Raw genomic sequence first — 105100 nt, 5'->3', positions numbered from 1 at the left:
CCCACACCCAACAACAACCCCCCACCCCCCACAACTTTCCCCAACACCACGATCTCCCCTTGTGGGGCCCCGTTCGGCCGCCGGGGGCCGCCCCGGGGGGGAGCCGGCCGGCGGCGGTCCGGGGGGTACGCCGACGGGCCGCCCGAATGGGGGGTGTCGGCCGGCCCGTAACGGGTACGCCCGCGCCATGACCGTCCTGGCCCGGCGGCGGCCCGCCGCCCGACCCCGGCCCGCGCGGCCCGGCCCCCTGCGGCCGGGTGGCCCGGTGCCGCGACCCGCCGCCCGCCCCGGTGCGGCGTGAGCGGCCCCGAGACGCGGTTCCCGTTCCGCTTCGACCCGGTCTTCCGGCCGCTGTTGGCGGTGCTGGGCGTCCGCCCGTCGACCGCCTGGGTCGTCGTCACCGACCGGGAGCTGCTCATCAGGTACGGCCCCTGGCGGCTGCGCACCGACCGGGCCAACGTGACGGGGGTCGAGGTGAGCGGGCCCTACCGCTGGTGGCGGGCGATCGGACCGCACGTGTCGATGGTCGACAGGGGTGTGAGCTTCGGCAGCAGCACGGCCGGTGGGGCGTGCCTACGCTTCGGCGTGCCGGTGCCGGCGCTGGTGCCCGCCGGGTGGCTCCGCCATCCGGCGGCCACGCTGACGATCACCGATCCGCCCGCCCTGGCCCGGCTGCTCGCCGGCCCGGACCCGTCCTGAGCTGGTCGTCCGCCTGCCCGGTTCGGCCGGTCGGGCCCGGGGCCACCGCCTACCGTCGGATCAGAACCTGCGAGGGTGGGACGGGCGATGTCTGACGAACACCGGGCGAGACCACGACGCTGGAACGGACGCCGCCACGCGCCGACGGGACCGGACCCGGCGCTGCGGGCGGCCCGCGACCCGGCCCGCCCGCACCGGGGTGGTCGACCGGGCGTCGTGGTGCCCGAACGGGTGGCCAGCCCGGCCCGTTCCGGGCCGCCGGCCAGCCCGCTGCGCCGTTGGCTCTTCCAGCACCGGGTGCAGCCGCCCGGCCCGGAGGCGGAGGAGGGGCAGAACCGCAGGCACGCCTGGTGGCAGGTCATGTGCCTGACCGGCGTGGACTACTTCTCCACCCTGTCGTACCTGCCGGGGATCGCGGCTGTCGCGGCCGGGGCGCTGTCCCCGCTGGCGACCCTGTTGATCGTCGCGCTCACCCTGTTCGGCATGCTGCCGATGTACCGGCGAGTGGCCCAGGAGAGCCCGCACGGGCAGGGATCGGTGGCGATGCTGGAGCGGCTGCTGCCGTTCTGGCGGGGCAAGGTCTTCGTGCTCGTCCTGCTCGGGTTCGTCGCCACCTCCTGGATCATCACGATCACCCTCTCCTCGGCCGACGCCACGGTGCACCTGCTGGAGAACCCGTACCTGCCCGACGCCCTGCACGGTCCCGCCGTCCCGGTCGTGGTCACCGTGGCGCTGCTGCTCGTCCTGGGCGGGGTGTTCCTGCTCGGCTTCCGCGAGGCCGTGGTGGTGGCCATCCCGCTTGTCGCCGTCTTCCTGCTGCTCAACGCGGTGATCGTGGTGGACGCGCTGGCCCGGATCGTGGCCGACCCGCGGATCGTGTCGGACTGGACCGCCGCGCTGACCACCGGCGGCGCGGGGCCGGGCCACGTGCTGCTCACCGCCGTGCTGGCGTTCCCGCTGCTGGTGCTGGGGCTGTCCGGGTTCGAGACAGGTGTCAGCATGATGCCGCTGGTGTCGGCCGACGGGCCGGACAGGGCGGCCCGGCTGGCGGCCCGGATCCGCAACACCCGCCGGCTGCTCACCACCGCCGCGCTGATCATGTCGGTGTACCTGATCTCGACCACGTTCGTGACGACGGCGCTCATCCCGGCCGAGGAGTTCCAGCCGGGCGGTGCGGCGAACGGCCGGGCGTTGGCCTTCCTGGCGCACACCTACCTGGGCGAGGCGTTCGGCACGGTGTACGACCTGAGCAGTGTGCTCATCCTCTGGTTCGCCGGCGCCTCGGCGATGGCCGGCCTGATCAACATCGTGCCGCGCTACCTGCCGTCGTACGGGATGGCGCCGGAGTGGGCCCGTGCCGTGCGCCCGGTGGTGATCGTCTACACCCTGGTCAGCGTCGCCATCACGATCGCCTTCCGCGCCGACGTCAACGCCCAGGCCGGGGCGTACGCGACAGGGATCCTGGCGATGATGGTCTCCGGCGCGGTGGCGGTGACCATCTCCGCGGCCCGCCACGGCCAGCGCGTCTCCGCGATCGGTTTCACGGTGCTGACCCTCGTGCTGCTGTACGCGCTGCTGGAGAACGTCATCGAGCAACCGGACGGCATCACGATCTCGGTGCTGTTCATCCTCGGCATCATCGCGGTCTCGCTGGTGTCCCGGGTCACCCGGACCACCGAGCTGCGCGCCGAGCGCATCGAGTTCGACGAGCGGGCCCGCCGGTTCATCACCGAGTCGCTGGCACACGACGGGCAGCTGCACCTGATCGCGAACAAGCGGCAGGGCGGCTCGGTGAAGGAGTACACCGTCAAGGAGCGGGCGCAGCGGGGGATGAACCCGGTGCCCGGCGCGGCCGACGTGCTGTTCCTGGAGATCGACGTGGTCGACCCGTCGGAGTTCAGCCAGGTGCTGCGGGTGCACGGGGTCGAGGTGGGCGGTTTCCGGGTGCTGCGGGCGAGCAGCCCGGCGGCGCCCAACGCGATAGCGGCGATCCTGCTGGCCCTGCGCGACGCCACAGGGGTCCGGCCGCACGCGCACTTCGAGTGGTCCGAGGGGAGCCCCATCGCGCACCTGCTGCGCTACCTCATCCTCGGTCGGGGGGACACCCCGCCCGTGGTGCGGGAGATCCTGCGTCGTACCGAACCGGACCCGCTGCGCCGGCCCGGCATCCACGTCGGCGGGTGAACGGCGGACGTCCCGTCTGGGCGGTTAAAGATGAATCACAGCACTATTCACGTTCACACCTTCCTGTCCGGATTGCGGACCTATCGTGACCTTTGGTGGTCGACGGCACGTCGAGCCCCCCGCGCCCGGATCGGCGCGCGGTCACGTCACGCAGGCAGGAAGGCAGGCACCTTTGATGTCCACGTACCGAAGAGGGGACCGCGCGGCCCGACCCAGACGGCGGCCCCGATGGGTCCTAGCCGGCGGTCTCCTGGCCGGGAGCCTGGTCGTGGGGGCGGCCGGCGTGGCCGGCGTCGCCGCCGCCGCGGCCGACCGTGACCTGTCCCTTCCGGGGCTGGGCCGGCTCGGCGCCGCGGCCCGGGACGACGACCGGCGAGGAGGGCCGCAGCGCGACGGCGACGACGCCGAGCGTGGCCGGCCGAACACCCCGGGGACCGGCAAGCGGGGCGTGGTGTCGGTGCCCTGCGACTCGGCGAAGCTGATCGCGGCGCTTGTCGCGGCGAACGCCGAGGGCGGCGCCGAGCTGCGTCTCGCCCCCAAGTGCCGGTACGTGCTTACCGAGGCGTTCCACGAGACCGACCAGTACGACGGTGGGATCCGGGACGCGCGGGAGGCGGCCGACGCCGCGGAGACCCCCGGTGACGCCGACGCGCCGCCGCACAACCCGGCCGACGACACCGCCGGACTGCCGGTGATCTACCAGCCCATCGTCATCGACGGCGCGGGGGCCACCATCGCCCGCGACGCCCAGGCCGCCGCGTTCCGCTTCTTCACCGTCCGCGACGGAGGTGAGCTGACCCTGCGCGACATGGAACTGCACAACGGCCGCTCGGCCATCGAGGGCGGCAGCGTGCACGTGGTGCACGGCGCGACAGCGGTGGTGGAGCGGGTCACCGTCACCCAGAGCACGTCGCTGTCCCCGGAGGGCGGCGGTGGCGGGATCTTCAACGACGGCAACATGGTGGTCACCGACTCCACGTTCGTCGGTAACAGCGCCTCCGGCGCCGCGGGCAAGGGCGGGGGCCTGCTCAACGGTGGCGTGCTGACGCTGAAGCGTTCCGAGTTCCACCACAACAGCGCCAACGCGTACGGCGGTGGGCTCGGCAACTACCGGGGCGCGGCCGACGTGGAGAGCACCAGCTTCCGGCAGAACAGCGCCGCCCAGGGTGGCGGGCTGGCCAGCTTCTCGGCGCGTACCAGGGTCTCCGACACCGAACTGCTGAACAACACCGCCCAGGTCGGCGGCGGCGCCGCGAACTCCGACGCCGTGCTGGTCATGCGCACCATGACCATCCGCGGCAACACCTCCACCGTCAACGGCGGCGGCATCTCGACGGTGAAGGGCCTGACGCCACTCGACGACAGCGTGGTCGAGGGCAACACGACCCACGGCATCGGCGGCGGCATCTACGCCGAGAAGGCGAACCTGCTGGTCCGTGGCAGCGACGTGACGGGCAACGAGGCCGTGGGCGCGACGTCCCGGGGCGGCGGCATCTACGCCGCGGCGGGCTCGGTGGCCCTGTACACCAGCAAGGTCGCCCGGAACGCGGCCACGGTGAAGCCCGGTGGCATCTTCGCCGAGCACGCCCAGGTCAAGGTCGACGACGAGAGTGTGGTCGTCGAGAACGAGCCGACCAACTGCGAGGGCAGCGCGGTACCGATCGTGCACTGCTTCCGCTGACCGTCGACCCGCGCTCTCCCTCCCGAGGGCATCCATCCTGAGCGCGCCCGCCCGTCCGGACGACCCGTCCGGGCGGGCGGGTGTCGTGCGGGCCGCCGGTCAGCCCCGATCGGGGCGGTCAGCCGTTCGCGCGCAGCCGTCCGGACAGGTCGTTCGCGAAAAAGTCCAGGAAGCCGTCCGGGTCGGGTCCGGCGTTCTGCAGCACGATGTGGTCGAAGCCGGCCTCGACGTACGACCGGACCTTGGCCAGGTGCGGCTCCGGCTCGGGGCCGACGGCGAACAGCTCGCGGATGTGCTTCTCCTCCACGTGCGCGCTGGCCGCCTCGAAGTTGACCGGGTTGGGCAGCTCGCTCATCACCTTCCAGCCGGTGACCATCCACCGGCTGGTACCCAGGACGGCCTGCACCGCCTGCTGCTCGTCGGTGGCCCAGGCCAGCGGCACTTCGGCGTAACGCGGGCCCGATCCGCCGGCCCGGTGGTAGTGGTCGACGATTGACGACTCCGGCTCGGTGGCGAAGATCCCGTCACCCAGCTGGGCGGCGAGCCGGGCCGACTCCTCGCCGCTGGCCGCCACGGCGATCACCGGCGGAGTGTCCGGCAGGTCGAAGACGCGGGCGTCCTCCAGGTGCAGGTGCCGGCCCTCGTACGACTGGTAGCCGCCCTGCCAGAGCAGTCGGATGATCTCCAGGGCCTCGCGCAGCCTCTCGTGGCGGCCCCGCACGCTGGGGAAGCCCTGGCCGACCACGTGCTCGTTGAGTCGCTCGCCGGCGCCCACCCCGAGGGTGAACCGCCCGTCGGAGATCAGCGCCATGGTCGCCGCGGCCTGCGCGATGATCGCCGGGTGGTAGCGCACGGTCGGGCAGGTGACGCCGGTGGCGAGGCGCAGGTTGCTGGTCCGGGCCGCGATCGCGCCGAGCACGCTCCAGGTGAACGAGGAGTGGTCCTGCGCGTCCAGCCAGGGGTGGTAGTGGTCGCTCATCTCGACGAAGTCGAAACCGGCCTGCTCGGCCAGGACGGCCTGTCGGATGATCTCCTGCGGGCCGAAGCCCTCCGAGGCGAGCTTGTAGCCGATCTGCATGCCGTGCCCCCGATTCCGTCCGCCGGCTGACCCGGGTCGGTTCCCGGCCGCGCCCGGGACAAACACCGACGCCAACGGAAACCCAGCCTCCTAGGATGCCGTACGGGTGGTGCGGTCCGCCGCAGAGGCACGCGCACCCGGTGGGGGAGCGGCGGACAGCAGACGACCCGCGCCCCGGACGGGACGCGGGTCGGACGAGGCGTGTCCTACTTGGACGGCTCCGGCAGCTTGCAGTCGACCTTGGGGTTGGCGCCGATGTAGTTCAACGGCCCGGCCACGATGGTGACCAGGATGGTGCCGGCCTCGGCGCAGTTCGTGTCGTCGCCGCTGTAGTAGCCGCGCTGGCCGCCGGCGATGGCGCCGATCACCAGCCAGATAACGACGATGACTCCGAGTATCGAGGTGCCGCGCATCGCTGCCTCCTGAGGAATGTGGTGGAGAACTGAGGTGCAGGCGTTGTACCCAATCCGTACGAGCGGCCAAACGGTCGCCCGACCGGCGCGTGCATCGGCCATCCGGCCGGCACCGGCAGCCGTCGGTACCGCCCGCGTATCAGCCACCCGCACCGGGTAGCGCGGGCCGGCTATCGGATCGACGACCCATCCGGCCGCCGCGCGGGTCGCCGGACGTAGAACTGCCTCACGGCCCCGCCGAGGAGGACTCATGGACGCCCCGACACCGCACCTGTACATCGACCGCCCCGAGGACGTCGCGGTCGCGGCCCGCGCGCTCGCCGGCGGCGCGGTCGTCGCGGCGGCGTTCGCCAACTTCTACGCCATCGTCACCCGCCCGGACGCGGCCACCGTGGCCCGGGTCAACCTCGCCAAGGGGCGGCCGATCCACCAGGTCGGCAGCATCACCACGACGATCGGCCGGATCCCGGGGATGTTCGACTGGTCGCGCATCTCGCCCCGGCTGCCGGCCGGTCGGGTGCGGGCGCTGATGGACGCGCTGTACGGCACCGGACCGTTCGGCTTCCGGGGACCGGCCGCGGACCGGCTGCCGGAGCATCTCACCCAGGTCGACAGGGGCCTGCGCACCACCCAGGTGATCGCCCCCGGCCTGACCTGCCCGTCCAATGTGTTCTTCGAGCGGGCGCTCGCCGAGACGGGCACCGACCACCTCTACATCACCTCCGCCAACCGGTCCCGACGCATCACCGGCGCGTCCGAGGAGCCCGCGCACTGGAAGGCGTGCGCCCTCGCCGCCGACTTCGCGCACCTCGACGACCTGGTGGTGCTCGCCCACCGGGACGAGGCCGCCGCCCGCGCCGCCTACCCGGGCTACCTCACCACCTCGGTCACGCTGCTCTCCTTCCACGCGCCCGACGGGGAGCTGGAGGAGCCTCCCGTGCTCACCGTGGACCGGCACGGCTCGCTGCACCTGGACGACGTCCGCCGCGCCGCCGCGCCACTCGGCCTCCAGGTGCGCCTGGGCGGCGCCGCCGACAAGCGGTTGCGGGTCCGGGGATACGCGGGAGCACTCGTGTAGCACCAGACGGTCGGGCGCACGGCCACCGGTGTCAGTGCGGCGGGGCGGGCATCTCCGGCGGCTTGCCTCTGCTGCGGCGGAAATCCGCGTAGGCGACACCGGCGAGCACCAGCATCGCGCCGAGCGCCGCGTACAACGGCGCCAGGAACAGCACGGCGGGCGCGACGCACAGCAGGGCCAGCACGCCGCCGGGCCGGGACAGGGACACCCGGCTGAACACCTCGTACTCGAAGGAGGCCCGCCCGGTCAGGAACAGGGCGGGGCCGCCGAGGATGACCGCCAGCCAGGCAGGCGGCGTCCGACCGGTCGGCTCGTGCAGCACCAGGTGGAACCCGGAGGCCGTGACCACCACGCCGGCGATCATCAACAGATGGGTGTACGGGGCACTGACCAGGAACTTGCTGGGTGACCGTGCCGCCTGGATGGCCTGCGGCAGCAGTTGGCCGGACTTGTGCACGTAGATCCGCCAGAGCAGCAGCGTGGTCAGGAACGCCACCGCGAACGCCCCGATGTTCTCCGCCTCGTTGTGCTCCATGCTGAACATCGTGCCGATGGTCAGGATGGCGTCGCCGAGGGCGATGATGAAGAACTGCTGGTAGCGCTCGGACAGGTGCTCGGCGGTGACGTTACGCTGCTGCTCCGGCACCACCCCGAGCCCCGGCACCGGGTACGCGAGGCGGAAACCGAGGTAGTCGACGGCGAGCGCGATGCTCCAGCAGACGATCCGGGCGTCCCCGCTGACGTACGCGCCGACGATCCAGGGGACCGCCGACACGGCGAACCAGACGAAGATCCGGGCGGCCCGACGCTGGGTCTGCCGTTCGTGACGCACGATGGGCATCAGGAACAGCCCACGACCGAGATGGATCGCCACGTAGGTGGCGGCGAAGACGATCCCCCGGGCACCGAACGCCTCCGGGATCGCCGTGGTCATCAGCAGCGCGCCGAACATCACCGCGGTGATGAGCAGCTTGATCTCGTTGCGTTCCGGGTTGTACATGTCGGTGACCAGGGTGGTGATCGCCCAGGTCCACCAGACGGCGGACAGCAGGATCAGCGCCTGCGCGGCCCGGTGCCAGTCGAGCTGGTCGACCATGCCCCGGGAGATGAGCGCGAGGGCGACCACGTACACCAGGTCGAAGAAGAGTTCGAGAAGCGTGACCCGCCGCGGGTTCTCCGGATCGCGCACCGGGGGTCGGGACCGCGGGGCCCCGGGCTCCGGCGCGGCGAGGTGCACGTGTCGCTCCTGGGTACCGGTCGACGCGGGCGGGCCGACCGGCCCACCCTCGACCGACCGTAGCGAGCGGCCCTCGGCGTCGCCGCCGGTTCGTGCGCATTCACCCCGACCGGGGTGAGCGTCGAACGGTCCGCCGGGAACGGGCGAGCCCCCGGCCGACGGTCGTGTGTGACCGTCGACCAGGGGCTCGGCGGAGGGTCAGCCCTGGCTGCCGTCCGGCAGCACGGCGACGATCTCGTCCCCGGCGCCGGCCAGGACGCGGGCCTGCTGCGGCCAGCTGGCCAGCCCGGGCGCGGCGCGCAGGCCGGCCGCCCGGATCAGGTCGCGCAGCGCCTGCTCGTCCAGCTCACCGAGCTGACGGTACGTGCGCACGCCGGCGGCCTGGAGCGCCGCCGCCATCTTCGGTCCGATGCCCTGGATCCGGCGGAAGTCGTCGGCCGGGCCGGACAGGTCGGTCTCCGCGGCGCTGGGCACGGTCTCGGAGAGCGGGCGTACCGGTGGCGTGGCCGTGGCGGCCGGCCGCACCGGCGGCGTGGCCCGCACCGGCTCCGGGTCGGCGTCCGTCGTCTCGCCTGCCACCGGGGTGGGCGTCGGGTCGACGGCCGTGACCCCGGCACGGTCGGTCTCCTCCGCGTCCGCGTCGCGCGGCGTGGCGTCCGGCTCGGTAGCCGGAACCTCGGCCGGAACCTCGACCGGCGCGTCGGCCTGCGGGACCTCGGCCACGGGCGCGTCGGCCTGCGGGACCTCGGCCACGGGCGCGTCGGCCTGCGGGACCTCGGCCACCGGCGCATCGGTCTGCGGAGCGTCGGCCGGAGTCGCGTCGGCCGGAGTCGCGTCGGCCGGAGTCGCGTCGGCGGACGCGGTGTCGGTGGACGCGATGTCGTCCGCCGGCTGGCGCGGGGCGACGACTGTCGCCGGGGCGGGCTGCTCCTGGGCCGCCACCGGCTCGGGGGCGGGCTCCGCGATCGGCTCACCCGCGTCGGACCGGTCGGCGGCGGGCACGGGCGGCGGGGCCTCGGTCAGCGCCATGTCGGCCGGGTCGACCGCGCCGGGGGAGCCCGCCGGTGTGTGCACCGGCCCGGGGTCCTCGGACGCGGTCACCGCGGCCGGGGCGCTGATCGTGTCGACAGGGGTGGGCTCGTCGGCGACCGCCGTCGGCGCCGGGTCGACGGTCGCCGCCGGGCGGGCGACGTCGGTGGTGGCCGGAGGCGTCGGCGTGGCGATGTCCGCCAACCCCGCCACCGGATCACCGTCCACGATCGACGGACCCGGCCCGCCGTCCCGCCGGCCGCGCAGCAGCCACCCACCCGCCACGCCGAGCAATACAGCCAATACCACTATCAGAGAGTGTCCGATAGACCACGCCACGGCGAACCTCCCTCTCACGTCGTCGGAAAAGTCACGAGAAAAACTCGCCGCAGCTTCGCACACGCGTCAGAACGACGACAGAGAGGACCGGCCGGTGCCGGCGCGGGTGGGACGGTCGGTGCCTGGGGTGCCCGACAGGTGACGTAGCGTCGCGCCGGAGACGCGGAAACCCGGGCCCACAGGGATGCGGGCCCGGGTCGGTGACGACTGTCAGTCCTGGTCGCCCTCGTAGGTGTGGAAGTCGTCGACGAACCTCTGGCGTAGCCGCGGCACCCGACTTGTCACTCCGAAGTAGCCGCGTGCGCCGAGCAGTGCGAGTCGACCCACCACCGGCCGGTACATCCGATCCTCGCCACTGGTGCCGCTGCGGTTCAGTGACTCGGTGACCCGCGCGAAGCCGTACGGCACCATCGCCGCCTCGTAGTCGGCGACCGCCTGCACCAGGGTCTTGTCGCCGGCGGTGGCTTGGACGAGTTCCCGACAGAGCAGCCGCGCGTCGCGCAGCGCGGTGTTCGCGCCCACCCCGCGTCCCGGCGTCATGGTGTGGATGGCGTCGCCGAGCAGGGTGACGGTGCTGCTCTTCCAGGGCGGCACCGGCTCGGAGGTGCTCACCTTGATGGGCAGGGCGCTGTCCGGGTCGCTGAGCGTCAACAGCTCCCGCAGGTGCGGATGCCAGTTCCCGGTGAGGTCCAGGGCGACGCGCTTGAGATCCTCGCCGCGCCGGCGCATGACGTCGGCAGGGAACCGGCGGGCGGCACTCCAGATGATCAGGTTGATGTTGTCAGTGGTGGTGTCATGGGCCAGGCCGGGCCAGTTCCGCAGCAGCGCGGCGTCGCCGTCGCTGACCCCCGGCTTGATCGCCCGGTCGGCGTCCCACCTGAACTCCATCACGTGCAGCACACCCATCGTCCCGCCGGCTCCGAAGATCAGCGAGATGCCCTGGCGGACCCGCTCCGGTACGAGGTCGCGGGTGTGCGCGGTCAGCGGGACCCGGGTGGCGATGTTGATGGTGCCCGCGTCGCGGGTCACGGCGTGCGGCAGGTACTGGTGGCGTACGGCGGAGTGGGTGCCGTCCGCCGCCACCAGCAGGTCGCCGGTGGCGCTGGTGCCGTCGGCGAAGTGGGCGGTGACCGTCCCGTCGTCGCGCTGCTCGTACCTGATGAATGTCTTGTCGAAGTGCACCACGTCGGTCAGGCCGGTCAGCAGGACCTGGCGCAGCACCATCCGGGCCACCGAGTGTTCGGTGTGCTCCGGGGCGGCGTCCGGTCGCAGCTCGAACGAGGCGGTCTGGCGCAATCCCTGCGTGACCACGTTGAAGTAGCGCGGCGGCCGGGCGCAGGTGGCCAGGAAGGTGGCGAACAACTCCGGCGGGAGGCATTCGCGCAGCGCCCGGCTGCCGGTCGGGCCGATGCCCACCCGGTAGCCGAGCAGCCCCTCCGCGCGGTGGCGGTGTCGTTCGTAGACGGCGACGCTGATCCCGGCACGCCGCAGCCCGTGCGCCAGGCACAGGCCGCCGGTGCCGGCGCCGATGATCAGGACGTGCGGCGCGCCGGACATGTCAGCCCGCCGGGTGCGCCGCGGGCGCGTCGGCGGCGTCCCACCTGTAGAAGCAGCCGGCGATCGCGTCGCGGGGGGAGCGCCAGGTCGGCAGGTACGGCGAGGTGTGCGCCGAGAGCCGTTCGTTCACCTGCTGAAAGAGCGGGTGGTTGCGGGCGGATGCGAGCGCGTCCGGGTCGACGTCGGAGGTCTCCATCAGGTGCACGTACAGGTCGTGCAGGCAGTACAGGGACCGGTGCGTGACGCCGGTCAGGCTGGGGAGCTCGGTGGCGTCGGATTCGGCGAAGATCTGCGCGACCCGCCCCTCCGCGCCCGGGATGATCCGGCTGACGATCAGTAGACGACTCATGGGACCCCTTCCGCCGGTGGCTCACCCGATCCACGGGACCGGCGACCACGTGCTCTGTGCGCCCACCGTGCCGCAGCGCCTGTCACATCGCCGTCACGTGCGCCGGCCGGCCGGTGACGGACGGTCGGCGGGCTCGGCGGCGGGCTCCCGGGTGGCCCGGCGGATCGGGGCGAGGGTGTCGTCGAGCAGGGCGCTCATCGCCGGGCTGGGCTCCAGGCGCAGCTCCCGGCGCAGCAGGTCGCGGTAGACGTAGAAGGCGTGCACGGCCTCGAAGGCGTTGCCCTCGGCGAGGTGGATGCGTACGACCAGCCGGTGCGGGGTCTCGCGCAGCGGCTCGGCGGCCATCGCCTCCAGCGCGGCCTCGAGGGCCTCGCCGTGCCGTCCCTCGGCGAGGTGCTGCCCGGCGACCTGCTCCAGCATGTGCAGGCGTAGCTGGCGCAGTCGCTCCCGGTCCAGCAGCACCCAGTCGTCGTACCAGCCGGGCAGCAGATCGTGCCGGCCCGCGGCGAGGGCCCGTGCGGTGCACGGATCGTCGCCGTCGCGGACCCGGGCCGCCGTTCCGACCAGCTCGTCCACGTCGAGCCGGACGGCCGGACCGAGGCGTACGGTATCGCCGGCCACGGACATCGGGCAGCACGGGTCCTGCCGCAGCCGCCACAGGGCGGTGCGCAGCGACGACAGGGCGCGCTCCTCGGAGACGTCGGGCCACAGCAGGCCGGCGAGTTGGCTGCGGGTGGCGCCGGGGCGCAACCCGATAAGCGCGATCACCCGTTGCAGCCCGCGTGGCACCACGACGGGCACGGTGCCGCGCAGCAGCCGGAAACCGCCGAGCAGGTGCAGCGAGACGCCACCCTCGGGCGGATCTCCGGCGGTCGGCACGGACGGATCAGCGGCCACGGCGGCACCCCCTGCGGAACACTCGTCCCGACTGTCTGCTGTGTCCCGGATCGGCTGCCCGTGAGACCACTGTCGACCGCACCGACGGGGTGCGACCACTGCTGCGCGGGCGCGGCCCCGCCCGCCGGGGCCGCCGGGCTGACCACTGTGAAGATTATCAATAGCGGTCACGGTGAGTCAACGGGTTGTGGACCTTCTACCGACCTTCGCAACCATGAGATCGGTTCTGAACTGGTCAAACACTTTTCGATCTTTTCGGCGCGGGCATAGCTGATACACAGATTGCGTCAACGCAGCGTCACCGAGGGGCGTCCCCAACCGGCCCGGCGCGGTGACGCCGTGGTGACGAGGACTCCCGCATCGTGTCGGCAGTCGTCCAGCGCGTCCGGGGCCGCCCGCCGCCGGCCCGGACGCCGTGGGGGGAGGCCCAACCATGGACCGATCGCTGATCGTCGCGAAGGTCGTCCCGACCGCCGAGGAGCGGGTCGCCGAGATCTTCGCCGAGTCGGACGCGACGGAGCTGCCGCGCCTGGTCGGCGTCCGGCACCGCTCGCTGTACCGGCTGCACGACCTCTACGTGCACCTGCTCGAAACCGACCAGCCGGCGCAGGGGGCCGTGGAGGCCGCCCGTGACCACCCCGAGTTCATCCGGGTCAGTGACCGGCTGCGCCCTTACGTCTCGCCGTACCTGCCGACGTGGCGCTCGCCGCGCGACGCGATGGCGCGGTGCTTCTACCGGTTCGACGCCGCCGACGCCGGGCGACGGTCGTGACCGCCACCGCACCGCGCGAGGACCAGCTCTGGTCGCGCTGCGCCGGCTGCGCCAGCCTGCTCTACCGCAAGCGGTTACGGCGCAACCTCGACGTCTGCCCCGAGTGTGGCGCGCACGCCCGGCTCGGCGCGCCGGAACGCCTGCGCCAGCTCGTTGACCCGGGATCGCTGCGCCCGCTGCCCGACCGGCTGCCCGAGGCCGACCCGATCGACTTCGTCGACGTGCTTCCGTACCCGCACCGGCTCACCGCCGCGCGCACCAGCACCGGGCTGTCCGAGGCGGTGGTCTGCGGCACCGCCACCATCGGCGGGCACCCGGCCGTGCTCGCGGTGATGGACTTCCGCTTCCTCGGCGGCAGCCTCGGCTGCGCCGTCGGGGAGCTGATCACCCAGGCCGCCGAACGGGCCCTGGACGACGGCGTCCCGCTCATCCTGGTCACCGCCTCCGGCGGGGCGCGGATGCAGGAGGGCGTCCTGTCGTTGATGCAGATGGCCACCGTCAGCCAGGCCATCGCCGCCCTGCGCGAGGCGGGCCTGCTCACGGTCAGCGTGCTCACCGACCCGACCTACGGCGGGGTGGCGGCGTCGTTCGCCACCAACACCGACCTGGTGCTCGCCGAGAGCGGCGCCCGGATGGGTTTCGCCGGCCCCCGGGTGATCCGGCAGGTCACCGGCCGGGCGCTGCCGGAGGGCTTCCAGACCGCCGACTTCCTGCTGCGCCACGGCCAGGTCGACATGGTGGTGCAGCGCCGCTCCCTGCGGGGACGACTCATGGCGCTGCTCGCCGCGACCGGCTCCGCCCGTCCGCTCCGCTCGGCCGTACCCCGGCAGGAGTCGGCGCCGCGCCGCGAGCGTCTCGCCGACGCGCCGGTCGCCGAGCCGGCGCCGGCCGACCGCGACGCGTGGGACACCGTGCGGGTCGCCCGCCACCCCGGCCGACCGACCACACTGGACTATCTCGACTCCGTCTTCGACGGGTTCGTCGAACTGCACGGCGACCGGCTCGGCGCGGACTGCCCGGCCGTCGTCGGAGGAGTGGCCCGGCTGGACGGGCGGCACGTGATGGTGATCGGCCACCAGAAGGGGCACACCACCGCCGAACTCGTCGCGCGCAACTTCGGCATGGCCAGCCCGGCCGGGCACCGCAAGGCGCTGCGGCTGATGCGCCTCGCCGCCCGGCTCGGCCTGCCGGTGATCACCCTCGTCGACACCCCCGGCGCCGACCCGGGGGTGGGCGCCGAGGAACAGGGCCAGGCGGCGGCCATCGCGGAGAACATCCTCACCCTCACCGTGCTGCCCACCCCGGTGCTCGCGGTCATCACCGGTGAGGGTGGCAGTGGCGGCGCGTTGGCCCTCGCGGTCGCCGACCGGGTACTGATGCTGCAACACGCCGTCTACTCGGTGATCAGCCCCGAGGGCTGCGCCGCCATCCTCTGGCCGGACCGCTCCGCGGCGCCGCAGGCCGCCCGCGCGCTGCGACTGACCGCCCCCGACCTGTGCCGGCTCGGCGTGATCGACGAGGTCGTGCCCGAGCCCACCCCGGCCGCGCACGACGACCCGGCGGAGACCGCGCGCCGGCTGCGCGCTGCCCTGCTGGCGAACCTGCTGCCCCTGCTGGACGTGCCGACCGCGACGCTTGTCCGCCGCCGCCGGCAACGGTTCCGCCGGTTCGGCGCGGCGCGCGCCACCTTCCGGGCTGGTGCCCGGTGACCGCAACGAACGACCGGGCCGTGTCGAGCAACGGGCACGGCGGGCCGCCGCCCGACGCGCCGGACGGACACCGGCCCGACGAGACGGCCGGCGGCGAGGAGGTGCTGGCCGGACTGCGTCGGCAGGCACGGCATCTCGTCGCCGAGCTGACCGGGCCGGTGCGCCGGATCCGGTTGCGCAGCGGGTCGACGGTGCTGGAGGTGGAGTGGCACCCGGGCGAGGCGGTGCGTGCCGACGTACACCCGGAGCCGCCGCCGGTCCCGGTGCTGCCTGTCCCGCCGGCGCCCGGCCCGCCGCCGGCGCTGATCCGGCCGTCGGTGCCCGGACGCGCGGCCGTGCGGGCACCGATCGTCGGCACCTTCTACCGGTCCCCGGAGCCCGGCGCGGCGCCGTTCGTCGCGGTCGGCGACCTGGTCCGGCCGGGTCAACCGATCGCCATCGTCGAGGCCATGAAGCTGATGAACGAGGTGACCGCCGACCGCGCCGGCCGGGTGACAGCGATTCTCGTCGAGGACGGCCAGCCGGTCGAGTACGACCAGCCGCTGGTCGAACTGGAACCGGCCTGACGGCGCGGGTGGGTGAGCATGTTCGAGACCGTGCTGATCGCGAACCGGGGCGAGATCGCGCTGCGGGTGCTGCGGGCCTGCAAGGAGCTGGGCGTCCGCACGGCGGTCGTCTACTCCGCCGCCGACGCCGACTCGCCTGCCGTCCGGCTCGCCGACCAGGCCGTCCGGATCGGACCGGCGACGAGCCGACGCAGCTACCTCAACGCCGCCGCCATCGTCGAGGCGGCCCGGCAGGTGGGCGCGCAGGCCGTACACCCCGGCTACGGGTTCCTCTCCGAGGACGCCGACTTCGCCGAGATCTGCGCCGACAACGGGCTGATCTTCATCGGCCCGCCACCGGCGGTGATGGCGGCGCTCGCCGACAAGTCGTCGGCCCGGGCCCTGATGAGCCGCGCCGGCCTGCCCCTGCCGGCGGGAAGCGTCGCGCCGGTGCCGACAGTAGCGGCGGCGGCCGAGGTGGCCGACAGCGTCGGCTACCCGGTGATCGTGAAGGCCGCCGCCGGTGGCGGCGGCCGGGGAATGGCGGTGGTGCGCACCCCCGCCGACCTACCCCGGGTGTACGCCCGCACCCGCGCCGCCGCGCAGGCCGCGTTCGGCGACGACCGGGTGTACGTCGAGCGGTACCTCACCGAGGCGCGGCACGTCGAGGTGCAGGTGCTGTGTGACTCGCACGGCAACGGCGTGCACCTGGGCACCAGGGACTGCTCGGTGCAGCGCCGGCACCAGAAGCTCATCGAGGAGGCGCCCGCCCCGGCGCTGCCCGCCGGCGTCCTGGACGCCATCGCGGAGACCGCGCTGCGCGGCGCGCTCGAGGTCGGCTTCGTCGGCGCGGGCACGCTTGAGTTCCTTGTCGACGCCGAGGAGCGGTTCCACTTCCTGGAGATCAACTGCCGGATCCAGGTGGAGCATCCGGTCACCGAGATGGTCACCGGCATCGACCTGGTGCACGAGCAGCTGCACATCGCCGCCGGGGTGCCGCTGCGCTGGCGGCAGGAGGAGATCCGCCTGCACGGCGTCGCCGTGGAGTGCCGCGTCAACACCGAGGACCCGGCGCGCGGCTTCGCGCCCACCCCGGGCCGGTTGGAACGGTTCACCCCGCCCGGCGGCCCCTTCACCCGGGTCGACACCCACGCCAGCGCGGGCTACGTGATCGGCCCCTGGTACGACTCGCTGCTCGCCAAGGTCGTCGTGTGGGCGCCCGACCGGGAGTTGGCGCTCAACCGGCTCGAACGCGCCCTGGAGGAGTTCGACATCGCCGGGTCGGGCGTACGCACCACCATCCCGTTCGTCCGGCGGGTGCTCGACGACGCCGCGTTCCGCAAGGGCCGCTACACCACAGGCCTGGTCGACCGCCTGCTCGCCGCGCCCGCACCGGCGCCCGCGCAGCGGCCGACGGGCACCCCCGCACCCCGCCCCGCGCCCGCCGCGGAGCCCGACGTATCCCACAGGAGGAACCGATGACCGTCACCCATGGTCGCCCGATGACAGCCGAGATCACCGACATCCTGGTGGCGCACTGCGGCCTGGACGCCGACGCCGCGGCCCGGGCGCCAGCCGCCTCGCTGGAGGAGCTGGGCATGGACTCCCTCGCCCTGCTGGAGCTGTCCGCTGTCGTCGCCGACCGGTGGCAGGTGACCATCGGGGAGCAGGCCGGCCAGCTGAGCATCCCGGCGGTCGCCGACCTGGTCGCCCGCCGCGTCGACCCGCCCGGGCACACCGAGAACGACGTGCTCATCGACGCGCCGCTGCCGGTGGTCTGGGAGGTCACCAACGACGTGGCGAACTGGACCGAGCTGTTCACCGAGTACGCGGTGGTGGAGATCCTGCACCGCGAGGGGCACACCGTGCGGTTCCGGCTCACCATGTACCCCGACGAGAACGGGGTGTCGTGGAGCTGGGTCAGCGAACGCACCGCCGACCCGGTGAGCCACCAGGTCCGCGCGCACCGGGTCGAGACCGGGCCGTTCGAGTACATGCGGATCCACTGGCGGTACTCCGAGGAGGCCGGCGGCACCCGGATGACCTGGACGCAGGACTTCGCCATGAAGCCGACCGCGCCCGTCGACAACGCCGGCATGACCGAGCGGATCAACACCAACAGCGTCATCCAGCTCGCGGTGATCAAGGACCGGGTGGAGCGGATCGCCCGCCAGCGCGCCGAGCAGGACCGCCCGGCTGCCGGCGACGAGTCGACGGAGGCCGGCGATGAGTGACCTCGGCACGCGGCCGATCGCCGCGGCGGACGTACCCCCCGACCGTCGGCGCGGCGGTGAGCTGCGGGTGCTGCTCGGCCCCCGCACCGTCGGCAGCACCTCCGGCTTCCTCGGCGTGGCCACGCTCGCGCCGGGGGAGCGGATCGCCGAGCACTACCACCCGTACAGCGAGGAGTTCCTGTACGTGGCCCGTGGCGCGATCACCGTCGACCTGGACGACCAGCCGACGCTGCTGGCCGCCGGCGAGGCGCTGTTCGTGCCGGTGAACGTGCGGCACCGACTGCGCAACACAGGCGTCGAACCGGCCGAGGTGGTCTTCCACCTGGGCCCCTTGGCGCCCCGCCCCGAGCTGGGGCACGTCGACACCGAGTTGGTCGAGGCGTCGTGACCGGGCGCCGCACGGTGGTGACCGGCGTCGGGGTGGTCGCCCCCGGCGGCGCCAGCCGGGACCGCTTCTGGAAGACCATCACCGAGGGGCGTACGGCCACCCGGCGGATCAGTTTCTTCGACCCGTCGCCGTTCCGCTCCCAGATCGCCGCCGAGTGCGACTTCGACCCGGTCGCCGCCGGGCTTACCGACGCCGAGCGGCGCCGCGCCGACAGGTACGTGCAGTTCGCCCTGGCCTGCTCGGCCGAGGCGGTCGCCGACGCCGGCCTGGTGCTCACCGACGCCGAGCGGGACCGGGCCGGGGTGGTGCTCGGCACGGCCGTGGGCGGCACGATGGCCCTGGAACAGGAGTACGTCACCGTCAGCGACCACGGTCGACGGTGGCTTGTCGACGCGGCACGCGGAGGCCCGTACCTGTACCAGGCGTTGGTGCCCAGCAGCCTCGCCGCGGACGTGGCCTGCCGGCACGGGCTGCACGGCCCGGCGCAGGTCGTCTCCACCGGCTGCACCTCGGGCATCGACGCCATCGGCTACGCCCACCAGCTGATCGTGGACGGTGAGGCCGACGTGGTGTTGGCCGGCGCCGCCGACTCGCCGATCTCACCGGTGACCGTCGCCTCGTTCGACGCGATCAAGGCGACCAGCCCGGACAACGACGACCCGGCTCACGCCTCGCGCCCCTTCGACGCCGATCGGCACGGCTTCGTGCTTGCCGAGGGCGCGGCAGTGCTGGTGCTGGAGGAGGCCGGGCGCGCCCGGCGGCGCGGGGCGCACGTCTACTGCGAGGTCGCCGGCTACGCCAGCCGCAGCAACGGCTACCACATGACCGGGCTGCGCCCGGACGGGCTGGAGATGGGCCTCGCCGTCACCGACGCGCTGCGGCAGGGCGGCATCGCACCGGAGCAGGTCTCCTACATCAGCGCGCACGGCTCGGGCACCCGGCAGAACGACAGGCACGAGACCGCCGCGTTCAAACGGGCCCTGGGCCAGGCCGCGTACCGGGTGCCGATCAGTTCGATCAAGTCCATGGTGGGGCACTCGCTCGGCGCGATCGGGTCGATCGAGATGGCCGCCTGCGCCCTCGCCATCGAGTTCGGGGTGGTGCCGCCGACCGCGAACTGGAGCACCCGGGACCCGGAGTGCGACCTGGACTACGTACCGAACGAGGCGCGGGAGGTCCCGGTGGACGTGGCGCTGTCGGTGGGCAGCGGATTCGGCGGGTTCCAGTCGGCGATGGTGTTCCGCCGCCGGCCCCCGGCGGTGGCGGCGTGAGCGGCGGCCCGGCGGTGGCCGGGTGACGGCCCGGGCGGTGGTGACGGGCATCGGCGTGGTCGCTCCCAGCGGCGTCGGCGCGGACGCGCACTGGCGCACCGTGCTGGCCGGCACCCGTCGTACCGGCCCGATCACCCTGTTCGACCCGGCCGGCTACCCGACCCGGCACGGCGGGCAGGTGCCCGACTTCACGGCCGGCTCCTACGCCGACAGCCGCCAGCTGGTGCAGACCGACAGGTGGACGCACCTGGGCTTCGCCGCCACCCGACTCGCGCTCGCCGACGCCGGCCTGCCCGAACGGGCGCCCGACCCGTACGGCTACGCGGTGACCCTGGCCAGCTCCTCGGGGGGCAACCTGTTCGGTCAGCGGGAGCTGCAACGGCTCTGGGGTGGCCCGTCGCGCACGGTCGGGGCGTACCAGTCGATCGCCTGGTTCTACGCGGCAAGCGTCGGGCAGCTCTCCATCCACCACCAGTTCAAGGGCCCGAGCGGGGTGCTCGTCGCGGAGACCGCCGGCGGGTTGGACAGCCTGGCGCACGCCGCCCGCGCGGTACGCCGGGGCACGCCGGTGGTGATCGCCGGGGCCACGGAGTGTCCGCTGAGCCCGTACGCGCTGGCCTGCCAGCTGCGCTCCGGGCTGCTCAGCGACGTCGACGACCCGCAGCGGGCGTACCGGCCGTTCGACGCCTCGGCCAGCGGCTACCTGCCGGCGGAGGGCGGCGCGGTGTTCGTGGTGGAGGAGCTGGGGCACGCGTTGGCGCGGGGCGCGCGGATCTACGGCGAGGTGAGCGGCTGGGGCTCCACCCACGACGCCGCGCACACCACCGCGGACAGCGCCGGTGACGTGGGGCAGTACGCGCGGGCGATGCGGCTGGCGCTGGACCGGGCCGACGTCGCGGCGGCGGGGATCGACGTGGTGCTGCCCGACGCCCTGGGTGTGCCCCGCTACGACCGCAGCGAGGCCGAGGCGCTTCGTGCAGTGTTCGCCGACCGACCGCCCCCGGTGACGACCCAGAAGCCGTTGACCGGGCGGGCGCACCAGGGCGGGTCGGCGCTGGACGTGGCCACGGCGCTGCTCGCCTTCGCGCACGACACGCTTCCCGCGTCCGCCGGCCCGGACGTGGTGGCCGACGGATGTGAGCTGGACTTCCTGCGCGAGCACCGGCGGCCCCGCAGTCGGCTCGCGCTGGTCTGCGCGCGGGGATTCGACGGGTTTAACAGCGCGCTTGTCCTGCGCGGGGCAGCGCCGACGAGGAGAGAGACACAATGACCGAACAGCGGGCCCGGGTGGTCTTCCTGGTACGGGTGCCGGTGCCGCGCACCGAGCAGTTCCTCGCCGCGTACGAGGAGGTGCGGCATCTGGTCGCGGACGGTGTGCCGGGGCACCTGGTCGACCAGGTGTGCCGCTCGTCGACCGATCCGGAACAGTGGCTGATCACCAGCGAGTGGGAGAGCCTCGCGGACTTCGAGAGCTGGGAACGCAGCCCCGAGCACCGGGACCTGGTGCGCCCGATGCGGGAGTGCTTCACCGACGCCCGCTCGCTGCGCTTTCACATCCACGCCCAGACACCGGCGCTCGCGCCCGGCTGACCAGGCTCAACCGGCGAGGCTCACCTCGGCCAGGTACACGCGGGTCCGTCCCTCATGGGACGAGTAGTAACTGACCCACAGCAGGCCGTCGTGCCAGACCCGGACCGAGGCCGGCGGGGGCGTGCGGCCGGTGTCGCCGACCCGCACCTGCGGGGGCCGCCCCCGCCGGTGGCCCCGGAACAACCCGTCCGGTACGGACTCAGCGCGCCACCGCGTGCTCGGCGAGCAGTTCACCGAGCACGTGCCGGGCCCCGGCGGCCCAGTCCGGCCGCGGGTCGCCCAGGGTGATCAGGGCCTTCCACAGTGCCCATCCACGCCCGCGTGCCCAGGTGGACTCGTCGAGTCCGAGCGCGTCGCGGAAGGCGGCCCGGCTGTCGCCGCGCAGCAGGGTCCAGGCGATCACCGTGTCGCAGGCCGGGTCCCCGACGCCGCAGCAGCCGAAGTCGATGACGGCGGCCAGCCGGCCGTCGCGCACCAGCACATTGCCGGGCGCGACGTCGCCGTGGAACCAGACCGGCGGTCCCGTCCAGGTGGCGTCGAGGGCGGCCCGCCACATCCCGGTGACCACGTCGACCGGCAGCCGGTCGCGGTGCTCCTCGATCGCGGCCCGGGTCTCGGCGTCGTACGTGGACAGCGGGCCTCCCCGCCAAGCGCTGTGCGCGCCGGCGACCGGCCCGTCGGTGGCGTCCACCGCACGCAGGGCGCGCAGGAAGGCGGCGAGGTCCGTGGCGAACCGGGTCAGGTCGCCGATCCGCTCGCCCTGGGCGGTCTGCCCGTCGATCCACCGGTACACCGACCAGGCGTACGGGTAGCCCGCCCCGGCCCGGCCGTACCCCAGCGGGACGGGCACCGGCACCGGCAGCCGTGGCCCGAGCACCGGCAACCAGCGCTGCTCCTTGGCGACCTGCGCGGCGTACCCCGCGCCGCTGGGCAGCCGCACCGTCATCTCGTCGCCCAGGTGGAAGGTGCGGTTGTCCCACCCGCCGAACTCCACCGGACGGACCGGCAGGTGTGCCCAGTGCGGGAACTGCTCGGCCACCAGGCGGCGGACCAGCGGCACGTCGATGCGGTCGGCGTCGGCGTCCGGTCCCTCGGCAGATGCGTTCACCTGGTCGAGCCTGCGCGGCGCCCCGGTCGCTCGCAACCGGTTTGCCACCGGGCCGGTCGTCTCCAACCACGGCGGCCGGCGACCTCGCGGGTTGACACACCGCGTTCACCGGATGGCAATGCGCGACTGCCCGCGTTCCGCCGTCCTGGGTGGACGGTCATAATGGGCCGCATGGTTGCCTGGGAGTACGCCTTGCTCGTCCGTCGCTATCAGGGACAGGGCCGCAATTTCCACGTCTCGTTCGTCTGGTACGGCCCAGACGGCTCGCGCAAGGACATCACCGCCTACGGCGACACCGCCATCGCGCACCTCAACCGCGCGGGTCGGGAGGGCTGGGAGCTGGTCTCCGCCGCCGAGGACGTGAACAACGTCCAGGGCAGCACCGAGGTCCACCGCTACCACCTCAAGCGCCCGCTGAACTGACCCGTCCGGTCGCCCGCCCGACACGTCGGGCGGGCGACCGGGTTGGGCCGCGACCGCGCGGTCAGGACAGGTCGATGCCGGGGTAGAGCGGGTGGGGGGCCAGCAGGTCGGTGGCCTGGCGGGAGATCTTGTCGGCCAGGGCCGGGTCCAGCGCGTACTTGGCCTTGGACGGGGTGCCGTCGCTGTTGGCGGCGGCGGTCGTCTGGGTGAGCACGGTGTGGATCAGTTCCGCGGTCTGGTCCATCTCGGCGGTGCCCAGGCCCCGAGTGGTCAGCGCCGGGGTGCCGATCCGGATGCCTGAGGTGTACCAGGCGCCGTTCGGGTCCTGCGGGACCGAGTTGCGGTTGGTGACGATGCCGGAGTCGAGCAGCGCCTGCTCGGCCTGCCGACCGGTGAGCCCGTAGCCGGACACGTCGATCAGCACCAGGTGGTTGTCGGTGCCGCCAGTGACGAGCGTCGCGCCGCGGCGCAGCAGCCCGTCGGCGAGGGCCTGCGCGTTGTCCACGATCCGCTGGGCGTAGTCGGCGAAGTCGGGGCGGCGGGCCTCGGCCAGGGCGACGGCCTTGGCGGCCATCACGTGCGGCAGCGGACCACCGAGCACCATCGGGCAGCCCCGGTCCACCTGGTCGGCCAGCTCCGGCTGGCAGAGCACCATGCCGCCGCGCGGGCCGCGCAGCGACTTGTGGGTGGTGGTGGTGACGATGTGCGCGTGCGGCACCGGGTCGAAGTCGCCGGTGAACACCTTGCCGGCCACCAGGCCGGCGAAGTGCGCCATGTCGACCATGAAGGTGGCGCCGACCGAGTCGGCGATCTCCCGCAGGATCCGGAAGTTCACCTTCCGGGGGTACGCGGAATACCCGCCCACGAGGATCAGCGGCTTGAACTCGCGGGCCGCCTCGGCGACCCGGTCGTAGTCGATCAGCCCGGTCGCCGGGTCGGTGCCGTAGCTGCGCTGGTCGAACATCTTGCCGGAGATGTTCGGGCGGAAGCCGTGGGTGAGGTGACCGCCGGCGTCCAGCGACATGCCGAGCATCCGCTGGTTGCCCAGCTCGCGGCGCAGCGCGAACCAGTCCGCCTCGCTGAGGTCGTTGACCTGGCGCACCTGCGCCTTCCTCAGCGCGGGGGACTCCACCCGGTCGGCGAGCACCGCCCAGAAGGCCACCAGGTTGGCGTCGATGCCCGAGTGCGGCTGCACGTACGCGTGCGCGGCGCCGAACAGCTCGCGGGCGTGCTCGGCGGCGAGCGCCTCGACGGTGTCGACGTTCTGGCAGCCGGCGTAGAAGCGACGCCCGACGGTGCCCTCGGCGTACTTGTCACTGAACCAGTTGCCCATCGCCAGCAGCGTCGCCGGGGAGGCGTAGTTCTCGCTGGCGATGAGCTTGAGCGACTCCCGCTGGTCGGTCAGCTCGGCGCCGATGGCGTCGGCCACCCGCGGCTCGACAGCCCGGATCACCTCGAGGGCGCTGCGGAATGCGGTGGACTCGGCGTTGTGCGACATGCGACCTCCAACAGACGTGCGGGAAGGCCCAGGCGCTCGGCAAACGTCCTCGTGACGGGGCCGCTCCCCGATGGTTGTCCATCCCCACGCGCCAGTAACGGCCCGAACCGATCCTACCGGGCCGGTCGCGGCGTGCCCGGTCCGACCTCCGGACGCGACCCGCCGACGTGGTTGGACGGCCCGCCCCGGGGCACTCGGTGGGTGACTGCCGCACCGGGCGGTGCGGTCACCGTCCGCACGAGAGGGAGTCGACACCATGACCACACCCACCTCCGACCGGCCGCTCGCCGTCGTGACCGGGGCATCGAGCGGGATCGGGTACGAGTTGGCGGCGCAGTTAGCCGAGCACGGCTTCGACCTGGTCATCGCCGCGCCGGACGACGGGATCGACGCGGCGGCACAGAAGCTGCGCCGCGACGGCGGCCCGCAGATCCGCCCGATCCGCGTCGACCTGGCCCGTGAGCAGGGCGTGGAGGACCTGGTTGCCGCCGTCGCGGCGACCGGGCGTCCGCTGGACGCGCTGGCGCTCAACGCCGGCCGGGGCGCCGGTGGCGCCTTCGTCGGGGGCACCGAGCTGCGCGACGAGCTGGAGATCGTCGACCTGAACGTGCGCTCGACGGTGCACCTGGCCAAGCTGCTGCTGCCCGCGATGGTCGAGCGGGGTACGGGCCGGGTGCTCTTCACCTCGTCGATCGCCGCCACCATGCCGGGGCCGTTCCAGGCGGTCTACAACGCGTCGAAGTCGTTCGTGCAGTCCTTCGCCGAGGCCCTGCGCAACGAGCTGAAGGACACCGGCGTCACGGTGACCGCGCTGATGCCCGGGCCGACCGACACCGCGTTCTTCGAGCGGGCCGACATGCAGGACACCCGGGTGGGCTCCGGCAAGAAGGACGACCCGGCCGAGGTCGCCGCCCAGGGCTTCGCCGCGATGATGAAGGGCGACCAGACGGTCACTGCGGGTTCGCTGTTGAACAAGGTGCAGACCGCCGCCGGCAAGATCATCCCGGACAAGCTCAAGTCCGAGCAGCACCGCCGGATGGCCGAGCCCGGCTCGGGCGACTGATCACCGTCACGCCGCGAGCGCGGTGGCACACGACGAGGGCCCGGCAGCACGCCGGGCCCTTCGTCGTACGCGTGTGGTTCAGGCGGTAACCGCGTCGATCGCCTTCTTGATCGCCTTGGGTGCGGTGGGGGTACGCGGCGCGTCCGCGCGCAGCGCGATCATCTTCTCGCCGATCTCCTGGAGCTGCTTGCGGCCCAGCGCCTCGCGCACCTTGGGGAACCACTCCTCCTCTTCCTCCTCGACGTGGTGCGTCACGTTCTCGATCAGCACCGTCGTCTTGGCGTTGAAGCGCTCGTCGTCGGCGCTCATGCTGGCCAGTTCGGCGCAGAGCACGTCGGCGACGTGGTGTTCCTCGTACGACTCGAGGATGTCGTCCTCCAGGTCGGGCAGCAGCCGGCGGACCTCCGGGTACATCACCTCGTTCTCCAGGTAGGTGTGCACCGTCAGGGCCTCCAGGATCTGGTCCACCAGCTTCTGCCGCTGGCTCGCCGGCCCCTCCTCGGCGTCCTGGAAGGCCTTGAACAGGCGGCGCATCTCCTTGTGGTCGTCCTTGAGCAGGACGATGGCATCGTTCGACACCGGCGTGACCTCCCTGAAATCTCGTCTGGTGTGCTTCCGGTACCCCCACGGCGAACTGGGCAAACAGGAGGTAGTGCGCGATCAGACCATGGCCAGGGTGCGCGGGATCTCGTCGAGCAGTTCCCGGGCCAGGAAGCCGATCCGGCCGTACCGGGGGATCAGCCGCTGGCCGCTCACCGCGTGCGCGAACGACCCCCAGCAGGCCGCCTGCGCCGGGTCCGCGCCCCGCGACAGCAGCCCCGCCAGCAACCCGGCGAGCACGTCACCGCTGCCGGAGGTGCCCAGCCCGGCGTCGCCGCTCTCCTCCCGCCACCTCCGCCCGTCCGGCGTGGCCACGTGCCCGTAGAGCGACACCACCGCGTCGTACCGGGCCGCCAGCTCGGCAGCCTCGGCGTCCAGGTCGTCGCCCGGGTCGCGACCGAGCAGGTGCCCCGCCTCGGTGACGTTGGGGGTGAGCACCACCGGCCGGCCCGAGCCGACAAGCAGTCCCGGGTCGTGACTGAGGGCGCCGAGGGCGTACGCGTCGAGCACCAGCGAGGTTTGCGGCCGGGCGGCGTCCAGGACCAGGCTCAGCAGACGGTTCGTCTCGTCGATCGCCTTCAGGCCGGGGCCGAGGGCCACCACGTCGGCCTGTGCGACAAGCTCGCCGAGCTGGCCGTCCCGGTCGGCGTCGACCGCGCCGTCGGGCGTCTCCGGCAGCCCGACCACGAGCGCCTCGGGCACCTCGATGCTGAGCGTGGCGGCGGTGGACTCGGCGGCGGCGAGCTGGAGCACCCCCGCGCCGGCGCGCAACGCCGCCACCCCGGCGAGCAGGACAGCGCCCGGGGTGAACCGGGAACCGCCGACCACCAGCACCGTGCCCCGGCTCTCCTTGCCGCCGGCCGGCACCGGCAGCGCCCAGTCCCGCAGCAGCCCTGGCGTGATCACCTTGACGTCAGACCGGCTCGGCATGGATCTCGTCCTCCCTGGTCGCCTCGGCGCCCTGCTGACGCAGGTGCTCGACATCGTTGAACGTGCTGAGGACCAGTCGGTCGTCGGCGTTCGCCGACCATTCCGTGATCGAGCAGTTGGCGATCACCTGCTGCCGCGTGAGCGCCATCAGCTCCTCCTCGGTCAGCCCCTCCACCAGATAACGAAGCAGGAAGACCAGCGCGTCGTGGCCGAAGAGCAGCACCCGGCAACCCTCGTGGTCACGACGCAGGTCCCCCAGCAGCGTCCGCAGTCGTAACGCCACGTCCGTCCACGACTCTCCGCCCGGCGGCCGGTAGTAGAACTTGCCGAGCCGGGTCCGACGCTCGGCCTCGTCCGGGTAGCGGCGCCGCACCCCGTGCCCGGTCAGCCCGTCGAGGATGCCCAGCTCCCGGTCGCGCAGCCGCTCGTCGCGGTGCACGGGGATGTCGGTGCCGGCAAGCGCCAGCCGCGAGGTCTGCACCGCCCGCAGGTACGGCGACACCACGGCCACATCCGGGCGCTTCGCGTCCGGCAGCTCGGCCAGCCAGCGGCCGGTCGCCCTGGCCTGGTCCTCGCCGGTCGGGGAGAGTGGCACGTCGGCGTCACGGTGGGTGAGGTCGATCAGCTCCGCGCCCGACGCCTCGGCGTGTGTCGCCGCGACGTTCGCGGTGCTCTCGCCGTGCCGGACGATCCAGAGGGTTGCCAGTTCCGCCATGCCGACCCCCCTACCCGGGCGCCGTCGGCGGTAACCGCGTGGCCCGACGCCGTGCCGGGCGGGCGGCGCCGTCGGCCTCGGGGCAGCGGCGGGACGGGTAGACGGGCGACAATGTCCCCCTACGGGGGTGGTGGACGATGACTGTCCTGCGGGGTCTGCGGGAAGCGTTCGTGTTGTTCGTGATCGCCGTGCTTGTGGTCGCGGTCGCGGCGGCGCTCTGGGTGGCGGTCGCCGGCGGTGACTTCACGAATCGGTTGGGCATCGCGTTGATCGTGGTCGGGGCACTGTCCGGCGTGACAGGTGACCTGACGCTGAGCCGGATCGGCATGCTGGACGCCCGCTCGGCCTTCGGCGTTGCACCGGAGCGCGAGGAGGCCGGCGGCGCGCGCGTGCTCACCGGGGTCGGCATCTTTCTGTTCGTCGGGCTGCCGCTGATCCTGGTCGGTGTGCTGCTGACCACCTGACCGGCGTCGTACCCTCAGGGGCGTGGCCACGGCGGCGGAGGAGATCCAGGTGGGGGAGCGGCTGGTCCGCGTCTCCAGCCCCGACAAGCCGTACTTCCCGGAGCGCGGGCTGACCAAGCTGGACGTGGTGCGGTATTTCATCGCGGTGGGCGACGGCATCCTGCGCGCCCTGCGGGACCGGCCCACCATGCTGGAACGCTGGCCGCGCGGTGTCTTCGAGGGCGCGACGATCGCCACCAGGCAGACCAACCGGGGTGACGCCTTCTACCAGAAGCGGCTGCCGGCGGGCGCGCCCGAGTGGGTGCGTACGGCGCACATCACCTTCCCCAGTGGCCGAACCGCGGACGAGGTAGCACCCAGTGAGCTGGCCGTGGTGATCTGGGCGGCCAACCTGGGCACCCTGCGCTTTCACCCGTGGCCGGTGAGCGCCGCCGACGTGGAACGACCGGACCAGCTGCGCATCGACCTGGACCCGATGCCCGGTGTCGGCTTCGAGCAGGTGGTGCCGGTGGCCCGGGAGGTGCGCGCGTTCCTCGCCGAGCTGGGCCTGACCGGCTACCCGAAGACCACAGGCGGGCGGGGCCTGCACGTGTACCTGTCGATCGAGCCGCGGTGGAGCTTCGGCGAGTGCCGTCGGGCGGTGCTCGCGTTGGGCCGCGAGATGCAGCGCCGACTGCCGGACCTGGTCACCACCACCTGGTGGCGGGAGCAGCGGGACCGGCCGGTCTTCGTCGATTACAACCAGATGTCGCGGGACCACACGATGGCCTCGGCGTACTCCATCCGGCCCACGCCCCGGGCGCTGGTGTCGGCGCCGCTGGACTGGGCGGAGCTGGACGACGCCCGGCCGGAGGACTTCGACGTGCTGTCCGTGCCGGCCCGCTTCGCCGAGCGTGGCGACCCGCACGCGGGTCTGGACGGCGACAGGTTCTCGTTGGAGCCGCTGCTGGAGTTGGCCGACCGGGAGGGCCTTGAGGCCCCGCCCGAGCGGTGAGCCCGCCCCGGGCCGTCACCGCCCGGCGATCACGGGTTTGAGTGCGTCGGCCACCCTCGGTGCGAGTGTCGCGGAGTAGGTGGCGGTCAGGTGGTGCGCGTCGCGCCAGACGAGGACACCTCCGATGACCGGCGCGCAGCGGGCCGCCGGGCAGATCCAGTCGTTCAGGTCGATGAGGCGTACGCCGGCGACACCGTCGGCTGCCGCCTCCTGGGCGGGACCACCGCCGAGGCGCAGGACGTCGGCCCGGGACGTGGCGCACGCCGTCAGGCGGGTTGGATGCTCGGACACGCATTCGGCCATGTCCTTCGGGTGCAGGGGAGTGTCCCGCAGCACCACCACCCGCAGTTTCTCCACGGTCATCGCGCTCCACGTCCGGCGCAGCTCGCGGGCCATCGCGGAACGCCACCGTGACGGCGGCTCGCCCCGGACCGGGTACTCGGCGTTGGTGACGACAAGGATGTCGGGGCGGTCCGCGCCGAGCAGCTCCGCCCGTACCCGGCTGTTCCATTCGGTGCAGGACGAGTAGGGCCGGTCGTTCAGGAGGATCTCGGCGGTGAGGAACGGGCAGCCGGACTTGGTGTAGGTGGCGAGCCGCCAGCCGTTCGTCTCCGCCGCACCCCGCAGGGCGGGGACCCAGTGGTCCGCGTGGGAGTCGCCGACGAGCGCGACCCGGGTCGTCGCGTCGTTCCGCCCGTAGACGCACGCCGTAGGCGTCGACGACTCCAGGCTCACGTGGCAGCTCTTGGACCTCTGCGACTCGGGCGTGTCCCGGGCCGCCGCCACCGGGTCGGGGACGATCGACGCGACCCGGTCCACTGGCGCTCCGGCGCGGCTGGAGCGGGGCGAGGCGCCGAGGACGGCGGCGCCCGGCGCTGTCGACGCCGGCTGCGCGCTCGCTCCGGGCACCTGGCCCAGCCCGACCGTCGATGCGGGAGCCGGGCCGGCCGTCGACGGGACGACCAGGTGGAACGCCAGGCCGGCCAGTGCCGCGACACCTGTGCACGCCGCCCCGACTTGCAGTGCGGCGGAGGGTCGGGCCGCGAGGGTCCGCGACCGGCGGACCGGGTTCTCCACGAGGTGGTAGGTCAGCGCGGCGGGAATGGTCGAGGCGGCGACGACGGCGAGCGCGGCGCCGACGCCGAGATCACCGACGTGGGCCTGCGCGGCGATCAGCAGGGGCCAGTGCCACAGGTACAGCGAGTACGAGATCCCGCCGAGGTAGCGCAGCGGCTGCCGGCCGAGCAGGAGACCGGGACCGGCGTGGCCGGCCGCCGGGCCGAACGCGATGACCGCCGCCGTACCGACGGTCGGGCCGAGCGCGGCGTACCCCGGGAAGCCGGCTTCCGTGTGGATCAGCGCGGCGGAGGCGCCGACCGCGATGAGCCCGGCCCATGCCAGGGGTATGGCCAGCACGCGGGGCGACCGGTTCAGCCGGATCGCCGTGACGGCGACGGCGCCGCCGAGGGCCAACTCCCACATCCGGGTCGTGGTGACGTAGTACGCCGACGGATCGGTGGGCGCGACGGACAGGGCCCAGGCGAACGACGGGACCGCGATCAGGGCCAGGCCGAGCAGGTGCAGGCCGCGTCGGCCGCGCCCGCGCCGCCTGGCGAACCACCCGAGGACGAGCAGCAGCAGTGGCCAGATGAGATAGAACTGCTCCTCGACGGCGAGGGACCAGAAGTGCTGGGCGATGCTCGGCGCGTCGGTGGCGGCGACGTAGTCGAGGGACTGGTCCGCCATGCGCCAGTTCATCGCGTAACACGCGCTGGCGATGACATCCCAGGCGGTGGCGGACCAGCGGCCACGGGGGAGGAAGAGGTAGGTCAGCACCAGGCTCGCGACGAGCACCGTCGCGGCGGCGGGCAGGAGGCGCTTGGCCCGTCGGGCGTAGAACCCGGCGAGCGACAGGCGCCCCCGCCTGTCGAGTTCCTCCAGCAGCAGGCCGGTGATGAGGAAACCCGAGATCACGAAGAACACGTCCACGCCGACGAACCCGCCGGGCAGGTACGGCACCCCGGCGTGACGGAGGAGCACCAGCAGCACGGCGACCGCCCGCAGACCTTCGATGTCCCCCCGGAAGGACCGTGGGTTGTCCGGCGCGGGCGGTCGCGGGGCGGAGGCCCTGGCCGCCGTCCACAACTGGTCCGAGATAGCCATTCGGCGGATCGTACGGGCGATTTGTTACCGACTGACTGGTATCGGCTTTTCTGTCATCTGGTTCGTGTTACAGGTCCCTACTGCCAGGGGCTCTGCGTCCCGTCGAACTCCTCGAACACCAGCCAGGACCGCGTCGACAGCACGCCGGCGATGCGCTGCACCCGGTCCAGCACCACGTACCGCAGGGTGGCGTTGTCCGGGGCGCGGACCAGGGCCAGCACGTCGTGCTCGCCACTGAGCAGCGCCACGTGCTCGACGTAGCGGACCTGGGCCAGTTCGGCGGACACCTCGCGCCAGGTGTTCTGCTCGATCGTCAACGCCATGTACGCCGACGTGCCCAGCCCGGCGGCCTCCGGCGCCACCTGGGCGCGGAAGCCGGTGATCACACCGTCGCGCAGCAACCGCTCCACCCGGGCGTACGCGTTGGTGCGGGAGATGTGGATCCGTTCGGCCAGGGTGCGCACCGAGGTCCGGCCGTCGCGGACCAGCTCGTCGAGGATCCGCCGGTCGACCTCGTCCAGGGGCTGGGCCGATCGTCCCGATCCGCTCGCCCGGCTCACCCCGTCTGTGGGCTCCTGGCTCACCGAAGCTGCCTCGCCATGCCAATCGTCCCACCTTCCTGGTGGATCTTGAGTCAATCATCCGTCAGCGGAAGCATAGGCTCACCACACGTCCCAGGAGGTTCCGCCGTGACGACCACTCCCCAGGCGGTCCGCAGGGCATCCCCGCGTACCCGTCGGGCGGCCACCCCGCCCGACCCGGCGCGCCCACTGCTCCCGGACGCCGAACCGGTCCGCCTGCTCGACCCGACAGGCACGCCGCTGCCCGCCCGCACCGACTATCCGGAGCCACCCGTCGAGGTGCTGCGCGAGCTGTACCGGCGGATGGTGCTCGGCCGCCGCTTCGACACCCAGGCGACCGCGCTGACCAAGCAGGGCCGCCTCGCCGTCTACCCGTCCTCGCGGGGCCAGGAGGCGTGCCAGGTCGGCGCGGTGCTCGCGGTCCGCGACACCGACTGGGTGTTCCCCACCTACCGCGAGTCGATGGCTCTGGTTGCCCGGGGCATCGACCCGGTCGAGGTGCTCACGCTGCTGCGCGGCGACTGGCACTGCGGCTACAACCCCACCGAGGTACGCACCGCGCCGCAGTGCACGCCCCTGGCCACCCAGTGCGTGCACGCCGCCGGCCTCGCGCACGGCGAGGCGTACCAGGGTCGCGACACAGTGGCGCTCGCCTTCATCGGCGACGGCGCGACAAGCGAGGGCGACTTCCACGAGGGGATCAACTTCGCCGCCGTGTTCAAGGCGCCTGTCGTCTACTTCGTGCAGAACAACAGGTACGCCATCAGCGTCCCGCTGTCCCGGCAGACCGCCGCGCCGTCGCTGGCGTACAAGGGCGTCGGCTACGGCGTGCCCAGCGAGCAGGTCGACGGCAACGACCCCGTCGCCGTGCTCGCCGTGCTCACCCGCGCGGTCGCGCACGCCCGCGCCGGAAACGGGCCGTTCCTCGTCGAGGCGCACACCTACCGGATGGAACCGCACACCAACGCCGACGACGCCAGCCGCTACCGCGACGGCGCCGAGGTCGACGCCTGGCGCGACCGCGACCCGCTCGCCCGCCTGGAGACCTACCTGCGGGCCCGGGGCGTGCTCGACGACGCGGCGGTCGCCGAGATCGCCGAGCGGGCCGAGGCGTACGCGGCGGACCTGCGCGCCCGCATGAACGAGCAGCCCAGCGTCGACCCGCTGAGCCTCTTCGACCACGTCTACGCCGAACCCACCCCGCAGCTCGTCGAGCAGCGTGAACAGGTCCGCGCCGAACTGGCCGCCGCGAGTGACGAGGACGGGAACGCCTGATGGCCACCACCATGGCGAAGGCGCTCAACACCGCGCTCGCCGACGCCCTCGCCGCAGACGACCGGGTCGTCGTCTTCGGTGAGGACGTCGGCCAGCTCGGCGGCGTCTTCCGGATCACCGACGGCCTCCAGGCGCGCTTCGGCGAGAAGCGCTGCTTCGACACGCCCCTCGCCGAGGCGGGCATCGTCGGTTTCGCCGTCGGCCTGGCGATGTCCGGGCTGCGGCCGGTCGTCGAGATGCAGTTCGACGCGTTCGCGTACCCGGCGTTCGAGCAGATCGCCTCGCACGTCGCGAAGCTGCGCAACCGCACCCGGGGAGCGCTCAGCGTGCCCATCGTCATCCGGGTGCCGTACGCGGGCGGCATCGGCGGAGTGGAGCACCACTGCGACTCGTCCGAGGCGTACTACGCGCACACCCCGGGCCTGAAGGTGGTCACCCCGGCGACAGTCGAGGACGCGTACTCGCTGCTGCGCGAGGCGATCGACGACCCCGACCCGGTGGTCTTCATGGAGCCCAAGAAGCTCTACTTCGGCAGCGCCGAAGCCGAGCTGCCGACCCGTACCGAGCCGTTCGGCCGGGCCGTGGTGCGTCGGCCCGGCCGCGACGCCACCCTTGTCGCGTACGGGCCGGCGGTGCCTGTCGCGCTGGAGGCCGCCGAGGCCGCCCGCGAGGAGGGCTGGGACCTGGAGGTGGTGGACGTGCGCACCATCGTGCCGTTCGACGACGCCACAATCACCGCCTCGGTCCGGCGTACCGGCCGGTGCGTGGTGATCCAGGAGGCGCCCGGCTTCGCGGGTGTCGGCGCGGAGATCGCCGCCCGGGTGCAGGAGCGCTGCTTCCACGCCCTGCACGCCCCGGTGCTGCGCGTCGCCGGGCTGGACATCCCGTACCCGGCGCCGATGCTGGAGCACACCCACCTGCCCGGCGTGGACCGGGTCCTGGACGCGGTGGCCCGCCTGCAGTGGGACGACCAGCCGGACGCGCGTTGGGCGGCGGCATGACCACAGTCGAGCGGACCCAGGTCTTCCTCCTGCCCGACCTGGGCGAGGGGTTGAGCGAGGCCGAGATCGTCGAGTGGCGGGTCGCCGTGGGCGACATCGTCACTGTCGACCAGAGCGTGGTCGAGGTGGAGACCGCCAAGGCGGTCGTCGACGTGCCCTGCCCGTACGCCGGCCGGGTCGTCACCCTGCACGGTGCGGCAGGTGAGGTACGCCCCGTCGGCCAACCCCTGATCACCATCGCCCCCCTGGACGGTGGCGGCGACGAGCCCGCCGGGCACGCCACCTACCGCGAGGAGGAGCGGGCCGGGTCCGGCAACGTGCTGATCGGGTACGGCACCGGCCATGGCGGCGCCACCCGGCGTCGGCGGCGCCCCCGGCTGGCCCTCGCTCCCGAGCCTGTCGACGCCGGCCCGACGGACGTCGCCCGGCCCGACATCCGCCGCGCCGACTCCACAGGCGCCGACGCCGGGCCGACGGGGCACACCGTCGTGGGGGCCGCCCCCACCGATCCGGCGCGGACAGCGGCCCCCCTGGTCATCTCACCGATCGTGCGGCGGTTGGCCCGTGAGCGCGGCGTCGACCTCACCGCGCTGCACGGCAGCGGGCCCGGCGGGGTGATCCGCCGCGCCGACGTGGAGGCGGCACTGGCCGCGCCGGCCGCCCGGCTCGCCGCCGTGCCAGACCCGCACGTCGCCCTCGCGGCGACCGGGGACGACGACGTGATCATTCCGCTCACCGGTGTGCGCAAGGTGATCGCCGACAAGCTGTCCCGCAGCCGTCGGGAGATCCCCGAGGTGACCATCTGGGTGGACGTGGACGCCACCGGGCTGCTGGAGACCCGGGCGGCGATCAACGCGGCGACGCCCGACGCCCCGGTGAGCATCCTGGCCCTGCTGGCCCGGATCTGCCTCAGCGGTCTGCGCCGGTTCCCCCAGCTCAACTCCCGGGTCGACACCGAGGCGCAGCGGATCGTCCAGTCCGCCGGTGTGCACCTGGGCATCGCCGCGCAGACCGACCGGGGCCTGCTGGTGCCGGTGCTGCGCGACGCCCAACGGCTCACCACCGCCGAGCTGGCCGCCGAACTGGCGGCGACCACCGCCGCGGCGCGGGCGGGCAGCCTGCCGCCGGCCCGGCTCACCGGCGGCACGTTCACGCTCAACAACTACGGCGTGTTCGGCGTCGACGGCTCCACGCCGATCATCAACCACCCGGAGGCCGCGCTGCTCGGCGTCGGGCGGATCGTGGACAAGCCGTGGGTGGTCGACGGGCAACTCGCCGTCCGCAAGGTGACCCAGCTCAGCCTCACCTTCGACCACCGGGTCTGCGACGGTGGGGTGGCCGGTGGCTTCCTGCGGCACGTGGCCGACTGCGTGGAGCGCCCGGCGCTGCTCATCGCCGCCGTCTGAGGCGCGTACCCCGGCCCCGGCGCTGCCCACGCGGCGCCGGGGCCGGGCCGCGTCCGGGGGTTTCCCCCACCCGTCACCGGGAAGTCGGCGCGCACCATCCGCGTCGAAGGGAGCCGGCCCGTGGCGTACGAGGCGATACTCAACTCGGTCCGGGTACGGCGGCCCGCCGCCGCCGGCGCGCCGCTCTACTGCGACGCCCTGGAGTACGGGCTGACCGGTGACGGCGCGACGAACGACCAGCCGGCGCTGGCCGCCCTCGTGGACCGGCTCGGCGCCGGGTACGCCTCCGACGGGCGGGCCCGGGTGATCTACTGCCCGCCGGGCATCTACTCGATCCGCGACGCCGGCACGGTGTGGCGCAGCGGGGTGTCGCTGGTCGGGGCCGGCCCGGCGGCGACCCGGTTCATGCTGAGCAATGAGGGCAACCGGGCCGACCCGACACCGTTGGCCTTCTGGACGACCCTCCAGCACGGCGCCGACCGGGACCGGCACATCGCCGACTGCACGTTCGCCGACTTCCAGATCGACGGCTCGGGCGTGGCGATGGCCGAGTACAACTACCTGGCCAAGGGCCTCGGCCTGCAGTACGTGGTGCGGGGCGTGTTCCGCAACCTCTACATCCACCACACCGCGGCCAGCGGGCTGGGCTGCGACTTCCTCCAGGACACCCTGATCGACGGCGTGGTGGTGGTCGGCTGTGGCCGACTGGACAACGGCGAGCAGATGGGCGGCGCCGGTATCGGTATCGGTGTCGGCGGGTGGGGTCCGATGGAGCGGCTGACCATCGCCAACTGCACAGCCCTGGCCAACGGCACCAACGGGATCTTCCTGGAGTTGCAGAAGGACTTCTGGGAACCACCCCGCGGCTACCGCATCATCGGCTGCCACAGCCAGGGCAACCGGTTCGGCATCTCCGACTGGGGCACCGACGGCCTGATCGTGTCCGCCTGCACCATGACCGGCAACCTGGAGGCAGGCTTCGACGTGTCGTCGCAGGGCACCTCGACAGTGGCCGGGCGGGGCGGGCTCGTCACCGACTGCGTCATCGACGGCAACCTGCGCGACGGGATCAGCATCGGCAACAGCCCCGGCCCGTACGTCGTCCGGGGCAACCGGATCAGCGGCAACGGCCAGCACGGCTACCATGCGCGCGACCTCGGTCGCGGTTACCAGGGACCCGTCCGGGACGTGGTGATCGAGAGCAACGAGTTCTGGGGCAACGGCCTGGACGCGGTCCGCATCGACCACCAGATGAGCGACGCGGTGCTGCTCAACAACCGGATCCGCAACAACGGGCGGCAGTACGCCAGGGCCGCCGGCGGAGCGGGCGAGGCCGTCCGCTACAGCGAGCGGACCCTGGTGGACCGCACCGCCGACTGGCCGCACGACGGGCACCGGGGCAAGATCCTGCGGGTCGGCCGGTCCGTGGCCACGGTGGCCGCCAACACCGGAGACGAACTCACCCTGGCTCCGGTACGCCCGGACGCGTTCAGCGCGTGGAGCGGGGACGTGCCGCCGCCGGGCTGCGCGTACGAGCTGGACCCCGCTCCCGGGCGGCGGGCCGGCATCACCATCAACGCGCCGTTCGACTCGGCCACCATCCGCGGCAACCGGATCTGGGACAGCGACGAATCCCGCACCCAGACGCACGGACTGTGGATCACCGAGCGGGGCAGCTGCGTGGACTGCCGGGTCGAGGACAACGACCTCGCCGGCAACGCCGAGGACGGGATGCGGCTGGACACCCCGCCGGTGGGCGGACGCTGGCGCGACAACCACGTCGACAGCGACTGGAGCTGAGCGGCGGGCGGCGGCGGCCGGAACGCTCCGACCGCCGCCGCTGTCACGGTGAAACTCCTCAGCCGGCCAGGCCGGCCACCGGGGTCGGGTCCAGCACCACGGTGGCCGAGGCCGACTGCGGCGGCACACCCGGCTCGGTCGGCGCGTCGGTGTACTCCGCGACGAAGACCGCCGTCAGATTGTCCGCCCCGCTGTGCCCACCGTCGATGAAGGTGGGGATTGTCCCGCTGCAACCCGTCGATGTGGAGAGCGGGTGCCCGTGCTCGTCGTGCCCGAGCACGTAGGTGACCTTCACCCGGGAACAGTCCACCGGCAGGTCGTCGGTGACCTTCACCTCGTACGCGACCGTCTGCCCGAACTGGAAGGGCTGCCCGGCCACCGGGGCGACGAACTCGACGACAGGCGCGGTCGGCCCGACCACCAGAGGCAGGGTCGCCGAGGCGGAGCGTCCGGTGCGGTCGGTCACCTTCAGCGTCGGGGTGTACGAGCCGTTCTCCGCGAACGTCCAGGTCGCGTTCGGAGCGGTGCTGTCCACCGAACCGTCCGCGTTGAAGTCCCACGCGTAGCTCAGCCTGTCACCGTCCGGGTCGGTGGTGCCGGCGCTGGAGAACGCGACGGTCAACGGCGCCTGCCCGACGGTCGGGGTGCCGCTGATCTTCGGGATCGGCGTCCGGTTGCCCCGCACGAAGTCGATCCGGGACAGCTGCGCGTCCGGGTTCTCGGCGAAGTAGCCGTCGCCGTACTCCAGCACGTAGAGCGCGCCGTCCGGGCCGAACTCCATGTCCATCGGGTTGTCCACCACCAGCGACGGGACCACCGGCCGGATGTCCGCGACGTCGCCGTCCTCGTCGAGGCGGAACTCCTTGATGTAGTCCCGGGTCCACTCGTAGAACAGCGGAACGCCGTCGTAGTAGGCCGGCCAGCGGGTCCGCGAGGTGCTGGTCCCGTCGTAGTCGTACGCCGGGCCACCCATCGGGCCGATGCCGCCGGTGCCCAGCTGCGGGAACTCACCGGACGCCGCGGACGGGTACCAGACCTGCGGCTGCTCGACCGGCGGCAGCTGCCGCTTGCCCGTGTTGTGCGGTGACTCGTTGACCGGGCGCGCGCAGTTGAACTTCTTGCCGGACTGGCCGGTGGCGAAGTCGTAGTCGCGGTACGCGATCGTCGGCGTCACGCAGTACGGCCAGCCGTAGTTCGCCGGCTTGTCGATCATCATCCATCGGCCGTGTCCGGCCGGCCCGCGCTCCGGGTTCGCCGTGGAGGCGTCGGGGGAGTAGTCGGCCAGGTACACGTTGTCGGTCCGCCGGTCCACCGCGAACCGGAACGCGTTGCGCAGCCCCATCGCGTAGATCTCCGGGCGGGTCTTCGCCGTCCCCGGCTTGAACAGGTTGCCGGCCGGCACCGTGTAACCACCACCGGCCTTCGGCTTGATGCGCAGCAGCTTGCCGCGCAGGTCGTTCGTGTTGGCCGAGCTGCGCTGGGCGTCGTACGCCGGGTTCCGATCGGCCCGCTCGTCGATCGGGATGTAGCCGTCGGAGGCGAACGGGTTGGTGTCGTCACCTGTCGACAGGTACAGGTTGCCCTTGCTGTCGAAGTCGATCTGGCCGCCGACGTGGCAGCAGATGCCCCGGTCGGTGGCCACGTCGATGATCTGCTGCTCGCTGGCCAGGTTGAGCTTCATCCCGTCGAGCTTGAACCGGGACAGCCGCAGCGCGCCCTTGAACCGCTGCCAGTCCGCCTCGGTGCCGGTCTCCGGCGCGTCCCCCTCGTTGACGCCGGGCGTGGCGGGATCGTCCACAGGGGTGTTCAGCGGCGGCGAGTAGTAGAGGTACACCCACTTGTTCTGGGCGAAGTTGGGGTCGATGGCGACCCCCTGCAGGCCCTCCTCGTCGTGCTCGTACACCGGGATGTCGGCGGCGAGGGTGTTCAGCCCGGTGCGCGGGTCGTGGATGCGGACCTCGCCGGTCCGGGAGGTGTGCAGCACCCGCAGGTCGGGCAGGACGGCGAGGCTCATCGGCTCGCCGGGGAAGTCGTTGAGTGTGACTTTCTGGAAGCTGCTGTCCGGCGGCGCGGCCGGCGCGGCGGCCGCGGCCGCCGGCGGTACGGCCAGGCCGGCCGTCACCAGCAGCAGCGCGGACGCGAATGCGGTCCTGTTCATCAGGTCGTCCCCCGAGGTGGTTTTCAGTACCGGAGTGAGGCGAGGTAGTCGAAGCCGACCCGGGCGGTGTCCAGGGCGTCGGCGGGGGAGCGCGGTGCGGTGCCCGCGTCGTCGCGCTCCACGATGTACTCCTCGATGCCCGCCTCGCGTTCGTGGGCGAAGATCCGACCGAAGTCGATGACGCCGTCACCGAGGTCGGCGAAGCCGCCCTCGACGTCGAGGTCCTTGACGTGCACCTGGCGGATCCGGCCACGGTTGGCCCGGATCACGTCGACCGGGTCGTGGGCGCCGCGCCAGGTCCAGTAGAGGTCGAGTTCGAAGTGGACAAGCCGCGGGTCGGTCTGCCCGGTGAGGATCTCGAAGCCGGTCGGGCCGTCGGTAAGCGGCACGAACTCCAGTTGGTGGTTGTGGTAGCCGAAGTCGAGCCCCGCGCGCTCGGCGAGCCGGCCGGCCCGGTTGAGATCCCGCGCCAGGGCCCGGTAGACGGCGGGGTCCCGGATCGCCTGCCCGTTGGCGTCGCGGCCGAAGTACGGGTGCACGATCTTCTTGCTGCCGACGGTGTGCGCGTCCTCGAGGGCGCGTTGCCAGGTGGCGTCGTCGAACGGCTGCGGGATGCCTGTGTGGCCGGAGGTGGCGCGCAGCCCGGCTTCGTCGAGCGCGGCGCGGAACTGCGCGGCGGTGCGTCCCACGAAGCCGGCGTGCTCGACCCGCCGGTAGCCGATCCGCCGCAGCGCGTCCAGGGTGCCGGGCAGGTCGGCGGCCAGCTGGTCGCGCAGCGTGTACAGCTGGATGCTGATCCGGTCGACAGGCACCCGGCGGCGACCGCCGGAGTGCCCGCCCTGCGCGCTGGGAGCGGCGGCGGCCGGGCTAGCGAGCAGACCGGCGGCGCCGACCGCGGCGGCCGAGACCGTCGCGGCGCGCAGCAGGCCACGACGGCTGACCGCCTCGGACGCCGCTGTCGGCTCCGATCGGTTGGTTTGTTGATCCATGGTGGTGGTCCCTTCCTGACGGCGCGGACGCCGTCGATCGGCGGTCGACCGACTGCCGCCCGTCCCGGGGCGCGCCGGACCGGCCGGAGCCAGGCTCCGGCGGAACGGTGAGGGACGGCACGCGGGGCACGACCCGGACCCATCGGGGCGGGACGCGGCGACCCGGCAGGGGCGGCGGCAGGCTGATCGACGAATGGGCAACCCTCTATCTCGATCCGGACCCTACCCTTGCCCCCGGACGAAGGCAAAGCTTTGTCGTGTTCGCCGAAAGTTTCGCTCCAGATGACAAAAGTTCGCGCCCGGGGTGCGCGCCTGCCCGCGACCTCCCGCCGGTACCGGTCGGCTCCCGCGGGCCGCCCGCCGGCCGGCCGTCTATCCGGACAGCGGGTGTCGCCTCCCCGCAAGCAGAGCAAAGGGCGCGAGGGGCGTCCGGATGGCCTTTCTTCCGCCAACCGACGCAGCGCCGGAAAATGCGCCGGTAAATGCGCCGCCGATTATTTCCGAATGGCGTGGACACCCCTGCCGAGGCGACGAAGATGTGGCAGAGGGAAGCCGAAAACGGGGGGACAGAACATGACGTCGAGGCGGCGACTGACACTGTTGGCGGTAACCATCGCGGCCGCACCACTCGTCCTGGGCGGGTGTACCGCCGAGCGGGAGCCGGCGGCCGGGTCGGCCAAGGGGCACGCCGCGCCCCCGGAGCTCACCGTGTCACCGGGGGACAAGGCCCGCGACGTACCGGTGAGCGCCGAGGTGGGGACCACGGTCAAGGGCGGCCGGGTCACCGGCGTACGACTGACCGACGACAAGGGCGCGCAGGTCAAGGCCGAACCGCGCGAGGACGGCTCCGGCTGGGTGCCGAGCACGCCGCTGCAACCCCGCCGGACGTACACGGCCGAGGTGACCGCGACGGGCGACTCGGGTGCCACCACCACGCGCACCACCACGTTCACCACGATGGCCAAGTCCACCAAGCCGCAGATCACCAGCACCCTCTATTTCGTGGGCAACCGGACGTACGGCACGGCGATGCCGGTAACCGTGGCGTTCGACCCGGGAATTCCGAAAGAGGCCAGAGCAGATGTGCAACGCCGGTTGTTCGTAAAGACGAATCCGCCGCAACCAGGCACCTGGTCCTGGCTTGAGGATGGAACGCAGGTCTATTACCGCGCGCCCGATTTCTGGAAGCCCGGTACGACGATCAGCGTTCGGGCCGGGCTGGAGGGCCTGCCGATCGGCAAGGACCGGGTCGGCGACGCCGAGCGGACCGCCACCTCGAAGATCGGCCGGCAGCAGGCGCTGGAGATCGACAACGCCACCAAGCAGATGACGGTGCTGCGCGACGGCAAGCAGATCCGCCGTATCCCGGTCAGCCTGGGCAAGCCGAGCACACCCAGTTCCAGCGGCAAGATGGTGATCATGGAGAAGCACGAGCGGACCACCTTCGACACCCGGGGTGAGCCGAACGGCGGCTACGTGGTCGACGTCGACGACGCCCAGCGCTACACCTGGGGTGGCGAGTTCATCCACTCCGCCCCGTGGTCCGAGGGCGACCAGGGAAACACGAACGTCTCGCACGGCTGCGCCAACGTCTCCGCCGCCGCGGCCGACTGGCTGATGGGCGTGACGCAGGTCGGTGACCTGATCACCGTCAAGGGCACCGAGGTGGAGTTGCAGCCGGGCAACGGCTGGACCGCGTGGAACGTCAGCTGGGACGAGTTTGTCCGGGGCAGCGCCCTGCCGGTGTCGCCGGGGCTCAAGCCCGCGCCGGTCGCCCCGGCGCACCCGGGGGCGGTGGCCGGGGGATCGCCCGCCCCGGCGCCCTCGGTCAGCGGTCGCTGAGACACCACCGACGGCCGTCCGGGCCGGCCCGCCACCGCGGCGGGCCGGCCCGCGCCGTCAGTGCAGGGGTACGCGGGCCACGCCCGGCCCGATCAGGCTGCCCAGCCAGAGGTGGTCGCCGTGCTGGCGTACCCCGGTGATCATCCAGTAGTGCCCGGCCGGACCGTGCAGCGTCCGGCGGACCGTGCCCGCGCCGTCGACCAGGGCGACCAGCCCGTAGCGGCGCGGTTGCGGCTGCATCGCGTCGGGCAGCAGCGCGGCGAGCTGGCGCAGCCGCGGGTGCGGCAGCAGCCGCTCGGCGATCGGCACCCGCGGACTGGGCAGCGCGATCCAGTACGTCCCGTCGCCCACCGCGGAGAGATTGTCCGGGTACGCGGGCAGGTCGGCGAGCACCCGCACCCCGCCGGCCAGCTCGACGCGGAGCAACCGGTGGGTGGTGGTCTCCACGAGCATCAGCGCCGACTCGTCGGGGGTCAGCGCGATCCCGTTGGGGAAGTACAGCCCGTCGGCCACCACCTCGGTGCGTCCACTGCCCGGATGGTGCGCCAGCACCCGGCCGTTGGGGCGGTGCTCCAGCAGGTCCCGTTTCCAGTGCGAGACCGGGAACCGGTCCGACGAGTCGGTGAAGTACACGGTGCCGTCGCGGGCCACTGCCGCGTTGTTGGCCAGGTGCACCGGGGGCGCCGTCCCGGTCAACTCGCGGACCGCCCCGTCCGGTGTGACCCGCAGCAGTCCCCGGTACGCGTCGCAGACGACAAGCGTCTCCCCGGAGGGGTCCAGCTCGATGCCGAGCGGCCGGCCGCCGGTCTCGGCCAGCAGCCGGGGCCGGGTGCCGGCGGGCGCGTCGGCCGGCCACCACCACAGCCGGCCGTCCTCGTCGCCACTGATCACCCGTCCGGCCGGGTCGACAAGCACGTCCTCGGGGCCGACGGCGCCGTCGGGCAGCGGCAGCAGGTCGACCTGGTCGAGTCGGCTGTCGGTGGCGGCCCACGCCCCGGCGAGCGGGGGAGGCACGGTGGCCGGCTCGCGGACGGGCCGGATCAGCCGGGGCGGCCGGGGGCGGGGAATCACCATCGGTCCATTCTCACCCGCCGATGTCGTCGTCCGCCGCACCGCCGCGCGCCCCGACCATGATCGACCCGCCGGTGTGCTCCACGCGGCCCGTGGCCCCCGGGGTCGTACGCCCGGCCGGGGCGGCGCACCCCCGGGCTCCACCCCGAGGGGGACCCGGGGTGCCTTGAGGGGATGACCCTGGGCGTACCCGGAATCACTCCGTGGACGGGCGAAACTGTCGGTGGTGGGGGATAGGTTTCAGGGCATGGAAGAGCGCAGCGACCGGTTGGACGTGCAGGTCAACGTGGGTGACCGGGTGGTCCGGGTGCGGGTGGCCGGCGAGGTCGACATCGCCACGGTGGCTGCGTTCCGGTCCGTGCTGTGGTCCGCGCCGGCGCGCCCGGTGCTTCATCTCGAGATGTCCGGTCTGCGGCTGCTCTCCGCCGCGGGCGTGCGGACGCTGCTCGCCGCGCACCTGCGCATCCGTGCCCGTGGCGGCGAGCTCGTCCTCGTCGACCCGACGCCCGTGGTCGCGCGGGTGCTGCGCGCCACCGGTCTGCACCGGGTGATGACCGTGCTGGAGCCGTCCCGCGTGGTCGAGGCCGCCCGCCTCGTCGACACGGCACGCCGCCCGGCCACCCCTCCGACGGACCTGATGCTGGCCGCCTGAGCCCTGCTCCCCGGCCTGCCCGGTCCCGGTGCGGTGCGCCCGGGAGCGGGGGCCGCCGGTGTCGGCCGGCGACCCCCGAAGAGCTAAGGTCAGCGCACGTCGAGCAGGTCGACCACGAAGACCAGGGTCTCGCCCGGCTTGATGACGCCGGCCGCGCCCCGGTCGCCGTACCCGAGGTGCGGCGGGATGGTGAGGCGACGCCGGCCGCCGACGCGCATGCCGACCACGCCCTGGTCCCATCCGGCGATGACCTGACCGCCGCCGAGCGGGAACTCGAACGCCTCGCCCCGGTTCCACGACGAGTCGAACTCGGCGCCCGTGGAGTGCGACACGCCTACGTAGTGCACGCTGGCCAGCTGGCCCGGTTGCGCCTGCGGGCCCTCGCCCACGGTGATGTCCTCGATCACGAGGTCGGCCGGCGGCGCACCCTCGATCGGACCCACCTCGGGCTTGCCCGAACGGGCGCCTGCTGCCTGGTTCATGCGGGGATCTCCTGCCGTGTTGGGTGATGTGTCCGGTCACCTCGATCCTGCCGGATCACGCCCCACCGATGTTCGGCGGACCCGTCACCCCGCCCCCGGCGGGGGAAGACCCCTTCGCAAAGCGCGGTACGGCGGGCGCCCCCGGGGTGGGGCGCCCGCCGTGGGAGGGGGTGGGGCTACCGGAGCCAGGGGAACCGGCGGACGATCGGGAGGTTCGCCCAGTACCGGCCGAGGCCCCAGGTGTCGCCGGCGTTGACCAGCGCCAGCACCGCGAGCACCGCGGCGTAGATCAGGTGGTCGTCCATGAAGGGGTTGTTCTCCGGGGGCAGGACGGCGGTCCACATCATGACCAGCAGCAGCCCGCCGGCCACCGCGGCGACCCGCATGCCGATGCCGAGCATCAGGGCGACGCCGATCCCGGCCAGACCGATCATGAACAGCCAGTCCGCCCAGGCGGCTCCGGCGATGCCGGCGTAGAGGTCCTTGAAGGGGCCGGTCACGCCGAAGGTGAGGAAGCCCTTGGTGGGGCTGCCGCCGTTGATCCAGGCGTTCTTCGACTCGGTGGCCAGTCCGAGGCCGAAGAGCTTGTCGAGGAAAGCCCAGAGGAAGATCCAGCCGAGCGCCAGGCGGGTGCCGGCCAGGACGTACCGGACGGCCCTCTCCCGGGCGCCGGCCGTCGGTGTGGTGGCGGTGGTCCGCTCGATCGTCGCGGTCATGGTCTCCACGTCCCTTCGTTGCCTCGCACCGCGCTTCCCGGTGGCATCTCCAGTGGACGCCCCTCGCGGCGTCCGCGGCAGGGCCGACCGGGCCTCGCCGACCCGGGACCTTGGACCTGTTCGGGACCGGCCTCGTGCCTCTGACCCCGGCCGCCGTACGGCCGTAGCGTCCGGAGTGGATGACGACAGGGAGGTCGTGATGAGGACCTGGCAGGTGGGTGACGTGATGACCCGGGAGGTCGCGACAGTGGTGGTCGAGACCCCGTACCGGGAGATCGTCGACGTGCTGCTGCGCCGCGACGTCAGCGCGGCGCCGGTGGTCGACGGATTCGGCCGGGTGCTCGGTGTGGTGTCCGAGGCTGATCTTCTGCACCGCATCGAACGGGCCGGCGAGCCGGCGCAGCGGCGCGTGTTCGAGAGCCGCCACCGGCGCGAGGCCCGCAGCAGGAGCGAGGCGTTGGTGGCCGGGGACCTGATGACGGCGCCGGCGGTCACCACGTACCCGGAGGCGACGCTCGCGGCCGCCGCCCGGCTCATGGACCACGAGCACGTCAAGCGGTTGCCGGTGTTGGACGACCTCGGCCGGCTCGTCGGCATCGTCAGTCGTGCCGACCTGCTGCGGGTGCACCTGCGCTCGGACGCCGAGATCCGCGAGGACGTGGTGCAGGAGGTGCTGCGTCGCGTGCTCGCCGTGCGGGACGGCCTGGTCACCGTGAAGGTGCGCCACGGTGAGGTCGACCTCGCCGGCCGGCTGGACCACCGCTCCGCCGTGGACCTCGCCGGCCGGCTCGCGGCCCAGGTCAGTGGTGTCGTCCGGGTGACGAACGCGATCGCGTACGACACCGACGACACGGTCATCGGTCCGGCCCAGGTGATGCCTGTCGCGTGATCGCCGCCGGGGTCGAGTTGGCCGGAGCGCCGACGTCGGCCGGGCCGCTCGCCTAGGCTCGGGAGCGGCCGGCCGGCGCGGCGGCGGTGCGGCGCGGGTGGTCGATGCCGGGGGGCGCCGGGTGGCTGAGGCGACGGTCGCGGTGCCCCTGTGGGCGTGGGGCGCGGTCGGCGGGGTGATCGCCGTGATGCTCGCGGTCGACATGCTCGCGCACCGGGACAACCATGTCATCGGGTTACGGGAGGCGCTGCTGTGGAGCGGCGTCTGGATCGCGGCGGGCCTGCTGTTCGGGTTGGTCGTCTGGTTCGGCCTGGGCGCCGAGCCGGCCGTCGCGTACTTCTCCGGCTACCTGCTGGAGAAGGCGCTCTCGGTGGACAACGTGTTCGTCTTCGCGCTGCTGTTCGGGTATTTCCGGGTGCCGGCGGGCTACCAGCACAAGGTGCTGTTCTGGGGCGTCGTGGGGGCGCTCGCGTTCCGCCTGCTGTTCATCCTCGCCGGCGCCGAGCTGCTGGAGCGGCTGGCCTGGGCGGGGGTCGTGCTGGGGGCGTTCCTGGTGTGGACCGGGTGCCGGCTGGCCGTACGCGGGAAGCCGGACGTCGATCCGGAGCGCAACCGGGTCGTGCGGCTGTTCCGGCGGGTGGTGCCCACCGACGCCAGGTACCACGGTGACCGGTTCACCGCCCGGGTCGGCGGGCGACGGGTGGCGACCCTACTGCTCGTGACGCTTGTCGCGATCGAGGCCACCGACATCGTCTTCGCGGTCGACTCGGTGGCGGCGATCCTCGCCATCACGACCAGCACCTTCCTGGTGTGGACGGCCACCGCGTTCGCCGTGCTGGGGCTGCGCAGCCTCTACTTCTGCCTCGCCGGGCTGCTGCGGCACTTCGCCTACCTGCGCTACGGGCTGGCCGTGGTGCTCACCTTCGCGGGGTTGAAGCTGATCCTGGCCGAGACGCCGGTGGGTGAACTGCCGGTCTGGCTGACCCTCGCGGTGGTGGTGCTGAGTCTGGCCGTCGCCGTCGGCGCCAGCGTGGTGGCGGCGCGACGCGCCCGGTGACGTGCCCGGTTCAGACGCGTACCGGCCGGGACAGCTGGTCGGCCAGCAGCGCGGGCGCCTCGGCCAGGGACGGGCCGTACCAGGTGAGGTGCCGACCGGAGAGCAGGGCGCACGGTACGCCGGGGAACGTCTCCGGCCCGTCGTCGGCGGTGAACCGGTACGGCTCGTCCGGCAGTACCACCAGCTCCGGCGACCGCCCGCGCAGGTCGGCGAGGGTCGGTCGGGGATAGCGCTCGGGGTGGTCGTCGTAGGCGTTGACGACCCCGAGCCGGCGCAGCACGTCCCCGGCGAACGTGTCGCCGCCGAGCACCACCCACGGCCGCCGCCACACCGGCACCACCGCCCGGCGGGCCGGCACCAGCGTGGGCGGGTCGGCCCAGGCGCGCCGCGCCGCCCGCAGCCAGGGCGGTTCGGCGGGCGCACCCAGTTCGGTGAGCACCTCGCCCAGCTCGGTCAACGCGCCCGCGACGGTACGCGGATAGGTGACCCGTACCGGCACACCGGCGGCCCGCAGCGCGTCCGCGTCGGCGCGGCGGTTCTCCTCCACGTTGAGCAGGACGAGGTCCGGCCGGAGGGCGCGGACCCGGTCCAGGTCGGGGTACTTGCTGCCGCCGACCCGGGCGACGTCGAGATCCGCCGGCTGGACGCACCAGTCGGTGGCGCCGACAAGCGTCCCGGGCAGGGTGAGCGCCACCGCCTCGGTCAGCGACGGCACCAGCGACACCACACGCATCCCAGGTACCCCCGTCCGTCGCCCGTACCGATGATGCCCGCCGGACCGGCGCGGCGCCGGTCAGGGCGTCCGGGTGTGATCCGGGCGGTCACGTCGAGGTGGGCGGGCCGGCACCCGGCGGTCACGGCGAAACGGCTGACCGCGGCGTGGACGTGCTCGCGTACCGTGGCCGCCCCTGCGTCGGCGGTCAGCTCCATCCGGATCCACACGTCGGGGTGGGGTGGCGCGCCGGTGAGCACGACACCTGCCGCTCGCACCGCCGGGTGGGCGGTCAGGTCGCGTTCCAACGCCCGGGTGAGGAGGTCGGCCGCCAGCCGGGTGCGTCCCGGGCGGTTCCCGGGGCGGCTCAACGTTCCGCGTAGTGCCCGTCTGGGTCGGCGCACCTCGCGGGCCAGGAGGCGCTGCCCGGTCAGTGCGGTCAGCAGCCCGGCGACGGTAGCGGCCAGGGTGCTCCACGGCGTGGCCAGCCGCCACGCGTCCAGCAGCCCGTCACCGAGCACCGCCGCGTCGGGACCACCGCCCGGCGGCACGCCGAAGCTGACCACGAGCGTCGTCGCCCCGCCCGCCACCAGGACGAGCGCGACGATCGTCCACAACAGTCGGTGCGCGGCGTCGGTCATGTCGGCCGCCCGTACGGCGCGAGCCGGATCTCGACGTGGCCGCGGCGGGGCGGGGCGAGGCGGCGCAGTTCCTGGTGCACCGCGTACTCGATCTCCGCCCGGGCGGCCGGGTCGCCGGTGGCGCGTACCCGGGGGTGCCACCGCTCGCCGTGCCCGCGGATCCGCACCCGCGCCCGCCGTACGCCCGGAACGGTGCCGGCCGCGTCGGTCAGGCGGCGTTCCACGCACCTGCGGCGCAGGTACCAGCCGTCGCGTTCGCCTGCGTGGAGGCGGACGGGTGTCCAGCGGCGTAGTTGGGCGGCCAGGATGACGAGCCCCAGAAGGACGGCCCCGACGGCCGCCGTCCGGACGTTCGGGTCGTGCCAGCGGGCGGTGGTCAGCGTGTCGTACCAGCCGGCGGGGACGATCGCCGGTGCCGGGCGACCCAGCGTGGCCAGTAGCGCCTGCGCGGCCAGCAGCGTGCCGCCGACGAGCAGGGCCACGGACAGCGCCAGTGAGGCCGCCCGGTTGACGGTCCGCATGCCGTTCTCCGGCCGGTGGGCCGGTCGTGGCGGTGTGACGCCGTCCGCGCCGGGGACGAGCAGGTCGTCCACCGTCACGGTGACGGCGGCGACGGCGAGCCCGGCGGCGTCCGCCACCCGGTCGGCGACGGCCGCCCGAACGGCCTCGGCGACCGCGGGCACGCTGTGTCCGTACGCGGTGACGAGGTGCAGGTCGAGGCCCACCGACTGGCCGCCCAGGCGGACGGTGGCCGGGCGGGCGCTCGCGACCCCCGGTACGCGACCCGCCGCGTCGGTGGCGATCCGCGCGACGTCCGCCGCCTCGACGGTTTCCCGTTCCCGCCGGTTCGCGCTTGTGGCGGCGCTGCTCTCCCCGCCGACGCGGCGGAACAGGCCGGGGGTGGGCCGGCGGGTGGCGACCGGTCGCTGGGGGAGGCGGTGGTGTCTCCCGGCCCGGTCGGCGCGTGGTCGGCGCAGGATTGTCGGATCGCCGGCCCGGCGGGGCAGGCGAGCAGGTCGAGGACGGTCGGTGAGGCGTGGGCGAGCGCCCGGGGCGCTGTCGGCGAGGCCGCCGACCTGCTGTCGCGACATGCTGACCTCCCGGCCGGCCCGCTGCCGGCGACCCCGCTGCTTACACCGGGCAGGGACCTCTGGAACACGAACCAGCTGTGATCCGGATCACAGCATCGCCCGCAGCGCTGGCGCGGTCCACCAACCCTTGGCACGCTTCTACAACGTTGTAACGACCATGAGGAGGCCCCCGATGCGCGTTCACCAGGCCCCCGCCACGGACCCCGCGCCCATCGACGAGGGCGAGGTGCCGGTCGAGGCGCTCGGCGACCTCTACCGCGACGGCATCACCGCCTGCCGTGGCGCCTTCGACCCGGCCTGGGTGGACCAGGTCGGCAGCGACGTGGCCAGCGCGTTCTCCGAGGCCCGCTCCCGCCCCGACGGCGCCGTCGGCCGCGGCCCGCAACGCTGGTACGTGGAGATCCATCCGGAGCAGCTGCGCGGCTTCGTCGACCTGGTGACCCATCCGTGGGTGGTGTCGGTCTGCGCCGCGGTGCTCGGCCCGGAGTACGAGATCGTCGAACTGGGCTTCGACATCCCCTTCCCCGGCGCGGCGATGCAGCCGTGGCACCGGGACTTCCCGATGCCGCAGGACACCCGGCGCCAGCGGCGGCTCACGTCGCTGGCGTTCAACCTGACCACAGTCGACACCGTCGAGGAGATGGGGCCGTTCGAGATCGCCCCGGGCACCCAGTGGGACGACGGGGCCGACTTCGACCACGGGATGTTCCCGCCCCGGGAGCGCTACCCCCGGTACCAACAGCGCGCGGTGCGCAAGTACCCGCGCCGGGGTGACATCTCGGCCCGGTCGGCGCTGACCGTCCACCGCGGCACCCCGAACGTCTCCCGGCTGGCCCGCCCGGTGCTGGTGCTCGGCGTCGACGCCCCGGGTGCGGGCAACGCGGCCCACCACGACATGGCCGTCACCCGGGACTACTGGGAGAGTCTGCCCCCGTTGGTCCGCGAGCACCTGCCCTGCCCGGTGGTGGACCGGCTGGAACCGATCCGGCAGAAGCACACAATCGAGGGCCTGGTGATGGGCGCGGCCGAGTAACCACCGCCGAAATCGTCGGTCCGACCGGCCGGGCACGGTGTCGGCCGCACCGGCGAGGCGCGCGCCATGATCGACCGCCTAGACTCGGCCCGGCCCGACCGACCGGCGGATGGATCAGGCAGATGACGAGCACCGGCAGCGACGCGCGCGGCTGGCTGCGGGCGGCGCCCGCCGACGGCGGCGGCGCGCTGCTCAGTCGTGCCGGCCACCGGGTGTACGCGACGCGTCGGCTCAGCGACCTCGTCCAGGGACGCCCGCCTGGTGTCACCGGCAGCCAGTGGAGTTCGGCGAGCCGGGCCGCGTTCGACTTCGTCCTCTACGCCGACACCGGCCGGCCGGTCGTCGCCGTGGAGATCGGCCCGGTGCCGCCGGCCGGTTCGGCCGAGCAGCGCGCCGAGCGCCTGACTGACGCGGTGAGCGCCGCGGTGGGACTGCCCGTGCTGCGGATCGGCTCGCCGACGCTGCGGGCCGCCGAGCAGGGCCGTCGCCTGATGGAGTACGTGATCGACGCGCGGGCCTACGCGGCGGGCGCCGGGCTGGGCACGGGCGGGGACGACGAGCCGGCCCCGGTGGGCTTCCGGGACATCCTGGGCCGCCTGCCGGACGGTCGTACCGGCCCGGTGAACGACCTCGGCGCGTTGACCCGTTCCGCCGCGGTCGACGCGTACGTGGCCGGGCGGCTCGCCGACCCGATCGTGCGGGGACTGCACGTGCGCTGGGCGGACGGCCCGGCGCAGGGGTGGAGCTGGGTGCAGGTGCGCCCGGACGCCTGCCTCGTGGAGCGGGTCTCGGTGACCGAGCACCGGGTTCTCCTGCGGCGTCGACGCGGCCCGGTTGGCCGAGGACCTCGCCACGGTTGCCGTCGGGGAGCGGCTGCGCGCCGCCGGGCCCGACGACGCGCGGCTTCTGCCCCGCGTCGAGCTGACGGCGCAGATCGCCGCGCTGAGCCGTCGCCGCGACGAGATGGTCGGCGGGTTCGCCTTCGACCACCTGTGCGCCGACTGACCAGCGCCCGTTTTCCCAGCTGACCCCGCTCCGGGTCGGCCCGCGACAATTTTCTGCGCTCCGGTTGAACCTTCCCGCGCGCCGTCCCGTACTCCTGCGCGAATGAAGAGGATCTCCCCATCCGCGTCGAGCCGACGCGGGGGACGGTGCGGAAAGGGCATCGTCGGCCGTCGACACATCACCGGGTAGGTCGTGGTGGCCGCCGTTGACGCGTGCCATCTCAAATCCGTCGGTCCGCCGAGGGCAGGAATCCAGTACCGGATCGAGAAGGAGAGCAATTCGATGCGCAGGTCCACTCGGGCGCGCCGGCCATCCGGCAACGCGCGGAGCAAGCGTCTGCTGGCCGTTGTCGGCACGCTCGTGGTCTTCGGCGGAGTTGTCGCCGTGACCCAGATTTCGTCGGCCCAGGATCGGCGGACCAACAAACCCCGCCCGGCCGCGGGGCAGTGCGTGGAACCCAGCCCGGGCGCGACAGCGCCGAGCGGAAATGGTTCGACCACGCGGACCTGGCAGAACGGCCGGTGGGTGCGTAACCACTGGGGTGACGGGCAGCAGTCCGTCCCCGAGTGTGAGGACGGCAAGGACGGCACGGTTGGCACCGGCTCGGCCGTGGCCTGCCCGGACGTGGCGTCGAAGCTGCCGCAGGTGCCGCAGCGGGCCCGGGCCGAGGTGGACCGCAACCTCGCCCAGTTGACGGCCCAGATCGCCGAGGCCGACCGCCGTCTGGCAGCCGAGGGCAGCAAGGGTGAGGCCTTCATCCGCACCGCGATCCTCCAGCCGCTGGCGGGCAAGCGCCGCGCGGTGCTGGACCGCATCACGACCGCCATCGACCGGGTCGGGCCGCGCCCGCAGGGTCTGGCGCAGCTCGCCGAGTGCCAGGTTCGGCCGACCGGCGGCGACGGTGGCAGCACCGGTGGTGGCAACAACGGCGGTAGCACCCCCAGCAGCACTCCCAGTAGCACCCCCGGCGGTAACAACGGAGGAGGCAACGCCCCCGGCGCCGGTCTCGGCGTGCTGGCCAACAACTGCGACGAGAGCCAGCTCCAGGCGCACGACGGATTCCAGAACGGCAACCGCTGCGTGAGCACCGCGTTCGGTGAGGTCGGCGCCGCCGCCAACAACCCCTCCCTGCTGATCACCCAGTTCCCCCAGCAGGTGGGCCGCAACCAGCCGTTCACGCTCCGGGTCAGCACCCGCAACCTGGTCCGGGACCGCTTCCTGGCCGCCGGTCAGGGCGGGTACTACGTGGAGAGCTCGCTGCTCAACGCCCAAGGCCTGGTCCGGGGGCACTTCCACACGGCGTGCCGGATGCTGGACAGCCTGACCACCCCGCCGGAGCCGCAGGAGGTGCCCGCGTTCTTCGTGGCCACCGAGGACGGTCGCGGTGGTGCCGACCCGGACGAGGTGACCATCCAGATCCCGGGTCTGCCGGAGTCGGGAACCGCGCAGTGTTCGATCTGGGCGGGTGACGGTTCGCACCGCCTGCCGATGATGGAGCGCGCCAACCAGACGCCCGCGTTCGATTCGGTGCGGATCACTGTCAACTGAGTAGTCGTACGGTCGGTGGCGGCCGGTCACCCGGGGCGGAACAGCCCGGGGTGACCGGCCGCCACCGTGACGAACAGTGCCGACAATATGACGGGGCCGCACCGTTTCGGCGCGGCCCCGTCTGCGTGTCGTCCGGTCAGCGGCTCTTGTACGCCTCGACGACCTCGACCGGGATCCGGCCTCGCTCGGAAATCTTGTAGCCGTTCTTGACGGCCCATTCCCGGATGGCCCGGTTCTGCTCCCGATCCATTCCCGCGCCGCTGGGTCGACCCGGACGCCGAACGGTCCGGGTGTTCTCCACGGCACCTCGCCCGATGCGCCGGCCCGCATTGATGTACGGATCCAGCGCCTTGCGCAGGACGCCGGCATTCTCGTCCGAGACGTCGATCGTGTAGGCCACGCCGTCGAGACTGAACTCGACCGTCCGGTCGGCCTTCCCGCCGTCGAGGTCGTCGGTCAGGACCGTGATTACTTTTCTCGCCATTGCCGATTACTCCCTGTGTGTGGCGGGATGTGTCCAAAGTCTGACCTACCAGCCGGGGAATGCGCAACAATATGCGCCGCATTCATTTCGGCGCGTCGCGATTCGGTGACGGGAAACCGCGAATCGGCGCCGAATCGCGGTCCGGCTCATTCGAGCAGGCCGGCCTGACCGGCCACGGCGGCCGCCTCCGCGCGGTTGGCCACTCGCAGCTTGCGCAGAAGCGCGGCGGTCATCCGTTTCACCGTCCGCTCCGAGACGTGCAGTTCCTCGGCGATATCGACGGTGTGGCGGCCGGCGGCTATGGCGCACAGCAGCCGGCGTTCCTCGGCGTCCAGGTCGACGGGTGTGAAGCGCGACGGTCGCAGCAGGACGCGGAGCAGTTCCGCAGGCAGCACCGCCCAGCCGTCGAGGACGGCCAGCAGCGGGGGGAGTAGTTCCTCCGGCCCGCTGGTCTTGGGCAGATACCCCTCGGCGCCGGCGCGCAGGGCCTCCAGCACCGGTGCCGGGTCGGTGGAACCGGACATCGCGACCACCCGTGTCTGGGGTGTGGTCCGCCGGATCGCGGCCACGGCCCGGACGCCACCGGGCGGTGGCAGGTGCAGGTCGACCAGGACGAGGTCCGGGAGGCAGCGGCTGACCAGACCCGCCGCGTGCGCCGCGTTGCCTGTCGAGCCGACGACCTCCGCGCGATTGTCGCTGGTCACCGGCAGCAGCAGTTCCAGGCCGCGGACGAAAAGGGGGTGATCGTCCACGACCGCGATACGAAGGGTGGAGCTGCCCGGCATGTCTGCGCCGTTCCCCGTTGGGTACCGATCATGCAGCCCGGCATCGAACGAGGCGCGTCGGGCGGATCTGCGAACGATAGGGCGTACGGGGTTGGTTGTGGCCGTGCATCCGGTGCGGTGACCCGTTCGGGTCACAGGTTGGCCCGGCGGGGTCACCGGGATGGGGATGTCCTCGTCACCAGCAATTCCGGTACGAGGAGGTTCAGATGTTCAGTCACGTCAAGGATCTGCAGTTCGAAGCGAAGCCGGACGGGCCGGATGCCGCGTTCGCCCGCCGGTTGCAGGAGGTTCTGGGCGGCAAGTGGGGCGAGATGACTGTGGCCAACCAGTACCTGTTCCAGGGCTGGAACTGCCGGCTGCCGGGCAAGTACAAGGACCTGCTGCTCGATGTGGGCACCGAGGAGGTGGGCCACGTCGAGATGATCGTCACGATGATCACCCGGCTGTTGGACAACGCGCCGCTGTCGATGTCGGAGGGCATCGCGGACAACCCCGGGGGCGCGGCCACCTTCGCCGCGTCGAACCCGGCGCACTTCATCCACTCCGGTGGCGGCGCGTTGCCCGCCGACTCCAACGGAGTGCCGTGGAACGGCGCGTTCATCACCGCCAGCGGGAACCTGCTTGCCGACTTCCAGCTCAATGTCACGGCGGAGGCGCAGGGCAGGCTCCAGGTCGCCCGGTTGTTCAACATGACGGACGACCCGGGCGTCAAGCAGATGCTGCGCTTCCTGCTGGCCCGCGACACCATGCACCAGAACATGTGGTTGGCGGCGATCGAGCAGCTCAAGGAGGACGGGCTGGAGGACATGCCGGTGCCGGAGGCGTTCCCGGACTCCGGCGAGTTCACCGAGGAGTTCGGCTACACCTATCTGAGCTTCTCCTCGGGCAGCGACGCCAGCGAGGGGCGCTGGGCGTCCGGGCCCACGCCGGACGGCAAGGGCGAGTTCCGTTACGGCGACAGCCCGCGGGCGAACGCCCCCGAGCCGGTGCTGCCTCCGGGGGACCCGCGCCTGTACGGCACCAACCCGGGGGTGGCCGGCTCGGTCGTGAACACGGTCAAGAACAAGCTCACCTGAGGTGTCCCGTCGGGTTGCCCGCCGGTCCCGGGCGGCCCGACGGACGGGGCGGAAGAGTGGTCTGGGTCACATCGCGGAACAAGGGGAACGCTTTGTTACTTGAGTGAGACACGCTCAACTCAACGCGATAGCAGGTGTTCGATGGCAACTCTTCCGGTACTTCCCCTGACCGACGCCGTGCTGCTGCCCGGCATGGTGATCCCGGTGACCCTCGACCCGACCACCCAGGCCGCGATCGACGCCGCACGGACGACCGACGACCGCAGGCTGCTGGCCGTGCCGCGCATCGACGGCGAGTACGGCCCCGTCGGCGTGGTCGCCACCATCGAGAAGGTCGGCCGGCTGCCCGACGGCGAGCCCGCCGCCGTGGTCCGTGGCCTGTCCCGGGCCCGGATCGGCTCCGGCGTGCCCGGCCCCGGCGCCGCACTCTGGGTCGAGGCGACCGAACTCGACGAACCCGCTCCCGCCGGCCGCGCCCGGGAACTCGCCCGCGAGTACCGCGCCCTGGTGACCTCCGTGCTCCAGCAGCGTGGCGCCTGGCAGGTCATCGACGCCGTCGAGCGGATGACCGACCTGTCCGAGCTGGCCGACTCGGCCGGCTACGCGCCCTGGCTGACCCTGGAGCAGAAGACCGAGCTGCTCGCCGCGCCGGACGTCACCGCCCGGCTGGAGCTGCTCGTCGGCTGGGTGAAGGACTACCTGGCCGAGCAGGAGGTCACCGAGCAGATCAACAGCGACGTCCGCGAGGGGCTGGAGAAGTCCCAGCGGGAGTTCCTGCTGCGCCAGCAGCTCGCCGCCATCCGCAAGGAGCTGGGCGAGGACGAGCCGGACGGCTCGGCCGACTACCGCAGCCGGGTGGAGAGCGCCGAGCTGCCGGAGAAGGTCCGCGAGGCCGCCCTGCGCGAGGTCGGCAAGCTGGAGCGGGCCAGCGACGCCTCCCCGGAGGCGGGCTGGATCCGTACCTGGCTCGACACCGTTCTCGAGATGCCGTGGGGCACGCGTACCGAGGACAACACCGACCTGGCCGCGGCCCGGGCGGTGCTCGACGCCGACCACGCCGGCCTGGCCGACGTGAAGGACCGCATCCTGGAGTACCTGGCCGTGCGCAACCGGCGGGCCGAGCGCAACCTCGGCGTGGTCGGCGGTCGCGGCTCCGGCGCGGTCCTCGCCCTCGCCGGCCCTCCCGGAGTCGGCAAGACCAGCCTCGGCGAGTCCGTCGCCCGGGCACTCGGGCGCAACTTCGTCCGGGTGTCGCTCGGTGGCGTCCGCGACGAGGCGGAGATCCGCGGTCACCGGCGCACCTACGTGGGCGCGCTGCCCGGCCGGATCGTCCGCGCGCTGCGCGAGGCCGGCTCGATGAACCCGGTCGTGCTCCTCGACGAGGTGGACAAGCTGGCCGCCGGCTACGCCGGTGACCCGGCCGCCGCCCTGCTGGAGGTCCTCGACCCGGCGCAGAACCACACCTTCCGGGACCACTACCTGGAGGTCGACCTCGACCTGTCCGACGTGCTCTTCCTCGCCACCGCGAACGTGGTCGAGTCCATCCCCGGCCCGCTGCTGGACCGGATGGAGCTGGTCATGCTGGACGGGTACACCGAGGACGAGAAGGTCGCCATCGCCCGCGACCACCTGCTGCCCCGGCAGCGGGAGCGGGCCGGGCTGACCGCCGACGAGGTGGAGATCGCCGACGAGGCCCTCGCGCTTATCGCGGGGGAGTACACCCGGGAGGCTGGCGTACGGCAGCTCGAACGTGGCCTCGCCAAGATCCTGCGCAAGGTGGCGGTGACCCTGGCGACCGACCCGTCACCGGTACGCGTCGACACCGACAACCTCGCCGGCTACCTCGGCCGGCCGAAGTTCACCCCGGAGTCGGCCGAGCGCACCGCGGTGCCGGGTGTGGCCACGGGCCTCGCCGTCACCGGCGCCGGCGGGGACGTGCTCTTCATCGAGGCGACGAGCATGGAGGGCGAGCCGGGGCTGACCCTGACCGGCCAGCTCGGCGACGTGATGAAGGAGTCGGCGCACATCGCCCTGTCGTACCTGCGCTCCAACGGGCGGCGGTTCGGCATCGACCCGAACGTCCTGGCCGGACGCCGGATCCACGTCCACTTCCCGGCGGGCGCGGTGCCCAAGGACGGCCCGAGCGCCGGCATCACGATGGTGACGGCCCTGGCCTCGCTGGTCACCGGCCGCCCGGTCCGACCGGAGTTCGGGATGACAGGCGAGGTGACGCTCTCCGGGCGGGTACTGCCGATCGGCGGGGTGAAGCAGAAGCTGCTCGCCGCGCACCGGGCCGGCCTCACCGAGGTGATCATCCCGGCGCGTAACGAGCCCGACCTGGACGACCTGCCGACCGAGGTGCGCGAGGCGCTGACCGTGCACACCCTGGCCGACGTGGCCGACGTGCTCGCCCTGGCGCTGCGCCCGGCCGACGTGGAGGCGCTCGACGGTCCGGCGCTCGCCGCCGCCTGACGCTCCGCACACGACGACCCCCGCCGTCTCTTCGACGGCGGGGGTCGTCGCTGTACGCGGGTGAGGGACTACTGTCCCGCTCGAACCTCACCCACCTCTCCGCCGCGAGGCGGTGCCCCCGGAGGAAACCCCTGTGAACGTTGCGCTCTGGGTCATCCAGATCCTGCTCGCCGCGATCTTCGCCGGCGCCGGCCTGGCCAAACTGACCCAGCCCAAGGAGAAGCTGCGCGACCCGATGCGATGGGTGGACCCCGTCCCGCCGTCGCAGGTCAAGGCGCTCGGCGCGGTCGAGGCGCTGGCCGCCGTCGGGCTGGTGCTGCCCCCGCTCACCGGCATCGCCACCGTGTTGACACCCCTCGCCGCGGTGGGCCTGGTCATCGTGATGGTCGGCGGCATCCTGGTGCACCTGCGCGACATGAAGAGGCCCGACAACCAGGACCGGCGTCGGATGGAGATCCAGGGCGCCATCACCTGTGCGGTGCTGCTCGTGCTCGCCGCGGTCGTCGCCTGGGGCCGGTTCGGCCCGTACGCCTTCTGATCCGCGCCGCCGGCGACCGTCGTACCCCGGCGGCCGCCGGCGGCGCGCTCAGCGCTCGCCGCCGCGGTCCCGACGGACAGTGGCCTTGCGGCCCTTGATCGTGCTGGAGCGCAACCCGGAGATCACCTCGTCGGCCACTCCCTGCGGCACCTCCACCAGGGAGAACCGGTCGGCGATCTCGATCGAGCCGATGTCCCGGCCGCGGATACCGGTCTCGCCGGTGATGGCGCCCACGAGATCCTGCGGGCGCACCCCGGCCCGCCGGCCCAGGCCGACGAAGACCTGCACGGTGTTGCCGCCGCCCGGACGCGGCCGGCCTCCGCCGCGCCGGTCCCCACCCCGACCGCCGGACTCCGGCCGGCCCTCGCGAGGGCCGCGCACCGGCACCTGCGGGATCTCCTCCTCGTCGTCTGAACCGGGGGAGGTCACCTCGTGCGCCAGCTTCACCGCGGCGAGGGCGACCTCCATCAGGTCGAACTCGTCGGTGAGCGTCTCCACGATCACCCGGAACGGGTCCAGGTCGTCCTCCAGCAGGCTCTCCCGCAGCGCCGCCTGGGTCAGCTCCAGCCGGCGGGTGCGCATGTCCGCCACCGTGGGGATCTTGTCGATGGTGATCCGCTGGCCGGTCACCCGCTCGATGGTCTTGAGCATCCGGTGCTCGCGCGGCTCGGCCAGGGTGATCGCCACACCCTCCCGGCCGGCCCGGCCCACCCGGCCGATCCGGTGCACGTACGACTCCGGCGCCGACGGCACGTCGTAGTTCACGACGTGGGTGAGCTGCTCGACGTCCAGGCCACGGGCCGCCACGTCGGTGGCCACCAGCAGGTCGGCCGTGCCGGCCCGCAGCCGGCCCATCACCCGGTCGCGCTGTTCCTGGCTCATCCCGCCGTGCAGCGCCTCGGACCGGTAGCCCCGGCCGTTCATCGTCTCGGTCAGCCGGTCGACCTCCTCCCGGCTGCGGCAGAAGACGATCGCGGCGGTCGGCGACTCGACGTCCAGCACCCGGCCCAGCGCGGCCGGCTTGTGCGCCCGCGTCACGATGTACGCGCTCTGCCGCACCCGGGGCGCCTCACCGGCGACCGTCTGCTCCCGGCCGATCTCGATCCGGACCGGCTCGCGCAGGTGCTGGCGGGCCATCCCGTCGATCCGCGACGGCATGGTGGCCGAGAAGAGCACCGTCTGACGCTCGGCGGGGGCGTGCTCCAGGATCGCCTCGATGTCCTCGGCGAAACCCATGTCGAGCATCTCGTCGGCCTCGTCGAGGACCACCGTGGCGAGGCCGCCCAGGCGCAGGGTGCCCCGGGCGATGTGGTCCAGGGCCCGGCCCGGGGTGGCCACCACCACGTCCACCCCGCTGTCCAGTGCCCGCAGCTGCCGCCCGATCGGCTGCCCGCCGTAGATCGGCAGCACCCGCGCGCCCAGGTCCTTGCCGTAGCGGTGGAACGCCTCGGACACCTGCACCGCCAGCTCCCGCGTCGGCACCAGCACCAGCGCCACCGGGTCCCCGCCGTCGCGGTGCGCCACCATCCGGTGCAGCAGCGGCAGCGCGAACGCCGCCGTCTTGCCGGTGCCGGTGGCGGCCTGACCGAGCAGGTCGCGGCCGTCGAGCAGCGGTGGGATCGCCTCCCGCTGGATGGGCGTCGGCTCCTCGTAACCGAGGGCGGCCAGGGCGCCCAGCAGTTCGGCGCGCAGCCCGAGCTCCGTGAAGGCGTTCGCCTCGTCGGTGCCGTCGGGGGTGGTGTCGGTCGGTGCGTCGTGCTGTGCAGGTGCGGAACTCATGTGCCAAGCCTTTCATCACGCCGTCCGGCCCGCTGCGGCGACCGGCACAAGAGCGGCACCCGGGTCAGTCGCCGCTGCTCAGGATCGCCAGGATCATGACCGCGGCGAGAGCCGCGTCGAGCACTCCACACCACTCGGCGTAGCCGCGCGGCACCACCCGGCCGGTCCGGTGGTGCGCCACGTCCCAGCCGGCGTGCGCCAGCCACCCGAACGCCACCAGCCAGGAGGCCGTCCGCCCGCCGACGGCGACCGCGACGAGCGTCAGGGCCACCCAGGCGACCAGACCGACGAGCTGGGTGGCGAGCACGCCCGGCCCGCCCAGCGACCGGCGGGCCAGGCCGATCAGCAGGTAACCGCCGGGCAGCACCAGCATCGTCCACGGGCTGAGCACGAAGGGATCCACCCACATGTCCACGGTCATCAGCAGCGCCAGCCCGGTCGGCCAGCGGCGGGCGAACGCCACCACGGCCGGCCTCCGCCGGATCACCGCAGGCGTCTCGTGCCGGTGCCGCACCGCCACCAGCACCATCGCCGGCACCATCAGCAGGTGCCCACCGAGCATCAGCGCGTCGCCGTCCAGCACACCCGCCCAGAACGGGACGAGCAGCAGCAGGAACGGCACGTACATCGCGGCGGCCATCTCGACGACGCCCCGCCAGTGGTGCGCCCGGTAGCGCATCCACACGGTCATCCCGACTGTCATGTTGGTGGCCATCACCAGCGCGGCCACGTCCGGGCGTCCCAGCGCTCCGCCGAGCCCCAGCGGGTGCCCGACCGTCTCCCACAGCGGCCCGAGCAGCACCATTCCGGCGACCATCGCGAGCGCCATCTCGCCGAGATGCCACAGCAGCCGCCGCGTGCCGCCGGCAGGTGCCGCGTCCGGCGGTGCCGGCTGGTGGGTCGCCAGCGGCCCGGGCGACGGTACGACGGTGGCGGTGTTCGCGTACATCGGTGTCTTCTCCATGCCGTCGACACTGCCGGCGTTCCGGCGCGGTCGGCAGGCTCGTCCGTCACCGGAATCCTGTGCGTGGCGCACGGTCCGACCGTGACAGTTCGCACGGGTGGACCGTGCGCCTGGCGGCCCTAGGATCGACGCGTGGCGAGCGAGGCGGTGATTCCCCGGGCGGACCGCCGGATGCACCGGGCCCGGCAGGCGACGCTGCTGTCGCTGGCCACCGGTGTGTGGGCGACCGTGCTGCTGCCGGCCGTGGGCCTGACCCGGGAGCCGGGCACGTCCCGCGTCGCGTTCGGCGCGGTCGGCATCTGCGCCTTCGCGGCAGCCCAGACCGCCGTGCTGTACGCGGCGGTCACGCCGTGGCTCGCGCAGCGGTGGCGACGCCGCGCCCAGCTCGCTCTGGCCGCCGTGGCGGCGCTGACCGTGCCGTTGGCCGCCCCGGTGGCGGCCGGCGCCTGGCCGACCTGGGCGTGGATCGGCGCGGCCCTGGTCGGGATGGCTCCGCTGCTGTTCGGCCTTCCCGGCGCGGTGGCGGTGACCGCCGGCACCCTGCTCGTGTCGGCGGGCGTGGCCTGGTGGACCGGCGGCTCGGTCGTCCGGTACGTGGTGGTGACCGGCGGGGTCGGGGTCGCCGTGGCGGCCGTCAACTGGTTGCAGGTCTGGTTCTGGGGGTTGCTCGTGGAGGCCCGGCAGGGTCAGGCCGCCCAGGCTCAACTGGCCGCCGCCGAGGAGCGGCTGCGTTTCGCCCGCGACGTGCACGACGTGCTCGGTCACCACCTCACCGTCATCGCGTTGAAGGCCGAACTGGCCGCCCGGCTGGCGCCTGTGGACGCCGAGCGGTCCGGCCGGGAGGCCGCCGGGGTGCAGCGCCTCGCCGCCGCCGCGCTGACCGAGGTCCGCGAGACCGTGCACGGCTATCGCGCGGTCGACCTCGGCGAGCAGTTGGCAGCCGTGGCCGAGGTGCTGCGGTCCTGCGGGGTGCGCTGCACGGTGCAGGCACCACCGGCGGAGGTACCGCAGCCGGCGGCCAGCGAACTGGCTGCCGTGCTCCGCGAGGCGGGCACCAACGTGTTGCGGCACAGCCGGGCCGACTGGTGCCGGATCCGCGTCGACCGGGAGGAGAAGGTGGCCACCATGACTGTCGTCAACGACGGCGCCTACGACCGGGGTCCGGACGACCACAGCCACGGCCTGCGCGGCCTCGCCGACCGGCTCGCCGTGGTCGGGGGAGAGCTGCGGGTGCACCGCCAGGGCGCGGTGTTCACCCTCGAGGTCACCGTGCCGGTGTCGTCGTGATCCGCGTCCTGCTCGCCGACGACGAGGACCTGATCCGGGTCGCGGTCGCCGCCCTGCTCGGCCTGGAGCCGGACCTCGACGTGGTGGCCCAGGCGGCCGACGGGCCCTCGGCGGTCACCGCGACGCTGGCCCACCGCCCGGACGTGGCAGTGGTGGACCTGGAGATGCCAGGCCTGGACGGCATCGGGGTGGCCGCCGAACTCACCCGCGTCCGTCCTGAGTGCGCGGTGGTCGTGCTCACCGGGCACGGCCGCCCGGGGCACCTGCGTCAGGCCCTGACCGCGGGCGCGCGGGGTTTCGTGCCCAAGGGTTCGCCGGGCGGTGCCCTCGCCGACGTGATCCGGCGGGTGCACGCCGGCGGCCGGTACGTCGACCCGTCGCTGGCCGCCGACGCGTTGACCCTGCCCGCGTGCCCGTTGACGCCCCGGGAGCTGGAGACGCTGCGGCTGGCCGAGTTCGGCGCTCCGGTGGCGGTGATCGCCCGCCGGGTGCACCTGTCCACCGGCACCGTCCGCAACCACCTCTCCGCCGCCGTGCAGAAGCTCGGCGCGGCCGACCGGGCCGAGGCGGTGCGCACCGCCCAGGACAACGGCTGGCTCTGACCACCGGGCTAACGTGGGCGCGTGCGTACGGTGGAACTGGTCTGCTCGCCCGGGTTGGACGCCGAGGTCCGGGCGGTCTGGGCCCGGCTGGCGGCAGCAGGGCTGCCCAGCCTGGCCCGCAACACCCACCCGACCAACCGGCCGCACCTGACCCTCGCCGCAGTGGACGGGTTTCCGCCGGGTGCCGATCACCGCCTGGCCGGCCTGTTCGACGCCGCGCTGCCGGTGCCCGTCACGCTGGAGCGGGTCGTCGTCCTGGACGGGAGCGCACCGCTGGTCTGGCTGGTACGGCCGACGCCGGCGCTGACCGCGCTGCACACCGCCGTCTGGGACGTTCTCGCCGACGCCGACGGGCAGCGTCCGTGGCACGCCCCGGGGGCGTGGGTGCCACACCTGAGCCTGGCCCTGCGGTTCCGCGACGCGGACCTGCGGATGGCCCGTGCCGTCGCGGGTGGGCAGCGCCCGACGGGCGCGTTCACCGCCGCCCGCAGCTACGACGGTACGGACCGGACGGTGACGCCGCTCGGATAGGTGCGGCCGCCGGGGTGTGACCCCCGACGGCCGCCGAACCGGTGCGGGTCAGTCGCGGGCTGCGGGATCTCCCGCGCGGTGAGTGTGACCGGGGGGCCGCCGTCCACGCGACGGAGGCCCCCGGGTCGTTGCCTGTCAGCGGTAGAAGCGCAGGTAGTCGAACTGCGCGGTGACCGCCGGCTCGGCGCCGCCGTGAGCGACCAACCCGATCCGGGGAGTGGTGTCGGCCGGGAAGGTCCACACCGCACCCCACGTCCAGGTACGCCCGTCGCGGCTGGAACCGGCTCGGTACTCGTGCTCACCGGTGACCCGGTCGACGTGGTGCGCCAGCCGCAGCCACGTGGTGGTGGCCGGGGTGCCGACGATGCTGCCGCCGTACACCGGCTGGCCGGCGAAGGGCAGCTCGTAGCCGTACTCGACCTGCCTGGTGTTCCAGATCGCCACCTGCGCCAGCCGCGCGAAACGGTCGTCGTCCACGTACGCGACGAGACCCGCCTGCTGGTAGTTGCGGACCGTCTCCTCGCCCAGCTCCAGCGTCACCTTCGTCTCGGCCACGTAGTCGCCGCTCGGCGCGTCGCGCAGCAGCACACCGGCCGTGTTGCCGGTGCCGGTCAGGTCGGCGGCCTGCACAGGCCACCGCAGCGCGCCGCCGGAGACGTCCGCCGCCGGGTCCTCGCGGACCCACTGCCAGTCCCCGTCCAGCCCGTCCCCGAACTCGTCGGAGTACGCCCGCAGCGGCGCGCCCACGCGGGGCTGCGGCACCGCCTTGCGCGCGGGCTGGTACAGCCGGGCCACGCTCACGTTGTCGAACTCGGCCGACCCGCCGGTGGCGGTCAGCCCGACGCGACCGGCGACCGGGCGGTCCAGCCGCAGCGACGCCACGGCGAGCTGGTCACCGAGGCGCGCCGGGCTCAGTTCGGCGACGAGCTGCTGTCCGCGTACCTCGATGGCCAGGTTGTGCGGGTCGGCCAGGTCGAGGCCGGCGGGCAGCGGCGCGGTGGCCTGGCGGCGGCCGTCGCTGGCGACGAGCCGACCGCCGGCCGCGTCCACCCGGACCTCGACCCGGTCGTCGAGGGTTACCCCCGCGCTGGCCGCGCCGGTCAACCGCAGGTCGGCCTCCGCCCGCACGTTGCCGCCGACGGGGGTACGGCTGGTGAGCGTGCCGCTGCCGGTGAGCCGGCCGTCGGTGACCTGCCACCGGCCCCCGTCGCGTCGCCAGCCGGTGAGCCCGGCGGTGTCGAACCTCTCGTCGATCCGACCGGTGGTGACAGGCGCCGGCCGGTTGCCCTCGGACGGGCCGGCGCCGGCGTTCACCGTCGGCCATCCGTCGATCCAGTCGAGGCGGTCCAGCAGCATCGGCCGTTCGTTGATGCCGAACGGCTCGTCGAGGTACGGGTCGGCGCGGTCGATGGCGTGGTAGACGATCCAGTCCTGACCAGACAGGTCGGTGAGGAACCCGTTGTGCCCGGTGCCGATCCAGCGGTTGCCGTTCTGGGTGAGCACCGGCGTGCCGCCGGCCCGGGAGGCGGTGAGCGCGACCCCGTCGCGGTCGGTGAACGGGCCACGCGGGCCGCGCGCCCGGCCGACCTGGACGGAGTAGCCGGTGGCCGGGCCGGCACAGCAGTTCGCGGTGGACGCGAACAGGTAGTACCACCCGTCGTGGCGCAGGACGTAGCTGCCCTCGAACTTGTTGTCGATCGCCACCAGGGTCGGCGTGCCGACGGCGCTCAGCCCGTCCGGGCTGAGTTCGGTGACCGAGATGCCGCCGTAGTAGCTGCCGTAGTAGAGGTAGCCGCGCCCGTCGGCGTCGGTAAACTGGCTGGGGTCGATCGTCCACAGGTAACCGCCGCCACCGCCGGGGCGCGGGGCGACGACCGGCTCGGGCGCGAAGGTCCACGGGCCGGCCGGGGAGGGCGCGGTGGCCGCGCCGATGGCGTAGTCGCTGCCCTCGGCGGAGACGGTGGTGTCGGTGACCGTCACGTACATGACCCAGCGGTCACCGATCCGGCGCACGTCAGGTGCCCAGAACGCCGCGCCGGGTGCCGCGTACGGCGGGCGCTGGTCGGGGCCGAACGCGTCGCCGACGTACGTCCAGTCGACCAGGTCGGCCGAGCGGGCGGTGGGCACCCGGTGGAACTCACGCTCGCCCTCGCGCAGCGGGTCGGTGGTGCCGTAGGCGTACCAGAAGCCGTCGTCGCCACGGACGACGACCGGGTCGGCGAAGGTGTCACCGACGGCGGTGGAGATCGGATTGCTGTAGCGCGACGGGCTGTCGGCGCTTGCCGTGTGCACGGGTGCGGTGGCGGCCAGGATCAGACCGAACGCGGCGGCGAGCGCGCCGCCGCGGCGGAGGTGTCGCATGGGGACCTGCCTCGGGAGAGTGGGCGGGTGTCGACAAGGGTCGGTGTGTGCCACCGTTTCTACAACGATGGATACAACGTTGTAAAGGTCTGCCCACCGACTCGCGCCGGCACGGTCGGCGCGGTGCGACCCGGCTCCGGAGGTGCGGCGGAGCCGGGCGATGATGGGACGATGAGCGCTGTCACCGAGGGCCGGGGCCTGGCCGAGCTGGCCGCCCTGCTGGCCGACGGCACCCGGGCCGGCATCTGCCTCGCGCTGCTCGACGGCCGCGCCTGGACAGCAGGGGAGCTGGCCCGGCGGGCCGGAGTCGCGCCGTCGACCGCCAGCGACCACCTCACCCGCCTCGTCCGGGGTGGGCTGCTGGTCGAGGAGCGCCAGGGCCGGCACCGCTACGTGCGCCTGGCCGGGCCGACGGTGGCCCAGCTGATCGAGAGCCTGGTGGGGCACGCCCCGGCCGCACCCGCGCCGACCGGGTCGCTGCGGGCCGTCACCGCCGGCGCCGCCCTGGCGTACGCCCGGACCTGCTACGACCACCTCGCCGGACGGCTGGGCGTGCGCATGTACGACGCGCTGCTTGCCGACGGCCGACTGGACCGGGCCAGCGGGTTGACGCTGACGCCCGACGGATGGGCGTGGGCCGCCGGGCTGGGCGTACCCGTGGAGGCGCTGCGCAGCGGCAGGCGTCAGGTGGTCCGCGACTGCCTGGACTGGACCGAGCGCCGGGCGCACCTGGCCGGGGCGCTCGGGGCGGCGCTCTGCCGTCGCTTCACCGAGCTGGGCTGGATCACCCCAGGGACCGGTCGCGTCGTCCGCGTCACCCCTGCCGGCCGGTCCGCCCTGGCCGAGACCCTGGTCGTCGCCGAGCACACCCTCGCTCCCACCCCGGCGCCGCAGCCCACCGGCGGCCGCGCCTGACTCCTGCGCCGGCGTTCGTCCTCCGCCCCGCCGACCGGGCGCGGACCGTGGCCGCGAGGCGCTGACTGTTCGGTGGGGACCGAACGGTCACGCACCTACTGTCGAACGATGACCGATGCCTGGCCCGTCGTACCGCCCGCCGCCGCAACGCCCGCGTGTGGGCCGCCCACGTTCGCCCCGGACAGCGGTTGGCGCGTGACCCGGTACGCCGACGTCCGAGCTGCCCTGACCGATCCGGCAGTCGTGGTGCCGGCCGTCGACGCCGGCCCGCCGGGCACGCTCGCCTGGCTGCGTGCCACCGTGAGCCGCTTCAGCCCGCCGCACCGGCACGCCGAGCGTCGGGCGATCGGCGTGGCGGCGCTTGCCACGCTGGACCCGGACGAGCTGCGGCGCGAGGCGGCCGACATGACAGCCGCCGCGCTCGACCGGGCCGGCGGTCGGGTCGACGTGATGGCCGAACTGGCCCGTCCGGTACCGCTGCGGGTGCTGGCCGCCCGGCTCGGTCTCGCCGATCCGGTAGCCGCCGGTACGGCGGTCGCGGTCGTCGCCGCCGCGTACCACCCGGGGGTTGACCCGGCCCTGCTGCGGCGCGCGGACGGTGCGGTGGCGGCGCTGCTGGCGCTCTCGCCGCCGGGCCCGGCGCAGGTACGGGCGAACCTGATCGGCCTCCTGGTCCAGGCCTGCGACGCGACAGCCGGCCTGATCGGCGCCGCCGCACACCACCTGCTCACCCCGCCGGCCCTGCGGGCGACGGCGCGGGTGGGCGGCGCCGACCTGCTGGCCGAGGTGCTGCGGCTCGACCCGCCGGTACGGGCCACCCGACGGGTCACCACCGCCGCGGTACGGCTGGGTGGCCGGGACCTGCCGCCGGGCAGTCAGGTGCTGCTGCGGTTCGACGCCGCGAACCGTGACCCGGAGGTGTTCACCGATCCTGACTCGTTCCGGCCCGGCCGGCCCGGTGCCGGACCGCTGACCTTCGGCGCGGGGGAGCGCGGTTGCCCCGGCGACAGGCATGCCCTGGCCCTCGCGGTCGGGGTGTTCGACGTGCTGCGGGAACGCTGCCGCCGCGCCCGGGCCGACCTGGACCACGAGCCGCACCCGACCCTGCGCGTCCCGACGAACCTGGAGGTGAGCGTTCGATGACCGACCATGTCGCGGCGTTCCGCGCCCTGCACCACGCCGGCCGACCCCTGCTGCTGCCGAACGCCTGGGACCACGCCTCGGCGGCGGCGCTCGCGGCGCGCGGCCACCCGGCGATCGGCACCACCAGCCTCGGGGTCGCCGCCGCCGCCGGTCTCCCCGACGGGACCGGCGCCACCGCCGCCGAGACCCTCACCCTGGCCCGCCGCCTCGCCACAGTGCCGGTGCTGCTCACCGTCGACATCGAAGGCGGATTCAGCGACGACCCGGCGGAGGTCGCCGGATACGTGGCCGAGCTGGCCGGGCTCGGCGTGGTGGGCATCAACCTGGAGGACGGGCGTGCCGACGGCACCCTGGCCGACCCGAAGTGCGTCGCCGACAAGGTGGCGGCGGTCAGGGCGGCGGTCCCGGGCCTGTTCGTCAACGCCCGCACCGACACGTGGTGGCTCGGGGTGGACGACCCGCTGGCGCAGACCCTGGCCCGGGCGCGTGCCTACCGGGCCGCCGGCGCCGACGGGATCTTCGTGCCCGGCGCCGTCGACCTGGCGACGCTGCGGCTGCTGACCGAACGGATCGACGCGCCGGTGAACGCGCTGTACCAGCCGGGCGGGCCGGGCCTGGACGAACTGGGCGCCGCCGGGGTGGCCCGGGTCAGCACCGGCTCGCTGCTGTTCCGTGCCGCGCTTGGCGCCGCGCTCGCCGCCGTCGACGGGGTACGCGACGGTGGCCCGGCCGCGCCGCGCAAGCTGCCGTCGTACGGCGAGGTGCAGGCGCTGGTGCCCGCGGACGGCGACTGACGGTGCCCGACGGCGCGCGCGACATCGGCCCGTTCGAGGGTAGATAGGAGGATTGTTCGGTCCATTCCGGTCCCGATGATTACGGTGTGTTTCAGGGCGAACCACAGGTGTCGTGACCGGAGAAAGGGACCGTCATGCGAGTGCCCAGCCGTAGTCCGGGACAGCAGCCCGGTTCGCCCGTGTCGCCCACCGCCCCGGCCCGCCGGCGGCCCCTGGGCACCGCCCCACGCCGACTGCCCGCCGCCGCGCCCGACCTGGCCGCCTACCGGGCCGCCGTCGCCGAGCTGCTGGTGGAGGTGGGCGCCCTGGCCGACGCGGCGAGCACCCGGGCACGGCAGGTGCTCATCGACGAGCGGCTGCGCGAACCGGCGCTCGCCGCGGTCCTGGACGCCACCCCGCAGGGGCTGATCGGCGCCCGCGAGACGCTGCTGCTGGAGATGGCCCGCTACCAGCCGAACGAGCGCACCTCCGCGCGGGACCTCACCGCGCTGGTCCGGATCTACCTGCTCTCGCGCGTCGACGTCTTCTGGTGGCAGGACGCCCCGACGTTCGTCACCGACGACCAGGTCAACGGCAGCACCGACCTGGTCGACCTGGAGTGGCTGCGCCGCCGGGACCTGCTGCGTTTCCGGTACCAGGATCAGCCCGCCACCGCGCTCGGTCGCGCCGCGCGGGGACTGCGCCGCCGGCTGCGACCGGACGCCACGCCCCGCACCGCCGGACTGCTGTTCCGCCGCGCCCGCCGCGAGGTGGTGGCCCTGCTCAACGACATCGCCCGCGAGTTCGCGGCGGCGGCGCCGCCGGCCACCCCACCGCTGTGGGTGACCAGCCTGGTCCGCAGCGCCGAGCACCAGTACCGGCTGCGCCGCCTGGGGTACGCCGCGATGCTGCCCAGCGGGCACTGCCTCGGCTACTCGGCCGACGTCGAGCTGGCCTGGTTCGAGCGCTTCGGCGCGCGGGACGCTCTCGGCGAGTTGCTGCTGGCCCGGCAGGAGGCCGGCGAGATCAACGTGATCGACGAGGGGCAGGCCTGGCACCTGTGCCTCGCGCCAACCGCCCGGCGTCGTCTGCGCCGGGCGTACGAGGCCGAGATGGGGATCTGAGCCGATGTGCGGCATCGCGTTGAGCATCGGCCCCGAGGCCGACCCGGCGACGTTCCGGCGGATGCTCGCCGTCCTCGCGCCCCGTGGCGAGGTCACCGAGACCCGGGCCGAGAACGGGCTGCTCGCCGGCACCCGCCGGCTGCGGGTCGTCGACCGGGACCGGGCGGAGCAGCCCTGGACCTCCGCCGACGAACGCCTGCTGCTCTGCTTCAACGGCGAGATCTTCAACCATCGGGAGCTGCGCGCGCAGCTCACCCGCCTCGGGCGGGTCTTTCGCACCGAGAGCGACACCGAGGTGCTGCTCGCCGCCTTCCAGCAGTGGGGTGAGGCGGCGGTCACGCGGCTGCGCGGCGAGTACGCCTTCGCCGTCGTCGAACGCGCCACCGGCCGGGTCTACCTCGCCCGCGATCCGCTCGGCGTGAAGCCGCTGTACTGGTCCCGCCGGCCCGGCTGCCTGCACCTCGCCTCCGAGGTCAAGGCGCTCGTCGGGCACCGCGCCCCGATCAGCGAGGTGCCGCCCGGGCACCACGGGTGGGCGGAGACCGACGGACACGTGCGGCTGCGGCCGTACGTCGACCTGCTCACCATCGGCGAGGGCCTGCCGGTCATCGACGACCCGGACGAGGCCGCCCTGCTCGTCCGTGCCGCGCTGAGCGACGCCATCCGCATGCGGGTGGACACCGACCTCACCGTCGGTGTGGTCCTCTCCGGTGGGCTGGACAGCTCGGTGACCCTGCGCCAGGTACGGGACCTGCACCCGGACTGCGTCGCGGTGACCGTGGGTGTGCCGGACAGCCCCGACGTGGCGTACGCGCGGCGGCTCGCCGCGGACCTCGACGTGCCGCACGTCGTGGTCGAGCTGCGCCCGCGCGACATCCGGCTCGCCGACGTGCGCGAGGCCATCCGCATCTCGGAGCTGACCGAGTACGGCGACATCATCAACGCGGTGGTCTCGGTGCCGATCTTCCGGCGGTTGGGTCAGCTGGGCATCAAGGTGGTGCTCACCGGCGACGGCTCGGACGAGCTGTTCGGCGGGTACCCGATGTACCACCGGGTCGGCCCGACCGACGCCCGGCGCCTGTTCCTGCACCGGATCCGCAACCTGTGCCGCACCGAGTTGCAGCGGGTCGACCGGGCCGCCATGGGGCACGGCGTGGAGGCGCGGGTGCCGTTCCTCGACCTCAGCGTCGTGGAACTGGCGATGCGACTGCCGCTGGGGCTGAAACTGCGCCACGGGCAGGAGAAGTGGATCGTCCGGCGGGCGTTCGCCGACGTGCTGCCGGACTACATCCTGCGGCGACCGAAACACCCCATGTCGTACTCGTCGGGGCTGCACGAGCGGGTGCGGCTGTACAAGCCGCTCTTCGCCCGGCTGCACCGCGCGTTCGGCTACGACCTGCTGGAACCCGTGCGCCGCGACTTCGACACGGTGCTCAGCCGATGCGGCAACGACCTGGACCGGGCCATCGCCGACGGGTTGAGCCGCCCCGACTACACAGTCCTGGAGCATGCCCGCGACCTGGTCGGGGCCGCGAAGTGGAACGCCGCGCCGATGGTCCGCCGGCTGGTCGGACCGCGCCCCGCGCGGCGCTGACGCCCGGCCGGGCACCGCCAGGTCCGACCCCGCCGACAGCGGTCGGCGCTCAGCTCACCAGCAGCAGCGCCCCGACCGCCGCGAGCGTGCCGGTGACCGCGAGCAGCGTGCTGGTCAGCACGAACCGGGTCACCGGCACCGTCACCCCGGCCGCCCGGCACCGCTCGAACCACAGCAGGGTGGCCAGCGACGCCCAGGGGGCGGCCAGCGGGCCCACGTTGGTGCCGATCAGCAGGGCCAGCAGGCGGGTGTGGTCGGCCACCGGCAGCACCGACTCGCCGGCCAGGTAGGCGGGCAGGTTGTTCACCGCGTTGGCGAGCAGCGCGCCGGTGCCGCCGGCCCGCACCGCGCCCAACGCTCCGCCGTCGGCACCGAGCAGGCCGCCCACCAGGTCGTCCAGCCCGTGCCGACCGAGGGTCTGCACCACCAGGAACAGGCCGACGACGAAGAGCAGCAGCCGTACCGGCACCAGGCCCGGACGCAGCGTGCCGGGGGAGCGGACCACGAAGCCGAGCAGCACCACAGCGAGCGCCACGCTGGAGGCCAGCCCGATCTCCACCCCGGCGAGGATGCCTGCGACGAAGAGCAGGCAGCCGCCGAGCGCGGTGCGGTGCAGCACCGGGTCGGCCGGAACATGCCGGGCCGGCGGGACGAAACGCCCCCCGGCCGGGCTGTCGCGCCGCCACCAGCCGTACCAGAGCAACGCCATGGTGACCGCCACGGCGGCGAGTTGCGGCAGCGCCATCCTTTGCGCGTACGCCAGGGGCGCCAGACCGACCCGGTCCGCGGCGAGCAGGTTGGTCAGGTTGGACACCGGCAGCAGCAGGCTGGCGGTGTTGGCCAGCCAGACCGTGGTGACCGCCAGGGGGGCCGCCGGGACGCGCAGGGTGCGGGCCAACGCGAGCAGCACCGGGGTGAGCAGCACGGCTGTGGTGTCGAGGTTGAGCACGAGGGTGGTCACCGTGGCCAGCGCGCCGCACAGCAGGAACAGCGCCACCCAGCTGCCCCGCGACGCGATGGCCAGCCGGCTGGCGAGCACGTCGAAGACACCGGCCACGGCGGTCAGCTCGGCGAGCACGATCACGGTGCCGAGGAAGAGCAGCAGCGGCAGGATCCGGTGCAGGGTGGCGGTGGTCTCCGTGCGGGGCAGCAGCCCGCTCAGCGCGCAGGCGACCCCGACCACCGCGAGGACGACAGCCACCAGGTCGAGCGGGTGCGGACGCCAGCGCACGGCGGGCTCGGGCGGGGCGGCGGTCTTCACGTCTGCCCACGCTGGCACAGTCTCGCGGTGATCGTGGTGGCCGCCCCCGCGCGGGTGACCGGCCCCACCGGCGCGCCCGCCGCCGGCGCGGAACCACCCGACCGGACCGGGCACGCGACGGGCCACGGGCCGCCCGGCACGTACGCTGGCTGATCGTGAGACGCACCGTGTTCGGTCGCCCGCTGCGCGGCGTCGCCTTCGACGTGGCCGTCTCCGCCCTCGTGGCGCTCGTCAGCCTGACCGCGGCGGTGAATCAGCCCGGCGGCTGGGCGGCCACCCTGGTCGGGGTGGCGATGGCCGTGGCGCTGCTGTTCCGGCGTACCCACCCGGGTGCGGTGACGGTGGTCGTCGCGGCGCTGGCCATGGTCCAGGTGATCGCCCGGTGGGGCCCGCTCGTCTACGACGTCGCCGTCCTGATCACCCTCTACAGCGTGGTGAAGTACGGCCGGCGGCTGCGCGACGGGGTGCTCGCCGGCGGCGTCGCCGCAGTGGGCGTGCTGCTCGCCGCCGCGCAGACCCCCGGCGTCGTCATGTGGTGGGTGACCGCGCTGTGGTACGCGCTGGTCACCGGCGCGGTCTGGCTTGTCGCGTTGAACGTGCGCACCCGCCGGCTCTACGTGCTCACCCTGGAGGAGCGGGCCACCACCCTGGAACGCGAGCGGGAGGCCGAGTCCCGCGCCGCCGTCGCCGAGGAACGCACCCGTATCGCCCGGGAGCTGCACGACGTGGTGGCGCACAGCATGGCCGTGATGATCGTGCAGGCGGACGGGGCGCGGTTCATGCTGGACCGCGACCCGGAGCAGGCCCGCACGGCGGTGAAGGTGGTCGCCGACACCGGCCGGCAGGCCCTGGAGGAGATGCGCCGGCTGGTGGGTGTCCTGCGCGACGCGGGTCCCACCGGCGCCGGCGACTCGGCGGTACCCGCCGACCCGGAGCACCGCAGGCTGGCCCTGGCCGACCTCACCGACCTGCTGGCCCGGTTCCGCGACGCCGGGCTGAGCATCCGGCACACCGTCACCGGCGACGCGCCGGCCCTGCCGCCGGGGTTGGAGCTGACCGTCTACCGGGTCGTCCAGGAGGCGCTGACCAACGCGCTCAAACACGCGGGCGTCGGCGCCCACGTCGACCTGTCCCTGGCGTACACCCCCGACGCCGTCGTGGTCCGGGCCGCCGACGACGGCCGCGGCCGTCCGGTGGTCAGCCCGGCGCCGTCCGGCGGTCACGGCCTGCTCGGCATGCGCGAGCGGGTGACCGTGTACGACGGCAGCCTCACCGCCGGCCCCCGGACGGGCGGGGGCTGGCAGCTCGAGGCACGGCTACCGCTACCGTCGGGTCCCGCAACGGAGGTGATCGCGGCATGACGATCCGCGTGGTGATCGTGGACGACCAGGCGCTGGTGCGCGCCGGGTTCCGGATGGTGCTGGACTCGCAGGCCGACCTGGAGGTGGTCGGGGAGGCCATCGACGGCGCGGACGCCCTGCGGGTGCTGGCCCGTACCGAGGCCGACGTGGTGGTGATGGACATCCGGATGCCGACCATGGACGGGGTGGAGGCCACCCGCCGGCTCTGCGCCGACCGGCCCGCCGGTCCGCCCCGGGTGCTGGTGCTCACCACCTTCGACACCGAGGCGGACGCGTTCGCCGCCCTCCAGGCCGGGGCGAGCGGTTTCCTGCTCAAGAACGTCCCGCCGGAGGAGCTGCTGGCCGCGATCCGTGTCGTCGCCCAGGGTGACTCGGTGGTGGCGCCGTCGATCACCCGGCGGCTGCTGGACCGGTTCGCCGGGCAGCTCGGCACCGGCCCGACAGTCGACCCCCGGCTGGCGCAGCTCACCGAGCGGGAACGCGAGGTGCTGCTGCTCGTCGCGCAGGGACTGTCCAACGCGGAGATCGCCGCGCGGGTGCACGTGGCCGAGGCGACCGTGAAGACCCACGTCGGCCGGATCCTGGCGAAGCTCCAGCTGCGCGACCGGGTCCAGGCGGTGGTGCTGGCGTACGAGAGCGGGCTGGTCACGCCCGGCGGATGAGTCCGCGTACGACCTGGGTCGTACCGGTCGGCGGGGGTACCGCGACCCGGGGCGCACAGACGTCTAGCGCGCAGGTGGAGATCGACTGACCGGTGCCGGCCATAGCGTCGGAGGGGTCCGATCCGTACCGCCTCCCGGGAGTCCCGCATGATCCGCCTGACCCTGCGCTCGCTGCGTGCCGAGGCGCTGCGCATGTTGCTCTCCGCGCTGGCAGTCGTGCTCGGTGTCGCGTTCGTCGCGGGCACCCTGATCCTCGTGGACGGGATGCGCGCGGGGGCGTACGAGCGGGCCGGCACCTTCGACAGGCACACCGACCTGGCCGTGTACGCCACCGGCGAACGGTCGCTGCCCACCGCTCTGCTGGACCGGGTCCGGGAGGCCGACGGGGTGGCGGCCGCGGGCGGGGAGCTGACCGGCACCGGCGGTGTGGTGGGCGCCGACGGCCGACCGGTGCTCGGCTACGCCGTGCTCGCCGCCATCCCGACCGAGGCCGCGCTGCGCTCGTACGACGTGATTTCCGGACGGCTGCCCGACCGCGCCGGCGAGGTGGTGCTGGACACCGACACGGTGGCGAAGGAGGGTTTCACGCTCGGCGGCCCGGTGCGGGTCGGCGGCACCGGTGGTCCGGCCCGCCCGTACACCCTGGTCGGTACCGTCGACGTGGCCGGCACGGCGCGTGACATCGGCGGTCCGTTCATCGGTCTGGTCGGGACGGACGCCCTCGCCGTGACCGGGGAGTCCGGCTACGACCGGATCATGGTGGCGGCGCGGCCGGGTGTGCCGGCGGGCGCGCTCGCCGAGCGGGTACGTGCCGTGGCCGGCGCTGGCACCACTGTGAAGGATCGCCAGCAGATCCTCGACGACGCCGTGGACGAGGCGGTCCGTGACCTGACCCAGTTCACCATGCTGCTGATGATCTTCGTGGCGGTCGCCGTGGTGGTGGCCGGTTTCGTGATCGCCAACACCTTCGCCATCGTGCTGGCGCAGCGCACCCGACGGATCGCCCTGCTGCGCCTGGTCGGCGCGACCCGTGGGCAGGTCTTCCGGTCGGCGCTGCTGGAGTCGGCGGTGCTCGGGGTGGTCGCCTCGGCGCTCGGGGTGCTGTTCGGGGTGGCCCTCGCCGCTGGGATGCGACTGCTGCTGATCCGCCTGGACGTGCCGGTCTCCGGTGGGTTGCGGGTGACCGGTTCGACGGTGGTGACCGCCCTGCTGCTGGGCACCGTCCTGACCGTGGGCGCCGCCCTTCTCCCGGCGTGGCGGGGGACGCGGGTCCCGCCGGTGGCCGCGTTGACCGACGCCGCCGTGCAGCCCGGCCGGGGAGCGGGCCGGCTCCGGCTGGCGCTCGGCGCGGTCGTGCTGGGCGCCGGCGTCGCCGCGCTGGCCGGTGCCGCCGGCGTCGGTCAACTGGTGCTGGTGGCCGCCGGCGGCGTGCTTGCCTTCTTCGGGATCGTCCTGTTCGGACCGGTGCTCGTCCCGGCGCTGGTCCGGGTGTTCGGCTGGCCGCTGCGGCGGCTGGTCGGCACGACAGCGACCCTGGCGGTGGCGAACGCGGTACGTAACCCGCGCCGGATCGCCGCCACGGCTACCGCCCTGGTGATCGGAATCGGACTGGTGTCGGCGTTCGTGGTGGGTGCCCGCAGCACCAAGGACGGCATCGAACGCAGCGTGGACGCCGAGATCGGCACCGATTTCGTGGTCAGCGGGATCGGACAGGACCTTCCCGCCGCGCTCACCGGCGAGCTGGCCGCCCGCCCCGAGTTGGGTGTGGTGCACGAACAGCGCAGCGCGGTCACCGCCGACATCGAGGTCCGCGCCGCCCACCCGGCCCTGGTCGGCCGGACCATCACCGGCGTGCTCTCCGGCGACGCGGGCCGGCTCGGACCGGGGCGGGTGCTGGTGCACGAGGAGTTGGCGCGGGCCAACGGTTGGACTGTCGGCTCACCTGTCACCGTCAAGGGGCGGGGGTTCCAGGTGGCCGCCGTGGTGACCGACGACAGGCCGGCCATGGTCGCCATCGACGCGCCGGCCGGACACGTCATCGACATGGCCGACGCGGACTTCGCCGCGCTCTTTCCCGACCGGCGCGGCTTCCTGGCCGAGATCGACCCCGCCGCCGGCGTCGACGTCGACCGGGCGCGGGACGCGATCGCGCAGGTGCTGGCCGGCTACCCGACGGTCAACCTGATGGACCAGGGCGCGTACAAGAAGATGCTCACCGGCACCGTCGACATGCTTCTGGCGTTCGTCACCGCGCTGCTCGGCCTTGCCGTGGTGATCGCACTGGTAGGTGTGGCGAACACGCTGAGCCTCTCGGTGGTCGAACGCACCCGGGAGAACGCGGTGCTGCGGGCGGTCGGCATGACCCGGGGGCGGATGCGGGCCATGCTCGCGGCGGAGGCAGTGCTGATGGCGCTGGTCGGCGCGGTGCTCGGGATCGGGCTGGGCACCGGGGTCAGCGTCGCCGCGATGGCCCTGCTGGACCGTCTCGGCGGGGACTTTCACGTGGTGCTGCCGTTCGGCCAGCTCGGGCTGATCCTCGGCGTGGCGGTGCTGGCCGCCCTGCTCGCCTCGGTGCTGCCTGCCCGTCGGGCGCTGTCCCGGCCCGTCGTCGAGGCCCTCGCCGACCAGTGAGCCGGCCGGGCTGCGACCGTGCTCGGCGGACCCGGCCCCTGCGCCGGCATGCGGCGTCGCACCGTCCGGGCGGACATCCGCCGGCCGGCCCCGCCGTCTTCCCCGGCGGCGGGACCGGCCAGCGGTGCCGGGTCTACAGGCGCTCGACCACCGGGCCGGAGCACCTGTTGCGGGTGTCGAAGACGTAGCGGGCGTGCTCGACCACCAGGTCGTAGTCGAAGCTGTCGTGGTCGGTGACGACCACCACCGCGTCGGCGGCCCGCACCTCCCGCTCGGTCAGGCCGACCACTGTCACGCCGGCGGGAATCTGGTGCGGCTCGGCGTACGGCTCGACGGCGTGGACCTCGGCGCCGAGGTCCTGGAGCCGGCGGGCCACGTCGACCGCGGGGGAGTCCCGCATGTCACCCGTGTTCTTCTTGTACGCCAGACCGAGCAGCAGCAGCCGGGCGCCACTGACGGCGCGGCCGGTCCGGTTCAGCCCGGCCATGATCCGTTGGGCGACGTGCTCGGGCATCTCGTGGTTGACGTCGTTGGCCAGCTCGATGAACCGGAACTGCCGGCCGAGGCGGCGCTTGACCTGCCAGGACAGGTAACACGGGTCGATCGGCAGACAGTGCCCGCCGACGCCCGGGCCGGGCTTGAACGGCAGGAAACCGAACGGCTTCGTCTCGGCGGCCTCGATCGCCTGCCAGACGTCGATGTTCAACGGGTGCGAGAGCATCGTCAGCTCGTTGATCAGCGCGATGTTGACCTGCCGGAAGGTGTTCTCGATCAGCTTGGTCAGCTCGGCGACCTGAGTGGAGTCCACCGGCACGGTGCGCTCCACCAGACGCCTGTAGAAGCCGTCCACCCGGGCCAGCGACGTCGGGTCCACGCCGGACACCACCTTCGGCGTGTTCTCCAGCCGCCAGGTCGGGTTGCCCGGGTCGATCCGCTCCGGGCTGTAGCCGAGGTGGAAGTCGCCGGGGCTGTGCAGCCCGCTGGCCGACTCCAGAAGCGGACGCAGCAGCTCCTCGGTGGTGCCCGGGTAGGTGGTGGACTCCAGGATCACCGTGCAGCCCGGCCGCACGTACCTGCCGATGCCGACGCCTGCCTGCTCGACGAAGCTCAGGTCGGGGGTGCCGTCGCGCAGCGGCGTGGGAACGGTGATGACGCAGACGTCGAAGCCCTCGGCGTCGGCGTAGTCGGAGCTGGGACGGTACCGCCCGCTGCCCAACGCCCGGCCCAGCCGGTCGGTGGGGATGTCCTCGACGAACGACTCGCCGGAGGCGAGCCGCTTGACCCGGTCGGTGTCGACGTCGAGGCCGATCACGTCCAGACCTGCCTCGACGGCGCGCATGGCCAGCGGCAGTCCGACGTACCCCTGGCCGATCACGACCAGCTTCTCAGCGCTCACCCGGGCTCCCGCGGCAGATGGTGGAAATGACCTGCTGCGAGCCTAGAGTGGTAGTCGACGACGTAAGTCCGTTTTGGTGATATCGGTGCTGGTGGGGGCCCGGTCGGACCGCCCGTTCAGTCGTTCGTCGGGTCGTCCGGGTCCGTCACCGGCGGGGTCGTGGGGGTCGTCGGGCCCGTCGTCGGGTCGCTCGGGGTGGCGGTCGTCGGACCGCTTGTCGGAGCCGAGGTGGTCGCCGTCGCCGTCGGTGTCGGCGGGGTGGTCGTCTGGCTCGGCTGGATGCTCGGCGTCGCGCTGACCGGGGCCGACGGACTGGTCGCGGGAGCGTTCGGCCGGTTCGGGCGGGCCGAGTCCTCGGTGACCTGCTCGTTCCCGGCCGGCACCTCCACCTGGCCGGTCGGTGCCACGGTCGGGGAGGTGGTGGGCAACTTGACCGCCGGGGCGTCCGCGTTCTTCGTCGCGCCAAGGGCTGCCACCAGCGCGGTGACCGCCACCAGCACCGTCGCCGCCGCGCCGACCAACGCGCCCCGCCGGCCGCGTCGACGACCCGCCGGGGCCACGCCCGCGCCGACCGGCACGTCGGTGCGGGTGCCCGGCCCGGCGTCCCGCAACGGAACGGACGACGCCATGGCGGTGGGCGGTTCGCCGCCGGTCACCGCCGTGCGGGCCGCCTCGGCCATCGCCGCGCCACTGCTGAAACGGTCGAGAGGATCCTTGGCCAGTGCCCGCGAGACCAGGGCGCGGACCGCCTCCGGGATCTCGTGCGGCAGCTCCGGCGGCTCGTCGTCGAGGTGGCGCACGGCGACCTGGAGCGGGTTGTCGCCGGTGAACGGTGGACCGCCGGTGAGGCAGCAGTAGGCGACGGCGCCCAGGGCGTAGATGTCGGTGGCCCCGCTGACCGGTCGGCCGGCGGCCTGCTCGGGCGCCATGTAGAGGGCGGTGCCGGGCACCGCGTTGGTGCTGGTGATGCTCGTGACGTTCGTGGAGCGGGCCACGCCGAAGTCGACCAGGACGACGGTGCCGTCCTCCTGCACCAGCAGGTTGCTCGGCTTGACGTCGCGGTGCACGATGCCGCCACGGTGCGCCGCGTTCAGCGCGTGGGCCGCCTGGGCCACGATCGACATCGTCTCGGAGACGTCGAGCCGGCCGGCCGCCTCGATCCGCTTGGACAACGGCTCACCGTCGACGAACTCCATGACCAGGTAGTCGGCCCGGCCGCCGTCGGGCAGGTCGTCCTCGCCGCAGTCGTACACCTGCACGATGCCCGGGTGCCGCAGCGCCGCCATGATCCGCGCCTCGGCCCGGAAGCGGGCGATGAAGTCGGGGTCGGAGACCAGCGCCGGCAGCAGGACCTTCACCGCCACCTGTCGGCCCAGGACCAGGTCCGAGGCGCGCCAGACGTCGCCCATGCCGCCGGTGGCGACACGTTCGTCCAGGCGGTACCGCCCGCTGAGCACGACCTCCGATGACAACACAGCATTACCGTACCTAGAGTGGCGCGGAACGGCGCGCTGCGGGCGTCCCGCCGGACGGCCCGTCCCGGGGTGTGACCTGGGTGGGGATCGCCGTTCCGTGACGGGCTGGTAGCCCGGCGTCATGGAAGGTCGACGGGTGGACGCTGGCCTGTGTCGAGGAATGCTCATGCCCAGCCGCGCGTACGGGGAGCGTCTGCCGGCCGCCGGCCGTTACGGGGACGCGCCGATTCAGCGGTTTGACAATTGTCACTCTTCCGTGACGTGGTGCCGACTTGTCGCCCGGTGGGTCCGCTCCTAGCGTTAGCGCGGCTCGGGCCCCGCTCGGCGGCCACGGCGGGTCACCCGTCGGGAGCCGACCGTCATCGCGCCGGCCCAGACCCCCGGCCGAGACGACCTCGGCCGTGGCATGACCAGAAGTCGGTGGAGGGCGGTGCGGGTGCGGATGCTGGTCGAGCCGGCACGTCACACCTCATCGAACGCGGCGCGGCGATCCGCGGGCCACCGATGACCGCCGAACTGTCCGACGCGGTCACCGCGGCGCAGGCTGGAGACGAGGAGGCGTTCCGCTTTCTCTACCGCAGCCTTCAGCCCGGGCTGCTGCGCTACCTGACCGCCCTGGTGGGCGGGGACGCCGAGGACGTCGCGTCGGAGACCTGGCTGCAGATCTCCCGTGACCTGCCCAGCTTCACCGGCGGGGAGTTCCGGGCCTGGACCGTCACCATCGCCCGTAACCGGGCCATGGACCACCTGCGCAAGCTGCGCCGTCGACCGTCGCTGCCGGTGCCGGTGCAGGCCCTCGTCGACCTGGCCAGCGACGCGGACACCGCCGAGCGGGCCGGGGAGACGATCGGCACCGAGTCGGCGTTGGCGTTGATCGCCACCCTGCCGCCCCGGGAGGCGGAGGCCGTCCTGCTGCGGGCGGTGATCGGCCTGGACGCGGAATCCGCGGGTCAGGTGCTCGGTCGCCGCGCCGGCGCGGTGCGCACCGCCGCGCACCGCGGCCTGCGCCGTCTCGCGGCCCTCCTGGAACGCCCGGATCCGGCCGTCGCCGGCACACCGAGCGCCCGGACCGTCCCGCCACCCGTCGGCGGAGATGGCGCCGCGTCGCCGGTCGGTGTCGACGACGGCGTGTCGTCGGTCGACGGCGGGACGATCGCGCAGCCGCCCCGTCCGCGAGGGCTGTCAGGTCGGACACACGCCGAGTCGGCGGATGGCTGACGTGAGGGGATTCCGGATGAACCCGAACCGGCCCGACCGGTGGGCCGACCGCGCCGAGACCGAACGGCTGCTCGACGCCGCCCGCGCCGCCGCGCCGCCGGCGCCTCAGCACGCGCCCACGGCCGCTCCCGACCCGCTGGCCAACCTCCTCGCCGCCGCTGCCGCCCCGGCCCGGCCCGGGGAGCTGGCCGGTGAGCAGGCGGCACTTGCCGCCTTCCGGGCCGCCCGGGCCGACCCGCAGCCCACCGTGTCCCGCCGGTCGCGCCGGCGCCGGCTGACCACCGGCGCGGTGGCCTGGGTCGGCGCGCTGGCGGCCACCGCCACGGCGGGCGTCGCCTTCGCCGCCGTCACGCTCGACCAGCCACCCGACCCGTCGCCGCCGCAGGCGCCGAGCAGTCCCCGGCCGAGCCCCACCGACGCCGGGGCGAGGCCCTCCGGCGACCGGGGAGCTGTGCCCGATCGGGCGACACCTGGTGCGCCGTCGGCCACCGGCGCCACCCCGTCCGGGGCGGCACCCGCCGGTCAACTGCACGGGCTGTGCCGCGCCTGGCAGGCCAAGAAGCCCGACCAGCGGGAGAAGGCGCTGCGGACGCCCGGCTTCCAGAAGCTCGTGACCGCCGCGGGTGGGGCGGCCCAGGTCGGGCCGTACTGCCAGCGGCTGCTGCCCGGGCCGGCACCGACCAGGACACCGGCGGCTACGCCGACGAAGCCGAAGTCGAAGCCGAAGTCGAAGCCGTCCGAGTCGGCGAAGGTCAAGCTGTCAGATCCGCCGACGGAGCATCCCGTCCGGGACTGAGGATCGCGGTTCGTTCCGCCCTGCGGGCCGGAAATTCGTCTGTTAGACAGGGGTTGGTGGCGCCGCGGACGCCCCGACGCTGTCGGTGGGCGGGTTTACGGTGGCACCGTGTCCCGAAGTCGGCACACGGAGAGGGGGCACGACAGTTGGTCACGTCACCCGAGCTGGACCGCAGCGCGATTCTGCGCGAGTCCGCCGCCGCAGTGCGACATCTCGCCCGGATCTGCTTCAAGACCGGCCCACCCACCCACACCGGCGTCGAACTGGAATGGACCGTGCACGACGCCGCCGATCCCGCCCGCCCTGTCACTCCGACGCGGCTCAGGGCGGCGCTCGGACGGCACAGCCCCGTCACCCTGGACGCGACAAGCTCGGCCGAGCCGCTGCGACACGGCGGCACGGTGACGCTGGAGCCGGGTGGCCAACTGGAGATCTCCACCCCGCCGCGCTCCTCCACCGCCGCGCTGATCGAGGCCACCGAGGCCGACATCGTCCAGGTCACCGACCTGTTGGCCGCCGCCGGTCTGATCCTCGGCCGCAGCGGCATCGACCCGCACCGACGGCCCCGCCCGGTGGTGGAAACTCCCCGTTACCGCGCCATGCGCGGCGCCTTCGACAGGCGTGGTCCGGCCGGCCGGACCATGATGTACAGCACCGCGGGCCTTCAGATCTGCCTCGACGCCGGCGAACCGGACCAGGTCTGCGCACGGTGGGCAGCCGCGCACGCGGTCGGCCCACCGCTGCTCGCGGCATTCGCGTCCGCCACCCGGCACGCCGGGCGGCGCACCGGCTGGGCCTCGGCCCGGATGGCGGCGTGGCTGGCCATCGACCCGTCCCGCACCCGGCCGGTCTGGACGGCGGCGAACGCCCACGAGGACCCGAGGAACACCTGGGCGCGGTACGTGCTCGCGGCGCCGCTGCTCTGCCTGCGCCGGCACGGTCCGGACTGGGCCGCCCCGCCCGGCGTGACGTTCGCCGACTGGCTCGACGGGGCGCTGCCCCACCCACCCACCACCGACGATCTCGACTACCACGTCAGCACGCTGTTCCCGCCGGTGCGTCCCCGCGGCTACCTCGAACTGCGGTACCTGGACGCCCAGCCGGGGCGGGACTGGCGGCTTCCGTTGGCGGTGCTGGCCGCCCTGTTCGCCGACCCGGGCACGGCGCGTGACGCGTACACGATCGCCGCCGCGGTGGCGCACCGTTGGTCCGCGGCCGCCCGGCACGGGCTCGCCGACGCGGCGCTGGCCGCCGCCGCCTCGGCGTTGCTCGACCTGGCCCTGACCAGGCTGCCGCTTCTGGATCTGCCTGCCGACATCCACGACGACATCGCACGAGGCGTTCGGCGGCGGCTGACCGCCGCGGAGAGGGGAGACCGGTGACCGCGAGCACGACGACGGGACACACCGACGGGGAGCGGCTGCGCGACCGGATCGCGGCGGAGCTGGCCCGGGCCCGATCCCGTACCGCGCTGCTGACCGAGGTGGTCGACGACGCCGACCTGATGCGCCAGCACTCGCCGCTGATGTCGCCGCTGGTCTGGGACCTGGCGCACGTCGGCAACCAGGAGGAGCTGTGGTTGGTGCGGGACGTCGGGGGCCGCGAGCCGGTCCGGTGCGACATCGACGAGCTGTACGACGCGTTCAAGCAGCCCCGCCGCGACCGGCCCGCGCTGCCCCTGCTGCCGCCCGCGGAGGCCCGCGCCTACCTGGGCACCGTTCGGGACAAGGTGCACGACCTGCTCGACACGGTGCGGTTCACCGAGCGTCCGTTGGTGGCCGACGGGTTCGCCTTCGGCATGATCGTCCAGCACGAGCAGCAGCACGACGAGACGATGCTCGCCACCCACCAGCTGCGCGCCGGGCCCGCGGTGCTGCACGCCCCGGCGCCACCGGAGCCGTCCGCGTCCGTCGGCGGGGAGGTGCTGGTCCCGGCCGGCGAGTTCACCATGGGCACCGACACCGATCCGTGGGCCCTGGACAACGAGCGTCCCGCGCACCGCGTCGACCTGCCCGCGTACGTCATCGACGCGGCCCCGGTCACCAACGGCCAGTACGAGGCGTTCATCGCCGACGGCGGCTACACCGACAGGCGCTGGTGGAGCCCGGCCGGCTGGGCGCACCGGGTCGGGGAGCGGCTCGAGGCCCCGATGCACTGGCGGCGCGACGGCGACGGCTGGTCGTACCGGCGGTTCGGCCGGTGGGACCGGGTCCGGGCGGACGAGCCGGTGGTGCACGTGTGCTTCCACGAGGCGCAGGCGTACGCGGCGTGGGCCGGCAAGCGACTGCCGACCGAGGCGGAGTGGGAGAAGGCTGCCCGGTGGGATCCGGCGACGGGGCGCTCGCGCCGCTACCCGTGGGGCGACGACGAGCCGACGGCCGCGCACGCCAACCTGGACCAACGCCACCTGCGGCCGGCTCCGGTGGGCGCGTACCCGGCGGGCGCCTCGCCGCTGGGCGTGCACCAGCTCATCGGCGACGTCTGGGAGTGGACGTCGACTGCCTTTCGGGGGCATCCCGGGTTCACCGCCTTCCCGTACCGGGAGTATTCGGAGGTCTTCTTCGGCGACGACTACCGGGTGCTGCGTGGCGGCTCGTTCGGCACGGACCGGTCGGCCTGCCGGGGCACGTTCCGCAACTGGGACTATCCGATCCGCCGGCAGATCTTCAGCGGTTTCCGGTGTGCGCGGGACGCCGGCCCGGACGAGTCGCGCCTGTGACGCGACGCGCGGCTGACCGGTGGCGCTGATGTGCCGCCACCTGGCCTATCTGGGGCCACCTGTCACCCTGGCCGAGCTGCTGTTCGAGCCCGCGTACTCGCTGGTGCGCCAGTCCTGGGCGCCGCGTGACATGCGCGGCGGCGGCACGATCAACGCCGACGGTTTCGGTGTGGGCTGGTATCCGGGTGACGGCGAGCCGGTGCGCTACCGGCGGGCCCAGCCGATCTGGAGTGATCCGACGATCGCGGAGCTCGCGGCGGTGACCCGCTCCGGCGCGGTTCTCGCCGCGGTGCGCTCGGCCACCGTCGGGATGGCGGTGCAGGACGGGGCCGCCGCGCCGTTCGCGCAGGGCCGGTGGCTGTTCAGCCACAACGGTGTGATCCGGGGTTGGCCGGACGCGGTGGTGCCGCTCGCCGCCGCGCTGCCCGTGCGTGACCTGCTGACCCTGGATGCCGCCACCGACTCGGCCCTGCTGTGGGCGTTGGTGCGGCATCGGCTGCGGGCCGGCGACGACCCGGCGCGGGCGGTCGCCGAGACGGTGGCGGACGTGGCCGCGGCCGCGCCGGGGTCCCGGTTGAACCTGCTGCTCACCGACGGGCGGTCGGTGGTGGCCAGCGTGGCCGGGCACGCGTTGTCGGTGCGCGCGGCGCACGGCTCCGTGCTGCTCGCCTCGGAGCCACACGACGACGACCCGGGGTGGCGGCCGGTGCCCGAGGGGCAGCTGGTAACCGCCACGGCGGACGAGGTGCGGGTACGCCCACTGCCGGTCCGGTGAGCGGCACCGGTCGGGCACGCGAGTGTTGACTGAGCAGAGAGGCAGGGCCGATGACTGCGGAACCGCTGGAGATCTACCTAGAGCAGCAGGACGTGGAGCGTGGCCTGCGTCAGGACGTCCGGACCGGGTTGACCGCGGAGCCGAAGTGGCTGCCGCCGAAGTGGTTCTACGACTCCCGGGGCAGTGAGCTGTTCGAGGAGATCACCCGTCTTCCCGAGTACTACCCGACCCGGGCCGAGCGGGCGGTGCTGGCGCGGCACGCCCCCGACATCGCGGCGGTGACCGGCGCGAAGACGCTTGTCGAGTTGGGTTCGGGCTCGTCGGAGAAGACCCGGCTGTTGTTGGACGCGTTCACCCGCCGGGGCGGGCTGGGCACGTTCGTTCCGCTCGACGTGTCGGTGAGCGCGCTGCTGGGGTCCACCGCGCGGATCGCGGCGGACTACCCGGGCCTGCGGGTGCGGGGCATCGTCGGGGACTTCACCCGGCAGCTCGACAGGTTGCCGACCGGCGGCCGTCGCCTGGTGGCGTTCCTCGGTGGCACGATCGGCAACCTGTTGCCGGCCGAGCGGGCCGAGTTCCTGGCCGCCATGCGCGCCGCTCTGGAGGTCGGGGACTGGCTGCTGCTCGGCACCGACCTGGTGAAGGACCCGTCGGTGGTCGTGCCCGCGTACGACGACGCGGCAGGGGTGACCGCCGAGTTCAACCGCAACGTGCTGCGTGTGATCAACCGGGAGCTGGGGGCGGACTTCGACCCGGAGGCGTTCGCGCACGTCGCTCTCTGGGATTCCGAGCACGAGTGGATCGAGATGCGGTTGCGCGCCACGCGGCCGATGACCGTGCGGGTGCTGGACCTGACTGTCGAGTTCGCGGCGGGGGAGGATTTGCGGACCGAGGTGTCGGCGAAGTTCCGTCCGGCGGGGATCGCCGCGGAGTTGGGCGCGGCGGGGTTCACCGCGGCGGAGTTCTGGACCGACCCGGACGGGTTGTTCGGCGTGACGCTGGCGCGGGCGCGGTGAGCCGGCCCACCCACCCGGCCGCCCGGCCATGGGGAGTGATCCGTTAGGCTGGTCGCGCGAAGGGGAGTAGCCCCCAATGTCGTGGTCGACATACTGGTGCGTTCCGCATCCGGCCACGCGGCCCCGGTTCTCAGGGGCGGGCGAGACCTTCGACTCAGGCTGTAGCAGCCGGGTCGAGGGCGCCCCTGTACCTCCTCCCGGTGTGAAAACGGGAAGGATGTCATGGAGGGATTTTTCGCCGCGCTGGTGGTCAGCTTCGGCGTCATCTTCGTCGCCGAACTGGGGGACAAGTCCCAGTTGATGGCGTTGACCTTCGCCACGCGGTTCAAGCCCATCCCGGTGCTGATCGGCATCACCGTCGCGACGGCGGTGGTGCACCTGGCGTCGGTCGCCATCGGTGTGGGTCTCGGGGCCGTGCTTCCCACCGACTGGATCTCTCTGGTGGCCGGTGTGGCGTTCCTCGGCTTCGGCGCGTGGACCCTGCGGGGGGACAAGCTCACCGAGGAGGAGAAGAGCAAGGCGGAGAAGACCAACAAGACGGCGCTGGTGGCCGTGTCGGTGGCGTTCTTCCTTGCCGAGTTGGGCGACAAGACGATGCTCGCCACGATCACCCTCGCGACCAAGTACGGCTGGTTCGGCACCTGGCTGGGCTCCACGATCGGCATGGTGGCGGCGGACGCCCTCGCGATCATGGTCGGCCGGATGCTCGGCCGTCGCCTCCCGGAGAAGACCATCAGGTACGGCGCCGCGATCCTCTTCGCCATCTCGGGCCTCTGGCTGATCCTGGAGGCGGTGAACGAGCTGACGTGAGCGCCGACTAGGCGCCCCGAGGGCGGGTAACGGCCCGGGGTGGAGCCGGCGGAGTTGCTGCGCCACGGCGACGAGGTGCTGGTCGCCGTGGTGGAGGTCGCCGGAGCTGTGGTGATCTTCGTGGGTGCCGTCTGGGCGGCGGTGCGGTTCGTGGTCGAGGGGCTGCGGCACCGTACCGCCGCCGTCTTCACTCCGATCCGGCTCACCCTGGGTCGCTTCCTGACCCTGGGTCTGGAGTTCCAGTTGGCGGCCGACGTGCTCCGGACAGCGGTGTCTCCGTCGTTCACCCAGATCGGCCAGTTGGCCGCCATCGCCACGATCCGGACGGCGCTCAATTACTTCCTGGGTCGGGAGATCCGTCAGGAGCAGCGGCAGGTGGCCGAGGGCGAGCGCCGGTCGTGACCGGCGCGCCGGCCCTGGCGGTCACCGCGCTGGCCCTCGTCACGGGTGTGGTGGTGGTGTTGAGCACCAGGGCTCCCCGGACCGCCATCCGGGTGCTGCTGGACCTGCTGGTCGCGGCAGGTCTGCTCCGGCTCGTCGGCCAGCCGGACTGGAGCGGCCTGGCCGGCGCGGCGGCGGTCGTCGCGCTTCGCCAGCTGCTCTGGGCGGTGCTGGGCACCGCGCCGGCGTGGCCGCGTCGACAATCCCGGCCGCCCTGCGGCGGGGACGATCACCACCTACCGTTGGCGGTGAGAGGCGGAACCGGCGAGAGCGGGAGGACGACCACATGAGCAGGCACGACGAACCGAACGAGTACGGCTTCGCCGGCGGTGCCACCGCTCCCGAGCCGCAGCCCGGCGGGAAGCCCGACGAGCGGGACGTGGCCGAGGAGGTGGCGGTGCCCGGTGACGACCTCACCGGGCCGGCGGCCGAGGCGCTGTCCGAGGAGACCGAGGAGCACCGCCCCGCCGACCGGGGGCGCTGACCGGCACGGACGGTACGTCGGGGAGCGCGGGTCGGCGCCGGCCCGCGCTTCCGGTCATCGGCCGCCCGGGCGCTGGTAGACGTCGGGCACGCCGTCGCCGTCGGCGTCCACCCGTTCCCGTTCGGCGACGCGCCGGTACGCGGCGTTGCGCCGCAGCAGCACGACGGCGGCCATCCCGGCGGAGATCACCGAACCGGCCAGCACCGCGGTCTTCACCCGCCCGTCGGCGACCGTGCCGGCGCCGAAGGCCAGGTCGCCGATGAGCAGCGACACGGTGAACCCGACGCCGGCGAGCAGCGCGATGCCGAGCAGGTCGGCCCATCTGATGTCCTCGTCGAGTTCGGCGCGGGTGAACCGGGCCAGCAGCCAGGTCGACCCGAAGATCCCCACGCTCTTGCCCACGACCAGACCGGCGACGATGGCGATGACCACCGGGTCGGTCAGCAGAGCCCCCACGTCGGTGCCGCGCAGCGTGACGCCGGCCGCGAACAGGGCGAAGACCGGCACGGCGAAGCCTGCGGACACCGGCCGCCACAGGTGTTCCAGGTGCGCGGCGAGACCACCGGCGTCGTCGGTCGGGCGCGCGGCGCTCGACGGCTCGCCCGCCGGGCGGCGGGCCAGGACCGGCACGGTGAAGCCGAGCAGGACGCCGGCCACCGTGGCGTGCACACCTGAGGCGTGCACCAGCGCCCAGGTGGCCACCGCGAGGGGGATCAGCGCCCACCACCAGGTACGCCCCCGACGGACCAGCAGCGCGAAGATCGCGATCGGCACCAGCGCGGCGAGCAGCGGTACGGGATGGAAGTCGGCTGTGTAGAAGACCGCGATGATGGTGATCGCGAACAGGTCGTCGACCACGGCGAGGGTGAGCAGGAAGGCGCGCAGGCCCTGGGGCAGGTGGGAGCTCACCACGGCGAGCACGGCCAGCGCGAAGGCGATGTCCGTGGCGGTCGGGATCGCCCAGCCGCGTAGCCCCTCTCCGCCGCCGGCCACCACGACCGCCACGTAGATGAGCGCGGGCAGCAGCATTCCGCCGAGGGCGGCCACCACCGGCAGGGCCGCCCGTCGCGGGTCGCGCAGTTCCCCGACGACGAATTCGCGTTTGAGTTCGAGTCCCACCACGAAGAAGAAGATGGCCAGCAGGCCGTCCGCGGCCCAGGTGGCCAGGGAAAGGTCGAGGTGCCAGCGCGCGCCGGCGGGCCAGGGCACCCAGTCGCCGAGCCGCAGGTACGCGTCGGACCAGGGCGAGTTCGCCCAGATCAGCGCGATCACGGCGCCGAGCAGGAGCAGGGCGCCGCCGACCGTCTCGGTGCGCAGGACGTCGGCCAGGTGCCGCGCCTCGGGCCAGGACGACCGGGAGAACAGCCGGAACCGGTCGGCGGGCGGGGTGGGGTCGGCCATGTGCGGGGTTCACCTCGGGTGTCGGGACGGCAGGAATCCGTTCGCCGACCAGACTTCCCGGCACACCGCTGTCGACCCTATCCGGGCGCGCGCGCCGCGGCGACCGCGGGGGCCGAACGGACACCGCCTGATCGGTTGGCGACTTTTCCCCGATGTCGCCGCTGCCGAATGGCCTTCTGTCGGGTTGGTCATGTCGGCGCACATGTCGTCGCCGAAAATACATAACTCCGGACATAAGCCGTATGAGCGGCTTTAATGGTTTCACGAGTTTAAGACGACCTTGGGGGTTTTCGTGAAGTTCTTTGGCGTAACCGGATCGGCACGGAGGCGCGCCTGATGGACCTGCTCCGCCAATTGCGGCACGTACGTCGGCACTGGTGGCTCGTGCTGGTCACGGTCATGGTCGCTCTGGGTCTCTCGGCGTTCTTGACCGTACGGGCCCAACCCCGGTACGTCGCCTCGGTGACGTTCTTCGTCACCACCCCCAACCAGGGCGTCACCGACGCCTACCAGGGCGGGCTCTTCCTGCAGCAGCGCGTCAAGTCGTACGCCGACCTGCTCACCAGCGACCGGCTGGCGCAGAGCGTGGTGGCCGAGACCCCGGTCGGGCTCACCGCGGATGAGGTGCAGCGCCGGGTGAGCACCACCACCGAGGCCGGCACCGTCCTGCTGCGGGCGTCGATCACCGACACCGACCAGACCCGCGCCCTGCGGGTGACCGAGACCCTCGCCGCGAAGTTCGTCGACCTCGTGCAGAAGGTGGAGACGCCACCAGAGGGCAAGGCCCCGATCAAGATCGAGGTGGTGAGCGGCCCACGGGTCAGCGCCAGCCCCGTCTCACCCCAGCCGGTACGGAACCTCACCCTCGGTGGGCTGATCGGCCTGGTGCTCGGCGTCGGCCTGGCGATCCTGCGCGGCGTGGCCGACATCCGGCTGCGCGACGCCGCCGGCCTGCAACGGGCCACCGGCAGTCCGCTGCTCGGTGAGATCCCGTTCGAGAGCAGCGCCCGTACCTCGCCGCTGATCGTCGGCGACGCCGCGACCTCGGCGCGCGCCGAGGCGGTCCGCAAGCTGCGGACCAACCTGCGCTTCGTGGACGTGCACGAGCCGGCCCGGGTCATCGCCGTCACCAGCGCCCTGCAGGGCGAGGGCAAGACCACGCTCTCCTGCAACCTGGCCATCGCTCTGGCGGAGGCCGGCTGGCGGGTCCTGCTCGTCGACGCCGACCTGCGCCGACCCAAGGTCGACGAATACCTGGGCCTGGACGCCGGCGTCGGCCTGACCGACGTGCTTGTCGGCGACGTGCAGGTCGGCGACGTGGTGCAGCGCTGGGGCGACAAGTCCCTGCTGGTGCTGCCCAGCGGCTCGGCCCCGCCGAACCCGAGCGAGCTGCTCGGCTCCAAGGCGATGGCCGATCTGTTGCTGGCGCTGCGCGAGTCGGCGGACATCGTGATCATCGACACCGCCCCGCTGCTCGCGGTGACCGATGGTGTGGTCGTGGCCGTGCAGGCCGACGGCGCGCTGCTGGTGAGCCAGCAGGGTCGCACCTCGCGTACCCAGGTGGCCGCCGCGGCCCGTTCGCTGCACTCGGTCTCGGTGCGGCTGCTGGGCTGTGTGCTGAACATGGCCAAGGTGGCCAAGGCCGAGGCGTACCAGTACGAGGCCTACCGGGTGGTCGCGTCGACCGCCACGCCGTCGGTGCCGACCGACCGGGCCACCGCGGCCAAGCACAGCGAGAGCAACGGGGTCAACGGCGTCAGCGACCGCACCCAGGAGCTCACCCGGCTGCCCCGATGAGCGCGGCGAGGGGTCGCAGCGACCGTTCGATCTCCTCGGCGCAGCGTCGGAAGTCGGCGGCGGTGCCGCCGATCGGGTCCCGGAGGTCATCCGCGTCGGGGGCGGCGGGTTGCAGCCGCCCCCGGGCGCGGGTGGCGGCGGCGATCGCGGCTCCCAGCGGGTCGTCGGCCGGCTCGGTGGCCGGTTCGGCCGCCGCGGCCAGCCGGCCGAACTGGAGCATCGTGAACGTCCGGTGCAGCGCCGCCGGCGCCAGCGAGGTGCAGACCGAGCGCTGGCGCCGGGTCGCGGTCAGCACCAGCGTCGCGTCGGCCAGGTATTCGGCCCGCAGCGTCCGGCTCCGGAAGTCCGCCGGGTCCGCGCCGCTCTCGGCCGCGACCTGGATGGCGTACGGATGCATGGTCATGCCGTCCATCGCGTCGGTGCCGGCGCTGGCCACGGTGACCGGCTGGTCGGCGAGCAGGCGACGGGCCAGGTACTCGGCCATCGGCGATCGGCACAGGTTGGCGTGGCAGACGAACAGCACGCGGTCGGCCATCGGTGTCCCTTCCGTCGGTGCGGACCCGGCTGGGCGCACCGCGAGGGCGGTGCGTCGACGCCGGTGGCCGCGCGGGGAGGGGTTGTCGGCATCGTACGCGGGCCGGGTGCCGGCGGGGTGCGGTGCCGCGCCGACCGGGGTCGATCCGCTGTGGACGGCGGTGTCCCGGTGAAGATCGGCATCCTGTCGTACCACTTCCCGCCCGAACCGGCGTTCATCCCGGGGAGCCTCGCCGAGGCGCTGGCCGCGCGGGGGCACGAGGTACGGGTGCTCACCGGCTTCCCGGACTATCCCGGCGGGCACGTCTACCCGGGCTGGAGGCAGCGCTGGCACCACGAGACGCACAGTGAACGGCTGACCGTCCGGCGCGTGCCGAGGTACACAGGTGCGGGCGCCTCCACCGGCGCCCGGATGGCCAGTTACCTGTCCTTCGCGGGCAGCGCCACGATGGCCGCGCGCCGTGTCCTTCGCGATGTCGACGCGCTGTACGTCTTCCAGCTGCCGGCCACCACGTTCGCCGCGGCCGGGGTGTTGCGGCTGCTCGGGCGGGTGCCGACGGTGCTGCACGTCCAGGACGTCTGGGCGCGCGACGGCGCCGCCGAGGCGGCCGAGGGGCGGTGGGCGACGCGGATGTCCGCCGCGATGACGAGGATCTACCGGTCCGCCGCGCGGGTGGCGGTGGCCGCGCCGTCCATGCGGGACCTGGTGGTCGCCGCCGGCGCCGATCCGGCACGGGTCCAGGTGGTGCTGAACTGGACCGACGAGCGGATCTTCCATCCGGCGACGCCTGACGCCGCGGCCCGCCAGCTGGTCCGCCGCGACGGTAGGTGCGTGGTGATGCACGCCGGCACGATCGGCGTCCGGCAGGGGCTGGAGACGGCGGTGCGGGCGGCGGCGGCGCTGGACCGGACGATGGATCTGGTCCTGGTCGGCTCGGGTGGCGAGGAGCGGCGGGTGCGGGGGCTCGCCGCCGAGTTGGGCGCGGAGAACGTCCGCTTCGTGGAGCGGCGCTCGCCTGTCGACATGCCGCAGTTGTACGCCGCCGCCGACTACCAGCTGGTGATGTTGCGGGATCTGCCGGAGTTGCGGGGCATGGTGCCCGGCAAGCTGCAGGCCGCGCTCTCCTGTGCCGCGCCGGTGGTGGCCTCGGCCGGCGGCGATACCGCCGAGTTGGTCGAGCGGGCCCGGGCGGGGCTGTCCTGCCCGCCGGAGGACTGGGCCGCGCTGGCCGACCGGTTCTGGTTGGCCGCGACGATCCCCGGTCCGGCGCGGGTCGAGATGGGTCGCCGGGGGCGTGCGGCGTACCTGCGGGAGATGTCGTTGCCGGCCGGGGTCGACCGGATCGAGCGGCTGCTGTACGAGGCGGCCGGTCGTGTCGAGGAGCTCGCGGCTCCGCGAATGAACCTCGCGTAAGCGACGAGAAATGCCATAACGGTACGAGAGTGCGCGATGCGTGCTAAGAACGTCAGGGGAAATCGGACTTTGTGTCCGGTTCCGGATGGGGAGTGTGGTGTGACGGAGAGCGAACGGCCTCGCCGGCGGCGTAGCCGGTCCCGGCGTCGCCGACGGGCGCGACTGCGACGGGCGCTGCTCGGCGCCCTGGTGGTCGCGTCGCTGCTGCTGACGGTGGGAGGCTGGGTCGGCTTTCGTGGGTGGCAGGCGCGCTCGCACCTGCTCAACGCCGCCGGTCTGGCGCGGGAGCTGAGCGCCCAGGTGGTCGGCGGGGACACCGACCGTGCCCTGCGGACACTCGCCGCCCTCCAGGAGCAGGCCGGCGCGGCCCGAGCCGCGACCAACGACCCGGGCTGGGCGCTCGGCCGGCACACGCCGATCGCTGGCGACGACCTCGACGCCGTGCGGCAGATCGCGGTCGCCATCGACGAGTTGGCCCGGCACGCGTTCCCGACCCTGCTCCGGACGGACCTGACCAGCCTCGTCCCGACCGACGGCCGGCTGGACCTGGCCCGGCTGACCTCGGTCTCCACCGAACTGTCAGGGGTGAACGAGGCGGTGCAGCGCACCCGGCGCGACCTGGCCGAGGTGCCCGCCGACCGGCTCGTCAGCCAGATCCGCCAGGCGCTTACCGACCTGCGTGGTGAGATCGACCGCCTGGCCGGCCTGAGCACCGCCGCCGACCAGGGTGCCCGGCTGCTGCCGCCGCTGCTCGGCATGCACGGCTCGCGGAAGTACCTGCTTGTCTCGCAGAACCTCGCCGAGTTGCGGGCGACCGGCGGCATGTTCGGCGCGTACGCGATGATCGAGGCCGAGAACGGCGCGGTCAAGATGGGCCTGCAGGGCAGCAGCGCGTCCCTGGGCCGGTTCACGCCGGCGTTGAAGCTGCCGGCGGAGACCCGCGCGATCTGGACCGACCTGCCCGGCATCTATCCCGCAGACGTCAACCTGAGCCCGCACTTCCCGACGGCCGCCGCGCTGTACCGGGAGATGTTCCGGCGCAAGACCGGGACGACTGTCGACGGTGTGCTCGCCGTCGACCCGGTGGTGCTGTCCTATCTGCTCAAGGCGACAGGGCCGGTGCTGGTTCCGGGCGGCGTGCCGCTGGCCAGCGAGAAGGTCGTGCAGACCCTGCTCAACGACAGCTACCAGCGGCTTGACGTCCGGGAGCAGGACAGGTTCTTCGCCTCCTCGGCAGCCGCGGTGTTCGACGCCTTTTTCAAGAAGAATGTCAACCCACGGGTGTTGTTGTCCGCATTTGACCGTGCTATCACGGAACGCCGGATATTGTTCTGGAGTGCCCGACCTGAGGAACAGCGGACGTTCGGCGACAGCCGGATGGCCGGGACGCTTCCGGAACAGGACACCGTGCCGACCGTCGGCGTGTTCCTCAACGACGGCAGCGGCGCGAAGCTCGGCTACTACCTGCGGCCGACGGCGAACCTGACGGTGGGCGAATGCCGACCCGACGGTCGCCGCGAGCTCCGGTTGCGGGTGACCCTGCGCTCGACGGCGCCGAAGTCCGGACTCAGCGAGTCCGTCCTCGGCCTCGGCCTGGCTGGTGATCCGTACACCGCACGAACCCTGGTGTCGATCTTCAGTCCGGCGGGGGGAGCGGTGCTCGAGGCCCGGCTCGACGGGGTCGAGACGGCGCTCGGCAGCGGCACGGAACGCCGCCGGCAGGTGGCGACCGCCAGTGTCGACGTCGGCCCCGGCTCCGAACGGGCGCTGGAGGTCACCGTGCTGACGGCCAAGACCGGCGTCGGACAGGCCGAGCTGTGGCTGACCCCCACCGCCAGCCCTTGGACCACCCAAGTTCATTCCGCACCAAGCTGTGACCAGTAGGAGGGAACCAATCATGCGGCTATCCCGCATCATCATGGCGCTCACGGTCGGTCTGGCCGTGGTGGCCGTGCCGACGGCAGCGGGGGCGGCACAGCCGCAGCCGACGCCCAGCGCGACCACCGATCCGCCCCAGCCGCCGCCGTACCCGCCGGCTGCCGCATCGCTGACCGTCAACCGGCCGACGATCTTCCTCGGTGAGACGGTCGTGCTGACCGGCACCGGCTTCGGCCCGAACGAGACGGTCGACATCTCGGTGACGGTGACACCGCTGGCCGCTCCCGCGGCCGGTCAGGCGCCGGCGCGTCGTAGCGACGGCACCACAGTCGCCATGGCGCCGGTGGCGTACCAGGCGAGCGCGCCGCTGAACTTCACGGCGTTCACCGACGCCCAGGGCCGCTTCACCAGGAGCTACCGGCCGTCGGTGACGGGTCTGCTGACCTTCACCGCCACCGGTCGGGAGTCCGGCCGGACCGCCAGCACCGAGCTGCGCGTGCTGCACAAGAAGCAGCCGCTGCCAGTCACCGGTGACAGCATCGGCACGCCCATGAAGCTGGGCGGCGGCCTCGTCGGTGCCGGCGCGCTCATGTTGCTGCTGACCCTGGCCTGGCGTCGTCGCCAGCGCTTCGGCGGGGCTGCGCACTGATCGGCACCATCACCGGGCAGTGCCCGGATCTCACCTGAGGCTGGTGCCCGCCGGATTCGTCCGGCGGGCACCAGCCCGTCCTGCGTGCGGGATGTCGGCATCGTCCGCGTCGGCGCCGCCTGGGCGGTGCGTCCCGGTCTGAGCCGTGACCGGCCGCACCCCTGCGACGGAATGGCCGCGGGCCGGGGGCCGTTACACACCCCGACGATGGCAGGACCACGGGTCCGCCGGCCCGACCGTCCGCCCCCGGGAATGACCCCCGGCCGCCGGCCGTTACACCCGGTCCGGCACCGCGAGCCCCCCGCTCGCGGAGGTCGGGACCCAAAACTTCCCCCGTGTACGCGCAGCGCCGGACGAGGTGCTCACACCCGGCTCCACCCATCGGTGGCAGCGGGTGGACCTACCCCCGAAGGAGCTACCCCCATGAACACGATCATGCGCAAGAGTGTGCTGTCGGTTGCTGGTATGGCGTTCGTCGGTGGCGTGTTCGCCGGCCCGGTCGCCCACGCCGTCAACAACCCCGTCGGCGATGCCAGGCCGGTGGCGGTCGTGCAGGCCGACAAGCCGGACATCGGCACGCTGATCCCGCACGGCACCCAGGGCGCCCAGTCGCACATCGACCTGAACGACGAGCAGACCGCGAACGTCAAGGCGATCATCGCCGCGACGAAGAAGGCGGGCCTGCCCGAGCGGGCGGCGGTCATCTCGATCGCGACGAGCCTGCAGGAGTCGAAGCTGGAGAACCTGGGCCACCTCGGCGACGCCAATGACCACGACTCGCTGGGCCTGTTCCAGCAGCGTCCGTCCAGTGGTTGGGGTACGCCGGAGCAGATCACCGACCCCGAGTACTCGACGATGGCGTTCCTCAAGGGTCTGAAGCAGGTCGACGGCTGGCAGGACATGCCGCTGACCGTCGCCGCGCAGACGGTGCAGGTCTCGGCCTACCCGGACGCGTACGCGCAGTGGGAGCAGCAGGCCGCTGACCTGGTCGCCCAGTACTGGAACAGCTGACACGCAGATGGCCGGCACCCCGACCCGGGGTGCCGGCCATCGGCGTACCCCATGGTCGTCAGCCCTTGCGCAGGATGTCGACAAGGGCGGCGACCAGCGCGAGCGCGATGATCCCGGTGGCCAGCACGAGTGACGTCTCGAAGGCGGTGGTCCAGTTGCCGCGGCTGTCGGCGAGTGCGGAGAAGAACATCGAGCCGACCGCGGCGATGCCCGCCGCGGCGCCGATCCGCTGACCGGTCTGGAGCATGCCCGCTCCGCTGCCCGCCTGGTGCACGGGCACCTGGGCGAGGGTGAGTGTCTGGTTGGGGGCGATCACCAGCCCGCTGCCGATCCCGGCGACGAGCAGGGGAGCGGCGGTGACCCAGGGCGCCGGGGCGTCCGGCGCGAGGCGGAGCGCGACGACCGTCGCGGCCAGGCCGATGACCACGGCGAGCAGTCCGATCCCGACAAGCGGTCGGCCGAACCGGTTGACGATACGTCCGCCCAATGCGGACGCGGCGGCAGACCCGAGGGCGAACGGTGTGATGGCCAGGCCGGCGACGAGCGCGCTGTAGCCGAGGCCGTTCTGCAGGTACAGGGTGAAGACGAAGAAGATCGCGGTGAAGCCACCGAAGTAGATGAGCGCGATGAGTGCGCCCAGCGAGTACGACCGGAAGCTGAACAGCTTCAGGTCGAACAGGGGCTCATGGTGGCGTGCGTACGCGCGCTCCCAGAGCCCGAACGCGACGAGGACCGCGAGGCCGGCCGGGATGAGCGCCCACTTCCAGGGGGTCTGCCACTGCTGTTGCTGCACAAGTGGCAGCAGGAGCAGGACCACGCCCACGCCGAGCAGCAGTACGCCCACGGGGTCGAGCCGCCGCCGGTCCGGCGTGCCCTCGGGGCGGCTGGGCAGCAGTCGCCAGCCGAGGATGACCGCGAGGATGCCGACGGGCACGTTGACGAAGAAGACCCACCGCCAGCCGTGCGCCTCGCCGCCGACGGCGATGAGCAGTCCGCCGAGCAGGGGCCCGACGGCCGTGGAGATACCGATCGTGGCGCCGAGCAGCCCGAACGGGCGGGCGCGTTCCGACCCCCGGAACAGCTGCTGGATCAGCCCGGTCACCTGCGGGTTGACCACGCCTGCCGCGGCGCCCTGGAGCAGCCGGGCCGCGACCAGCCAGGTCGGTGAGGTGGCCAGGCCGGCGAGCGCGCTGGTGAGGGTGAACAGGGAGATGCCGAACACGAACGCGTTGCGCCGTCCGCGGGCGTCGCCGAAGCGACCGGCGGGCACGAGGACCAGGCCGAAGGTGAGCGCGTACCCGGACAGGACCCACTGGAGGTCACTCGGTGAGGCGTGCAACGCCCGGTCGATGGACGGCACCGCGACGTTGACGATGCTCACGTCGAGCAGCGTCATGAACGCGGCGACCAGGCCGACCCCGAGAGCCTGCCAGCGTCTGCGGTTCTCGGCGGCGTCGAGTGGCTGGGGCGCCTGCGCCGTGCTCATCGCGCCGCCCGCCGACCGGTGATCGTCCATTTCTGCTCGCTACCCCGGTCGCCGGGGGCCGAATCGCCGCGGGCGGTCCCTCGGATCACGCCATCTGGCGGGCGCAGAACCGGGGGCCGAAGTCGAGGCCGGCCAGCGGGGAGTCCTCGCGGTGCAGCAGACCCTTCTCGGTGAGCTGGTGCAGTGGGGCGTGCACCTGCTCCTCGGTCAGTCCGGCCTCCTCGCTGATGAGGTCGGGGTACGGCACGTGCCCGCGCTGTTCGAGCGTGGTGACCGCCTGGTACACCCGTTGCTCGACCTCCGACAGCTGCACCTGCTGCATGATCTCCTCCTTTGTCCGTCCGCTCCGCGCGGACGTTCGCGCAGCGTCGGGTACCCCCTCGGGCAGCGAAGATGCCCACCCGATCGGGCGGTCGAGGCGGCGTGCCGCAGCCGGTCCGCGCGGCGTGCGGTGCCCTAGGCTGCAACCGTGATCATCTGGGATCTCATCGTCGTCGGCGCCGGCCCCGCCGGGCTCTCCGCGGCCCACGCCGCCGCCCGGGCGGGCGTGCGCACCCTGGTCGTCGAGCGGGCCGCGCACCCGAGGTACAAGACGTGCGGTGGTGGCCTGATCGGCACGTCGCTGACCGCCGTCCGGGACCGGATTGAGGTGCCGGCGCGCGACCTGGTGGATCGGGTGACGTTCACCAGGGACGGTCGCCGGGAGTTCACCCGCCGGCACGGCAGCCCGGTGGTGACCATGGTGCGCCGGGATGAGTTCGACGACCGGTTGCGCGCGGCGGCTGTCGCCGCCGGCGCGCAGGTCCGCGAGCAGGTCGCGGTCCGTGCGATCGAGCAGGACCCCGATCAGGTACGCCTGCGACTGGCCGACGGTACGACGCTCACGGCGCGGACGGTGATCGGAGCGGACGGGTCGTCCGGGGTGACAGCCCGGCACGTGGGGGTGCGGTACCGGCAGGTGGATCTCGGTCTGGAGTTGGAGGTGCCGGTGCCGCCGGCGGAGCAGGAGCGGTGGCGGGGGCGTCTGCTGCTGGACTGGGGGGCGATGCCCGGCTCCTATGCGTGGGTCTTCCCCAAGGGGGAGCGCCTGACGGTCGGGGTGATCGCGGCCCGGGGCGCGGGGGAGGGGACGCGGGAGTATCTGCGGCGCTTCGTCGACCGGTTGGGGTTGACCGGGCTGCCGGCGGAGCACGACTCCGGTCATCTGACGCGCTGCCGCGAGGAGGATTCCCCGCTGCGTGCCGGTCGGGTGCTGGTGGCCGGTGACGCGGCGGGGCTGTTGGAGCCGTGGAGCCGCGAGGGCATCAGCTTCGCGCTGCGCTCCGGGGAGTTGGCAGGCGTGGCTGTCGCCGCCGGCGAGCTGGACGGGTACGAGCGGGCGGTGGCCGAGCGTCTGGTGCCGGAGATGCGGGCGGGGTTCCGGCTGCTCGACGTGTTCACCAGTCGTCCGCTGGTGTTCCACGCGCTGCTGGCGACCCCGCCGGGTTGGCGGATGTTCGTGCAGTTCTGTCAGGGGCGGGCGAGCTTCGCCGAGATGCTGGAGCGCTGGCCGATCCGGGCGGCGCTCGCCACGCTGGACCGGTTGCCCGGCTGATCGCCGTCCCCCATTCACCCAGGATCCTAGGACGGCTTACAGGGTGTGCCGCACCCGAACGGCGGAGCGACCTTCCACGGACGCGCCGGTCGCCGGACAATGGCGGGGGAGCAGGGAGGTGGCGATGGCCGAGCAGCCGTTCACCGATGACGAGTACGCGTTTCTGCGCCACGTGCGGTTCGGGGAGCTGCCGCCCGCCGTCCGCCCCGACGACCGGGTCGCGTTGACCGAGACGGACCCGGGGCGTGACGGGCCGGACAGGGCCGAGGATCCGGTCCGCTGGAACGTGCAGGGCTGAGAACGCGCGACGGGCCGCGGGTGATCACCACCCACGGCCCGCCCCGACCTGTCGCTCCGGTCAGAAGACCGGCACGCCCTCGCGCACGAGACGCCAGTTCGGCTGGAAGAAGTCGGCCGGGTCGATCGTCCCCCTGGCCTGCGCCCAGTCGATGAGCAGCTGGCGGATCTCCTGCTGCGCGTTGTAGACCTGGGTCTTGACGATGCCGGGGAAGTTGCCGCCGCCGCTGCGCCGGTAGTTGTTCACCGCCATCACGAACTGCGCGTTGTCATCCACCGGGGTGTCGGTCCCGGGCAGCACCAGGCGGGTGATCCGCTGGCCGACCGGCCTGGAGATGTCGATGTCGTAGTCAAGGCCGGAGATCACGTCGTAGTTGTAGTCCGGCACCGCGGGCGAGTCGCTGATCTGCTCGGTGTCCACCGGGGCGCCCGGGGCGAGCGTCCGGAAGTACTTCGCCGAGTACTCCAGGTACGCGCGCACCTCGGCGCCGCTGAGCACGACCGCCTCAAGGGTGTTGTCGAACACGTAGAGTCCGGCCACGTCGCGGATCTTGACGTCCCCGGCGGGGAAGACAGCGGTGCGGCTGAACGGCGATGCCTGCGACAGCACCGGCAGGTCGGCGTACTGCGTGCCGGCCAGTGCCTTGGTGACGGTCTCGGCCTGGACGTGGTTGATGAAGTCCAGGATGGGCGTGTCCTTGTACCGCGACTCCACGGTGGACATCTCCACGGTGGCCTGGGCGACCACCTGGTTGACGTACGTGATGGTCTTCTGGTGCTGGGCCCGTACGGCGGCGAGCACCTTCGGGTCCTCGACCACCGTGTTGGTGTTCAGCATGGTGGCGGCCTTCTTCGTGATCGTCCACCGGCCCCGCTCGCGCGCGAGGGTGAAGTCCATCCTGGTGAGCCGCTGGCCCCACTTCGACGGCTCGGAGAGCAGCACCTGAGCGCCGGTGCGCTCGTTGGTGACGAACCGCTCGACCACCTCGTTGTGCGCGTGCCCGAAGAGGATCGCGTCGATGCCCGGCACCTGCTGGGCGATCAGCGCCACCGGGTTCTCGTTCGGCAGCTCCGGGCCGTAGCTGGACGTGCCGCTGTCGCCGCCGTGCGCCGAGATCAGCACCAGGTCCGCGCCGCGGGCACGCATGATCGGCACGTACTTCGCCGCCGTGGCGACCATGTCGTCGAACCGCAGCCGGCCCTCGACGTTGCCCTTGTCCCAGATGGCCACGCCGGGGTTGGTCAGGCCGAGGATGCCGACCCGCAGGGTCGGCGCGGCGAAGCCGAGGGAGACCTTCTTGATGACGTACGGCTGGAACGCCGGCTTGCCGGTCTTCGCGTTGACGGCGTTCGCCGCGAGCGCCGGGAAGCCGAGCTGGCGGATCCACAGGTCCAGCAACGGCAGACCGTAGTTGAACTCGTGGTTGCCGAGCGTAACCGCGTCGTAGTCGATGATGTTCATGGCGCGGGCCATCGGGTGCTTCTCACCGGTGGCGGTGATCGGCTCCTGCTTGGCGTAGAACGTCGCGAGGGGAGTGCCCTGGATGGTGTCGCCGGCGTCGAGCACAAGCGTCGCCCTACCGCGCCGCTCGGCGCGGATCTGGTTGATCAGAGTGGCGAGCTTCGCGACGCCGATGTCGTTGTGCTTGCTGTCGTCGTACTCGGCGTCGCGGTAGTAGTCCCAGTTGTAGACGTTGCCGTGGGTGTCCGACGTGCCCAGGAGGGTGAGGTCCCAGGTGCGTGACCGGGCCGGGCCGGCCGCCTGCGCGGGGGCGGCGGCGATCAGCGGGGCGGTCGCCGCCGCGGCCGCGGCGGCGAGCACCTGGCGACGCGACGGGCCGGAGGGAGAGGTCATGAGATGCCTTTCCAAGGGGGTGGACGCGCCTCGTGGGCGCCTGGCGCACCATAACCACAGTCGGTCACTCCTGCCACGTCAGCCCCGGTTTCCGCAGGCCGTCGCCGGGTAGGGCGGTGGGGAACGGTTGTCGCGGGGAAGGAACCCGCGCGGTGCGAGGAGACGTCGGTGAGTGAGGACCAGCACACCCAGCAGGACCCGACCAGCCAGTACGGCCAGCAGTCCGGCCAGCCCGGGCAGCAGCAGTCGCCGCCCGGCTCGACCGCGGAGATGACGCCGAAGCCTGACCACGGGGAGGACACGTACCGGGGCAGCGGCAAGCTCGACGGCAAACGGGCGCTGATCACCGGTGGTGACTCGGGGATCGGCAGGGCCATCGCGATCGCGTACGCCCGGGAGGGCGCCGACGTGGTCATCTCCTACCTGAGCGAGGAGGAGGACGCCGACGCCCGGGAGACCATCGGGCTGGTCGAGGACGCCGGCCGGCGGTGTGTCGCGGTGCGCGGCGACATCACCGACGAGGCGCACTGCCAGGAACTCGTCGACCGCACGGTGCGTGACCTGGGCGGCATCGACATCCTCGTGAACAACGCGGCCTACCAGATGTCGCAGGACAAGGGGATCCTCGGGATCAGCACCGAGCAGTTCGACCGGGTGCTCAAGACCAACCTGTACGCGATGTTCTGGCTGTGCAAGGCCGCCATCCCACACCTGCCCGAGGGGTCGGCGATCATCAACACGGCGTCGATCCAGGCGTTCGACCCGTCACCGCAGCTGCTCGACTACGCCACCACCAAGGCGGGGATCGCCAACTTCACCAAGGCACTCGCCGCCGACCTCGCCGAGCAGGGCATCCGGGTCAACGCGGTGGCACCCGGCCCGGTCTGGACGCCGCTGATCCCGGCGACCATGCCGAAGGAGAAGGTGGAACAGTTCGGCACCGACACCCCGGAGGGCCGGCCCGGTCAGCCGGCGGAGCTGGCCCCCGCGTACGTCTTCTTCGCCTCGCAGGAGTCCAGCTACGTCACAGGTGAGATCCTCGGCGTCACGGGCGGTCGACCGACCAAGTGACCCGCCGACGGGCGGGTGGCCCCGGGCCGCCCGCCCGCACGGTGTGCGGTGGTCAGCGTGGCCAGGTGGCGAAACGCTCCCGGACCCGGGCCACGTCGGCGACGCCCAGGCCGTACCGGCCGAAGCGCTGCTCGGACAGCCGGTCGAGGTAACGGCCGGCGGCCCGCACGTCGTCCGGGTCCAGCGCCGGGTCGACCTGCCGGGCCAGCACCAGCAACTCGGTCACGTCGTAGTGCTCCAGTGCCGCAGCCACGTCGATGAAGTCGCGGACCTCCCGCCGGTTGACCAGCGCCGCGACCTTGTTGGCCACCAGGTCGCGGACGTCCATGACCGGGCCGAGATCCATCACCACGGGGCTCTGCTGCCGGTCCAGCCGGGCCAGGCTGAGCCGGATCTGCCGCCCGTCACGGCCCACCACGAAGTCCTTCATGTCCCGCTCGTACCCGTCGAACAGCTCGGCGAGGTCACTGTCCGGGTCGGCGTCGGTGACGGTGAACCCGGCCCGCTCCAACGCCACACGCACGCCGGCGGAGGCCGCCGCGGCGGCACCCTCGACGTCGGCGAACAGGTCGACGTCCTCCGTCGGGCGGGCGACGAGGCCGTGCGCGGCCCAGGCCACCCCGCCGCCCAACACGAAGCGGTACGGGCCGGCGGCGGCCAACGCCACCCGGGCCACCTCCCGGTAGAACTCGTGCAGATGCGGCGCGATCACGCCGCCCGCAGGCCCCGGTGGCGGCTCTCCCACGCCAGGCGTACGCCCCGAGGCAGGTTGAGCAGCCGCCACACCCGCCGCAGCGTCCGACCGTTGATCAGGACGCGCAGGTCCTCGGCGCGGGTGGTTTCCCGCAGCACGTTCTCGTACATCCACAGCAACTGGTCGGGGTCGCCGAGGTCGAAGGTGCGTTCCGCGTTCCACATCAACCGCACCGGCAACTCCACCACCCCCCGGGTGGGGCCGGCCAGCTCGGCGAGCGTCCGCGCCACCACGGCGGGGCGACCCGGGCGGGCCAGGAAGGCCACGCCGGTCGCGGTGGGGGAGACGGCCTGCATGGTGTCAGGGTAACGCCCGGCAGTCCGGGTGTCGCTCAACCAGGTTCTCGCCGGGTCGGTTGCCTCGCCGACCGGGTGGGCCGCCGGGTGGACATGTGGTGGTGCTGACGCGCTCGGTTGGTGGTGGTGCCAGTTCGGCGACGTGGGGTGTCCTGTGCGTCGGGATGGCCCGATGTCGGAGATGCCGGACGGATCAACGGCGGGTCGCCGCTCGGCTCCAGGTGGGGTGAGTGTTATGTCCGGTCCTGGGGTGTCTGGGTTGTGACCGGGGGCATCCGTGCGGCGGAATCGTGGCGGGCCGGGGGTCGTTACACACCCTGACGATCGCAGGACCACGGCCACTCGGCCCCGGCCTCACGGGGTTGGAATGCCCGGCCAGGCCCGGTCGTTGCAGACCTCCCGGGCACCGCCAAGATGCGGGTGCCGCCGGATGGGCCGCCCCCCGGAATGACCCCGGCCCCCGGGTCGTTACACCCAGACCCCGGCGCCGTGAGCCCCCCGGCTCGCAGGCCGCCGATCTTCCCCCAGTCTTTGTGCAGCGCCGGACGAGGTGCTCACACCCGGCTTGTCACGCGGGTGTTTCCTACCCCCGAAGGAGCTACCCCCATGAACACGATCATGCGTAAGAGTGTG

The 105100-nt window shown here is 73.1% G+C and carries 97 protein-coding genes and 1 riboswitch; of the genes, 60 read left to right on the top strand and 37 right to left on the bottom strand.

All coding sequences use genetic code 11. The annotated features are described in order from the left end of the window. Window positions 1–297: 297 nt before the first annotated feature. The 3 genes from ACZ6N8_RS27865 (at window position 298) to ACZ6N8_RS27855 (ending at window position 4564) form a co-directional block, all read left to right on the top strand. On the top strand, window positions 298–699 hold the full coding sequence (locus ACZ6N8_RS27865) for a hypothetical protein (RefSeq protein WP_466013603.1): 402 nt from the start codon (window positions 298–300) through the stop codon (window positions 697–699). A gap of 87 nt (window positions 700–786) precedes the next feature. Further along, a complete protein-coding gene (locus ACZ6N8_RS27860) occupies window positions 787–2883 on the top strand; it encodes an APC family permease (protein ID WP_466013601.1) in 2097 nt (698 codons plus the stop codon). 175 nt (window positions 2884–3058) lie between these two features. Continuing rightward, entirely contained in the window at window positions 3059–4564 is a 1506-nt protein-coding gene (locus tag ACZ6N8_RS27855; RefSeq protein ID WP_466013599.1) for a hypothetical protein, read from the top strand. A gap of 118 nt (window positions 4565–4682) precedes the next feature. Here the strand turns inward: ACZ6N8_RS27855 and ACZ6N8_RS27850 are convergent, their stop codons facing one another. Both ACZ6N8_RS27850 and ACZ6N8_RS27845 read right to left on the bottom strand, forming a co-directional pair. Then, window positions 4683–5642 (bottom strand): TIGR03557 family F420-dependent LLM class oxidoreductase, encoded by a 960-nt coding sequence (locus tag ACZ6N8_RS27850; RefSeq protein ID WP_466013597.1) that lies wholly within the window; start codon window positions 5640–5642, stop codon window positions 4683–4685. 206 nt (window positions 5643–5848) lie between these two features. Next, on the bottom strand, window positions 5849–6055 hold the full coding sequence (locus ACZ6N8_RS27845) for a hypothetical protein (protein ID WP_007460667.1): 207 nt from the start codon (window positions 6053–6055) through the stop codon (window positions 5849–5851). A gap of 250 nt (window positions 6056–6305) precedes the next feature. On the opposite strand from ACZ6N8_RS27845, the gene ACZ6N8_RS27840 reads away from it, so the two are divergent. After that, complete coding sequence (locus ACZ6N8_RS27840; RefSeq protein WP_466013594.1) at window positions 6306–7133, top strand: hypothetical protein; 828 nt, start codon at window positions 6306–6308, stop codon at window positions 7131–7133. A 31-nt stretch (window positions 7134–7164) separates the two neighbouring features. Here ACZ6N8_RS27840 and ACZ6N8_RS27835 read toward each other — a convergent pair whose 3' ends face one another. From ACZ6N8_RS27835 to ACZ6N8_RS27815, 5 genes are all read right to left on the bottom strand, one after another. Then, window positions 7165–8322, bottom strand: a complete 1158-nt coding sequence (locus ACZ6N8_RS27835) for a low temperature requirement protein A (protein ID WP_466013592.1) — start codon at window positions 8320–8322, stop codon at window positions 7165–7167. Window positions 8323–8568: 246 nt separating this feature from the next. Continuing rightward, window positions 8569–9708 (bottom strand): helix-hairpin-helix domain-containing protein, encoded by a 1140-nt coding sequence (locus tag ACZ6N8_RS27830; RefSeq protein WP_466013590.1) that lies wholly within the window; start codon window positions 9706–9708, stop codon window positions 8569–8571. A gap of 240 nt (window positions 9709–9948) precedes the next feature. Continuing rightward, window positions 9949–11295, bottom strand: a complete 1347-nt coding sequence (locus ACZ6N8_RS27825; RefSeq protein ID WP_466013588.1) for an FAD-dependent oxidoreductase — start codon at window positions 11293–11295, stop codon at window positions 9949–9951. A 1-nt stretch (window position 11296) separates the two neighbouring features. After that, window positions 11297–11644: a TcmI family type II polyketide cyclase gene (locus tag ACZ6N8_RS27820; RefSeq protein ID WP_364364634.1), complete on the bottom strand. Its 348-nt coding sequence runs from the start codon at window positions 11642–11644 to the stop codon at window positions 11297–11299. A 93-nt stretch (window positions 11645–11737) separates the two neighbouring features. Continuing rightward, window positions 11738–12541: an AfsR/SARP family transcriptional regulator gene (locus tag ACZ6N8_RS27815; RefSeq protein ID WP_466013586.1), complete on the bottom strand. Its 804-nt coding sequence runs from the start codon at window positions 12539–12541 to the stop codon at window positions 11738–11740. 433 nt (window positions 12542–12974) lie between these two features. Here ACZ6N8_RS27815 and ACZ6N8_RS27810 point away from each other — a divergent pair, with 433 nt between their 5' ends. The 9 genes from ACZ6N8_RS27810 to ACZ6N8_RS27770 all read left to right on the top strand — a co-directional run bounded on the left by ACZ6N8_RS27810 (window position 12975) and on the right by ACZ6N8_RS27770 (window position 21050). Beyond that, the gene (locus ACZ6N8_RS27810) at window positions 12975–13313 is read left to right on the top strand and encodes a TcmI family type II polyketide cyclase (protein WP_466013585.1); all 339 of its coding nucleotides are present in this window, start codon (window positions 12975–12977) and stop codon (window positions 13311–13313) included. Further along, entirely contained in the window at window positions 13310–15022 is a 1713-nt protein-coding gene (locus ACZ6N8_RS27805) for an acetyl-CoA carboxylase carboxyltransferase subunit alpha (protein ID WP_466013583.1), read from the top strand. The genes ACZ6N8_RS27810 and ACZ6N8_RS27805 overlap by 4 nt, the downstream gene beginning before the upstream one ends. Window positions 15023–15123: 101 nt before the next feature. After that, entirely contained in the window at window positions 15124–15588 is a 465-nt protein-coding gene (locus tag ACZ6N8_RS27800) for an acetyl-CoA carboxylase biotin carboxyl carrier protein (protein WP_466013610.1), read from the top strand. Window positions 15589–15606: 18 nt separating this feature from the next. Continuing rightward, window positions 15607–17049 (top strand): acetyl-CoA carboxylase biotin carboxylase subunit, encoded by a 1443-nt coding sequence (locus ACZ6N8_RS27795; protein ID WP_466013581.1) that lies wholly within the window; start codon window positions 15607–15609, stop codon window positions 17047–17049. Next, window positions 17046–17801 (top strand): SRPBCC family protein, encoded by a 756-nt coding sequence (locus ACZ6N8_RS27790; RefSeq protein ID WP_466013579.1) that lies wholly within the window; start codon window positions 17046–17048, stop codon window positions 17799–17801. Before ACZ6N8_RS27795 ends, ACZ6N8_RS27790 begins: the two co-directional genes overlap by 4 nt. Beyond that, window positions 17794–18189 (top strand): cupin domain-containing protein, encoded by a 396-nt coding sequence (locus ACZ6N8_RS27785; protein WP_466013577.1) that lies wholly within the window; start codon window positions 17794–17796, stop codon window positions 18187–18189. Before ACZ6N8_RS27790 ends, ACZ6N8_RS27785 begins: the two co-directional genes overlap by 8 nt. Next, window positions 18186–19460: a beta-ketoacyl-[acyl-carrier-protein] synthase family protein gene (locus tag ACZ6N8_RS27780; RefSeq protein ID WP_466013575.1), complete on the top strand. Its 1275-nt coding sequence runs from the start codon at window positions 18186–18188 to the stop codon at window positions 19458–19460. Before ACZ6N8_RS27785 ends, ACZ6N8_RS27780 begins: the two co-directional genes overlap by 4 nt. Window positions 19461–19482: 22 nt before the next feature. Further along, window positions 19483–20730: a beta-ketoacyl synthase N-terminal-like domain-containing protein gene (locus ACZ6N8_RS27775; RefSeq protein WP_466013573.1), complete on the top strand. Its 1248-nt coding sequence runs from the start codon at window positions 19483–19485 to the stop codon at window positions 20728–20730. Next, complete coding sequence (locus ACZ6N8_RS27770; RefSeq protein ID WP_139582326.1) at window positions 20727–21050, top strand: antibiotic biosynthesis monooxygenase family protein; 324 nt, start codon at window positions 20727–20729, stop codon at window positions 21048–21050. The genes ACZ6N8_RS27775 and ACZ6N8_RS27770 overlap by 4 nt, the downstream gene beginning before the upstream one ends. A 199-nt stretch (window positions 21051–21249) precedes the next feature. On the opposite strand, the gene ACZ6N8_RS27765 is transcribed toward ACZ6N8_RS27770, so the two are convergent. After that, window positions 21250–22158 (bottom strand): aminoglycoside phosphotransferase family protein, encoded by a 909-nt coding sequence (locus ACZ6N8_RS27765; RefSeq protein WP_466013571.1) that lies wholly within the window; start codon window positions 22156–22158, stop codon window positions 21250–21252. A 162-nt stretch (window positions 22159–22320) separates the two neighbouring features. Between ACZ6N8_RS27765 and ACZ6N8_RS27760 the strand changes: the two genes are divergently transcribed. Further along, window positions 22321–22581: a hypothetical protein gene (locus ACZ6N8_RS27760; protein WP_364364662.1), complete on the top strand. Its 261-nt coding sequence runs from the start codon at window positions 22321–22323 to the stop codon at window positions 22579–22581. A 61-nt stretch (window positions 22582–22642) separates the two neighbouring features. Here the strand turns inward: ACZ6N8_RS27760 and ACZ6N8_RS27755 are convergent, their stop codons facing one another. Further along, the gene (locus ACZ6N8_RS27755; protein ID WP_466013569.1) at window positions 22643–24079 is read right to left on the bottom strand and encodes a glycine hydroxymethyltransferase; all 1437 of its coding nucleotides are present in this window, start codon (window positions 24077–24079) and stop codon (window positions 22643–22645) included. A 19-nt stretch (window positions 24080–24098) separates the two neighbouring features. After that, a riboswitch (ZMP/ZTP riboswitch) is annotated at window positions 24099–24188 on the bottom strand. A 147-nt stretch (window positions 24189–24335) separates the two neighbouring features. On the opposite strand from ACZ6N8_RS27755, the gene ACZ6N8_RS27750 reads away from it, so the two are divergent. After that, entirely contained in the window at window positions 24336–25142 is an 807-nt protein-coding gene (locus tag ACZ6N8_RS27750) for an SDR family NAD(P)-dependent oxidoreductase (protein ID WP_466013567.1), read from the top strand. Window positions 25143–25220: 78 nt separating this feature from the next. On the opposite strand, the gene ACZ6N8_RS27745 is transcribed toward ACZ6N8_RS27750, so the two are convergent. The 3 genes from ACZ6N8_RS27745 to ACZ6N8_RS27735 form a co-directional block, all read right to left on the bottom strand. Then, window positions 25221–25721: a hemerythrin domain-containing protein gene (locus ACZ6N8_RS27745; RefSeq protein ID WP_364364671.1), complete on the bottom strand. Its 501-nt coding sequence runs from the start codon at window positions 25719–25721 to the stop codon at window positions 25221–25223. 81 nt (window positions 25722–25802) lie between these two features. Further along, window positions 25803–26672: an NAD(P)H-hydrate dehydratase gene (locus ACZ6N8_RS27740; RefSeq protein ID WP_466013565.1), complete on the bottom strand. Its 870-nt coding sequence runs from the start codon at window positions 26670–26672 to the stop codon at window positions 25803–25805. Beyond that, entirely contained in the window at window positions 26656–27387 is a 732-nt protein-coding gene (locus ACZ6N8_RS27735; RefSeq protein WP_466013563.1) for a histidine phosphatase family protein, read from the bottom strand. The genes ACZ6N8_RS27740 and ACZ6N8_RS27735 overlap by 17 nt, the downstream gene beginning before the upstream one ends. Window positions 27388–27524: 137 nt before the next feature. Here ACZ6N8_RS27735 and ACZ6N8_RS27730 point away from each other — a divergent pair, with 137 nt between their 5' ends. Together ACZ6N8_RS27730 and ACZ6N8_RS27725 are read left to right on the top strand one after the other, a co-directional pair. Next, window positions 27525–27851 (top strand): hypothetical protein, encoded by a 327-nt coding sequence (locus tag ACZ6N8_RS27730; RefSeq protein ID WP_466013561.1) that lies wholly within the window; start codon window positions 27525–27527, stop codon window positions 27849–27851. Window positions 27852–27873: 22 nt separating this feature from the next. Beyond that, window positions 27874–28845, top strand: coding sequence for a DNA polymerase domain-containing protein (locus tag ACZ6N8_RS27725; protein ID WP_466013560.1), 972 nt, complete (start codon window positions 27874–27876; stop codon window positions 28843–28845). Between the two features lie 15 nt (window positions 28846–28860). Here the strand turns inward: ACZ6N8_RS27725 and ACZ6N8_RS27720 are convergent, their stop codons facing one another. Together ACZ6N8_RS27720 and ACZ6N8_RS27715 are read right to left on the bottom strand one after the other, a co-directional pair. Next, window positions 28861–31008 (bottom strand): acyltransferase family protein, encoded by a 2148-nt coding sequence (locus tag ACZ6N8_RS27720; protein ID WP_466013559.1) that lies wholly within the window; start codon window positions 31006–31008, stop codon window positions 28861–28863. A 77-nt stretch (window positions 31009–31085) separates the two neighbouring features. Further along, window positions 31086–31568 carry an Lrp/AsnC family transcriptional regulator gene (locus ACZ6N8_RS27715; protein WP_387119324.1) on the bottom strand — a complete coding sequence of 161 codons (483 nt, stop codon included), beginning with the start codon at window positions 31566–31568 and terminating at the stop codon, window positions 31086–31088. A gap of 129 nt (window positions 31569–31697) precedes the next feature. Here ACZ6N8_RS27715 and pdhA point away from each other — a divergent pair, with 129 nt between their 5' ends. From pdhA to ACZ6N8_RS27695, 4 genes are all read left to right on the top strand, one after another. Further along, on the top strand, window positions 31698–32864 hold the full coding sequence (gene pdhA / locus ACZ6N8_RS27710; protein WP_466013557.1) for a pyruvate dehydrogenase (acetyl-transferring) E1 component subunit alpha: 1167 nt from the start codon (window positions 31698–31700) through the stop codon (window positions 32862–32864). Continuing rightward, window positions 32861–33865 (top strand): alpha-ketoacid dehydrogenase subunit beta, encoded by a 1005-nt coding sequence (locus ACZ6N8_RS27705; protein WP_387119326.1) that lies wholly within the window; start codon window positions 32861–32863, stop codon window positions 33863–33865. The genes pdhA and ACZ6N8_RS27705 overlap by 4 nt, the downstream gene beginning before the upstream one ends. Beyond that, window positions 33862–35271 (top strand): dihydrolipoamide acetyltransferase family protein, encoded by a 1410-nt coding sequence (locus ACZ6N8_RS27700; protein WP_466013555.1) that lies wholly within the window; start codon window positions 33862–33864, stop codon window positions 35269–35271. Before ACZ6N8_RS27705 ends, ACZ6N8_RS27700 begins: the two co-directional genes overlap by 4 nt. A 120-nt stretch (window positions 35272–35391) precedes the next feature. Continuing rightward, the gene (locus ACZ6N8_RS27695; RefSeq protein ID WP_466013553.1) at window positions 35392–37071 is read left to right on the top strand and encodes a right-handed parallel beta-helix repeat-containing protein; all 1680 of its coding nucleotides are present in this window, start codon (window positions 35392–35394) and stop codon (window positions 37069–37071) included. Window positions 37072–37129: 58 nt separating this feature from the next. On the opposite strand, the gene ACZ6N8_RS27690 is transcribed toward ACZ6N8_RS27695, so the two are convergent. Both ACZ6N8_RS27690 and ACZ6N8_RS27685 read right to left on the bottom strand, forming a co-directional pair. Continuing rightward, a complete protein-coding gene (locus tag ACZ6N8_RS27690) occupies window positions 37130–39229 on the bottom strand; it encodes a PQQ-dependent sugar dehydrogenase (protein ID WP_364364692.1) in 2100 nt (699 codons plus the stop codon). A gap of 23 nt (window positions 39230–39252) precedes the next feature. Next, the gene (locus tag ACZ6N8_RS27685) at window positions 39253–40218 is read right to left on the bottom strand and encodes a sugar phosphate isomerase/epimerase family protein (RefSeq protein WP_466013551.1); all 966 of its coding nucleotides are present in this window, start codon (window positions 40216–40218) and stop codon (window positions 39253–39255) included. Between the two features lie 573 nt (window positions 40219–40791). Here ACZ6N8_RS27685 and ACZ6N8_RS27680 point away from each other — a divergent pair. Then, on the top strand, window positions 40792–42060 hold the full coding sequence (locus ACZ6N8_RS27680) for a L,D-transpeptidase (RefSeq protein ID WP_466013549.1): 1269 nt from the start codon (window positions 40792–40794) through the stop codon (window positions 42058–42060). A gap of 57 nt (window positions 42061–42117) precedes the next feature. Here the strand turns inward: ACZ6N8_RS27680 and ACZ6N8_RS27675 are convergent, their stop codons facing one another. Beyond that, window positions 42118–43134 carry an SMP-30/gluconolactonase/LRE family protein gene (locus tag ACZ6N8_RS27675; RefSeq protein WP_466013547.1) on the bottom strand — a complete coding sequence of 339 codons (1017 nt, stop codon included), beginning with the start codon at window positions 43132–43134 and terminating at the stop codon, window positions 42118–42120. 244 nt (window positions 43135–43378) lie between these two features. On the opposite strand from ACZ6N8_RS27675, the gene ACZ6N8_RS27670 reads away from it, so the two are divergent. Continuing rightward, entirely contained in the window at window positions 43379–43783 is a 405-nt protein-coding gene (locus ACZ6N8_RS27670) for an STAS domain-containing protein (RefSeq protein ID WP_466013545.1), read from the top strand. 89 nt (window positions 43784–43872) lie between these two features. Here the strand turns inward: ACZ6N8_RS27670 and ACZ6N8_RS27665 are convergent, their stop codons facing one another. Together ACZ6N8_RS27665 and ACZ6N8_RS27660 are read right to left on the bottom strand one after the other, a co-directional pair. Beyond that, window positions 43873–44265, bottom strand: a complete 393-nt coding sequence (locus ACZ6N8_RS27665; protein WP_466013543.1) for an FKBP-type peptidyl-prolyl cis-trans isomerase — start codon at window positions 44263–44265, stop codon at window positions 43873–43875. A gap of 176 nt (window positions 44266–44441) precedes the next feature. After that, a complete protein-coding gene (locus ACZ6N8_RS27660; protein WP_466013542.1) occupies window positions 44442–44990 on the bottom strand; it encodes a hypothetical protein in 549 nt (182 codons plus the stop codon). A 190-nt stretch (window positions 44991–45180) separates the two neighbouring features. Here ACZ6N8_RS27660 and ACZ6N8_RS27655 point away from each other — a divergent pair, with 190 nt between their 5' ends. Then, entirely contained in the window at window positions 45181–45870 is a 690-nt protein-coding gene (locus ACZ6N8_RS27655; protein ID WP_466013540.1) for a CBS domain-containing protein, read from the top strand. Window positions 45871–45991: 121 nt separating this feature from the next. After that, window positions 45992–46927, top strand: coding sequence for a TerC/Alx family metal homeostasis membrane protein (locus ACZ6N8_RS27650; protein ID WP_466013538.1), 936 nt, complete (start codon window positions 45992–45994; stop codon window positions 46925–46927). Window positions 46928–46937: 10 nt separating this feature from the next. On the opposite strand, the gene ACZ6N8_RS27645 is transcribed toward ACZ6N8_RS27650, so the two are convergent. Genes ACZ6N8_RS27645 through ACZ6N8_RS27635 form a run of 3 tightly spaced genes read right to left on the bottom strand, consistent with a single transcriptional unit; the run spans window position 46938 to window position 49371 of the window. Further along, entirely contained in the window at window positions 46938–47660 is a 723-nt protein-coding gene (locus tag ACZ6N8_RS27645) for a helical backbone metal receptor (RefSeq protein ID WP_466013537.1), read from the bottom strand. Continuing rightward, window positions 47630–48280, bottom strand: a complete 651-nt coding sequence (locus ACZ6N8_RS27640; protein WP_466013535.1) for a hypothetical protein — start codon at window positions 48278–48280, stop codon at window positions 47630–47632. The genes ACZ6N8_RS27645 and ACZ6N8_RS27640 overlap by 31 nt, the downstream gene beginning before the upstream one ends. Continuing rightward, a complete protein-coding gene (locus ACZ6N8_RS27635; protein ID WP_466013533.1) occupies window positions 48277–49371 on the bottom strand; it encodes an Asp23/Gls24 family envelope stress response protein in 1095 nt (364 codons plus the stop codon). The genes ACZ6N8_RS27640 and ACZ6N8_RS27635 overlap by 4 nt, the downstream gene beginning before the upstream one ends. A gap of 172 nt (window positions 49372–49543) precedes the next feature. Between ACZ6N8_RS27635 and ACZ6N8_RS27630 the strand changes: the two genes are divergently transcribed. The 3 genes from ACZ6N8_RS27630 (at window position 49544) to ACZ6N8_RS27620 (ending at window position 52957) form a co-directional block, all read left to right on the top strand. Beyond that, complete coding sequence (locus ACZ6N8_RS27630; protein ID WP_466013531.1) at window positions 49544–50404, top strand: phytanoyl-CoA dioxygenase family protein; 861 nt, start codon at window positions 49544–49546, stop codon at window positions 50402–50404. A gap of 122 nt (window positions 50405–50526) precedes the next feature. After that, window positions 50527–51432 (top strand): PDDEXK family nuclease, encoded by a 906-nt coding sequence (locus tag ACZ6N8_RS27625; RefSeq protein ID WP_466013529.1) that lies wholly within the window; start codon window positions 50527–50529, stop codon window positions 51430–51432. 259 nt (window positions 51433–51691) lie between these two features. After that, window positions 51692–52957 (top strand): hypothetical protein, encoded by a 1266-nt coding sequence (locus ACZ6N8_RS27620; protein ID WP_466013528.1) that lies wholly within the window; start codon window positions 51692–51694, stop codon window positions 52955–52957. Window positions 52958–53093: 136 nt separating this feature from the next. On the opposite strand, the gene ACZ6N8_RS27615 is transcribed toward ACZ6N8_RS27620, so the two are convergent. Together ACZ6N8_RS27615 and ACZ6N8_RS27610 are read right to left on the bottom strand one after the other, a co-directional pair. Then, complete coding sequence (locus ACZ6N8_RS27615; protein ID WP_364364733.1) at window positions 53094–53441, bottom strand: histone-like nucleoid-structuring protein Lsr2; 348 nt, start codon at window positions 53439–53441, stop codon at window positions 53094–53096. Between the two features lie 146 nt (window positions 53442–53587). After that, entirely contained in the window at window positions 53588–54193 is a 606-nt protein-coding gene (locus tag ACZ6N8_RS27610) for a response regulator (protein ID WP_466013525.1), read from the bottom strand. 239 nt (window positions 54194–54432) lie between these two features. Between ACZ6N8_RS27610 and ACZ6N8_RS27605 the strand changes: the two genes are divergently transcribed. The 3 genes from ACZ6N8_RS27605 to ACZ6N8_RS27595 all read left to right on the top strand — a co-directional run bounded on the left by ACZ6N8_RS27605 (window position 54433) and on the right by ACZ6N8_RS27595 (window position 58312). Beyond that, window positions 54433–55302, top strand: coding sequence for a manganese catalase (locus ACZ6N8_RS27605; protein WP_466013523.1), 870 nt, complete (start codon window positions 54433–54435; stop codon window positions 55300–55302). Between the two features lie 141 nt (window positions 55303–55443). Beyond that, window positions 55444–57774: an endopeptidase La gene (gene lon / locus ACZ6N8_RS27600; RefSeq protein WP_466013521.1), complete on the top strand. Its 2331-nt coding sequence runs from the start codon at window positions 55444–55446 to the stop codon at window positions 57772–57774. A 133-nt stretch (window positions 57775–57907) separates the two neighbouring features. Then, window positions 57908–58312, top strand: coding sequence for a DoxX family protein (locus ACZ6N8_RS27595; RefSeq protein WP_466013520.1), 405 nt, complete (start codon window positions 57908–57910; stop codon window positions 58310–58312). A gap of 48 nt (window positions 58313–58360) precedes the next feature. On the opposite strand, the gene ACZ6N8_RS27590 is transcribed toward ACZ6N8_RS27595, so the two are convergent. Further along, the gene (locus tag ACZ6N8_RS27590; RefSeq protein WP_466013518.1) at window positions 58361–60091 is read right to left on the bottom strand and encodes a DEAD/DEAH box helicase; all 1731 of its coding nucleotides are present in this window, start codon (window positions 60089–60091) and stop codon (window positions 58361–58363) included. Between the two features lie 64 nt (window positions 60092–60155). Further along, complete coding sequence (locus ACZ6N8_RS27585; protein ID WP_466013516.1) at window positions 60156–61055, bottom strand: hypothetical protein; 900 nt, start codon at window positions 61053–61055, stop codon at window positions 60156–60158. A 132-nt stretch (window positions 61056–61187) separates the two neighbouring features. Here ACZ6N8_RS27585 and ACZ6N8_RS27580 point away from each other — a divergent pair, with 132 nt between their 5' ends. The 3 genes from ACZ6N8_RS27580 to ACZ6N8_RS27570 are packed head-to-tail and all read left to right on the top strand — an operon-like array spanning window position 61188 to window position 63475. Beyond that, entirely contained in the window at window positions 61188–62342 is a 1155-nt protein-coding gene (locus ACZ6N8_RS27580) for a sensor histidine kinase (protein ID WP_466013514.1), read from the top strand. Next, window positions 62339–62944 (top strand): response regulator transcription factor, encoded by a 606-nt coding sequence (locus ACZ6N8_RS27575; protein WP_400313834.1) that lies wholly within the window; start codon window positions 62339–62341, stop codon window positions 62942–62944. Before ACZ6N8_RS27580 ends, ACZ6N8_RS27575 begins: the two co-directional genes overlap by 4 nt. A 21-nt stretch (window positions 62945–62965) precedes the next feature. Further along, complete coding sequence (locus ACZ6N8_RS27570) at window positions 62966–63475, top strand: 2'-5' RNA ligase family protein (RefSeq protein ID WP_466013513.1); 510 nt, start codon at window positions 62966–62968, stop codon at window positions 63473–63475. Between the two features lie 135 nt (window positions 63476–63610). On the opposite strand, the gene ACZ6N8_RS27565 is transcribed toward ACZ6N8_RS27570, so the two are convergent. Beyond that, window positions 63611–65836 (bottom strand): glycoside hydrolase family 43 protein, encoded by a 2226-nt coding sequence (locus ACZ6N8_RS27565; RefSeq protein WP_466013512.1) that lies wholly within the window; start codon window positions 65834–65836, stop codon window positions 63611–63613. 171 nt (window positions 65837–66007) lie between these two features. Here ACZ6N8_RS27565 and ACZ6N8_RS27560 point away from each other — a divergent pair, with 171 nt between their 5' ends. From ACZ6N8_RS27560 to ACZ6N8_RS27540, 5 genes are all read left to right on the top strand, one after another. Continuing rightward, window positions 66008–66751 (top strand): ArsR/SmtB family transcription factor, encoded by a 744-nt coding sequence (locus ACZ6N8_RS27560; RefSeq protein ID WP_466013510.1) that lies wholly within the window; start codon window positions 66008–66010, stop codon window positions 66749–66751. Window positions 66752–66859: 108 nt separating this feature from the next. Beyond that, window positions 66860–67894, top strand: coding sequence for a cytochrome P450 (locus tag ACZ6N8_RS27555; RefSeq protein ID WP_466013508.1), 1035 nt, complete (start codon window positions 66860–66862; stop codon window positions 67892–67894). Next, window positions 67891–68688: an isocitrate lyase/PEP mutase family protein gene (locus ACZ6N8_RS27550; RefSeq protein WP_466013506.1), complete on the top strand. Its 798-nt coding sequence runs from the start codon at window positions 67891–67893 to the stop codon at window positions 68686–68688. The genes ACZ6N8_RS27555 and ACZ6N8_RS27550 overlap by 4 nt, the downstream gene beginning before the upstream one ends. Before the next feature lie 134 nt (window positions 68689–68822). Continuing rightward, a complete protein-coding gene (locus tag ACZ6N8_RS27545) occupies window positions 68823–69791 on the top strand; it encodes a DUF5715 family protein (protein WP_466013504.1) in 969 nt (322 codons plus the stop codon). A gap of 4 nt (window positions 69792–69795) precedes the next feature. Beyond that, window positions 69796–71385, top strand: a complete 1590-nt coding sequence (locus tag ACZ6N8_RS27540; RefSeq protein WP_466013502.1) for an asparagine synthetase B family protein — start codon at window positions 69796–69798, stop codon at window positions 71383–71385. Window positions 71386–71434: 49 nt separating this feature from the next. Here the strand turns inward: ACZ6N8_RS27540 and ACZ6N8_RS27535 are convergent, their stop codons facing one another. Further along, complete coding sequence (locus ACZ6N8_RS27535; RefSeq protein WP_466013501.1) at window positions 71435–72646, bottom strand: ArsB/NhaD family transporter; 1212 nt, start codon at window positions 72644–72646, stop codon at window positions 71435–71437. A gap of 149 nt (window positions 72647–72795) precedes the next feature. On the opposite strand from ACZ6N8_RS27535, the gene ACZ6N8_RS27530 reads away from it, so the two are divergent. The 3 genes from ACZ6N8_RS27530 (at window position 72796) to ACZ6N8_RS27520 (ending at window position 77300) form a co-directional block, all read left to right on the top strand. Then, complete coding sequence (locus ACZ6N8_RS27530) at window positions 72796–74007, top strand: sensor histidine kinase (protein WP_466013607.1); 1212 nt, start codon at window positions 72796–72798, stop codon at window positions 74005–74007. Next, window positions 74004–74669 carry a response regulator transcription factor gene (locus tag ACZ6N8_RS27525; RefSeq protein WP_364364793.1) on the top strand — a complete coding sequence of 222 codons (666 nt, stop codon included), beginning with the start codon at window positions 74004–74006 and terminating at the stop codon, window positions 74667–74669. Before ACZ6N8_RS27530 ends, ACZ6N8_RS27525 begins: the two co-directional genes overlap by 4 nt. A gap of 147 nt (window positions 74670–74816) precedes the next feature. Next, the gene (locus ACZ6N8_RS27520; protein ID WP_466013499.1) at window positions 74817–77300 is read left to right on the top strand and encodes an ABC transporter permease; all 2484 of its coding nucleotides are present in this window, start codon (window positions 74817–74819) and stop codon (window positions 77298–77300) included. Between the two features lie 133 nt (window positions 77301–77433). On the opposite strand, the gene ACZ6N8_RS27515 is transcribed toward ACZ6N8_RS27520, so the two are convergent. Further along, entirely contained in the window at window positions 77434–78696 is a 1263-nt protein-coding gene (locus ACZ6N8_RS27515) for a nucleotide sugar dehydrogenase (protein WP_466013497.1), read from the bottom strand. Window positions 78697–78812: 116 nt separating this feature from the next. Next, entirely contained in the window at window positions 78813–80171 is a 1359-nt protein-coding gene (locus tag ACZ6N8_RS27510; RefSeq protein ID WP_466013495.1) for a serine/threonine-protein kinase, read from the bottom strand. 504 nt (window positions 80172–80675) lie between these two features. Between ACZ6N8_RS27510 and ACZ6N8_RS27505 the strand changes: the two genes are divergently transcribed. The 10 genes from ACZ6N8_RS27505 to ACZ6N8_RS27460 all read left to right on the top strand — a co-directional run bounded on the left by ACZ6N8_RS27505 (window position 80676) and on the right by ACZ6N8_RS27460 (window position 88430). Continuing rightward, window positions 80676–81389 carry an RNA polymerase sigma factor gene (locus ACZ6N8_RS27505; RefSeq protein ID WP_466013493.1) on the top strand — a complete coding sequence of 238 codons (714 nt, stop codon included), beginning with the start codon at window positions 80676–80678 and terminating at the stop codon, window positions 81387–81389. Window positions 81390–81405: 16 nt separating this feature from the next. Continuing rightward, on the top strand, window positions 81406–82185 hold the full coding sequence (locus ACZ6N8_RS27500) for a hypothetical protein (protein ID WP_466013491.1): 780 nt from the start codon (window positions 81406–81408) through the stop codon (window positions 82183–82185). A gap of 146 nt (window positions 82186–82331) precedes the next feature. Continuing rightward, window positions 82332–83567, top strand: coding sequence for an ergothioneine biosynthesis glutamate--cysteine ligase EgtA (gene egtA, locus ACZ6N8_RS27495; RefSeq protein ID WP_466013489.1), 1236 nt, complete (start codon window positions 82332–82334; stop codon window positions 83565–83567). Continuing rightward, window positions 83564–84904: an ergothioneine biosynthesis protein EgtB gene (gene egtB / locus ACZ6N8_RS27490; RefSeq protein WP_466013487.1), complete on the top strand. Its 1341-nt coding sequence runs from the start codon at window positions 83564–83566 to the stop codon at window positions 84902–84904. Before egtA ends, egtB begins: the two co-directional genes overlap by 4 nt. Before the next feature lie 28 nt (window positions 84905–84932). After that, window positions 84933–85679 (top strand): ergothioneine biosynthesis protein EgtC, encoded by a 747-nt coding sequence (gene egtC, locus ACZ6N8_RS27485; RefSeq protein ID WP_466013485.1) that lies wholly within the window; start codon window positions 84933–84935, stop codon window positions 85677–85679. A gap of 50 nt (window positions 85680–85729) precedes the next feature. After that, window positions 85730–86695: an L-histidine N(alpha)-methyltransferase gene (gene egtD / locus ACZ6N8_RS27480; RefSeq protein ID WP_466013483.1), complete on the top strand. Its 966-nt coding sequence runs from the start codon at window positions 85730–85732 to the stop codon at window positions 86693–86695. A 222-nt stretch (window positions 86696–86917) separates the two neighbouring features. Beyond that, window positions 86918–87505, top strand: a complete 588-nt coding sequence (locus ACZ6N8_RS27475; protein ID WP_364364823.1) for a TMEM165/GDT1 family protein — start codon at window positions 86918–86920, stop codon at window positions 87503–87505. A gap of 39 nt (window positions 87506–87544) precedes the next feature. Next, complete coding sequence (locus ACZ6N8_RS27470) at window positions 87545–87907, top strand: DUF1622 domain-containing protein (protein ID WP_357990394.1); 363 nt, start codon at window positions 87545–87547, stop codon at window positions 87905–87907. Continuing rightward, window positions 87904–88236 carry a hypothetical protein gene (locus tag ACZ6N8_RS27465; RefSeq protein ID WP_466013481.1) on the top strand — a complete coding sequence of 111 codons (333 nt, stop codon included), beginning with the start codon at window positions 87904–87906 and terminating at the stop codon, window positions 88234–88236. Before ACZ6N8_RS27470 ends, ACZ6N8_RS27465 begins: the two co-directional genes overlap by 4 nt. Further along, entirely contained in the window at window positions 88233–88430 is a 198-nt protein-coding gene (locus ACZ6N8_RS27460; RefSeq protein WP_139586568.1) for a hypothetical protein, read from the top strand. The genes ACZ6N8_RS27465 and ACZ6N8_RS27460 overlap by 4 nt, the downstream gene beginning before the upstream one ends. 54 nt (window positions 88431–88484) lie before the next feature. Here ACZ6N8_RS27460 and nhaA read toward each other — a convergent pair whose 3' ends face one another. After that, entirely contained in the window at window positions 88485–89831 is a 1347-nt protein-coding gene (gene nhaA, locus ACZ6N8_RS27455; RefSeq protein ID WP_466013479.1) for a Na+/H+ antiporter NhaA, read from the bottom strand. A gap of 336 nt (window positions 89832–90167) precedes the next feature. On the opposite strand from nhaA, the gene ACZ6N8_RS27450 reads away from it, so the two are divergent. Next, a complete protein-coding gene (locus ACZ6N8_RS27450; protein WP_357990384.1) occupies window positions 90168–91628 on the top strand; it encodes a tyrosine-protein kinase domain-containing protein in 1461 nt (486 codons plus the stop codon). Here the strand turns inward: ACZ6N8_RS27450 and ACZ6N8_RS27445 are convergent. Further along, window positions 91609–92163: an arsenate reductase/protein-tyrosine-phosphatase family protein gene (locus ACZ6N8_RS27445; protein WP_466013477.1), complete on the bottom strand. Its 555-nt coding sequence runs from the start codon at window positions 92161–92163 to the stop codon at window positions 91609–91611. The two genes, ACZ6N8_RS27450 and ACZ6N8_RS27445, sit on opposite strands and share 20 nt — an antisense overlap. A 168-nt stretch (window positions 92164–92331) precedes the next feature. Here ACZ6N8_RS27445 and ACZ6N8_RS27440 point away from each other — a divergent pair, with 168 nt between their 5' ends. The 4 genes from ACZ6N8_RS27440 to ACZ6N8_RS27425 all read left to right on the top strand — a co-directional run bounded on the left by ACZ6N8_RS27440 (window position 92332) and on the right by ACZ6N8_RS27425 (window position 97114). Continuing rightward, window positions 92332–93576, top strand: a complete 1245-nt coding sequence (locus ACZ6N8_RS27440; RefSeq protein ID WP_466013475.1) for a glycosyltransferase family 4 protein — start codon at window positions 92332–92334, stop codon at window positions 93574–93576. Between the two features lie 99 nt (window positions 93577–93675). Continuing rightward, a complete protein-coding gene (locus ACZ6N8_RS27435; protein ID WP_466013473.1) occupies window positions 93676–95460 on the top strand; it encodes a DUF4012 domain-containing protein in 1785 nt (594 codons plus the stop codon). Window positions 95461–95473: 13 nt separating this feature from the next. After that, on the top strand, window positions 95474–96103 hold the full coding sequence (locus tag ACZ6N8_RS27430) for a hypothetical protein (RefSeq protein ID WP_466013471.1): 630 nt from the start codon (window positions 95474–95476) through the stop codon (window positions 96101–96103). Between the two features lie 423 nt (window positions 96104–96526). After that, entirely contained in the window at window positions 96527–97114 is a 588-nt protein-coding gene (locus ACZ6N8_RS27425; RefSeq protein WP_466013469.1) for a hypothetical protein, read from the top strand. Window positions 97115–97172: 58 nt separating this feature from the next. Here the strand turns inward: ACZ6N8_RS27425 and ACZ6N8_RS27420 are convergent, their stop codons facing one another. Further along, window positions 97173–98600, bottom strand: coding sequence for an MFS transporter (locus tag ACZ6N8_RS27420; RefSeq protein WP_466013605.1), 1428 nt, complete (start codon window positions 98598–98600; stop codon window positions 97173–97175). 85 nt (window positions 98601–98685) lie between these two features. Next, the gene (locus ACZ6N8_RS27415) at window positions 98686–98922 is read right to left on the bottom strand and encodes a hypothetical protein (RefSeq protein WP_357990367.1); all 237 of its coding nucleotides are present in this window, start codon (window positions 98920–98922) and stop codon (window positions 98686–98688) included. A 147-nt stretch (window positions 98923–99069) separates the two neighbouring features. Here ACZ6N8_RS27415 and ACZ6N8_RS27410 point away from each other — a divergent pair, with 147 nt between their 5' ends. Continuing rightward, entirely contained in the window at window positions 99070–100194 is a 1125-nt protein-coding gene (locus ACZ6N8_RS27410) for a geranylgeranyl reductase family protein (RefSeq protein WP_466013467.1), read from the top strand. A 124-nt stretch (window positions 100195–100318) separates the two neighbouring features. Continuing rightward, window positions 100319–100492, top strand: coding sequence for a hypothetical protein (locus ACZ6N8_RS27405; RefSeq protein WP_357990363.1), 174 nt, complete (start codon window positions 100319–100321; stop codon window positions 100490–100492). 60 nt (window positions 100493–100552) lie between these two features. Here the strand turns inward: ACZ6N8_RS27405 and ACZ6N8_RS27400 are convergent, their stop codons facing one another. After that, complete coding sequence (locus ACZ6N8_RS27400; protein ID WP_466013465.1) at window positions 100553–102346, bottom strand: bifunctional metallophosphatase/5'-nucleotidase; 1794 nt, start codon at window positions 102344–102346, stop codon at window positions 100553–100555. A gap of 168 nt (window positions 102347–102514) precedes the next feature. Here ACZ6N8_RS27400 and ACZ6N8_RS27395 point away from each other — a divergent pair, with 168 nt between their 5' ends. Next, window positions 102515–103417 (top strand): SDR family oxidoreductase, encoded by a 903-nt coding sequence (locus ACZ6N8_RS27395; RefSeq protein ID WP_466013463.1) that lies wholly within the window; start codon window positions 102515–102517, stop codon window positions 103415–103417. Between the two features lie 52 nt (window positions 103418–103469). Here ACZ6N8_RS27395 and ACZ6N8_RS27390 read toward each other — a convergent pair whose 3' ends face one another. Together ACZ6N8_RS27390 and ACZ6N8_RS27385 are read right to left on the bottom strand one after the other, a co-directional pair. Next, entirely contained in the window at window positions 103470–104129 is a 660-nt protein-coding gene (locus ACZ6N8_RS27390) for a nucleotidyl transferase AbiEii/AbiGii toxin family protein (RefSeq protein ID WP_466013461.1), read from the bottom strand. After that, the gene (locus tag ACZ6N8_RS27385) at window positions 104126–104467 is read right to left on the bottom strand and encodes a hypothetical protein (protein WP_364364869.1); all 342 of its coding nucleotides are present in this window, start codon (window positions 104465–104467) and stop codon (window positions 104126–104128) included. The genes ACZ6N8_RS27390 and ACZ6N8_RS27385 overlap by 4 nt, the downstream gene beginning before the upstream one ends. Window positions 104468–105100 lie beyond the last annotated feature (633 nt).

This window comes from Micromonospora sp. NPDC047521 (assembly GCF_055587305.1).
This window is presented reverse-complemented; position numbering and strand designations above follow the sequence as displayed.

Coding starts and splice junctions, on each gene's coding strand:
- ACZ6N8_RS27860 (WP_466013601.1), top strand. CDS start 787: ATGTCTGACGAACACCGGGCGAGACCACGACGCTGGAACGGACGCCGC.
- ACZ6N8_RS27855 (WP_466013599.1), top strand. CDS start 3,059: ATGTCCACGTACCGAAGAGGGGACCGCGCGGCCCGACCCAGACGGCGG.
- ACZ6N8_RS27850 (WP_466013597.1), bottom strand. CDS start 5,642: ATGCAGATCGGCTACAAGCTCGCCTCGGAGGGCTTCGGCCCGCAGGAG.
- ACZ6N8_RS27845 (WP_007460667.1), bottom strand. CDS start 6,055: ATGCGCGGCACCTCGATACTCGGAGTCATCGTCGTTATCTGGCTGGTG.
- ACZ6N8_RS27840 (WP_466013594.1), top strand. CDS start 6,306: ATGGACGCCCCGACACCGCACCTGTACATCGACCGCCCCGAGGACGTC.
- ACZ6N8_RS27825 (WP_466013588.1), bottom strand. CDS start 11,295: ATGTCCGGCGCGCCGCACGTCCTGATCATCGGCGCCGGCACCGGCGGC.
- ACZ6N8_RS27820 (WP_364364634.1), bottom strand. CDS start 11,644: ATGAGTCGTCTACTGATCGTCAGCCGGATCATCCCGGGCGCGGAGGGG.
- ACZ6N8_RS27810 (WP_466013585.1), top strand. CDS start 12,975: ATGGACCGATCGCTGATCGTCGCGAAGGTCGTCCCGACCGCCGAGGAG.
- ACZ6N8_RS27795 (WP_466013581.1), top strand. CDS start 15,607: ATGTTCGAGACCGTGCTGATCGCGAACCGGGGCGAGATCGCGCTGCGG.
- ACZ6N8_RS27790 (WP_466013579.1), top strand. CDS start 17,046: ATGACCGTCACCCATGGTCGCCCGATGACAGCCGAGATCACCGACATC.
- ACZ6N8_RS27785 (WP_466013577.1), top strand. CDS start 17,794: ATGAGTGACCTCGGCACGCGGCCGATCGCCGCGGCGGACGTACCCCCC.
- ACZ6N8_RS27770 (WP_139582326.1), top strand. CDS start 20,727: ATGACCGAACAGCGGGCCCGGGTGGTCTTCCTGGTACGGGTGCCGGTG.
- ACZ6N8_RS27760 (WP_364364662.1), top strand. CDS start 22,321: ATGGGCCGCATGGTTGCCTGGGAGTACGCCTTGCTCGTCCGTCGCTAT.
- ACZ6N8_RS27755 (WP_466013569.1), bottom strand. CDS start 24,079: ATGTCGCACAACGCCGAGTCCACCGCATTCCGCAGCGCCCTCGAGGTG.
- ACZ6N8_RS27750 (WP_466013567.1), top strand. CDS start 24,336: ATGACCACACCCACCTCCGACCGGCCGCTCGCCGTCGTGACCGGGGCA.
- ACZ6N8_RS27740 (WP_466013565.1), bottom strand. CDS start 26,672: ATGCCGAGCCGGTCTGACGTCAAGGTGATCACGCCAGGGCTGCTGCGG.
- ACZ6N8_RS27735 (WP_466013563.1), bottom strand. CDS start 27,387: ATGGCGGAACTGGCAACCCTCTGGATCGTCCGGCACGGCGAGAGCACC.
- ACZ6N8_RS27730 (WP_466013561.1), top strand. CDS start 27,525: ATGACTGTCCTGCGGGGTCTGCGGGAAGCGTTCGTGTTGTTCGTGATC.
- ACZ6N8_RS27720 (WP_466013559.1), bottom strand. CDS start 31,008: ATGGCTATCTCGGACCAGTTGTGGACGGCGGCCAGGGCCTCCGCCCCG.
- ACZ6N8_RS27700 (WP_466013555.1), top strand. CDS start 33,862: ATGACCACAGTCGAGCGGACCCAGGTCTTCCTCCTGCCCGACCTGGGC.
- ACZ6N8_RS27690 (WP_364364692.1), bottom strand. CDS start 39,229: ATGAACAGGACCGCATTCGCGTCCGCGCTGCTGCTGGTGACGGCCGGC.
- ACZ6N8_RS27685 (WP_466013551.1), bottom strand. CDS start 40,218: ATGGATCAACAAACCAACCGATCGGAGCCGACAGCGGCGTCCGAGGCG.
- ACZ6N8_RS27680 (WP_466013549.1), top strand. CDS start 40,792: ATGACGTCGAGGCGGCGACTGACACTGTTGGCGGTAACCATCGCGGCC.
- ACZ6N8_RS27675 (WP_466013547.1), bottom strand. CDS start 43,134: ATGGTGATTCCCCGCCCCCGGCCGCCCCGGCTGATCCGGCCCGTCCGC.
- ACZ6N8_RS27670 (WP_466013545.1), top strand. CDS start 43,379: ATGGAAGAGCGCAGCGACCGGTTGGACGTGCAGGTCAACGTGGGTGAC.
- ACZ6N8_RS27665 (WP_466013543.1), bottom strand. CDS start 44,265: ATGAACCAGGCAGCAGGCGCCCGTTCGGGCAAGCCCGAGGTGGGTCCG.
- ACZ6N8_RS27655 (WP_466013540.1), top strand. CDS start 45,181: ATGAGGACCTGGCAGGTGGGTGACGTGATGACCCGGGAGGTCGCGACA.
- ACZ6N8_RS27645 (WP_466013537.1), bottom strand. CDS start 47,660: ATGCGTGTGGTGTCGCTGGTGCCGTCGCTGACCGAGGCGGTGGCGCTC.
- ACZ6N8_RS27640 (WP_466013535.1), bottom strand. CDS start 48,280: ATGACCGACGCCGCGCACCGACTGTTGTGGACGATCGTCGCGCTCGTC.
- ACZ6N8_RS27635 (WP_466013533.1), bottom strand. CDS start 49,371: ATGTCGCGACAGCAGGTCGGCGGCCTCGCCGACAGCGCCCCGGGCGCT.
- ACZ6N8_RS27630 (WP_466013531.1), top strand. CDS start 49,544: ATGCGCGTTCACCAGGCCCCCGCCACGGACCCCGCGCCCATCGACGAG.
- ACZ6N8_RS27625 (WP_466013529.1), top strand. CDS start 50,527: ATGACGAGCACCGGCAGCGACGCGCGCGGCTGGCTGCGGGCGGCGCCC.
- ACZ6N8_RS27620 (WP_466013528.1), top strand. CDS start 51,692: ATGCGCAGGTCCACTCGGGCGCGCCGGCCATCCGGCAACGCGCGGAGC.
- ACZ6N8_RS27615 (WP_364364733.1), bottom strand. CDS start 53,441: ATGGCGAGAAAAGTAATCACGGTCCTGACCGACGACCTCGACGGCGGG.
- ACZ6N8_RS27605 (WP_466013523.1), top strand. CDS start 54,433: ATGTTCAGTCACGTCAAGGATCTGCAGTTCGAAGCGAAGCCGGACGGG.
- lon (WP_466013521.1), top strand. CDS start 55,444: ATGGCAACTCTTCCGGTACTTCCCCTGACCGACGCCGTGCTGCTGCCC.
- ACZ6N8_RS27590 (WP_466013518.1), bottom strand. CDS start 60,091: ATGAGTTCCGCACCTGCACAGCACGACGCACCGACCGACACCACCCCC.
- ACZ6N8_RS27585 (WP_466013516.1), bottom strand. CDS start 61,055: ATGGAGAAGACACCGATGTACGCGAACACCGCCACCGTCGTACCGTCG.
- ACZ6N8_RS27565 (WP_466013512.1), bottom strand. CDS start 65,836: ATGCGACACCTCCGCCGCGGCGGCGCGCTCGCCGCCGCGTTCGGTCTG.
- ACZ6N8_RS27560 (WP_466013510.1), top strand. CDS start 66,008: ATGAGCGCTGTCACCGAGGGCCGGGGCCTGGCCGAGCTGGCCGCCCTG.
- ACZ6N8_RS27555 (WP_466013508.1), top strand. CDS start 66,860: ATGACCGATGCCTGGCCCGTCGTACCGCCCGCCGCCGCAACGCCCGCG.
- ACZ6N8_RS27550 (WP_466013506.1), top strand. CDS start 67,891: ATGACCGACCATGTCGCGGCGTTCCGCGCCCTGCACCACGCCGGCCGA.
- ACZ6N8_RS27545 (WP_466013504.1), top strand. CDS start 68,823: ATGCGAGTGCCCAGCCGTAGTCCGGGACAGCAGCCCGGTTCGCCCGTG.
- ACZ6N8_RS27540 (WP_466013502.1), top strand. CDS start 69,796: ATGTGCGGCATCGCGTTGAGCATCGGCCCCGAGGCCGACCCGGCGACG.
- ACZ6N8_RS27525 (WP_364364793.1), top strand. CDS start 74,004: ATGACGATCCGCGTGGTGATCGTGGACGACCAGGCGCTGGTGCGCGCC.
- ACZ6N8_RS27520 (WP_466013499.1), top strand. CDS start 74,817: ATGATCCGCCTGACCCTGCGCTCGCTGCGTGCCGAGGCGCTGCGCATG.
- ACZ6N8_RS27505 (WP_466013493.1), top strand. CDS start 80,676: ATGACCGCCGAACTGTCCGACGCGGTCACCGCGGCGCAGGCTGGAGAC.
- ACZ6N8_RS27500 (WP_466013491.1), top strand. CDS start 81,406: ATGAACCCGAACCGGCCCGACCGGTGGGCCGACCGCGCCGAGACCGAA.
- egtC (WP_466013485.1), top strand. CDS start 84,933: ATGTGCCGCCACCTGGCCTATCTGGGGCCACCTGTCACCCTGGCCGAG.
- egtD (WP_466013483.1), top strand. CDS start 85,730: ATGACTGCGGAACCGCTGGAGATCTACCTAGAGCAGCAGGACGTGGAG.
- ACZ6N8_RS27475 (WP_364364823.1), top strand. CDS start 86,918: ATGGAGGGATTTTTCGCCGCGCTGGTGGTCAGCTTCGGCGTCATCTTC.
- ACZ6N8_RS27460 (WP_139586568.1), top strand. CDS start 88,233: ATGAGCAGGCACGACGAACCGAACGAGTACGGCTTCGCCGGCGGTGCC.
- nhaA (WP_466013479.1), bottom strand. CDS start 89,831: ATGGCCGACCCCACCCCGCCCGCCGACCGGTTCCGGCTGTTCTCCCGG.
- ACZ6N8_RS27450 (WP_357990384.1), top strand. CDS start 90,168: ATGGACCTGCTCCGCCAATTGCGGCACGTACGTCGGCACTGGTGGCTC.
- ACZ6N8_RS27445 (WP_466013477.1), bottom strand. CDS start 92,163: ATGGCCGACCGCGTGCTGTTCGTCTGCCACGCCAACCTGTGCCGATCG.
- ACZ6N8_RS27430 (WP_466013471.1), top strand. CDS start 95,474: ATGCGGCTATCCCGCATCATCATGGCGCTCACGGTCGGTCTGGCCGTG.
- ACZ6N8_RS27425 (WP_466013469.1), top strand. CDS start 96,527: ATGAACACGATCATGCGCAAGAGTGTGCTGTCGGTTGCTGGTATGGCG.
- ACZ6N8_RS27420 (WP_466013605.1), bottom strand. CDS start 98,600: ATGAGCACGGCGCAGGCGCCCCAGCCACTCGACGCCGCCGAGAACCGC.
- ACZ6N8_RS27415 (WP_357990367.1), bottom strand. CDS start 98,922: ATGCAGCAGGTGCAGCTGTCGGAGGTCGAGCAACGGGTGTACCAGGCG.
- ACZ6N8_RS27405 (WP_357990363.1), top strand. CDS start 100,319: ATGGCCGAGCAGCCGTTCACCGATGACGAGTACGCGTTTCTGCGCCAC.
- ACZ6N8_RS27400 (WP_466013465.1), bottom strand. CDS start 102,346: ATGACCTCTCCCTCCGGCCCGTCGCGTCGCCAGGTGCTCGCCGCCGCG.
- ACZ6N8_RS27385 (WP_364364869.1), bottom strand. CDS start 104,467: ATGCAGGCCGTCTCCCCCACCGCGACCGGCGTGGCCTTCCTGGCCCGC.